The organism is Microbulbifer magnicolonia, from assembly GCF_035117725.1.
GTDB lineage: Bacteria > Pseudomonadota > Gammaproteobacteria > Pseudomonadales > Cellvibrionaceae > Microbulbifer > Microbulbifer magnicolonia.
Genome location: NZ_JAYEFD010000003.1, coordinates 1 through 115,343, shown reverse-complemented (window position 1 = coordinate 115,343; position 115,343 = coordinate 1). Strand labels below are relative to the sequence as shown.

The 115,343-nt window shown below is 62.6% G+C and carries 99 protein-coding genes and 1 tRNA gene (1 of these 100 running past the window's edge); 59 read left to right on the top strand and 41 right to left on the bottom strand.

Annotated features, from left to right (window positions below; genetic code table 11):
• A protein-coding gene (locus RRF64_RS15385; RefSeq protein WP_323846801.1) for an MBL fold metallo-hydrolase crosses the window boundary here: on the top strand, window positions 1-428 show its 3' portion. Its footprint begins 343 nt before the window's first position; only the last 428 of its 771 coding nucleotides appear in the window; its start codon lies off the left edge, out of view; it ends in the stop codon at window positions 426-428.
• A 378-nt stretch (window positions 429-806) separates the two neighbouring features.
• Window positions 807-1,631 carry a sulfite exporter TauE/SafE family protein gene (locus RRF64_RS15380; RefSeq protein ID WP_323846800.1) on the top strand — a complete coding sequence of 275 codons (825 nt, stop codon included), beginning with the start codon at window positions 807-809 and terminating at the stop codon, window positions 1,629-1,631.
• Window positions 1,632-1,883: 252 nt separating this feature from the next.
• Here RRF64_RS15380 and RRF64_RS15375 read toward each other — a convergent pair whose 3' ends face one another.
• Window positions 1,884-3,668 (bottom strand): peptide MFS transporter, encoded by a 1,785-nt coding sequence (locus RRF64_RS15375; protein ID WP_323846799.1) that lies wholly within the window; start codon window positions 3,666-3,668, stop codon window positions 1,884-1,886.
• A gap of 265 nt (window positions 3,669-3,933) precedes the next feature.
• Here RRF64_RS15375 and RRF64_RS15370 point away from each other — a divergent pair, with 265 nt between their 5' ends.
• Window positions 3,934-5,160 carry a tetratricopeptide repeat protein gene (locus RRF64_RS15370; protein WP_323846798.1) on the top strand — a complete coding sequence of 409 codons (1,227 nt, stop codon included), beginning with the start codon at window positions 3,934-3,936 and terminating at the stop codon, window positions 5,158-5,160.
• Between the two features lie 113 nt (window positions 5,161-5,273).
• Here the strand turns inward: RRF64_RS15370 and RRF64_RS15365 are convergent, their stop codons facing one another.
• A complete protein-coding gene (locus tag RRF64_RS15365; RefSeq protein WP_323846797.1) occupies window positions 5,274-7,973 on the bottom strand; it encodes a TonB-dependent receptor plug domain-containing protein in 2,700 nt (899 codons plus the stop codon).
• Between the two features lie 408 nt (window positions 7,974-8,381).
• Window positions 8,382-8,966, bottom strand: a complete 585-nt coding sequence (locus RRF64_RS15360) for a MarC family protein (protein WP_323846796.1) — start codon at window positions 8,964-8,966, stop codon at window positions 8,382-8,384.
• Window positions 8,967-9,154: 188 nt separating this feature from the next.
• Between RRF64_RS15360 and RRF64_RS15355 the strand changes: the two genes are divergently transcribed.
• From RRF64_RS15355 to RRF64_RS15345, 3 genes are all read left to right on the top strand, one after another.
• Window positions 9,155-10,129 carry a class I SAM-dependent methyltransferase gene (locus tag RRF64_RS15355; protein ID WP_323846795.1) on the top strand — a complete coding sequence of 325 codons (975 nt, stop codon included), beginning with the start codon at window positions 9,155-9,157 and terminating at the stop codon, window positions 10,127-10,129.
• A 128-nt stretch (window positions 10,130-10,257) separates the two neighbouring features.
• On the top strand, window positions 10,258-10,554 hold the full coding sequence (locus RRF64_RS15350) for a hypothetical protein (protein WP_323846794.1): 297 nt from the start codon (window positions 10,258-10,260) through the stop codon (window positions 10,552-10,554).
• A 287-nt stretch (window positions 10,555-10,841) separates the two neighbouring features.
• Window positions 10,842-12,494 carry a tetratricopeptide repeat-containing sulfotransferase family protein gene (locus tag RRF64_RS15345; RefSeq protein WP_323846793.1) on the top strand — a complete coding sequence of 551 codons (1,653 nt, stop codon included), beginning with the start codon at window positions 10,842-10,844 and terminating at the stop codon, window positions 12,492-12,494.
• 86 nt (window positions 12,495-12,580) lie between these two features.
• Here RRF64_RS15345 and RRF64_RS15340 read toward each other — a convergent pair whose 3' ends face one another.
• The 5 genes from RRF64_RS15340 to RRF64_RS15320 all read right to left on the bottom strand — a co-directional run bounded on the left by RRF64_RS15340 (window position 12,581) and on the right by RRF64_RS15320 (window position 24,200).
• A complete protein-coding gene (locus RRF64_RS15340; RefSeq protein WP_323846792.1) occupies window positions 12,581-15,553 on the bottom strand; it encodes a TonB-dependent receptor domain-containing protein in 2,973 nt (990 codons plus the stop codon).
• Between the two features lie 260 nt (window positions 15,554-15,813).
• A complete protein-coding gene (locus tag RRF64_RS15335; protein WP_323846791.1) occupies window positions 15,814-18,510 on the bottom strand; it encodes a TonB-dependent receptor plug domain-containing protein in 2,697 nt (898 codons plus the stop codon).
• A gap of 664 nt (window positions 18,511-19,174) precedes the next feature.
• A complete protein-coding gene (locus RRF64_RS15330) occupies window positions 19,175-22,030 on the bottom strand; it encodes a TonB-dependent receptor (protein ID WP_323846790.1) in 2,856 nt (951 codons plus the stop codon).
• Window positions 22,031-22,209: 179 nt separating this feature from the next.
• Window positions 22,210-23,274, bottom strand: a complete 1,065-nt coding sequence (locus RRF64_RS15325; protein ID WP_323846789.1) for a FecR family protein — start codon at window positions 23,272-23,274, stop codon at window positions 22,210-22,212.
• A gap of 395 nt (window positions 23,275-23,669) precedes the next feature.
• Window positions 23,670-24,200 carry an RNA polymerase sigma factor gene (locus tag RRF64_RS15320; protein ID WP_323846788.1) on the bottom strand — a complete coding sequence of 177 codons (531 nt, stop codon included), beginning with the start codon at window positions 24,198-24,200 and terminating at the stop codon, window positions 23,670-23,672.
• 327 nt (window positions 24,201-24,527) lie between these two features.
• Between RRF64_RS15320 and dnaX the strand changes: the two genes are divergently transcribed.
• The 10 genes from dnaX to RRF64_RS15270 all read left to right on the top strand — a co-directional run bounded on the left by dnaX (window position 24,528) and on the right by RRF64_RS15270 (window position 33,931).
• Window positions 24,528-26,501, top strand: a complete 1,974-nt coding sequence (gene dnaX / locus RRF64_RS15315) for a DNA polymerase III subunit gamma/tau (protein ID WP_323846787.1) — start codon at window positions 24,528-24,530, stop codon at window positions 26,499-26,501.
• Between the two features lie 98 nt (window positions 26,502-26,599).
• Window positions 26,600-26,944: a YbaB/EbfC family nucleoid-associated protein gene (locus RRF64_RS15310; RefSeq protein WP_323846786.1), complete on the top strand. Its 345-nt coding sequence runs from the start codon at window positions 26,600-26,602 to the stop codon at window positions 26,942-26,944.
• A 31-nt stretch (window positions 26,945-26,975) separates the two neighbouring features.
• A complete protein-coding gene (gene recR, locus RRF64_RS15305) occupies window positions 26,976-27,581 on the top strand; it encodes a recombination mediator RecR (protein WP_323846785.1) in 606 nt (201 codons plus the stop codon).
• A gap of 215 nt (window positions 27,582-27,796) precedes the next feature.
• Window positions 27,797-28,927, top strand: coding sequence for a ribonuclease D (rnd, locus tag RRF64_RS15300; RefSeq protein ID WP_323846784.1), 1,131 nt, complete (start codon window positions 27,797-27,799; stop codon window positions 28,925-28,927).
• Between the two features lie 10 nt (window positions 28,928-28,937).
• Window positions 28,938-29,225, top strand: coding sequence for a YcgL domain-containing protein (locus tag RRF64_RS15295; RefSeq protein WP_323846783.1), 288 nt, complete (start codon window positions 28,938-28,940; stop codon window positions 29,223-29,225).
• 11 nt (window positions 29,226-29,236) lie between these two features.
• Window positions 29,237-29,686 (top strand): YcgN family cysteine cluster protein, encoded by a 450-nt coding sequence (locus RRF64_RS15290; protein WP_323846782.1) that lies wholly within the window; start codon window positions 29,237-29,239, stop codon window positions 29,684-29,686.
• Window positions 29,687-29,820: 134 nt separating this feature from the next.
• Window positions 29,821-30,201, top strand: coding sequence for a hypothetical protein (locus tag RRF64_RS15285; RefSeq protein ID WP_323846781.1), 381 nt, complete (start codon window positions 29,821-29,823; stop codon window positions 30,199-30,201).
• A gap of 632 nt (window positions 30,202-30,833) precedes the next feature.
• Complete coding sequence (locus tag RRF64_RS15280) at window positions 30,834-31,514, top strand: YEATS-associated helix-containing protein (protein ID WP_323846780.1); 681 nt, start codon at window positions 30,834-30,836, stop codon at window positions 31,512-31,514.
• Window positions 31,515-31,666: 152 nt separating this feature from the next.
• Entirely contained in the window at window positions 31,667-32,512 is an 846-nt protein-coding gene (locus RRF64_RS15275; protein WP_323846779.1) for an AAA family ATPase, read from the top strand.
• A 237-nt stretch (window positions 32,513-32,749) separates the two neighbouring features.
• Window positions 32,750-33,931: a vWA domain-containing protein gene (locus RRF64_RS15270; RefSeq protein ID WP_323846778.1), complete on the top strand. Its 1,182-nt coding sequence runs from the start codon at window positions 32,750-32,752 to the stop codon at window positions 33,929-33,931.
• A gap of 250 nt (window positions 33,932-34,181) precedes the next feature.
• Here RRF64_RS15270 and RRF64_RS15265 read toward each other — a convergent pair whose 3' ends face one another.
• Window positions 34,182-35,657 (bottom strand): peptide MFS transporter, encoded by a 1,476-nt coding sequence (locus RRF64_RS15265; RefSeq protein ID WP_323846777.1) that lies wholly within the window; start codon window positions 35,655-35,657, stop codon window positions 34,182-34,184.
• A 221-nt stretch (window positions 35,658-35,878) separates the two neighbouring features.
• Between RRF64_RS15265 and hrpA the strand changes: the two genes are divergently transcribed.
• From hrpA to RRF64_RS15230, 7 genes are all read left to right on the top strand, one after another.
• Window positions 35,879-39,847, top strand: coding sequence for an ATP-dependent RNA helicase HrpA (hrpA, locus tag RRF64_RS15260; protein ID WP_323846776.1), 3,969 nt, complete (start codon window positions 35,879-35,881; stop codon window positions 39,845-39,847).
• Between the two features lie 219 nt (window positions 39,848-40,066).
• Entirely contained in the window at window positions 40,067-40,384 is a 318-nt protein-coding gene (locus RRF64_RS15255) for an HvfA family oxazolone/thioamide-modified RiPP metallophore (protein WP_323846775.1), read from the top strand.
• 66 nt (window positions 40,385-40,450) lie between these two features.
• The gene (locus tag RRF64_RS15250; RefSeq protein ID WP_323846774.1) at window positions 40,451-41,323 is read left to right on the top strand and encodes an HvfB family MNIO-type RiPP peptide maturase; all 873 of its coding nucleotides are present in this window, start codon (window positions 40,451-40,453) and stop codon (window positions 41,321-41,323) included.
• A gap of 19 nt (window positions 41,324-41,342) precedes the next feature.
• Entirely contained in the window at window positions 41,343-42,107 is a 765-nt protein-coding gene (locus RRF64_RS15245; RefSeq protein ID WP_323846773.1) for an HvfC family RiPP maturation protein, read from the top strand.
• Between the two features lie 295 nt (window positions 42,108-42,402).
• Complete coding sequence (locus RRF64_RS15240) at window positions 42,403-43,389, top strand: MlaA family lipoprotein (RefSeq protein ID WP_323846772.1); 987 nt, start codon at window positions 42,403-42,405, stop codon at window positions 43,387-43,389.
• Window positions 43,390-43,440: 51 nt separating this feature from the next.
• Window positions 43,441-44,622: a PP2C family protein-serine/threonine phosphatase gene (locus RRF64_RS15235; protein ID WP_323846771.1), complete on the top strand. Its 1,182-nt coding sequence runs from the start codon at window positions 43,441-43,443 to the stop codon at window positions 44,620-44,622.
• A 344-nt stretch (window positions 44,623-44,966) separates the two neighbouring features.
• On the top strand, window positions 44,967-45,485 hold the full coding sequence (locus RRF64_RS15230) for an STAS domain-containing protein (protein WP_323846770.1): 519 nt from the start codon (window positions 44,967-44,969) through the stop codon (window positions 45,483-45,485).
• 222 nt (window positions 45,486-45,707) lie between these two features.
• Here RRF64_RS15230 and RRF64_RS15225 read toward each other — a convergent pair whose 3' ends face one another.
• The 5 genes from RRF64_RS15225 to RRF64_RS15205 all read right to left on the bottom strand — a co-directional run bounded on the left by RRF64_RS15225 (window position 45,708) and on the right by RRF64_RS15205 (window position 50,563).
• Window positions 45,708-46,169 carry a tellurite resistance TerB family protein gene (locus RRF64_RS15225; RefSeq protein WP_323846769.1) on the bottom strand — a complete coding sequence of 154 codons (462 nt, stop codon included), beginning with the start codon at window positions 46,167-46,169 and terminating at the stop codon, window positions 45,708-45,710.
• Window positions 46,150-47,154 (bottom strand): transaldolase, encoded by a 1,005-nt coding sequence (gene tal / locus RRF64_RS15220; protein WP_323846768.1) that lies wholly within the window; start codon window positions 47,152-47,154, stop codon window positions 46,150-46,152. The genes RRF64_RS15225 and tal overlap by 20 nt, the downstream gene beginning before the upstream one ends.
• Window positions 47,155-47,529: 375 nt before the next feature.
• Window positions 47,530-48,507, bottom strand: coding sequence for a tRNA dihydrouridine(20/20a) synthase DusA (dusA, locus tag RRF64_RS15215; RefSeq protein WP_323846767.1), 978 nt, complete (start codon window positions 48,505-48,507; stop codon window positions 47,530-47,532).
• A gap of 171 nt (window positions 48,508-48,678) precedes the next feature.
• Window positions 48,679-49,887 (bottom strand): glycerol-3-phosphate dehydrogenase/oxidase, encoded by a 1,209-nt coding sequence (locus tag RRF64_RS15210; protein WP_323846766.1) that lies wholly within the window; start codon window positions 49,885-49,887, stop codon window positions 48,679-48,681.
• Window positions 49,871-50,563, bottom strand: a complete 693-nt coding sequence (locus tag RRF64_RS15205; protein ID WP_323846765.1) for a glycerophosphodiester phosphodiesterase family protein — start codon at window positions 50,561-50,563, stop codon at window positions 49,871-49,873. The genes RRF64_RS15210 and RRF64_RS15205 overlap by 17 nt, the downstream gene beginning before the upstream one ends.
• 334 nt (window positions 50,564-50,897) lie before the next feature.
• Between RRF64_RS15205 and motA the strand changes: the two genes are divergently transcribed.
• The 13 genes from motA to RRF64_RS15140 all read left to right on the top strand — a co-directional run bounded on the left by motA (window position 50,898) and on the right by RRF64_RS15140 (window position 66,266).
• Window positions 50,898-51,764 (top strand): flagellar motor stator protein MotA, encoded by an 867-nt coding sequence (gene motA / locus RRF64_RS15200; RefSeq protein WP_323846764.1) that lies wholly within the window; start codon window positions 50,898-50,900, stop codon window positions 51,762-51,764.
• Window positions 51,765-51,769: 5 nt separating this feature from the next.
• Complete coding sequence (gene motB / locus RRF64_RS15195) at window positions 51,770-52,630, top strand: flagellar motor protein MotB (RefSeq protein WP_323846763.1); 861 nt, start codon at window positions 51,770-51,772, stop codon at window positions 52,628-52,630.
• Between the two features lie 2 nt (window positions 52,631-52,632).
• Window positions 52,633-54,672: a chemotaxis protein CheA gene (gene cheA, locus RRF64_RS15190; RefSeq protein ID WP_323846762.1), complete on the top strand. Its 2,040-nt coding sequence runs from the start codon at window positions 52,633-52,635 to the stop codon at window positions 54,670-54,672.
• Window positions 54,669-55,163, top strand: coding sequence for a chemotaxis protein CheW (locus tag RRF64_RS15185; RefSeq protein ID WP_323846761.1), 495 nt, complete (start codon window positions 54,669-54,671; stop codon window positions 55,161-55,163). Before cheA ends, RRF64_RS15185 begins: the two co-directional genes overlap by 4 nt.
• A 6-nt stretch (window positions 55,164-55,169) precedes the next feature.
• Entirely contained in the window at window positions 55,170-56,855 is a 1,686-nt protein-coding gene (locus tag RRF64_RS15180) for a methyl-accepting chemotaxis protein (RefSeq protein ID WP_323846760.1), read from the top strand.
• Window positions 56,856-56,860: 5 nt separating this feature from the next.
• Window positions 56,861-57,721: a CheR family methyltransferase gene (locus RRF64_RS15175; RefSeq protein WP_323846759.1), complete on the top strand. Its 861-nt coding sequence runs from the start codon at window positions 56,861-56,863 to the stop codon at window positions 57,719-57,721.
• A 123-nt stretch (window positions 57,722-57,844) separates the two neighbouring features.
• Window positions 57,845-58,903: a protein-glutamate methylesterase/protein-glutamine glutaminase gene (locus RRF64_RS15170; RefSeq protein WP_323846758.1), complete on the top strand. Its 1,059-nt coding sequence runs from the start codon at window positions 57,845-57,847 to the stop codon at window positions 58,901-58,903.
• Window positions 58,904-58,946: 43 nt separating this feature from the next.
• On the top strand, window positions 58,947-60,698 hold the full coding sequence (locus RRF64_RS15165) for a methyl-accepting chemotaxis protein (protein WP_323846757.1): 1,752 nt from the start codon (window positions 58,947-58,949) through the stop codon (window positions 60,696-60,698).
• 26 nt (window positions 60,699-60,724) lie between these two features.
• Complete coding sequence (gene cheY, locus RRF64_RS15160; protein WP_323846756.1) at window positions 60,725-61,111, top strand: chemotaxis response regulator CheY; 387 nt, start codon at window positions 60,725-60,727, stop codon at window positions 61,109-61,111.
• A 25-nt stretch (window positions 61,112-61,136) separates the two neighbouring features.
• On the top strand, window positions 61,137-61,832 hold the full coding sequence (cheZ, locus tag RRF64_RS15155) for a protein phosphatase CheZ (RefSeq protein ID WP_323846755.1): 696 nt from the start codon (window positions 61,137-61,139) through the stop codon (window positions 61,830-61,832).
• A 270-nt stretch (window positions 61,833-62,102) separates the two neighbouring features.
• Window positions 62,103-63,239: a flagellar biosynthesis protein FlhB gene (gene flhB / locus RRF64_RS15150; protein WP_323846754.1), complete on the top strand. Its 1,137-nt coding sequence runs from the start codon at window positions 62,103-62,105 to the stop codon at window positions 63,237-63,239.
• Window positions 63,240-63,244: 5 nt separating this feature from the next.
• Window positions 63,245-65,320 (top strand): flagellar biosynthesis protein FlhA, encoded by a 2,076-nt coding sequence (gene flhA / locus RRF64_RS15145; protein ID WP_323846971.1) that lies wholly within the window; start codon window positions 63,245-63,247, stop codon window positions 65,318-65,320.
• Between the two features lie 244 nt (window positions 65,321-65,564).
• On the top strand, window positions 65,565-66,266 hold the full coding sequence (locus tag RRF64_RS15140) for an RNA polymerase sigma factor FliA (RefSeq protein ID WP_323846753.1): 702 nt from the start codon (window positions 65,565-65,567) through the stop codon (window positions 66,264-66,266).
• Window positions 66,267-66,366: 100 nt separating this feature from the next.
• Here the strand turns inward: RRF64_RS15140 and traF are convergent, their stop codons facing one another.
• The 7 genes from traF to flgA all read right to left on the bottom strand — a co-directional run bounded on the left by traF (window position 66,367) and on the right by flgA (window position 71,376).
• The gene (gene traF, locus RRF64_RS15135; protein ID WP_323846752.1) at window positions 66,367-67,518 is read right to left on the bottom strand and encodes a conjugal transfer protein TraF; all 1,152 of its coding nucleotides are present in this window, start codon (window positions 67,516-67,518) and stop codon (window positions 66,367-66,369) included.
• Between the two features lie 17 nt (window positions 67,519-67,535).
• Window positions 67,536-67,898 carry an energy transducer TonB gene (locus RRF64_RS15130; protein ID WP_323846751.1) on the bottom strand — a complete coding sequence of 121 codons (363 nt, stop codon included), beginning with the start codon at window positions 67,896-67,898 and terminating at the stop codon, window positions 67,536-67,538.
• Between the two features lie 260 nt (window positions 67,899-68,158).
• Complete coding sequence (locus tag RRF64_RS15125; RefSeq protein WP_323846750.1) at window positions 68,159-68,410, bottom strand: hypothetical protein; 252 nt, start codon at window positions 68,408-68,410, stop codon at window positions 68,159-68,161.
• Window positions 68,411-68,562: 152 nt separating this feature from the next.
• The gene (locus RRF64_RS15120) at window positions 68,563-69,816 is read right to left on the bottom strand and encodes an EAL and HDOD domain-containing protein (RefSeq protein WP_323846749.1); all 1,254 of its coding nucleotides are present in this window, start codon (window positions 69,814-69,816) and stop codon (window positions 68,563-68,565) included.
• Between the two features lie 68 nt (window positions 69,817-69,884).
• Window positions 69,885-70,334 (bottom strand): flagella synthesis protein FlgN, encoded by a 450-nt coding sequence (locus tag RRF64_RS15115; protein ID WP_323846748.1) that lies wholly within the window; start codon window positions 70,332-70,334, stop codon window positions 69,885-69,887.
• Between the two features lie 4 nt (window positions 70,335-70,338).
• The gene (flgM, locus tag RRF64_RS15110) at window positions 70,339-70,614 is read right to left on the bottom strand and encodes a flagellar biosynthesis anti-sigma factor FlgM (RefSeq protein WP_323846747.1); all 276 of its coding nucleotides are present in this window, start codon (window positions 70,612-70,614) and stop codon (window positions 70,339-70,341) included.
• An 84-nt stretch (window positions 70,615-70,698) separates the two neighbouring features.
• Window positions 70,699-71,376, bottom strand: a complete 678-nt coding sequence (gene flgA, locus RRF64_RS15105) for a flagellar basal body P-ring formation chaperone FlgA (RefSeq protein ID WP_323846746.1) — start codon at window positions 71,374-71,376, stop codon at window positions 70,699-70,701.
• A 261-nt stretch (window positions 71,377-71,637) separates the two neighbouring features.
• Here flgA and flgB point away from each other — a divergent pair, with 261 nt between their 5' ends.
• From flgB to flgL, 11 genes are all read left to right on the top strand, one after another.
• Window positions 71,638-72,048: a flagellar basal body rod protein FlgB gene (flgB, locus tag RRF64_RS15100; protein ID WP_323846745.1), complete on the top strand. Its 411-nt coding sequence runs from the start codon at window positions 71,638-71,640 to the stop codon at window positions 72,046-72,048.
• 33 nt (window positions 72,049-72,081) lie between these two features.
• The gene (gene flgC, locus RRF64_RS15095) at window positions 72,082-72,477 is read left to right on the top strand and encodes a flagellar basal body rod protein FlgC (RefSeq protein ID WP_479691300.1); all 396 of its coding nucleotides are present in this window, start codon (window positions 72,082-72,084) and stop codon (window positions 72,475-72,477) included.
• Window positions 72,477-73,157 (top strand): flagellar hook assembly protein FlgD, encoded by a 681-nt coding sequence (gene flgD, locus RRF64_RS15090; RefSeq protein ID WP_323846743.1) that lies wholly within the window; start codon window positions 72,477-72,479, stop codon window positions 73,155-73,157. The genes flgC and flgD overlap by 1 nt, the downstream gene beginning before the upstream one ends.
• Before the next feature lie 38 nt (window positions 73,158-73,195).
• Window positions 73,196-74,386 carry a flagellar hook protein FlgE gene (gene flgE, locus RRF64_RS15085; protein WP_323846742.1) on the top strand — a complete coding sequence of 397 codons (1,191 nt, stop codon included), beginning with the start codon at window positions 73,196-73,198 and terminating at the stop codon, window positions 74,384-74,386.
• 150 nt (window positions 74,387-74,536) lie between these two features.
• Window positions 74,537-75,292 (top strand): flagellar basal body rod protein FlgF, encoded by a 756-nt coding sequence (locus RRF64_RS15080; RefSeq protein ID WP_323846741.1) that lies wholly within the window; start codon window positions 74,537-74,539, stop codon window positions 75,290-75,292.
• A gap of 82 nt (window positions 75,293-75,374) precedes the next feature.
• Window positions 75,375-76,157: a flagellar basal-body rod protein FlgG gene (flgG, locus tag RRF64_RS15075; RefSeq protein ID WP_323846740.1), complete on the top strand. Its 783-nt coding sequence runs from the start codon at window positions 75,375-75,377 to the stop codon at window positions 76,155-76,157.
• A 43-nt stretch (window positions 76,158-76,200) separates the two neighbouring features.
• Window positions 76,201-76,842, top strand: a complete 642-nt coding sequence (locus RRF64_RS15070; RefSeq protein WP_323846739.1) for a flagellar basal body L-ring protein FlgH — start codon at window positions 76,201-76,203, stop codon at window positions 76,840-76,842.
• Window positions 76,843-76,866: 24 nt separating this feature from the next.
• Window positions 76,867-77,970: a flagellar basal body P-ring protein FlgI gene (locus RRF64_RS15065; RefSeq protein WP_323846738.1), complete on the top strand. Its 1,104-nt coding sequence runs from the start codon at window positions 76,867-76,869 to the stop codon at window positions 77,968-77,970.
• Window positions 77,970-78,314 carry a rod-binding protein gene (locus tag RRF64_RS15060; RefSeq protein WP_323846970.1) on the top strand — a complete coding sequence of 115 codons (345 nt, stop codon included), beginning with the start codon at window positions 77,970-77,972 and terminating at the stop codon, window positions 78,312-78,314. The genes RRF64_RS15065 and RRF64_RS15060 overlap by 1 nt, the downstream gene beginning before the upstream one ends.
• Before the next feature lie 77 nt (window positions 78,315-78,391).
• Window positions 78,392-80,011: a flagellar hook-associated protein FlgK gene (gene flgK, locus RRF64_RS15055; protein WP_323846737.1), complete on the top strand. Its 1,620-nt coding sequence runs from the start codon at window positions 78,392-78,394 to the stop codon at window positions 80,009-80,011.
• Between the two features lie 13 nt (window positions 80,012-80,024).
• Complete coding sequence (flgL, locus tag RRF64_RS15050) at window positions 80,025-81,221, top strand: flagellar hook-associated protein FlgL (protein WP_323846736.1); 1,197 nt, start codon at window positions 80,025-80,027, stop codon at window positions 81,219-81,221.
• Between the two features lie 265 nt (window positions 81,222-81,486).
• Here flgL and fliR read toward each other — a convergent pair whose 3' ends face one another.
• The 14 genes from fliR to fliF all read right to left on the bottom strand — a co-directional run bounded on the left by fliR (window position 81,487) and on the right by fliF (window position 94,256).
• Window positions 81,487-82,272: a flagellar biosynthetic protein FliR gene (gene fliR, locus RRF64_RS15045; protein WP_323846735.1), complete on the bottom strand. Its 786-nt coding sequence runs from the start codon at window positions 82,270-82,272 to the stop codon at window positions 81,487-81,489.
• Window positions 82,273-82,542, bottom strand: a complete 270-nt coding sequence (fliQ, locus tag RRF64_RS15040; RefSeq protein ID WP_323846734.1) for a flagellar biosynthesis protein FliQ — start codon at window positions 82,540-82,542, stop codon at window positions 82,273-82,275.
• Window positions 82,539-83,297 carry a flagellar type III secretion system pore protein FliP gene (fliP, locus tag RRF64_RS15035; protein WP_422732634.1) on the bottom strand — a complete coding sequence of 253 codons (759 nt, stop codon included), beginning with the start codon at window positions 83,295-83,297 and terminating at the stop codon, window positions 82,539-82,541. The genes fliQ and fliP overlap by 4 nt, the downstream gene beginning before the upstream one ends.
• 5 nt (window positions 83,298-83,302) lie before the next feature.
• Window positions 83,303-83,692 carry a flagellar biosynthetic protein FliO gene (gene fliO, locus RRF64_RS15030; RefSeq protein ID WP_323846733.1) on the bottom strand — a complete coding sequence of 130 codons (390 nt, stop codon included), beginning with the start codon at window positions 83,690-83,692 and terminating at the stop codon, window positions 83,303-83,305.
• Window positions 83,689-84,159 (bottom strand): flagellar motor switch protein FliN, encoded by a 471-nt coding sequence (fliN, locus tag RRF64_RS15025; protein WP_323846732.1) that lies wholly within the window; start codon window positions 84,157-84,159, stop codon window positions 83,689-83,691. Before fliN ends, fliO begins: the two co-directional genes overlap by 4 nt.
• The gene (gene fliM / locus RRF64_RS15020; protein ID WP_323846731.1) at window positions 84,156-85,199 is read right to left on the bottom strand and encodes a flagellar motor switch protein FliM; all 1,044 of its coding nucleotides are present in this window, start codon (window positions 85,197-85,199) and stop codon (window positions 84,156-84,158) included. Before fliM ends, fliN begins: the two co-directional genes overlap by 4 nt.
• A 13-nt stretch (window positions 85,200-85,212) precedes the next feature.
• A complete protein-coding gene (gene fliL, locus RRF64_RS15015) occupies window positions 85,213-85,695 on the bottom strand; it encodes a flagellar basal body-associated protein FliL (protein WP_323846730.1) in 483 nt (160 codons plus the stop codon).
• 282 nt (window positions 85,696-85,977) lie between these two features.
• Window positions 85,978-87,723, bottom strand: coding sequence for a methyl-accepting chemotaxis protein (locus RRF64_RS15010; protein WP_323846729.1), 1,746 nt, complete (start codon window positions 87,721-87,723; stop codon window positions 85,978-85,980).
• 158 nt (window positions 87,724-87,881) lie between these two features.
• Window positions 87,882-88,991: a flagellar hook-length control protein FliK gene (locus RRF64_RS15005; RefSeq protein WP_323846728.1), complete on the bottom strand. Its 1,110-nt coding sequence runs from the start codon at window positions 88,989-88,991 to the stop codon at window positions 87,882-87,884.
• 10 nt (window positions 88,992-89,001) lie between these two features.
• Window positions 89,002-89,466: a flagellar export protein FliJ gene (fliJ, locus tag RRF64_RS15000; protein ID WP_323846727.1), complete on the bottom strand. Its 465-nt coding sequence runs from the start codon at window positions 89,464-89,466 to the stop codon at window positions 89,002-89,004.
• 10 nt (window positions 89,467-89,476) lie between these two features.
• The gene (fliI, locus tag RRF64_RS14995) at window positions 89,477-90,820 is read right to left on the bottom strand and encodes a flagellar protein export ATPase FliI (protein WP_323846968.1); all 1,344 of its coding nucleotides are present in this window, start codon (window positions 90,818-90,820) and stop codon (window positions 89,477-89,479) included.
• 50 nt (window positions 90,821-90,870) lie between these two features.
• On the bottom strand, window positions 90,871-91,575 hold the full coding sequence (locus RRF64_RS14990; protein ID WP_323846726.1) for a flagellar assembly protein FliH: 705 nt from the start codon (window positions 91,573-91,575) through the stop codon (window positions 90,871-90,873).
• Window positions 91,568-92,572, bottom strand: a complete 1,005-nt coding sequence (fliG, locus tag RRF64_RS14985; protein WP_323846725.1) for a flagellar motor switch protein FliG — start codon at window positions 92,570-92,572, stop codon at window positions 91,568-91,570. Before fliG ends, RRF64_RS14990 begins: the two co-directional genes overlap by 8 nt.
• A complete protein-coding gene (fliF, locus tag RRF64_RS14980; RefSeq protein WP_323846724.1) occupies window positions 92,565-94,256 on the bottom strand; it encodes a flagellar basal-body MS-ring/collar protein FliF in 1,692 nt (563 codons plus the stop codon). The genes fliG and fliF overlap by 8 nt, the downstream gene beginning before the upstream one ends.
• A 384-nt stretch (window positions 94,257-94,640) precedes the next feature.
• On the opposite strand from fliF, the gene fliE reads away from it, so the two are divergent.
• Window positions 94,641-94,958, top strand: coding sequence for a flagellar hook-basal body complex protein FliE (gene fliE / locus RRF64_RS14975; protein ID WP_323846723.1), 318 nt, complete (start codon window positions 94,641-94,643; stop codon window positions 94,956-94,958).
• Between the two features lie 192 nt (window positions 94,959-95,150).
• On the opposite strand, the gene RRF64_RS14970 is transcribed toward fliE, so the two are convergent.
• From RRF64_RS14970 to RRF64_RS14960, 3 genes are all read right to left on the bottom strand, one after another.
• The gene (locus tag RRF64_RS14970) at window positions 95,151-95,513 is read right to left on the bottom strand and encodes a flagellar protein FlaG (RefSeq protein WP_323846722.1); all 363 of its coding nucleotides are present in this window, start codon (window positions 95,511-95,513) and stop codon (window positions 95,151-95,153) included.
• Between the two features lie 314 nt (window positions 95,514-95,827).
• Window positions 95,828-99,346, bottom strand: coding sequence for an O-linked N-acetylglucosamine transferase family protein (locus RRF64_RS14965; protein WP_323846721.1), 3,519 nt, complete (start codon window positions 99,344-99,346; stop codon window positions 95,828-95,830).
• Window positions 99,347-99,486: 140 nt separating this feature from the next.
• Window positions 99,487-100,686, bottom strand: coding sequence for a FliC/FljB family flagellin (locus RRF64_RS14960; protein WP_323846720.1), 1,200 nt, complete (start codon window positions 100,684-100,686; stop codon window positions 99,487-99,489).
• Between the two features lie 288 nt (window positions 100,687-100,974).
• On the opposite strand from RRF64_RS14960, the gene fliD reads away from it, so the two are divergent.
• The 8 genes from fliD (at window position 100,975) to RRF64_RS14920 (ending at window position 107,724) form a co-directional block, all read left to right on the top strand.
• Window positions 100,975-102,324 carry a flagellar filament capping protein FliD gene (gene fliD / locus RRF64_RS14955; RefSeq protein WP_323846719.1) on the top strand — a complete coding sequence of 450 codons (1,350 nt, stop codon included), beginning with the start codon at window positions 100,975-100,977 and terminating at the stop codon, window positions 102,322-102,324.
• Window positions 102,325-102,343: 19 nt separating this feature from the next.
• Window positions 102,344-102,766: a flagellar export chaperone FliS gene (gene fliS / locus RRF64_RS14950; protein WP_323846718.1), complete on the top strand. Its 423-nt coding sequence runs from the start codon at window positions 102,344-102,346 to the stop codon at window positions 102,764-102,766.
• Window positions 102,763-103,143, top strand: a complete 381-nt coding sequence (locus RRF64_RS14945) for a flagellar protein FliT (RefSeq protein ID WP_323846717.1) — start codon at window positions 102,763-102,765, stop codon at window positions 103,141-103,143. The genes fliS and RRF64_RS14945 overlap by 4 nt, the downstream gene beginning before the upstream one ends.
• On the top strand, window positions 103,140-104,255 hold the full coding sequence (fliK, locus tag RRF64_RS14940; RefSeq protein ID WP_323846716.1) for a flagellar hook-length control protein FliK: 1,116 nt from the start codon (window positions 103,140-103,142) through the stop codon (window positions 104,253-104,255). The genes RRF64_RS14945 and fliK overlap by 4 nt, the downstream gene beginning before the upstream one ends.
• On the top strand, window positions 104,252-104,545 hold the full coding sequence (locus RRF64_RS14935) for an EscU/YscU/HrcU family type III secretion system export apparatus switch protein (protein ID WP_323846715.1): 294 nt from the start codon (window positions 104,252-104,254) through the stop codon (window positions 104,543-104,545). The genes fliK and RRF64_RS14935 overlap by 4 nt, the downstream gene beginning before the upstream one ends.
• Before the next feature lie 747 nt (window positions 104,546-105,292).
• Window positions 105,293-105,598 carry a flagellar transcriptional regulator FlhD gene (gene flhD, locus RRF64_RS14930; RefSeq protein ID WP_323846714.1) on the top strand — a complete coding sequence of 102 codons (306 nt, stop codon included), beginning with the start codon at window positions 105,293-105,295 and terminating at the stop codon, window positions 105,596-105,598.
• An 11-nt stretch (window positions 105,599-105,609) separates the two neighbouring features.
• Window positions 105,610-106,173, top strand: a complete 564-nt coding sequence (flhC, locus tag RRF64_RS14925) for a flagellar transcriptional regulator FlhC (RefSeq protein WP_323846713.1) — start codon at window positions 105,610-105,612, stop codon at window positions 106,171-106,173.
• 870 nt (window positions 106,174-107,043) lie between these two features.
• Complete coding sequence (locus RRF64_RS14920) at window positions 107,044-107,724, top strand: fimbria/pilus periplasmic chaperone (RefSeq protein ID WP_323846712.1); 681 nt, start codon at window positions 107,044-107,046, stop codon at window positions 107,722-107,724.
• A gap of 41 nt (window positions 107,725-107,765) precedes the next feature.
• Here RRF64_RS14920 and RRF64_RS14915 read toward each other — a convergent pair whose 3' ends face one another.
• Genes RRF64_RS14915 through RRF64_RS14905 form a run of 3 tightly spaced genes read right to left on the bottom strand, consistent with a single transcriptional unit; the run spans window position 107,766 to window position 111,877 of the window.
• A complete protein-coding gene (locus tag RRF64_RS14915) occupies window positions 107,766-108,746 on the bottom strand; it encodes a hypothetical protein (RefSeq protein WP_323846711.1) in 981 nt (326 codons plus the stop codon).
• The gene (locus tag RRF64_RS14910; RefSeq protein ID WP_323846710.1) at window positions 108,743-111,265 is read right to left on the bottom strand and encodes a TcfC E-set like domain-containing protein; all 2,523 of its coding nucleotides are present in this window, start codon (window positions 111,263-111,265) and stop codon (window positions 108,743-108,745) included. The genes RRF64_RS14915 and RRF64_RS14910 overlap by 4 nt, the downstream gene beginning before the upstream one ends.
• Window positions 111,266-111,304: 39 nt before the next feature.
• The gene (locus RRF64_RS14905; protein WP_323846709.1) at window positions 111,305-111,877 is read right to left on the bottom strand and encodes a hypothetical protein; all 573 of its coding nucleotides are present in this window, start codon (window positions 111,875-111,877) and stop codon (window positions 111,305-111,307) included.
• Between the two features lie 316 nt (window positions 111,878-112,193).
• On the opposite strand from RRF64_RS14905, the gene gltX reads away from it, so the two are divergent.
• The 3 genes from gltX to RRF64_RS14890 all read left to right on the top strand — a co-directional run bounded on the left by gltX (window position 112,194) and on the right by RRF64_RS14890 (window position 115,227).
• Window positions 112,194-113,672 carry a glutamate--tRNA ligase gene (gene gltX / locus RRF64_RS14900; protein ID WP_323846708.1) on the top strand — a complete coding sequence of 493 codons (1,479 nt, stop codon included), beginning with the start codon at window positions 112,194-112,196 and terminating at the stop codon, window positions 113,670-113,672.
• A 400-nt stretch (window positions 113,673-114,072) separates the two neighbouring features.
• Entirely contained in the window at window positions 114,073-114,984 is a 912-nt protein-coding gene (galU, locus tag RRF64_RS14895; RefSeq protein WP_323846707.1) for a UTP--glucose-1-phosphate uridylyltransferase GalU, read from the top strand.
• Between the two features lie 167 nt (window positions 114,985-115,151).
• Window positions 115,152-115,227 (top strand) — tRNA-Ala (locus tag RRF64_RS14890).
• The last annotated feature ends 116 nt before the right edge of the window (window positions 115,228-115,343 follow it).

Sequence of the window (115,343 nt, the reverse complement as noted above, 5' to 3'; positions counted from 1 at the left end):
TGGCAGTACCCCACGATGCCCGCGAGGCGGCACAGTTCGTGTTCCGCAGCCGCGGCAGCAGTCTCGGCCTGCTCACCGATCTCGGCACAGTGACGCCCCATGTCGAAGAGCACTTCGGCGACTGCGACGCGCTGGTGCTGGAAGCCAACCACGATCCGCAGATGCTGGCTCAGGGCCCCTATCCGCCGTCGCTGAAGCGGCGCGTCGGCGGCGCATATGGTCACCTGAGCAACCAGCAGGCGGCGGGCTTCCTGCAGCGGGTCGGCTGCGACCAGTTGCAGCACCTGGTGGTGGCGCATATCAGCGAAAAGAACAACAGTATCGAACTGGCCCGCGCGACACTGGCCGACGCCGCCGAGCGGGTCGCCAACTGTATTTTTGCCTGCCAGCAGCAGGGGTTCGACTGGCTGCAGATCGAAAAAGATTGATGGCTGAATGGCACCAACTAAGTGAAGCCTTGAAGGCCGACAGGTGAAGGGCTTCGATCGGCCCTGCTGCCGGTAGTCACCAGGCAAAAAACCTCATCGGTAAATATTTGCCGGATGACCACCGGCAGCAGGGCCTTGCATAACGCAAGCCTGCGGGCTTGGGGATTGATATAAACCTCTCCCGCTAGTGGTTCAAGCGGTAAATTCAGTAACTAAAGCTCACAGCCACAGGCTACGGGGCAAGGCGAAATAGCGCAGGACTAGCAGGGCTAATTCAAGCTTTTTCAACGCCGCACCGGGGCCTGTGGCGAAGAGATCGGTTACTGAATTTACCGCTTGGACCACTTGTCGAAGAGGGGGGGGGCCGGGGAGAGGGTAATGGAAACTCTGCTGATCTACCTGGCGGTGGGCGCCGCCGCCGGCACCATCGCCGGCCTCTTCGGTGTCGGCGGTGGCCTGATCATAGTGCCGGCGCTGGTGCTGGTCTTCACTGCCATGGGCATAGCGCCGCAAATCCTCACCCATATGGCAGTGGCCACTTCCCTGGCGACCATCGTCATCACCTCACTCAGCTCTATCCGCACCCACCATTTAAAGGGCGCGGTGGACTGGTCCATCTTCCTGTCCATGACCCCGGGCATCCTGCTCGGCTCCTGGCTCGGCGGTGTGACCGCCCACTTACTGCCCGGCGCCTGGCTGCAGTTGCTGATCGGTATCTTCGCGCTGTTGATTGCCGCCAAGATGTGGCTCGATGGGTTGCGCCATGCGCAACTGCCCGAAGACGGCAGCAGGCTGCCTGGTGCACCGCTGCTGGCCGGTGCCGGCGGCTTTATCGGCTGGGCGTCGGCGATATTCGGTATTGGCGGCGGTTCCCTGACCGTGCCCTTCCTGTCCCGCTGTCGGGTACAGATGCAGCGCGCCGTCGCCACCTCCGCGGCCTGTGGGCTGCCCATCGCGATCGCGGGGGCCATCAGCTTCGCGGTGCAGGGCTGGCGCGATGAACTGCTGCCGCGCTGGAGCAGCGGTTATATCTACTGGCCGGCCTTTTTCGGCATAGTGGTGGCCAGCACCCCCTTCGCCCGCTTCGGTGCCAACCTGGCCCACAGGCTGTCACCGCAGCTGCTGAAAAACTGCTTCGCCGGTCTGCTGTGCGTGATCGGGCTGCGCTTTATCTGGCTGAATGCGGGATTGCTTCTCGGATAGTGATCCGGACTCGCCCGTGGGAGCCTGCCCTGCAGGGCAGAGTTGCGTGCTGACAAAGCGCAGCTTTGTACGCCACTTTGCGACTCGCCAGGGATGGCGAGGCCGGGGCAGGAGCAAACATACATAGGTTGCGCCATGGATGGCGACCCCAATGCGAATTACCAGCACCAATCGCCTCAGGGCAGGCTCCAACAAAATCAAAAAAAGGCCGCTGTTTCCAGCGGCCTTTTGCGTTTCGGGGCGGATCCGCAATTAGCGGATACCGCACATGCCCTTCTTCAGCAGCGGTGAGATGACGATCATCAGCGCGCCGACGCCAAGGCCCCACCACATCAGATACTCGTAGAGACTGGTGTAGGTGGCCAGGGTGGAGGCCATATCGGTGGCGCCGTCCTGCGGTACCGCCGCCATCTTGCCGATGCGTGTCGCCACCGTCTCGGACAAGGCTGTGGCCAGGAACCAGGTGCCCATGCTCACGCTCACCACCTTGCCGATGGACAGCTTGGTCACCGCGGACAGGCCGACCGGCGACAGGCACAGCTCACCGGTGGTGTGCAGCAGGTAGGCCAGCACCAGCCAGATCATCGCCACCTTGCCGGCTTCGGTCGGGAAGGCCGCGCCGAGAACCAGGGCGCCGAAGCCGAGGCCCGCCTGGATGATGCCGAGGCCGAACTTGACCGGCGTGCTGGGCTCCCAGCCGCGCTTGCCCAGCCATACCCACAGGGCCGCGAACGGAATGGCCAGCAGCATAATGAAGCCGGCGTTCAGAGAGCCAAACATGGAAGCGCGGATCTCGCCGTCGCCGAAGCTGCGATCCAGTACGCGGTCGGCGTACAGAGTCATGGAGCCGGCGGACTGTTCGAACAGCGCCCAGAACACGATGGTGGAGGTGATCAGCACCATTAGCACCACGGTACGGGAGAACTCCTCGCTGTAGTGGCGCGTGAAGCCGTAGCCGATAAAGGCCACCAGGCCCAGCAGCATGCCGCCCAGCCAGACGTCGACATCGGTGAAGGCCCAGACGAGGCCAACGGCCGCAGTCACGGCGGCCATGCCGATGGCGATCATGTCCTTGCCCTTGCTGTCCTGGTGCAGCATGGAGTAGAGGATCAGGCCGACGATGGCGACGATCAGCAGGCTGTTCTGTGCCAGGTGCACGACCGGCTCGCTCTGCACCAGGAACCAGACCAGTGCCAGGGAGGCGATGCCGCCCAGATACACTGCCCACTCCTTGTTGATCGGGCCAACGGCCTTCTCTTTCAGCACTTCCGGGCGGCTCGGCTCGGCCAAGCCGTCGAGGTACTTCTGCCCCCACAGGAAGGTGATCAGGCCGACAACCATGCCGATACCGGCGAGGCCGAAGCCGTAGCCCCAGCCGTAGGTCTCACCCAGCCAGCCGCACAGCAGCGTCGCGATGAAGGAGCCGATATTGATGCCCATATAGAAGATGGTGAATCCGGCATCGCGGCGCGGGTCGTTCTTGCTGTAGAGCTGACCGACGATCGTGGAGATGTTCGGCTTCAGGAAGCCGACGCCCACGGTAATCAGCGCCAGTGCCATAAAGAACACCTTCAGCGCGACCACATCCTGAATTACCACGTCGCTGGCGAGCGTGGTGCCGGCGGCGATCACGGTGCCATCGTTCAGGGTGATGGCCTCAGTGAGCACAGTGCCGGCCGCGTAGGAAATGGCCTGATGGCCCTCCACGGCCATCAGCAGGTGACCCAGACACAGCAGGATACCGCCGAAGAGCACCGCCTTGCGCATACCCAGGTAGCGGTCGGCCAGCAGGCCGCCGATCAGCGGCAGCGCGTAAACCAGGCCCGCATAGGCGCCGAGCACGTCATAGCCGGCGCTGTCGGTAAACAGGTGGTATTTGGTGAGGTAGAGCAGGAGCAGATACTTCATGCCGTAGAAGGAGAAGCGCTCCCAGAGCTCGGTGGCAAAACAGATGTAGAGCCCTTTGGGGTGGCCGAGCAATTCGCCCGAGCCGGCAGTAGTGGCCGTCGTAGTGACGTCCGCGACATTAGAAGACATAGAAGTTCCTCTGTCTGTAATAGTTATTGGGGAACCTCGGTCAGCCGGTGTCTCGAGTGGTGATTTCCAAAGGGTTGGTTAACGCACCCGAGTGGTTTGCAGACTGTTCCCAGAGCTTCCAAATCAAACCCCGGAAGTGTAACAGCTGTGTGTTAGGCAGGCGAATCGTTACAGCTGAAACAGGAAACTTTCCGGCCGGGTATTCACAGGCACCGGATTTGGTGCTAAATGCTATTGGGTGAGCAATTAACAGGGGACTATAACGATGAAAACCCCAATGCTGTTGGCCCTGGTGCTGCTTCTGGCCGCCTGTGCCGGCACCCCGCCGAGCGAAAATGCCGTCATTGACACCAGCGCGGCCCTGAGCGGTGCGGCCATCCTCGGTCAGCCCGTGGATACCGCGAGCCTGCCCGACGAGGACCTGCTGGCGCTGACCCCGGAGATGCGCGCCTACCTGGCGACGGTGGCGCCGGATGCCCGCCCGCAGCAGCGCCTGGCCGCACTGATCCGCGCCTTCGAGCGGCGCGAGTTTCACGTCGAGTACGATGCGGACAGCACCCTGACCGCCACCGAGACCTACCTGCAGGAACGCGGCAACTGCCTGGCCTTTACCCTGATGATGGTCGCCATGGCCCGGCAGCTGGGTGCCGACGCCTACTTCAATCAGGTGGACGTGCCACCGGTGTGGGGGCACGACGAGGCGCAGACCTTCGTCGTCTACCGCCACATCAATATGGTGTCGGAGAGCTCCCGCGGCCGGCGGGTGGTGGATTTCAATCTCGCCGCCTATGACCCGATTTACGACCAGTATAAATTGTCTGATACCGCCGCCTTCGCTCAGTACTACAGCAATCGCGGCATCGAGCTGATGAAGCAGGATCAGCGCGAACAGGCGTTCCTGCATTTGCGCAAGGCGCTGGCGTTACGTCCCGGCGACAGCGACCTCTGGTCCAACCTGGGCGCACTCTACAGCCGCTTCGGCCATCAACATGAAGCGGAACAGAGTTACCGCCAGGCCCTGCAATTAAACGCCGGCAATCTGGTGGCGATCAGCAACCTTGAGCGCCTCTACCGTCAAAGCGGCCGCGACGAACTGGCCGAGCACTACGCGCAAAGGGCGCGCTATCACCGTGAGCGCAACCCCTATTACCTTTTCTATCAGGCGCGCAGTGCCTATGAGCACGGTGAGTATCAACAGGCGAAGAAGCAACTGCGCCGCGCCCTATGGCGCTATGAGGACGACCACCGCTTTCACTTTCTAATGGGACTGACCAACTTCCGACTGGGGGAAGTTGAGGATTCCCGCGAGAGCTTCAGGGCGGCCTTTTCCCTGGCGGAAAATCAGGGCACCAAAAATGCTTATTTGCGTAAGCTGGAATACCTTAAAAGATCGCAGCCGGGTACAAGCCTTGAGGACTCGAATCCGGTTCCGACAATTAACGTTATCAGGCAACAACGGCGTTTTGGACAGTCGGATATGCCTGGTTGGTGATGAACAGGTAGCTTGAATATTTCGTCGCGGGCTCAGGCAGAGTTGCCTGGAGTACATCCATAAAAAAGGGGCGCCGAGGCGCCCCTTCTTATTGCGACTACTGGAGTCGTTACTTAAAACTGGTAGCTGACACCAGCCCAGGCGTAACGGCCCTGGAAGTCGTAAGCGCTGTTCCAGTCGGAACCGGAAGTGGTGGCCGGTTCGCGATCTGTCACGTTGTCGATACCTGCACTCAGACGAGTAGCGTCGTTCACATCCCAGCCCGCCTTCAGGTTCAGGTAGGTGTGAGACGGTACGTCCTGGTAGGGGCTGTGGCCATCGCTCAGGTGCTGGACGTCGGCGCCCAGATCCCAGCCGTTGCCGTACCAGGTGGCGCTCGCCAGACCGCGCCACTTCACGTAGGCGGTGTCGGTAGTGCCGATGTAGTCCAGCTGATCAGTGGTCTGACCAGTCTGGGAGTTGAACTCCTCATACTCGAGCAGGCGGGTCGCCTGAGCGCGCAGGGCCAGCTGGCCGGCGTCGTAGTGGAAGTTCTGAACCACGTCGATATCCACACCCTTGGTGGTGATTCTGCCGATGTTCATCAGCGCACCTTCCAGGGCGATGATCTGGCCAGCGCCGTTGTTGTTGCGCACTACGCGCTCACAGGCAGAGGCGATACCGGCGCGGTAGCAGTCATCCAGGATGCGCTGCAGGTCCGGGGACTGGATCGCGTCTTCCACTTCGATATCGAAGTAGTCGAGGGTGATGGACAGATCTTCGGCGAAGGACGGAGTCCAGACTACGCCGGCAGTGAAGGTCTTGGCTTCTTCCGGCTGCAGATCCGGGTTGCCGCCGATGTTGGTCGGAACCTGGTTGCCGGACTGCACGATGGCCGCCTGACAGTTGGAGCCAACGCCATCCTTGTTGGTTGTGCCGTTGTCACACGGGTCGATCAGGTACTCGTAGCTCTGCGCGGAACCGCTGAACAGCTCGTAGATGCCCGGCGCGCGGAACGCGGTGGACACGCTGGTGCGGAAACGCAGGTCTTCGGTCGGTGCATACACCAGGCCGATCTTACCGGTGCTCTGGCCACCGAAGGTGTCGAAGTCGGAATAGCGAACCGCAAAGTCGGCGGACAGTTCTTCCGCGTACTTGGCACCGGCCAGGATCGGCAGATTGAACTCCGCAAACACTTCGGTTACGGAGTATTCACCGGCAGTGGCATCTTGCTGGTTACCGAAGGTGTCGCCGCTCTGGGTTTCCGGGCTCGGGTTGAACTCACCGGACTCCTCGCGGTACTCAACGCCGGTAGCAAAGCCGAGGGCGCCGCCCTGGAACTGGATGGCTTCGATGTCGCCAGTCAGGCTGGCGCCGAGGTTAACCAGTTCGTACTCGTTGTTCTCTTTGTCGTCGTAGCGGATGTAATCGATCACGTCCGCGCCGATGCCGCCGAGGAACTGCGGGTTGGCGATCGGTGAAGTACCGTTCAGAACTTCAGTCAGCCTGGCCTTGTTGTAGGAGTTGCTGGTGCTGTTCTCGCCTTCGTTCTTGCCGTAGCTCAGGAAAGTATCCCAGCCCCAGCCATTGGCCAGGTCGCCGCGCAGACCGGTAACGAGACGGTAAGTGTCGGTGGTCTGCTCGTAGTCGCGGGTGCCGCCGTCAACCGGGCGCAGGCGCACGTCAAACGCGCCGCTGTCCCAGCTGGTGCCGTGGGAGGCAGCCGGCATTTTCGGCTCCAGACCTTCCGGGCTGCCCTGGGCTACCCAAGCCGCGTGTGCAGCCTGGTATGCAGCCAGGTCGATCTGATAGGCATCTTCCGCTGCCTGCCAGGCTTCCTGCAGCTGCGCCTGAACTTCTGCGGACATGTGAGCCGGGGTCAGCGCCAGGCCATTGCCCGCGTACATCGGCTGAGCGGCCAGCTGCTGATTGGTGGTCTTGGTGGTGAAGCTCGCTTCGCCGTACAGCTCTACCGCGTCGGTGATGGAGTAGGTGCCGTTCAGGGTAGCGGCGGTACGCTCCATCGCGCCGGACAGCCACATGTACTGGCCGATATCGTGCGGCGTGTAGCCGGATGTCAGGGTTTCACCGTCATCGCCAACAGTAAAGCTGCCGTAATCGGTAAAGATGTTGCCGTTCGGGGACATGGAGCTGGTCAGCCCCGCCCACTCGCGGTCTTTGTAAGTGATTTCGTCGCGCTGCGCGTGGCTGATGTTGCCGATAAAGCTGCCGCGCTCGCCTTCGCCGCCGAAGGTAATAGAGAAGTCACCGTTCTCGCCGCCGCCATCTTCAGTGGAGCCGGCACGGGCGCTTACGCGCACGCCTTCAACGGATTTCTTCATAACGACGTTGATAACACCGGCAACGGCGTCGGAGCCGTATACCGCGGAAGCGCCGTCGGTCAGTACTTCGATACGGTCGATCATATCAACCGGGATATTGTTCATATCCACCGCGGAGCTGACGCCGGAGCTGGAGGATACAAAACGACGTCCGTTAACCAGTACCAGGGTACGCGCGGAACCCAGGTTGCGCAGGTCGACGAAAGCCAGGCCTTGGCCACCGTTGTTGTCGTTGGCATTGATGCCGTTGGTGCCCATGGACGGCAGCTGGGTCAGCAGCTCGTCGATGGTGCCAACACCGGAGCGCTGAATCGCTTCGGAGTCAACGATGGTAATAGGGCCAGTGGTAGACAGAGGGTCGCGGGCAATACGCGAACCGGTAACAACTACTTCTTCAACTTCTGGTCCTGGCACTGCGTTCTGAGCGAAAACGCCGGTGCTGGCGATGGTGCCCAGAGCTGCGATAGCAACGCTCAATTTGGTCTTGATCATAATGCATCCTTTTATGTACTTAGGGTACTTATAATGCGTTTATTCGCTTGTAGCATTTAATGCGCGAGCTGACTTTAATGCATTGAATATCATTATGGAACTATCGTGACATTAGGAAGTCACTTTGCTTTTTATTAAATTGTTTATATTTTGAGCTTTACGCTTTATTTGTGAGCGCGGTGGAATATATGTATCCGCCTGAATGGCCCATTAAAGTGATATTTTTATTGTCAATTTAATGGTTGGGGGAAATATGTATTAAATGTAAAGATTCCTGTCCCGCTCTCGATGTGGTTAAAAAATCGCCAGTTCGGCGGTATTGGAATATCGAGAGGGAAAACGAATTGGATGTGGTTAAAAATCAGGCAGCTCCCCTCGAGTCAGGGGAGCACTGAATGTGGCGGATAATTAGGCCAAACTCTGCTTTACGCCGTCCAGGAACAGCTGCACGGACAGCATTACCAGCACCATGCCCATCAGGCGCTCGACAGCAATCAGACCCCGGTTGCCAAGCAGCCGTGCCAGTGGCGCCGAAGCCAGCAGAATCACAGAAGATACGGCCCAGGCGCCAAGCAGCGCCAAAGTCCAATCCAACAACTGCTCGCCTTCACTGTTGGTCATCAACATCAGGATTGCCATGGTCGAAGGACCGGCAACTAGTGGAACCGCCAGTGGCACGAAGAAAGGTTCTCCCTCCAGGCGCTCGCCCATGATCCCGCCCTCGGTGGGGAACACCATGCGCAATGAGATTAAAAACAGAATGATTGCGCCGGCAATACGGATCGCCTCTTGTGAAAGACCCAGCCATGCCAGCACGTATCGCCCGCCATAGAGGAATACCAGCAGTACGATGAGTGCGAAGATCAGTTCGCGCATGATGACGAAGAGTTGCCTGCGCTGGGGCACATTTTTCAGGGCGGCCAGGAAAACCGGGATATTGCCCAGGGGGTCCATGACAAAGAGCAAGGTCAGAAAAGCTGTCAGTGTGTCCATCTGCTGTCCATGATGACGTGAATCTTGGTGCTGAGTGGTTGCGCAATTAGCGTGAATGTTCAGATTTTAGCCATATGCCGGCCCCATGGATCTCTGTTGGAGTTCACGGTCGTCAGAAGTGGGCGCGAATGTACCCAATTTGACCGCACTTGGCACAATAATCACATATTTATCTTTATAATCCGGTGATGGATAAGATACGGAACCCCAATGCCGGAGCGTATTCAGACTGGTGTGCTTACTGGGAAGGCGCTAAAGCCGGCGACGCCTCTAATTCTGGCGGAACAGATCATCCCGCAGTGTGCGCATTCTGGCGCAACTATTTTGAGTCAGTCACTTCGAGGGGTTCATATCCGGAGATTATTGATGTTGCGAGTGGCAGCGGAGCAGTGCTCAGTATGGCCGCCGATATAGTGCCAGCACAAAATGCAAGTCTGGCGTGTATCGATATTTCCAGTGCGGCCGTACACAGTGTGATGGAGCGATTACCGCAAGTGCAAGGTATCGTCGCTGATGCGGCGGCCCTGCCGCTGACTGAGAATTGCATCGATATTGCTGTCAGCCAGTTCGGTATCGAGTACGCAGGAATCGAAGCGATTGCCGGGCTTCTCCACGCGATCAAGCCTGGAGGCGAAATTGCACTGCTGATTCACCATAAGTCCGGCGCAATCTATCGGGAATGTGCCGATAACCATGCCGCACTTCGCGAAGTACAAGCGATTGGATTCGTCGACAGCGCTATAGAGATGTTTGATAAAGCCTTCGCAGTATTGGCAGGTGGGGCCAGGACTGAATATGAGCAGGCCTCCCAGAAGCTGATTCCAGGGTTTCGTGCGATAGAGAAAGTCATGCAGCGCTATGGCAAACGGGTGGCTGGCGATACGGTCCGCAGGCTCTGCCTGGATGTGGATCATATCCATGCGCACCTGCACAGATACCAGAAAGAAGAAGTTCTTGGCTGGCTGCAAAGAACCGCTGTTGAGCTGGAAAGTTACGCCGGCAGAATGATGTCGATGTGCGAGGCTGCAATTGATAAAAGTGATCTTCGACGTCTTGTCGACCACATCAAAAACCGTGGTTTTTCAGTAGATGTAGCCGAGCCGCTTGAAGCAGAGAATCTGCAGTTGCCGCTCGCCTGGTCGCTTGTCGCGTCAAATTCGTAAAATAGCTTCGCGTGGACTGGAATGGTGCTGATTTACTGGTGGTCGCCGGATTTGCGGCGAGGTAATATGTTTCACGATTTTGATAAGCGAAAACTGATTAGTTCGTTACATGAAATAAGGAGGACGATATGAAAATGAAACTGTTGGTGATGGCGCTGTGTTTCGGTGTCCTGGCAGGTTGTGCATCGAATGCGAGTGAGGAGCAGCCGGTCTCCGCTGCAGCACATAAATCTGGGGCCACATCTGAGACTTCTAAAAGTCTGGCGGCTGATAAGGAGGAAGAAAAAATCTGTAAAGTTCGCCCGATTACTGGGTCTCGCTTTAAGCAGAAGACCTGCATGACAGCCAAAGAGTGGGAGAATATGGCCTACGAAACTAAAAAGATGCTTGAAGAAGATACGCGCAGTAAGCCATCAAATTATTGATTGATAAGTTCTCAGTAGGAAGCGGTATTGCCGGTCTCATTGATTGGGAGCTCAAAGCCGCTTCTGCTTTATCGCAAGACTCTAATTTTAATTAGATGAGTGGCCGCTTTGGACGCAGTGATTGACTAGATGCTGTCACTTGTTGCCTTGCATCGGATCACTTTTTTATAGTCAAAAGTTCTTAATTAAATTCGTTGCATGACGCTGTATTATGAGCGTCCAACATTGTTATCGAAGTTCCTTTAACGCCGGGCTGGAAAGTTTCGGCACTTCTACCGCCAATATCTATGAGATTCTCTCCTGAATTCCTGAATCGCCTACGTGAGGCGCGGACGCTGGTCGCGCAGAATCGTTTTTCCGAAGCAGAAGTGCTTTATCAGGAACTGCTATCAACCGGAGAGGGGCGGGAGGGCCTGCTGCGGGAGTTGTTTCAGCTTTATATGCAATTAAAGAGACCGGCGGACGCGATCGCCTGTCTGGAGAGACTTGCCCAGGTCGTTCCTGCGAAGCCTGAATATTGGCTGCATATGGCGGAGTTGGCGCAATCAGTCGGAAATTTTGCCAAGGCGATCAGCGCATACCGGGCGTTTCTACGGAAGGTTCCGGATCGGCCAAATATCATTTTTAATTTTGCCCATTTACTGAAACGTGCCGGCTTTCCTGAGGAGGCGCTGGAACGGTACCGCGCAGCCTTGCAGAAGAATATTTCCGTCCAGGAAGAAGTTTACACGAATATCGGTGTTATCTACTCCGAGTTGCGTCGTGAAAGAGAAGCCAGGCAGTCCTTTGAAAAGGCGCTCGAGCTAAACGAGAAGTATATACCGGCCATAATTAATCTTGCAGGATTACTGGAAGAATCGGGTGATAGAAGTTCTGCGTCCGATTATTACCGGAGGGCGCTGGCTCTGGACGATAGTTGCTACCTGGCACTCTGTCGTCTGGCGCATTTGCGGAGGGCGCAAAGCGAGGATGATCCGCTTATCGAGCAGATCTCTTCGCTGGTCGCTAGGAAGGACCTCTCGACGGCTGATCTCGAGGAGCTGAACTTCGCGCTTGGCAAACTCCTGGATGACTGTGGAAACTATGACAGAGCGTTTTCAAGTTACGAGGTCGCGAATAAGCTGGGTGCACTTCGTTTTGCTCCCTATGATCGCGCACGCCACACAAAGTCTATTGACGATCTTATCCAGTTTTTTTCACGGGATTGGTTTGCAATTAAGCACAGTGCGCTCACCGAAGCTCCGGTATTTATATGCGGAATGTTTCGCTCCGGATCGACTCTGGTGGAGCAAATTCTGAGCGGCCATTCGGGAATAACCGCCGGTGGCGAGCTAGAATTCTTCCCGCAGCTCATCCGCGATCTTCACAAGAGGTATCCGCATGTACTGGCAGAAAGGCAGATACAGTATTTTGAGCAGATCGGAGGAGAGTATCTCAATTTCCTAGAGAAAAGATTTCCATCCGGGATGCTGGTTACGGACAAGCGGCCGGACAATTTTTTGCATGTTGGCCTGATCAAGAGTGTATTGCCAAAAGCCAGGTTTATCTGGACCAGACGGGGCCTGTTGGATAACTGCTTGTCGGTTTACTTTCAACAGCTAGGGGGCGAAATGAACTATTCGGTCGACCTCGACAGCATCGGCCATTACTACACGCAACAAGTACGTCTGATGCGGCACTGGAAGTCTCTATTTCCCGATAGTGTCTTCGAATTCAGCTATGAGCAGCTGGTGGCGAATTCTGAGGTGGAGGTTCGACGCTTGCTCGAATTCCTTGAATTGCCGTGGGAGGCGGCCTGCCTTGATTTCAGCTCGCGCGTGAACTACGTCAAAACCGCGAGCATATGGCAGGTGCGTGAGTCGATCCATCAAAAATCGGCGGCAAGACACAAGTGCTACGAGCCTTACCTAAAGGTTCTGGAAAAATATCTGTCTGATTAATTCCGGCTCGACAAAAAATCAAATATAAAAAAGGCGCGGTGGTTTCCCACCGCGCCTTTTTCGTAAGGCTTGCTAACTCCGGAGAATTAGAAGTTTACAGAAGCACCCAGGAAGGCGTAGCGACCCAGAGCGTCGTAGATGCCCGGGAAGGTGTTGCCGTTACCGTAGATACCAGCGCCAGCGTCAGCTGTCAGCGGCGGCTCTTCGTCGAAGACGTTGGTGATACCGCTGCGGATGGTAACGCTGTCGGTAGCAGCCCAGGCTGCAGACAGGTCGAAGTAGTTGACAGCATCGAAGTCCGCGCCGTTGGCACCCAGGTCGGTTACATCACCGATGTGGCGCCAGCCGCCGGTTACGTCAACGTTCCACGGAGTAACCCAGGTAGCGCGAACAGTGCTCACGAACTCCGGAGTCGGAGTGCCGCAGGAGCCATTCCAGTTACCTACGCAGTCCTCAACCGGCTGACCAACGAATTCCTGCTGATCCCACTTGGTGAGATAAGTAGCAATCCAGTTCATGTCGATGGAACCGTAAGCGCCCACGTCGAAGCCGTAATTGGCGTTGATGTCGACACCTTCGGTTTCGAAGAAACCGATGTTCACGTCGGTAGCGGTGATGCCGTTTTGGCCAACCCACAGGTTGCCGTTGGTGCCACGGGTGATGGCATCACAGAACAGCGCGTCGCCAGTTTCCGCACACTTGCGCAGGATGGTCTCCGGCTGGATACCGGCGATGGCTTCGGTTACTTCGATATTGAAGTAGTCCAGGCTGACGGTCAGGCCTTCAACAAAGGACGGAGAGTAGACAAAACCGAAAGAAACGGTCTCGGACTCTTCCGGAGCCAGTTCCGGGTTACCGCCACCAACATAGTTGTACTGACCGGCCGGGGAATCGAATTCACCGCCGTAAGTGGCAGAAGTGGTACCGGTGTTGGCACACTGGGCTTCAGTGTAGTCCGGACCAATAACCTTGCCGTCATCGTCGGTGCGGGAGCCGCAGGGATCGTAGGTCATGTCGAACAGGCCGATAGACTGAGCACGGTACAGCTCACGGATGTTCGCGTGACGCACGGCGGACTGGAAGCTGGCGCGCACTTTCAGGTCAGCCATCGGCTGCCAGTCGGCTGCCACCTTGTAGGTGTCGGTCTGCACGTCAGTGGAGTAGTCGGAGTAGCGGTAAGCCATTTCCAGGCCCAGGTACTCCATGCCCGGCTTGCCACTTACCAGCGGCAGGCTCATTTCGCCGAACACTTCCTTGACGCTCAGGGAGCCGTCAACACCCAGAGTCGGGCCGCCCTGACCGGCGCCTTCGCCGTTCTGGAAGCCGGAGTCCGGAGAGTAGTTCAGAGACTCGCGACGGCTTTCCATACCCATTACAACGGCTACGCCGCTGTCGGCAGACGGCATCTTCACGCCGTAGTCAGTCAGGTCACCGGTCACGTAAGCGGAGATGATTTCCTGATCGGTAGTACCGCGGGCGAACAGCGGCAGAACCAGATAGTCGATCGCTTCCTGAGTTACGCCGCCTTCCTGGAAGATGTTCCAGGGCACACAGTTCGGATCGGTACCGTCCAGTACAGACTGACACACCGGGTTGCCGTCTGCGTCGGCGCGAACGTCCAGAGCGTTTTTGATGCGGCTCACGGACATGTCGTTCAGGTAAGTCTGCTCCAGGCTGACTTCGGAGTACTGACCGTAAACGTCGTAGTTCCAGTTGTCGTTGATTTCGCCGCGTACGCCGAATACGCCACGGAAAGTGGTGTGGCGCATGTCGTCCTGACGCGGACCGCCTTCAACGTTGCGGCGGCCGATGTAGAGGGCGCCCGGGTTGGTGGTCACTTCGCCGGTTTCCGGATCGGTGTTGACAACGGTCAGGTCGCTGACAAATTGGTCTTTGCCCAGGCCGTAAACGCCACAGATGGCTTCGTACTGGTCATCAGACAGGAACGGGTTGCCACAATACAGGTCGTCGGTTACGAAGAAAGCGCCGGAAGGGGCGATCTGCGCAACGGTGCGGTCGTCCGCGTACATTACCTGGGTGTAAGCTTCGGCGTGTTCGTTGATCTCGTAGTGACCGAAGGCACCCATGGTCCAGCGCTCGTCCGGACGCTGGAAGTAGTTCAGCGGGCCGTAGTTATACGGAGTGGTGTAAGGGGTGAAACCGTCGCCTGCAACGCTGTAGTCGAAACCTTTGGTGGTGTCACCTTTGTTCAGGCCGAAGTCGGTGAAGCGACCCCAGGGCACAGTAGAAGAACCACCGCAACCGAAGCTATCGGGGCTGCCAGACAGGGCGCAGCCGCTGTAGTCACGGTCGGCCTGCAGAACCGGATCGATCTTGCGGTAGTTGGCATAAGCGGTAACGTTGCCGCGACCGTTGTCCAGGTTGGCACCCATGATCAGGGAGAAGTCGTTGGTCTCCCCGTCAGTCACGCTGCCGTCGGCGACGTCGAAGCCGCGGGAGGTTACCAGGTCCTGGATTTTACTGTTGTCGTTGTTGTGCTGGTAGACGCTGGTCTGGGTCTCGAAACGAACACCCTCGAAGTCGTCCATCATGATGAAGTTCACAACACCGGCAATGGCGTCGGAACCGTAGGTGGCGGAAGAGCCACCGGTCAGTACTTCAACGCGCTCAACCAGAGCACCCGGGATCTGGTTCAGGTCAGCGCCGGAACCGCCAGCCTGCGGGGAGCCGGCCGGCATACGGCGACCGTCGATCAGCACCAGGGTACGCTGGGAGCCGAGGCCGCGCAGGGACACAGTAGCGGTACCAGTGGAGCCGTTGGCCTGGCCAGCGGTCTGGGTAGCAGCTACCTGCGGCAGGTCGTTGATCAGGTCTTCAACACGTACAACACCGGTAGCTTTGAAATCGTCAGCGCTTACGGAGGTTACCGGGCTGACGCTTACGTCGTTAGCGCGTTGGATACGCGAACCGGTAACTACAACCTCTTCCACCATTTCCGCGTCTTGCTGAGCGAAGGCGGGCATGGCCGGAACCATAATCGCAGCTGCGGTCAGGCCCAGAGCGCCCTTAACAGCTACAGACAGGAGGTTCTTTTTCATTGTAAATCCTCTCTTGATCGTTGGATTTATAGTCATTTGCCTAAATTGGCGATTGTTGGAAGCAGCTACCCCCAAGTGGCCACTTCCTTCCCAACACAGTTAAAGACGACCGGGCGCAGAGGTCCCTCAATAAAATCGCAACTTTTTTTCCATTACTTCGTAATGTCAGGTCAGGGAGGTTGGGGCGGGCAAAAAATGATCAAGAATGGTGGCGAGATAAGTGGAGCCCCGCCCGGGATGGGCGGGGCTCGAGGGGGGGGTCAGAACTTGAAGGTCACTCTGCCGTAGTAGAAGCGTCCGACGGTGTCGTAGCTCAGCGGCAGCGTGTTCATGTCATCGTAGTTGGTGACATAGGGCGGCTGCTGGTTCCACAGATTGCGGATGCCTCCGGACAGGGTGATGTCCTCCCAGCGGAAGTAGCGGAAGTTGAAGTCCATATACCAGGTATTGTCCACGTGGGTGGCCAGGTCGGTATCGCGGGGATCGATATCGTCGACATCACCCTCCATCCGCACGACCACGGTCGATGCCCAGCAGTCGTACTCGTAGTCAAAGCTGGCGTAGATCTTCCATTCCGGAAAGGCGGCGATGCGCGTGGTCACCGGGTCCACACCGAATTTGCCGGCCAGGTCGACGGTCGGTTCAAATTCGCTGGCCTGGTATTTCCACTCGTCCAGCCAGGTGGCGCTGCCGCTGAAGGTGAATACGCCTGGGCCCAGGTCCATCGTGTAGTCCGCACCCAGGTCCACACCCGAAGTTTCGAAGGTGGAAATGTTCTGGGCGTTCAGCAGCTGGCCGGCGATGGTGCCGTCTTGGGCGCGCCGGGTGGGAGCGGTGGGCAGCGGCGGCACACCGACAGCCGCTCCGCCGGTGATCAGGTCGCACGATGGCGAGCTGAAGTTCGGGCTGGTGTAGCAGTTGCTGACGATGGTATTGGTATTGAAGGTGCCTATGGCATCGTCAATCGTGATATCGAAGTAATCCAGCGTGAAGCTCAGGTCTTCGACGAAAGTCGGCGTCCAGACGATGCCGACTGTCCAGTTCTCGGACTCCTCCGCCTTCAGGTCTTCGTTGCCGCCGAACAGGCCGGTGGCCTGGGAGCTTCCTAGCTCAAAATCCGGCGGCAGGCCGTCGGCAGCGCAGTTCGCCCGCAAGTTAGCGTCGGTGCTGCCACCCCAGTTGACGCAGGGGTCGGTATAGGTCTCTGCGGACTGGGTGGGCGGCAGGAACAGGTCGTCGAGACCGGGCGCGCGGAAGCCCTCCCCCCATGTGCCGCGCAAGCGTAGCTGTTCGAACGGCGCCCAATCGATGACGACGGCGAAGGTGGTGTCGTCGCCGATAGTGTCGTAGTCGGAATAGCGGAAGGAGGCCTCCACGGCCAGCAGGTCTGCCCAGTCGCAGCCTTCCATAATTGGCAGGCGGACCTCGCCGTATACCTCGTCCACGTCATAGCCGCCGCCCCAGTCCACGCCGCTGACGAAGTAAATAAGCCCAAGGCCCGCTGCGCCGTCGACGGTGGTTTCGGTGCGCTCCCTGCGGCGCTCGTAGCCGGCGGCCCATGCGAAGGGCTCACTGGTGTTGGGCATGGAGAAGCCGCCGAAATCACCGGCAATGTTGGCTTGCAGGCTGTTCAGTGTGGCCTTCTCGACCGGGGAGTTGACCACTAGCGCGTAGTCCTGCAGTGGATCGGTAAAGGTGCCGGAAACAAAGGGGTTCCATGCAGTCACACCGGCGGCGTCCACGGCTGCCGCGCATTCCGGGTCGGCGGCGCAGGCAGCCGGGTCGAGCAGGGTGGTGAAACGGTCCGGATTGGCGCGGCCGCGGTCGATCTGCGAATCCACCCAGCGGGAGTAGTTGTAGGAAATATCCCAGGTCCACTCGTTGCAGAATTCGCCGTCGATGCCGACTACTCCACGCCACATGTTCAGATCCTGATTGAACGAGCGGCCGCCTGTCTCGGCCAGGCGCCGCGCGATAATCGCGTCTTCACCGGTGGGGTTGCCGGGGTTGGTTGCAGGCGCGGTCGGCAGAAAGAAGGTGCCTTCTGCGGCCAGCAGCTGGTCGGACTGGCGGTTGGCATACAGGATTTCACCGAAGGTGCCGAAGGTAGTGAAGTCTTTCCAGTCCCAGAGTTCCTGCTCGCCGTAGCCGTAGAAGGTGACGACTTCCTGCGGCGTGATGAGGTAACTGACTTCCGCAAAGTTGAATCCGTCACGGGCCGGATCAAAGACGCGTACCTCTCCGGTGTTGGGATCGACGATCAGGCCATCGTCCGAGCTGGGGATAAAAAACCGGGCCGGCGTAGTTGTACCGCTACCGCCACAGAGCACCTGGTCGCCCGACTCAAACAGGGGACAGTCGGAAAACTTGCGGTCGCCCTGGAAGATATCGTGGCGGCGGGTGTACTGGACGTTCATCATCACATGCCCCTCGTCCGAGGTGGCGCCGAACGTCCAGGCTGCCAGGTATTCCTGGCCATCGTTTTCCTGCGAGGTGCCCGCGTCGAAATTGATCTCGGCGCCTTCGAAGTTCTTCTTGGTGATGATGTTGATTACACCCGCAATCGCGTCGGAGCCATAAATGGTGGAGGCACCATCGCGGAGGATTTCCACGCGCTCGATCGCGGTAGTGGGAATGGTGTTCAAATCCACCACGCCGGTGGAAGGGCCAGAGGAGCTAAGACGGCGTCCGTTCAGAAGAACCAGGGTACGTGAAGAGCCGAGACCGCGCAGAGACACGGTGGCGAGACCGGGGTTGCCGTTGTTCACCGACGAACCCAGCTGACCACCGGTCATGGACGGCACTTCCTGCAGGAAATCTTCCAGCGTGGTCTGGCCGGATGCTTCCAGTGCGGCGGCGTCAAATACACTGATCGGAGTTGCGCTGGTGGCGTCGGTCGCGCGCTGGATACGCGTACCAGTGACGACTACTTCCTCCACTTCCTGAGCAAAGGACAAAGTGGCAAAGCTTGTGGATACGGCCGTGGCTGCGATTGCGCCCTTAATTGCCCGGGATAGACGGGATCTGTCCATGGTATACCTCTCCTGATACCGATTCAAAACGCCGAATGCGGCTGCGCCCTCCCTGACAACTGCAAACTACTATCAACAGAGGCTTGCTAAAACACTAGAACATTTTTTCACCAGTCAACGGATTCGGCGAATATTTGGGCGTCTATTGGTACGTTCGTGCGGTTCGGTTTGTTCGACTAATTACGACAGACAATTGAATGCACCGCCAGAAATGGGGGAGGTTTGAAGAGAGCTGATTTATTTGAGTGGCGGGAAAAGTTGGAAAGGGATCCGAAATTTTTCCGCCGGGGCGAGAGGAGTGGCACTGAATTAAGGGCGCAGTAGCTTCCAACTCCATACAGGATCCTGTGCCGCGAGAGCCTGCCCTGCAGGGCCAAAACGTGCGCCTACAAAGCACCGCTTTGTGCGCGGTTTGGCGACCCGCCAAGGATGGCGGGGCCGGGGCCAGATCGAACGCGATAGTGTCGCGCCATGGATGGTAAGCGCAGTGTTCATTGCCGGCGACATTCGCCAGCAGAGCCTGCCCCGGCCTTGATCCGGGGGCTGGCTCCCACAAGAAGGGGGCGCCCTGAATCAGGCGCCATTCGGTCTAGAGATTGTATGCCAGGGTGGTGTACCAGTAGCGGCCGCTCAGATCGTAAGTGCGGCCGTCGAAATTGTCATTAAAGGCGGTGGCGGCAAACGGCGGCTCGCGATCGAGCAGGTTGTCTATGCCCACCGCAATTCGCAGTCCCAGGGGCAGCGCATAGGCGAGCTGTAAATCGTGGCTCGACCAGCTGCGGATTGCGCGCGTCACGCGCGTTTCATTGAGCGTAAAGGATTCCTCCAGCTCGCTCACATAGTGAATGGTGTAGCCGCCTTCCCAGCGTCCCTTGTGCCAGTAGACACCGGTATTGGCTTTCCAGTGCGGCAGTGAGCCGGCGCCGCCACTGGCGGCGTCGACAAATGTGCCGGCCAGGTCTTCAACGAGAGATCCCGGTGCGGCCTGGTTCAGGTATTGCTGCATGTGGCTGGAGTTGAGCGACCAGCGCAGTTGGCCGATTTCCTCGGAGTTGTGCTCGTAGCGCAGTGCCAGATCGAAACCGCGCACTTCGCGCGCGCCGATATTGAGCCGGGTCGCCGATATTTTTGTGATGTCGCCGCTCTCGTCGCGCAATACGCGGTCGGTAAACAGGCCGCTGTAAGCGTTCTTGTCGATCAGGTATTGCGGGCTGGAGTCGATGACGTCGTTCTGGCGGATGTTGAACAGGTCCAGCGTCGCACTGAATCCCTTCAGTGCCCGCGGCGTCCACACCAGGCCCAGTGAGCGGTTGTCGGAGGTTTCGGGCTGCAGGTTCGGGTTGCCGCCGAATTCTGTCAGGTACTGGATGCGCGCACCGTCGGCCTGGCCGCGGCAGCCGGGCAGGGTGTCGGCATCGCTGCCGGTGCAGGGGTCGAACAGGTACTCCTGGCTCTGGTAGCCGGTCTGGTTCATGTCGATCAGAGTCGGCGCTTTGAACCCCGTCGCATAACTGGCGCGCACCATCAGGGCGGCAGACGGGCGCCAGCGAAGGGCCAGTTTGGGATTGGCGGTGCTGCCGAAATCACTGTATCCGGAATAGCGCAGGGCGCCGTCGAGCCATAAAGTTTCCGCTGCCAGCGGCACGGAGATTTCCGCGAATGCCTCGCCGATCACGCGCTCGCCTGCGGCGGAGCCGGAGGCGTGTCCGCCGACGAAAGACAGACCGCGGGCGTCATTGGAGTGAAAGTCGATGGCCTCCCGGCGGAATTCGGCTCCCACCGCCGCAAGTATTTCACCGGCGCCGTTGCTTCCCAGATCGCCGTTGGCGACATAGGTCAGGGAGGTCATACGCGTGGCACCGTCCACTACGCTTTTGCCGCGGATGTAGGCCAGTTGCGCGGCATCGATACTGCCGCTGGGGCCCAGCAGGTTTGTCGCTACACAGCCACTCTGCAGATTGCACGCATCCGGGCCTTTCAGTCCCAGCGCGAGGGCGTGGGGGTCGATCAGGTTGTCCAGGCTTTCGGAGGCGCGGGTATAGTGCAGGGCCGTGGTCAGCTCCCACTGCCAGCTGTCCCGCATGCCCTTCAGTCCGGTGTTGAGGCGCCAAGTTTCGGTACGGTTCTTCTGGATGCGCGGGCCGAGTTCCAGGATTCGCTTGCGCACATCGACGATGTTCTGGCCGAAGGGGTTGTAGATATTATCGGCCGCAATCGTCAGGTCGCCATTGTCGAAGCGGGTGAATACCGGAGTCGGTGCCAGGGAGGCTTCGGCCGACGTGCGAATGGCCATGGCCTCCACGAACAGCAGCGTGTTCTCGCCCAGGTCCAGGTTGCCTTCCAGGTAGGCAGAATGTCTTTGTGACGGCACTACTGCGGAAGTGAATTCCCTGTAGTCGTAGCGGTCTTCCAGGGTCCACTCCCGGTAACCGCCGCTGTCCGAGTTCGTGAGTATCTGGTTCCCGTCGAGCGAAATAAATCCCGACGGTGACGCCGCGGAACGCTGGTCGGTGCCGCCGCGGGCCCGGTTGTCGGCGGATGCGGACAGGTCGCGGTCGCGGCTCATCAGGGCGCCCTGGCTGTAGTGCGCCAGGCTCAGCATCAGGTGGCCGCGCTCGCCGTTCCTGCCCCAGGTAATATGGTGAGACTCGGTTTGCTGATCGCCCTGTTGCGCCTGGCCGTAGTAGCTGTTTACGGACAGACCCTCGAAGTCGCGGCGCAGGATGATGTTCACCACACCGGCAATCGCATCCGAACCGTACACGGCGGAGGCGCCGTCCTTGAGGATCTCGATACGATCCACGGCAGAGAGTGGAATGCTATTCAGGTCGGCGGCCTCGCCGCCGAAGCCGTTACTGACAATGCGGCGACCGTTGATCAACACCAGGGTATTGCTGGCGGGCAGGCCGCGCAGTGTCACCGTGGCGGTGCCGTCGCCGCCATTGCTGACGGAGGTGCTGGTCGAGTTGCCGGAAACCGCAGGCAGGAACTTCAGCAGCTCGGCAATGGTCTGGGCGCCGGTAATCTCCAGTTCGGGCTGGGCCAGGACGTCGATGGGGGCATAGCTGTCCAGCTGCAGATGGCGCAGGTGGCTGCCTGTCAGGCTGCGTCCGGTAACCGTAATTTCCTCGGTGTGGGCGGGCAGCGCCCCGGTGTCTTCCTCCGCCTCGACTTCGCGGGTCAGCACCGCCACCGCGCCGGGCCCAACCCGCTCATAGGTAAATGGCGAGTCCTGCAGCAGTTGTTGCAGCGCGGGCTCGAACTCGCCGCTATCGGTGCTGAGGGTCTGTTCGGGCAGGGTATAGTTGGCGGCGGACGAGGCCTGCACCAGCACCGAGATCTTGCACTGGCGGCCCAGGGCGATCAGGGCGCGGGAGAGGTTGCCCGCCGGCAGGCGCACGCCGGATTCCGGGCAGGCGGAGAGGGCCCCCTCGGAGAGAAGCATCAGGGATGCCAGCGACAGTGTGGCCCAGTGCCGTGAAATCAAAGAATTGCCCGTTTCGCCACGCCCTAACGCCGCGCTGCGTAGGGCTTTTGCTCTTGTTGTTTTGAATCTGTTTGTAATGGTGCGGGCGGGGGGTACAGAGGCTGTACAATAAACGATCGCCCAGGCGGGTTTATAACTTAGTTGCGCCTGGGAGACAAGAGAGTCAGGTTAGGGTCGCTGTGATCCTGCTGCAGGTTCAGCGCAGTCGCTATGGCCTTGAGTGTATTGTCCGGATCGGACAGCTCGAAGGTGCCGGACAACAGCTGGTCGCGCACGCTGGGATCTGCCGCAGCCGGAACCTTCAGGTAGCGGTTCAGCTCCTCCAGGGCTTCTGCGAGGGGGGTCTGTTCGAATACCAGTACGCCGCGCGTCCAGTCCAGCGCTTCATCGGCGCTAGTGCGGCTGACTTCGCTGAGACCGCCGCTGGAAACGCTGACTTTCTGGTTTTTGACCAGTTTGATGGACTCCGGCTGCAGGCCGGGCGCACTCTCTGATTCACTAACCGCGACGACGCCGCCGGTCACGGATACGCGGGTGCTCTCCGGGTTGCGCTCGACATTGAATTCGGTTCCCAGCACGCGGATGTTCGCCTTGCCCGCTGCGACGGTAAACGGGCGGGCCGTCTGGCGTGCAACATCGAAATAGGCTTCACCGCGCAATAACTGCGTGCGGCGCTCTTCGCGGCTAAAAGCCACGCGGAGTTCGGAGTTGGTATTGAGTTGCACCTGGGAGCCGTCCGCCAGAGTCACTGTGCGGGTTTCGCCGACCTGGGTAATAAAGGTCTGCTCGCGAAATTCGCGGCCGCTGAGCCATTGGTTGCCGACCCACAGGGTCACTACCAGGCAGGCAGCAGCCAGGCCGCCGCCCATCAGCCACTGGGCAAAGTTCCAGCCACCGGCAACCGCGGCGCTATCGGTCGAAGCCCGGATGTCGCGCTGGGAAAGGGGAGTGCTGGAATTCGCCGACGGGCGGCTTTCGGGAAACAGCTCATCGATCGGCATATGGGCAAGCGCGCCCAGGTCGCCCCACAGCTCCGTCATTGCATCGAAAGCGCGGCGATTCCCCGCGGATTCGGCCAGCCAGGCGGCGAACTCGCGGCGGTCGGTCGCGCCGACAGAATCTGAGCGCAGACGCGCTATCCAGGCGCAGGCCTGGTCCAGCTTATCTTCGTTTGGTACTTCTTGTGCGCCCGCTGTATTCACCGCTCTTTACCTTGCTCAATCCCTATATTTCTACGGGTCAGAATGTTCCGTATTCCGCCCTTTTTCGGTGCATTCTAATAAATCGGCCAGTTTGGCGCGATTTTTTTCGTGCGCCCCATATTCGGCGCAATAACATCTGCTTGCGCCGCAATATCTTAGCGAATTATTTTCTCTGTGATCCGGTTTTTGTGTTCGAATGACCGGGCTCTGAGATAAGACGACCGACCGGATATCTCCCTCAACTAAATCTGTGAATAGATCGGTACTGACGTGCACAAAGCCTGTGCGCTCCCCCGCAATTCTGCAAATCATTTGCGACAGGAGGGATGAAAAGCGCGCTCAGAGAGTCGGGACTATTCGGACTGGTTGGATATTTCTACTGCCGCTCAGTTCCCCTACTGAGGGTTCAGGTCTACCCGCCGGCGGCACACCTTGAGGGCCTGCAGTATGTATTTTTCCACGCTGCTGACCGAGGTGTTCATTTCCTGGGCGATTTCGCTGTAGGAGAGGCCGCGGGTCCGGTGCAGCAGGAAGGCCTGGCGACATTTGATCGGCAGGCTGTCCATGGCCTCGTAGATGGATTGCAATTGCTGGCGGGCCGCCAGAACCCGCTCGGGGGACTGGTGATCGGCGTGCTCGTCGCCCAGGGCCTCGCCTTCGGCCGGCATCTGCTGGCTGATGTACTCCATATGCAGCTTGCCGCGGCGCAGCTGGTCTACGGCCAGGTTGTTGGCGATCTGGTAGAGGTAGGCGCGCGGGTTATCCAGCTCTTTCTCGTCGCTGAGCTTCTGCAGGCGAAGGTAGGCGTGCTGGGCGATGTCTTCGGCGTCGTCGGTGCTTTTGACAATGCGTGCCACAAAGCGCACCAATGCCTGGCCGTGTTCGGCAAACAGCTTTTCCAGAAGCGTTTTCCGAGCTTTATTCATTACTTAGAGGTTTCCCCGTACTGCACCCGCTGTGGTTATAGGTGTGGAACCTCCGAACAAGTCCTCGTGATGCCTCTGTAAGCCTCGCAGATACAGGCTTAAGGCCGCGCAGAGACATTACCAGGACTGGTTCGGAGGTTCCTAATTGCGAGCTGGCGCACAGTTATATCACAGGCTTCCGCTCGCCGACGAGCGGCTTCCACACATCTCGCGGCGGGAGAAGGGGATGCGCTATGCCTGGCCGCCTATACCGTTATAATGGCCCCCGCGCCAGTGGCGCCTGGATTTAAAGACACAGTAATGGCGCCGGCAGGCGCTGGAGAGCGGATGAGCTATCAAGTACTGGCGCGCAAGTGGCGGCCGCGGTTGTTTCGGGAGATGGTGGGGCAGGAGCATGTGCTCCAGGCGCTGATCAACGCCCTGGATAACGGCCGTTTGCATCACGCCTACCTGTTTGCCGGTACCCGCGGCGTGGGCAAGACCACCATCGCGCGTATCCTCGCCAAATGCCTGAACTGCGAGAGCGGCGTCAGTTCCGAGCCCTGTGGCCAGTGTGCCGCCTGCTGCGAGATCGCCGAGGGGCGTTTCGTCGACCTGATCGAGGTGGACGCGGCCTCGCGCACCAAGGTCGAGGATACCCGCGAGCTGCTGGAAAACGTCCAGTATGCGCCGACAAGGGGGCGCTACAAGGTGTACCTGATCGACGAGGTGCACATGCTCTCCAACAGCTCCTTCAACGCGCTGTTGAAGACCCTGGAAGAGCCGCCGCCGCACGTCAAATTCCTGCTGGCCACTACCGATCCGCAGAAACTGCCGGTGACCGTGCTATCCCGCTGCCTGCAGTTCAATCTGAAGAACATGACCCCGGAGCGCGTGGTAGAACACCTGCGCTTCGTGCTGGAGCAGGAAATGGTGCCCTTCGAGACGGGCGCCCTGTGGCACCTCGGGCGCGCCGCCGACGGCAGCATGCGCGACGCCATGAGCCTGACAGATCAGGCCATCGCCTTCGGCGGCGGCAAGATCAGCGAGGCCGAAGTGCGCGCCATGCTCGGCAGCATCGATGCCGGCCTGGTGTGGAAACTGCTGCAGGCGCTGGCGGAGGAGAGCGCTGCCTCGCTGTTCGCCGCCGTCGAGGAGCTGGCGCAGCAGGCGCCGGACTACAGCGCGGCCCTGGCCGAGCTGGCCAACAACCTGCACCGCATCGCCGTGGCCCAGGTACTGCCGCAGTCGGTGGACAACGCCCTCGGCGACGGCGAGCGCCTGCGCGAGCACGCCGCGCGCATCGCGCCGGAAAACGTACAACTCTATTACCAGATGGCACTGCTCGCGCGCCGCGACCTGCCCCTGGCGCCGGACCCGCGCAGCGGCTTCGAAATGGCGCTGCTGCGCATGCTGGCCTTCCGCCCCCAGGGCGTGGCCGAAATCCCGCGCGCCAGTCTGCCGCAAGACAATGCCGCCGAGCCGCCACCGACAGTGCAGCAACCGGCTGTCCAGCAGCCGGCGGTGCAGCCCGAAAGCGCAGCGCTGGAGGTGGCTGCGGAAAAAAAGCGCCTGGCGGATGTGACGCCGGCTGAGGTCGGCGCTCCTGCTGTTGATGACACTCCGCCCTGGGAGCCCCCGCGAGCGGCAGTGACACCGGCGCCCGAGCCGGTCGCACCACATGTCGTTGACGAGCCGCCCGCAGCGGTAGAACCGCCGCAGCAGCAGCCGGTTCCCGAAATGGCCGTGGAAGCGGCTCAGCCGGCTCCCCAATCCCCGCAGCCAGTGGCAGACCAGCGCGCGACGCTGCGGGAACAGCTGCGCCAGCAGGTGGCACAGGTAGAGTCTGCGCCCCTTCCGCCGCAGGAAGCCCGGCCAAAGCCGCAACAGCCAGTCGCCGAAAAACCTGCGAGTGCACGTCTCGACGCCCTCACACCGGGCAGCTGGCCGGCACTCTATGGCCAGCTGGGCGTCAGCGGCATACTGCACTCCATCGCCTTTCACCTGGAACTGGTGGTGCGGCAGGACAATATACTGTCCTTTACCCTGGATGAGTCCTACAGCAGCCTGTACGACGAGGTGCACCAGCGCCGCCTGGCGGATCTGCTGAGTGACTTTTTCCAGCAGCCGGTCACCGTGTATATCCAGGTCGGGCAGGTGCGCGGCACGACGCCGGCACGCCTGGCCGCCGCCACGCGCGAGGCGCGCCTGGCTGCCGCGCGGGATGCCCTGTCGGCGGATCCACTGGTGCACGAGTTGCAGCAGGAGCTGGGCGCAGAGCTGCTGCCCGACTCGGTGGAGTCCCTGGCGGAGGCCGATTAGTTATCTATGTGGGAGCCTGCCCTGCAGGCGATTGCGCCGCGGCGAAGATCGCCAGCAGGGCAGGCTCCCACAGGCAGAGAATGAGCGAGGATAGAGCGATGAAAGGTTTGGGCGATCTGATGCAGCAGGCCCAGAAGATGCAGGCCGAGATGCAGGAAAAAATGCAGAAGATGCAGCAGGAATTGAACGAGCTGCGCGTCTGCGGTGAGGCCGGTGCCGGCATGGTCAAGGTCACCATGAACGGCCGCCACGACGTGATTTCGGTGGAAATCGATCCGGAGCTACTCAGCGAAGACAAGGAAATGCTGGAAGACCTGCTGGCCGCAGCGGTGAACGACGCGGTGCGCCGTGCCGAGGAAAAGGCGCAGGAGCTGCAAAAGCAGCAGATGGGCAACCTCGCCTCCGGCATCAACCTGCCGGAAGGTTTCAAATTTCCCTTCTAAGGCGCATTTCGGCAAATAGTTTCTGACATTTATGTTTAGTCCCCTTATTGAAGACCTGATACGCGCGCTGCGCTGCCTGCCCGGTGTCGGCCCCAAGTCGGCACAGCGCATGGCCATGTACCTGCTGGAAAAGGACCGCGATGCCGCTGGCCTGCTGGCGCGAACGCTGGAGCAGGCGGTGGAGAAGGTCGGCCGCTGCGGCCAGTGCCGCACCCTGACCGAGCAGGAAATCTGCGCGCTGTGTAACAACAGCCGGCGCGATCATAAATCCCTGTGCGTGGTGGAGACGCCGGCCGATGTACTGGCGATCGAGCAGGCGGGTAATTACCACGGTCGCTACTTCGTTCTGCACGGGCACCTGTCGCCGATCGACGGTGTGGGTCCGGCAAACCTGGGGATCGATCTGCTGGAACGGCGCCTCGCCAGTGAGGCGCTGGAAGAGCTGATTATCGCCACCAATCCCACCGTCGAGGGGGAGGCCACCGCGCAGTTTATCGCCGAGCGCGCCAGGGTCCGCGGTGTTGCCGTCAGCCGGATTGCCCACGGCGTGCCCATCGGCGGCGAGCTGGAATATATCGACGGCGGTACCCTGGCCCATGCGTTCAACAGCCGCACCGCCTTTTTTCCGGGCGGTTGAGCTTGTTATAAACCCGGCAATTAAATATTGCCGGGTTTATCGCGGCACAGGGATGTGCCGCCGCCAGCCACAGGCTGGCGCGAGCCCTTGAAATACAAGCAAATCCACGCATTTGCGCGGGGCGGCCATCCGCCAGTATTTCAAGGGCGACAAACAAATAATTCAGGAGAATTATTTGTTTGCCGGGTAAATAATTCAAAGGGCTGAGGGCTCTGATGTTAAAAGTAGATACCACGCCCATCTGGATTGACAGCAGCGAGCGGCTGGCGGAACTCTGTGCGCGCTGGCGCCAGCAGAGTGCGGTGGCACTGGACACCGAGTTCATGCGCAGCCGCACCTTCTACCCCCAGCCGGCACTGGTGCAGGTCGGGGATGGCGAGCGCTGTTACCTGATTGACAACCTGGCGATCGAAGATCTGCAGCCGCTGCGGGACCTGCTGCTGGACCCGCGCGTGACCAAGATCATGCACAGCTGCAGCGAGGATCTGGAGACGCTGGAGCGGCTGCTGGGAGCAATTCCCGAGCCGATTTTCGATACCCAGATAGCCGCCGCCCTGACCGGCATGGGCGCGGGCCTCGGCTACGCCGCCACGGTCAAGGAATTGCTCAATATCGAGTTGCCCAAGAGCGAAACCCGCTCCGACTGGCTGCAGCGCCCGCTCAGCGATGCGCAGAAAAACTATGCCGCGCTGGATGTCGCCTGGCTGCCGCTGCTTTACGGCGTGCTGGTGAAGCGTCTGCGCGAGCGCGGGCGCCTGGAATGGCTGCGGGAAGACTGCGATGCGCTCGTATCTGCCGCGCGAAGCCCGCAGCCGCCGGAACTCTATTACCAGAAGGTCAAGGGCGCCTGGCGTCTGCGCGGCCAGCAGCTGGCAGCGCTGCAGGACCTGTGTGCCTGGCGCGAGCGGGAGGCGCGAGTGCGGGATGTGCCGCGCAACCACCTGCTGAAAGAAAATGTCTGCATGAACCTGGCCCAGCAGTTGCCGCGGCACCTGGCCACATTGGCCCAGCCGGGGCTGGAGGGGCGCGCGCTGCGCGAGCACGGCGATAGCCTGCTGCAGATCATCGCCGGCGCGGCCGAGCGTCAGGACACACCGCCGCGACTGCCGCAGCCGCTCAACCGCCGCGAGGGCGAATGGCTCAAGCTGTTGCGCCAGGAAATCAACGCGATCGCGGAGGTCGAGGATCTGCCCGCGGAAATACTGGTGCGCAAAAAAGAACTGGAGACACTGGTGCAGTCGCCCCAGCCCGAGTTGCAGGGGCGCCTGAAGGGCTGGCGTGCGGAAGTGATTGGCAAGCCGCTGCTCAAGGCACTGCACGAGCTGCGCGAAGAAGAAACCAGATAGAGGTAACAACGTGAAAGTCCTGTGCGATATCTACCGCAGTCCGCGCAAAGAAGAGATGTACCTCTATGTCGACAAGCGCGATGGCACTTCGAAGGTGCCGGAAAACCTGCTGCAACTGTTCGGCAAACCGCAGCACGTCACCACAATGCTGGTGACGCCGGAGAAAAAACTTGCCCGCGCCGATGCGAACAAGGTCCTGAATGAAATCTGTGAGTGCGGTTATTATCTGCAGATGCCGCCGCTGGCCGATTCCGAGATGAATGCCATCGCGGCGCAGAACAGCAAGCTGCAGCGTTGAGCCGAAACACTATGGCCGAGCAGCCTTTCTGGCAGTGCAAGACCCTCGCGCAGATGAGCGAGGCCGAGTGGGAGTCGCTCTGTGATGGTTGCGGCCGCTGCTGCCTGCACCGCCTGGAAGACGAGGACAGCGGCGAGATCTACACCACCAATGTGGCCTGTCGGCTGCTGGATACCCACTCCTGCCAGTGCGGCGACTATGCGCGGCGCAAACAGCAGGTGCCGGATTGTATCCAGCTGCGCGCTCAGGACGTAATCGGATTCAGCTGGCTGCCGGCCACCTGCGCCTACCGCACCCTGGCGGAGGGGCGGCCTTTGGCGGACTGGCACCCGCTGGTGTCCGGCCGTGCCGAGTCGGTTCACGAAGCGGGCATCTCGGTGCGCGGCTGCGTGATCAGCGAAGAGTTGGTACATCCGGACGATTTCGAGGAGCATATCGTCCAGTGGGTGGGCGATAGCTGATCGAGAACCGATCTGCAAAAACTCTGGCTCGTCATACCGGCGTGAGCTTCGCTGCTCTAACGAGTCGCCGGAATGACGATAGACAGGGGCGGACCTTGTGTTCGCCCAACGTTAAAACAAAGAACGAAAAAACTATGGCCGAAGACTTTCGAATAGCCTGGATGATTTACGCCGGCGGCGTCCTGGTACTGTTGCTGGCGGGCTGGTGGTTTATGCGCAACTGGACCTGGAGCTGGCTGCGCCGAACGCTGTTGATTACCTTCGCGGCAGCATTGCTGATTCCGGCGCGGAGTTCGCTGGAAAACGCCGTGGCGGTACCACTCTTGCCGCTGTTTGTGTACCAGATACTGTTCGAAGAGGAGGGGGCTACCCCGGAAGTAACGGCCAATCTGGTCTTTGCCAGCGGCGGGGCACTGGCCCTGATGGCGATCCTGGGCCTGATCACCCTGTACCTGGGGTACCGCCGCGAGAAGCGCCGCCGTACCGACCAGGATCCCTACTTTGACGAGCGTTGAGACCGCTCACTTTGCGTTCGGTGGCCGCGCTCTAACCTGATCTCGGCGCAGTCAGCGCAACTTTGCGCTTGAAGCGGCTCCGGGATTCGCCGCCGCAGTTCACAGGACGGCGCGAGCCCTTGATATACCAGTAACTTCGCGCAGTTGCGCCGGTAATTCGAGGGCGACAATCAAGACGATCAAATGGGTGAGGGATCACCGATTTGAATGCCGAGTTGAAGTGCAGTAAGCGCGCACTCACGTCAAAAAATAGACTGGGTTCACAGATTCAGGCGCGACCATTGCGCCCTGTGGGGCGATATCCGGGCTGGTGGTCACGAGTGACCGGACTCCGTGTCCCATTACCTGATCAAAGGCGCCGCATCCCCTCTCCGCCGCCACTGTCCACCGTGACAGCTGCTATATCTATAGGGCTGGCTCCGCCATTGGCGCGGAGTCGATCCAATTAGAAAAATGCCAGTATCGTTCTGGTGATCTGAGTTGGACGTTCGTTCAAGACTTGGCGAATGGATTTTGTTGTCTGGCTAGGCGTGGCGAGGAGTCGCAACGCAGCTTGGCGGCAAAAGGCGCCGCCCAAATTGAACGGTAACGGCTGACTCAGCACACAAGCTGTGCATGGCAGAGGAACACGGATGCTCGACCATCTGCTTATTTTGACCGCGGTAATGCTGGTTTCGGGTATTCTCGGTGGCCTGGTGAACTACTACCAGATGCTGTTTACCGAGGAAGACCCCGCCGGCCTGGCGCGCTGCCTGATTATGGGGTTGTGTGGCGCGCTGATGGTGCCGATTTTCCTGAAATTCACCCAAAGCGACCTGCTGATTGAAATCCAGGGCGACCCCTCGCGCCTGCTGATTTTCACCGGTTACTGCCTGCTCGCGGCTATCGCCTCGCGCATGTTCGTATTCAATGCCGCCCGGCGCCAGCTGCGCGACGCCAGTATCGCCCGGGCACGGGTCGAGAATCTGGAGCAGGAATTGCGCGCCATGCAGCTGGAAATCATGCCGCTGCTGGAGCACGAGATCGAGGGTGATCCGGAGCAGGGCCCGGCACTGGATTTCAACCAGATCCGCAAACTGGATGAAAATGCCCTGCACGTGCTCAACCTGCTGAACGGTGGTGACTGTGTGTTCCGCTCCCTGTCGGGCATGGTGCAGGAGGGCGGTATGGAGACCAATTCCGCTGCCCGCGCCCTCAACAGCCTGCTGGTGCTGGAGATGGTGGGCAAGATCCACAGTCATCTGGGGATCCGCTGGTATATCACCGACAAAGGCCGCCAGGTGGTCCATCGCCGCAGCACCCAGATGGCCTGATCTCCCTGTAGACCCGAGTGGCGGGCCGCTGGCGCGCCCAATTCCTCGCCGCCGGTCATTCAATTTGATCGTTCCCGCCTTTCGCCGCTCCCGCCTGATCAATTAATATTCGCCATCTCGAATCAAGATTTGTGAACCGGATTGGAGTGACGATGAAATTTACCGGCACCGACAGCTATGTCGCCACCGAAGACCTGCAAATGGCGGTGAACGCGGCGGTCACCCTGCAGCGGCCGCTGCTGATCAAGGGCGAGCCGGGCACCGGCAAGACGCTGCTGGCCGAGGAGGTGGCGCGGAGCCTGGGGCTGAAGCTGATCCAGTGGCATATCAAATCGACCACCAAGGCACAGCAGGGCCTGTACGAATACGATGCGGTATCGCGTCTGCGCGACTCGCAGCTGGGGGTGGACAAGGTCCACGATATCCGCAACTACATCAAGCGCGGCAAGCTGTGGGAGGCCTTTGCGGCCGAGGAGCGCGTGGTGCTGTTGATCGATGAGATCGACAAGGCGGATATCGAGTTCCCCAACGACATGCTGGTGGAACTGGATCGCATGGAGTTCTTCGTCTATGAAACCGGCGAGACGGTAAAGGCCAAACACCGCCCGGTCGTGATCATCACTTCCAACAACGAGAAGGAACTGCCGGACGCTTTCCTGCGCCGCTGTTTCTTCCACTACATCAGCTTTCCCGACCGCGACACCATGCACAGAATTGTCGATGTGCACTATCCGGGCATCAAGGGCCAGCTGGTGGCAGAGGCGATGGATATCTTTTTCCAGCTGCGCGAGGTGCCGGGGCTGAAGAAAAAGCCCTCCACTTCCGAGCTGATCGACTGGCTTAAACTGCTGCTGGCCGACGATATTCCCGAGGAGGTGCTGAAAAACCGCGACAACAGCAGCGCGATCCCACCGCTCTACGGCGCACTGCTGAAGAATGAGCAGGACGTGCATATGCTCGAGCGCCTGGCCTTTATGGCGCGCCGGGAAAACCGCTAGCTGGCTTGGGTGGCGGTGCCGCTGCCGGGTGGCCTTTTGCGGGACACGGGCTAGGCGCCCCCCCTAAACCCATCCATGGGGGCTTGTCTGCGAGGTCCCTCTCGCCGACAAAACGGCAGGACTGCCGTTTTGGACGCCGGAGGCGCCCGAAGGGTGAGGGCCATGGATGGCCCGAATCACAGTCCCGCAAAAGGCCACCCGGCATCGACACCTTCGCCCCGACTGCAATGGCTTAATATGCTTATCGGTTTCTTTCTCAATTTACGCCGCTACAAACTGCCGGTCTCCATCACCGAACTGCTGGCCCTGCTCGAGGCCTTGCAGCAGCGCCTGGTGTTCGCGAACCTGGAGGAATTCTATTTCCTCTCCCGCACCTGCCTGGTCAAGGACGAGAAGCACTTCGACAAGTTCGACCGCGCCTTCGATGCCTACTTCAAGGACCTGGAAACCCTCGACGATATCCTCGAGCAGATGATCCCCGAGGACTGGCTGCGCGCGGAGTTTCTCAAGCAGTTGAGCGATGAGGAAAAGGCCAGGATCGAGAGTCTCGGCGGCCTGGAAAAACTGCTGGAGGAATTCCAGAAACGCCTCGAGGAGCAGAAGAAACGCCACAGCGGCGGCAACCGCTGGATCGGCACCGGCGGCACCAGCCCGTTCGGCAACAGCGGTTACCATCCGGAGGGCATTCGCGTCGGCGCCAGCAGTCGCAACCGCTCGGCGGTCAAGGTGTGGCAGAAGCGCCAGTTCAAGAACCTGGACGACAGCATTACCCTGGGGACGCGCAATATCCAGGTGGCGCTGCGCAAGCTGCGCAAGTTCGCCCGCACCGGTGCCGCGGAAGAACTGGACCTGGACGACACCATTTCCTCCACGGCGCGCAACGCCGGGTTGCTGGATATCAAGATGGTGCCCGAGCGGCACAACGCGGTAAAAGTACTGATTTTCTTCGATGTCGGCGGTTCCATGGATCCCTACGTGCGCGTGTGTGAGGAGCTCTTTTCCGCGTGTCGTTCCGAGTTCAAGCACCTGGAATATTTCTATTTCCACAACTTTATCTACGAGCACGTGTGGAAGGACAACCAGCGTCGCTATTCAGAATCGACACCGTTGCGGGAAGTACTGCGCACCTACGGCAAGGATTACAGGGTCGTTTTTGTCGGCGATGCCTCCATGGCACCCTACGAGATCACCAGCCGCTACGGCAGCGTCGAGCATATGAACGAGGAGCCGGGATCGGCCTGGATGGAGCGGGTCTCCGACACCTACGGCAAGTTGATCTGGCTCAATCCCGTCGGCGAGGAATACTGGCGCTACACGCCCAGCATCGGTCTGACCCAGCGCCTCGTCGGAGGGCATATGTACCCGATGACACTGGAGGGGCTGGACAGGGCCATCGCCTATCTGGTGAAAGGACGGTGAGGTTAATGCGGAATGCGGAATGATGAATGCGGAATACGCGATTCGACTTCGTGTTTGCGGGTGGGCATTCGGTCGGCGCCTGAGCTTTTCTGGTAGGCGGTTTTGCGGTTAAGCGCAGGTCGCGCATCCTGTTCCGCATTCCGCATTCCGCATTCCGCATTCCGCATTCCGCATTCCGCATTCCGCATTCCGCATTCCGCATTCCGCATTCCGCATTCCGCATTCCGCATTCCGCATTCCGCATTCTGTGTCAGCCGCCAAAGTGCTTCGGCGGCGCGCCCTCGTGATCCGCGGTAATGCTGATCTCTTCCTTGGTAGTGTCCTTCACCTTCACGTGTACCTCTTCCACGCCGTGCATCCAGTCCACCAGCTTGTTGCGCAGGAAGAACAGGATTATGCCGGCCAGGATTGCGGCGATGGCGACACCGCCGAAGGTGGCCAGGGGGCCGGTTTCGCCCACGAGCTTACCGATTTCCGCCGCGCCCTTGTTGGCGATGCCGATAAACGCAAACCACAGGCCCATCATCAGCGAAACGTAGCGCAGCGGCGACAGCTTGGTCACCATCGAGAGGCCGATCGGCGACAGGCACAGCTCGCCGATGGTGTGGAAAATATAGGCGAAGACCAGCCACCAGGGGCTGGCCAGGGTGGTCTCCGAGTCGCCGATCTGCAGTGCGGCACCGACCATGGAGATGAAGCCCAGGCCGAGGAAGACCAACCCCATACTGAATTTCGCCGGCGAGTTCGGTTCGCGGTCGCCGAGGCCGACCCAGATGCTGGCGATGATCGGCGCGAGAATGATGATAAACAGCGGGTTGACCATCTGCAGCCAGCTCGCCGGAATTTCCCAGCCGAACATATGCAGATCGGTATTGTATTTGGCAAACAGGTTCATGGAGCCGGCGGCCTGCTCGAAGCCCGCCCAGAAAATCACGGTGAACACGCCGAGGATCAGGATCACCTTGATGCGGTCGCGCTCTTCCTGGGTGAGCGGTTTGTGCTCTTCCACGGTTTCCTGTTTAAGCCCCAGTTTCGCCGACGGCTGCACGCCTATGTCGCCCAGGTAGCGCCGCGCCTGGGTCAGCTGCAGTATCAGGCCCAGCAGCATGCCGAGGCCGGCGACGAAGAAGGCCAGCTGGTAATTCACCTTCTCGCCGATCCAGCCGATCACCAGGTAGCCGAGGATAGAGCCCAGGTTGATACCCATGTAGAAAATCGTAAAGGCGGTGTCGCGGCGCTTATCGCCCTCATCGTAGAGGTCGCCGACCATGGTGGAGATATTGGGTTTGAAAAATCCGTTGCCGATGATCATCAGCGCCAGACCCAGCCACAGCATATAGATCTCGCTGCCGTCCGGCAGCCAGGCGTGGGGGAAGCCCAGTGCGAACTGGCCGAACATCATCAGTATGCCGCCGAAGATGATGCAGCGGCGCTGCCCCCAGATGTTGTCGGCCATCCAGCCGCCGATAATCGGCGTCAGGTACACCAGCATCGCGTACCAGCCCAGGTAGCTCAGCGCCTTGGATTGCAGCTCGGTCTCGGACAACTGTTCCCAGCCGAACACCGCCGCCGCGGCGGCGGAGGTGAGGTAGAAGACGAAGATACCCCGCATGCCGTAGTAGCTGAGGCGCTCCCACATTTCGGTACCGAAAAGCAGAAACAGGCCCTTGGGATGGCCGAGCATGTCGCCGGCGCCGGCCGGCGGTCTGGGTTTAAGATCTTGCATAGATACAGCTCGCAAGTTGTGCCGGGAGCGCCGAGCTGTCTCGGGGCGCTGAAGGCTCCTGCTCGGCATGCGGGCCCTGGGCCCGCCCAGATGAGCCCGTTTACCGGGAATGGTCACGCGTCTGCCCAAGTATAGATCAGCGCCACAAGCGGCAAGCCGCGGGCCGTGAAGGCGGCGGCTGCGGCGGGTATAATCGCCCGTTTGCGATTAGCTCCTGAATCATGAGTCACCCCGAAAACGTCCGCTCCCTCAGCGCCCTCGAAAGCCAGATCGCCCAGTGTATGGGGCGGGATCGCGATCGCCTGCGCAAAACGCTCGACAGCGCGCGCCGGCGGCTGAAGGAGGGCAAGCCGGCGGACCGCATGCTGGCGCAGCTGGGTGAGCAGCTGGAGGCCTCAAGGGCGCTGGTGGAAGCGCGCCGGCAGAAGCTGCCGGCAGTGACCTGGCCGGAGGGGCTGCCGGTGGTGGCGCGGCGCGCGGAGATCGCCGCGCTGATCGATCGGCACCAGGTGGTCGTGGTCGCCGGCGAGACGGGTTCCGGCAAGACGACCCAGCTGCCCAAGATCTGCCTGGAGCTCGGCCGCGGCATCGCCGGTCAGGTGGGACACACCCAGCCGCGGCGCATCGCCGCGCGCACCGTGGCCAACCGCATCGCCGAGGAACTGCAGCAGCCGCTGGGAGAGAGTGTCGGCTACCAGGTGCGCTTTACCGACCACAGCACCGAGCATACCCATATCAAGCTGATGACCGACGGCATACTGCTGGCGGAAATCCAGCGCGACCCGCTGCTGCACAAATACGACACGCTGATCATCGACGAGGCCCACGAGCGCAGCCTCAACATCGACTTCCTGCTCGGCTACCTCAAGACCATTCTGCCGCAGCGCCCGGACCTGAAGCTGATCATCACCTCCGCCACCATCGACCTGGAAAAGTTCTCGCGGCACTTCGACGATGCGCCGATTATCGAGGTCTCCGGGCGCACCTACCCGGTGGATATCCACTACCGGCCGCCGGCCGACAGCGACGCGGACCTGAACCAGCAGGTAGTCGCCGCGGTGGAGGAGCTGCTGCACGAGGAAAAGGCCGGCGGCCGGAGCGGTGGCCGGCATCCCGGTGGCGATATCCTGGTATTCATGAGCGGCGAGCGCGAGATCCGCGAGTGCGCCAAGGCTTTGAGGGACGCGCAGATCCCACAGCTGGAAATACTGCCGCTCTACGCGCGCCTGAGCCTGGCGGAGCAGGCCAGGGTATTTCACGGCCACCGGGGCCGCCGAATCGTGCTGGCCACCAACGTCGCCGAGACCTCGATCACCGTGCCCGGTATCCGCTATGTCATAGACCCGGGTACGGCGCGTATCAGCCGCTACAGCTACCGCAGCAAGATTCAAAGGTTGCCGGTGGAGGCGATTTCCCAGGCCAGCGCCAACCAGCGCGCCGGCCGCTGTGGCCGCGTCAGTGCCGGCGTCTGCGTGCGCCTGTACGAGGAGCGCGATTTCGAGCAGCGGCCGGAATTCACCGATGCGGAGATACTGCGCACAAACCTGGCCGCGGTCATCCTGCAGATGCTGCAATTGCGGATCGGCGATATCCGCGATTTTCCCTTCGTCGATCCGCCGGACCAGCGCCTGATCAACGACGGCTACAAGCTGCTGCAGGAACTGCAGGCGGTGGACGGCAAGGGCAGGGTGACGCCGCTCGGCCGCGCCCTGTCGCGGCTGCCGCTGGATCCGCGCCTCGGCCGCATGCTGATGGCGGCCGCCCCCGGAGCAGCGGGTAGAGGGAACGACTGTCTGCGCGAAGTGCTGATCATCGTCAGCGCGCTGGCGGTACAGGATCCGCGCGAGCGCCCGGCGGAGAAGCGCCAGGCCGCCGACGAGAAGCACCGCCAGTGGCAGCACGAACAGTCCGATTTTCTCTCCTACGTACAGCTGTGGGATGCCTTCGAGGCGCAGCGCCAGGAACTCAGCCAGAACCAGCTGCGCAAGTGGTGCCAGAAAAATTTCCTGTCCTGGCAGCGCATGCGCGAGTGGCGGGACATACACCACCAGTTGCGCCTGGCCTGCCGGGAAATGCAGCTGAAGGAGAACCGCGAGGCGGCCGACGAATCCACCAGCTACGACGCCGTGCACCGGGCCATAGTGTCTGGACTGCTGGGCAATATCGGCGTGCGCGACGAGAACAAGGAGTTTCTCGGCTGCCGCAACCGCCGCTTCCACATCTTTCCCGGTTCCGGCCAGTTCAAGAAACCGCCGCGCTGGGTGGTGGCAGCGCAGCTGCTGGAAACCAGCCGCCTGTTCGCGCACACGGTGGCGAAGATAGAGCCGGAGTGGGTACTGGCGGCCGCCGAGCACCTGGTCAAGCGCAATTATTTCGAGCCGCACTACGATGCCCGCGCCGGGCAGGTGATGGCGTTCGAGAAAATATCCCTCTACGGCCTGGTGCTGGTGGAGAAGCGCCGCATCCATTACGGCAAGCTGGATCCGCACACCGCACGCGAAGTGTTCATTCGCCAGGCGCTGGTGGAACAGCGCTACCGCGGTAAGGGCAGGTTCTTCAAACACTACACGGATCTGCTGCGCGAACTCGAAGACCTGGAGGCCAAGTCGCGCCGCCGCGATATCGTCGTCGACGACGAGGTGGTTTTCCAGTTTTTCGACGAGCGCTTGCCGGCGGACATCGTCAACCTGGCCGGTTTCGAGCACTGGCGCAAGCAGGCGGAGAGCAGCGATCCGCAGCTGCTGTTTATTCCGCGCGATCTGCTGATGCAGCAGGGTGCCGAACATGTCGGCGAGGCGCAGTTTCCGGACGAATTGCCGGCGGGCGGGATAGTCTTTCCGCTCAGCTATCACTTCGAGCCCGGCAGTGTCGATGACGGTGTGAGCATTCGAGTGCCGGTCGGCGCCCTGCACCAGGTGCCGGCGGCGCGGCTGTCGTGGCTGGTACCGGGTGTTCTGCGCGACAAGTGTATTGCGCTGATCAAGGCGCTGCCGAAACAGTGGCGCAAAGTGTTCGTCCCGGTGCCGGCGGCGGTGGACAGGGCGCTGCCGAAACTGATCGCGGACAATACGCCGCTGTGGCAGTCGCTGGCGCGGGAGCTCAAGCGGCAGACCGCCCAGGAGCTGCCGGACGCAGCCTGGGAATCCGCGGAGGCATCGCTGGAGGACTTCTACCGCTTCAACATCCAGGTACTGGACGAAGAGGGGCAGCTGCTCGACCAGGGCCGCGATCTGGCGCTGCTGCAGGGGCGCTATCGCGACCGGGTACAGCGGCAGCTGGCCAGCGCCGGCGACGGCTTCGAGCGCGCCGACATCACCAGCTGGGATTTCGGCGAACTGCCCGAGACACACACACTGCAGCAGGGCGCGATCAAGGTGCGGGCCTACCCGGCACTGGTCGAGGGCAAAGACAGCGTATCGCTGAAACTCCTCGACAATCCCGCCGAGGCGCGGCGGCTGTCCCGCGCCGGCATCTGCCGTCTGGCGCTGCTGCACCTGCCCGAACCGGTGAAATATCTGCGCAAGGAACTGCTGCGCGGCAAGGAGCTGGGTCTTTCCGCCGCGGATCTCGGCCGGCGCGAGGAGGTGGCCGATGACATACTGCTCGCCGCCGCGCGGGAAGTTTTCTGGCCCGACGAGCGGTGGCCGCGCAGCGAAGCCCAGTTCCTTGCAGCCCTCGCCGAGAGGAGTGGCGAGCTGGTCGGTGTCGCGCAGGAGATAGCGGAACTGCTGGTCAAGGCGCTGGCGCAGCTGGTACCGCTGCGCAAGCAGATCAAACAGCAGAAAAACCTGGCGGTCGCCATGGCAGTGGGGGATATACAGCAGCAGCTCGGCGGACTCTTCTATCGCGGCTTCCTGTTCGATACGCCGCTGGAGTGGCTGCGGCAGTATGGCCGCTACCTGAAGGGCATAGCGCTGCGGCTGGAAAAGGCGGCGCTGGACCCGAACCGGGACCGCAAGCTGCAAGTGGAGTTCCACCGGGCGGCCGAGCCGTACCAGGCGCTGGCGGAGCGCTACGCTGCGAGAGCGCTGGCCGCCGAGCCGCAACTCTGCCAGTACCGCTGGATGCTGGAGGAGCTGCGCGTATCCCTGTTCGCCCAGACCCTGAAAACCCTGATGCCGGTGTCCGGCAAACGCCTGCACAAGCTCTGGACCGAAATAGAGCAATCCGCCATGACCATCTCGTCGTAAACATTGTGGAGCAGCGGCAGTTACGGCGCCCGGGAAATTTTTCCGCCGGCGCTGTAATAATTCCGCGCCTGCGGCGACGAAGTGGGTAGAGAAGGGCGCGTACGGGCACCCTGTCTCAACGCGTGACTGGTTTTTCCGCCGACGCACTATACTCGCCGGAGGACCAGCACGCCTAACGTGCGTCGTTTATTACTAAGGATATTGATCAGGAGAGCTTTTATGAACAAGAAACATCTTTCCCCGGTAGCGGCGGCCGTCGGCGCGGCTTTTCTGGCTTCCGCTGCGATGACTGCTTCCGCGGCTGTCGGCAGTGCCGGCAACGCGGCCAACCCCTTCGCGGCAGAGGAGCTGTCCTCCGGATACAACCTCGCCATGCAGGAAGAAGAGGGCAAGAAGGAAGAGGGCAAGAAAAAAGAGGGCAAGTGCGGCGAAGGTAAGTGCGGCGAAGGCAAGAAAAAGGAAGGCAAGTGCGGCGAAGGTAAGTGCGGCGAAGGCAAGAAAGAAGGCAAGAAGAAAGAAGGTAAATGCGGCGCTTAATCAAGCACTAGCGGAGGGGCGGCACTGGTAAGTGCCGCACCTTCGATACTTAGGCAAAAATAATTTATGAAAGAAGCAGCCACCCGAGCGCTCCCGGTTGCCGGTGCCGGTCTCGGCCTGCGCCGTTCGATGATCGGGGAGCAGCTGCCGCCCGAGGCCGTGGACTTTCTCGAAGTGGCACCGGAGAACTGGATCGGTGTCGGCGGGCGCTTCGGGCGCTGGTTCCGCAGCTATACCGAGCGTTTTCCGTTCGTCATTCACGGCCTGTCGCTGTCCATCGGTGCGCCGGCGCCGCTGGATCTGGATCTGGTCAGGTCCATCAAGGCATTTATGCGCGAGCACGATATCCGCTGCTACAGCGAGCACCTGAGTTACTGCTCCGACCACGGCCACCTGTACGACCTGCTTCCGATTCCCTTCACCGCCGAAGCGGTGCACTACGTGGCCGAGCGCATTCGCGTGGTGCAGGAACTGCTGGAGCAGCGCATCGCGATGGAAAATGTCTCCTACTATGCCGCGCCCGTCGTTGACGGCGAAGCGGCAATGAGCGAGCTCGAATTCCTCAATGCGGTCCTGCAGGAGGCGGATTGCGACCTGCTGCTGGACGTCAACAATATCTATGTGAATTCCATCAACCACCGCTACGATCCGCTCGAGTTCCTGCGCGGTCTGCCCGGCGAACGCATTCGCTATGCCCATGTGGCGGGTCACTACGACGAGGCGGATGACCTGAAGGTGGATACCCACGGTGCGCCGGTGATCGACCCGGTGTGGCAACTGCTCCAGCGGGCCTATGAAATCCACGGCCCGCTGCCGACGCTGCTGGAGCGCGACTTCAACATACCGCCGCTGCCGGAGCTGCTGATGGAGGTGGAGCGGATCAGGGCCGTGCAGGCCAGCCGCTCGGCGGAGGCGAACTATGCCCACGGCTGTCGATAGACCGCGGAAGTTTCAGCTTTTGCAGCGGGCTTTTGCCGCCCATCTGCGCGCGCCGGACCGCTGCGCGCCGCCGCCGTCCATCGAGGACCGGCGCATGGGGATCTACCGCGACCTGATCTACAACAATATCGAATCGTTCATTGCCGGCGGGTTTCCGGTGCTGCGCAGCCTCTTTAGCGATAGCGACGGGGCCGGTGGCGACGAGCGCTGGCATGAGATGGTGCGCGACTTCGTCTATCGACACGCGTCCCGAAGCCCCTACTTCCTGCAGATCAGCGAAGAGTTTCTGCACTATCTGCAGCACGAGCGCGGCCCGCGGGCCGGTGATCCGCCCTTCCTGCTGGAACTCGCGCACTACGAGTGGGTCGAACTGGCGCTGGATGTCAGCGAGGCGGAGATGCCGTCGGGGCTGCTGCAGGACGGCGACGTGCTCGAGCGCGTGCCCGTAGTATCGCCGCTGGTGTGGAGCCTCAGCTACGCCTTTCCGGTGCACCGAATCGGCCCGGCTTACCAGCCCCAGGAGCCGCCGCCGACCCCGACGTTCCTGCTGGTCTACCGCGACCGCGACGACGAGGTGGGCTTTATGGAGATCAACGCGGTCACGGCCCGCCTGCTGCAGCTCGCCGAGGGTGGGGAGTCCAGCGGGCGCCGGCTGCTGGAGAAGCTGGCGCAGGAAATGCCACAGGGTATGCAACAGTCCAGCGGCGATGAACTTGTCGAGTTTGGCCGGCAGTTGCTGGAAAAACTGCTGCGGTTGGGGGTTATCGCCGGCCTCAGGCACTAAAAGGCTATTGAAAAAGGCCTTCCATGGCCTTTTTCAAGCCGGGTTTGCGGCGCATGTCCGTAAACCCTCCACGACAAATCAAGCACTTACGTGCTCGATTTTCGGCCCGAACCTCCGTGTTCGGGTTAGCGGGCAGGCTGTTGAAAATGAGTGTTTCAACAGCCTGCCCGCTAACCCTTGCCGAAAACTCGCACATTCTTGGCCTATACCAGCTGCTATGCTGGCGAGGGTGGTTTACGCGATGTGGGGGCGTTAGAATCCGTGCACTTTGAAGCTAGGTAGAGAGGAGAGGGTTTTGCTGGGACGCACAGTTATCTCGCTCTGGTTGATTACGGCGACACTGGCCGGCATGCCGGCGCTGTCGTTAGCGGCACAGGATCCATTCGCGGAGTCGGAACAGGAAGTTGCGGCGCCACAAGAGCCGGCCGGAAACAGTGAGACCACCGACAGCGAAGCGGCGCAGCCGCAAGAAGGCGGCGATCCATTTGCCGAATCCGCCGGTGATACCCGTGAGACCTCGACGCTCGAGGAGGAATACGGCTTCGATCCGGCGGAGGAATTTGCCAGCGACGAAGAGCCGGCCGTGCGCGATCCCTGGGAGGGGGTCAATCGCGCGATCTTCCGTTTCAACGACAGCGCCGACCGCTGGGTATTGAAACCCATTGCGACCAGTTACCGGCAGGTTACCCCGATCTTCTTGCAGCACGGGATCACCAATTTTTTCGGCAACCTGCGCGAAGTCACCAATACCTTCAACAGCACGCTGCAGGGCAAGTGGGGGCAGGCCGGTAACGACGCGGGCCGTTTCGTCGTCAACACCACCGTTGGCGTGGTGGGTCTGTTCGACGTGGCCCAGCATATGGGCCTGGATCCCAGTGACGGCGAGGACTTCGGCCAGACTCTGGCGGTCTGGGGCGTGCCCTCCGGCCCCTACCTGGTGTTGCCGTTTATGGGGCCCTCGACAGTGCGCGATGTGCCCGGCCAGGTAGTGGACTGGTATACCAATCCGCTCACATACATAGAGCACGATCAAACGCGTTACGCATTCAAGTTTACCGATCTGGTACAAACCCGCGCCAGCCTGCTGAAGGCCGAGTCACTGCTGCAGGGCGATCGCTACGTCCTGCTGCGGGATGCCTACCTGCAGCGGCGCGAATACCTGATCAAGGATGGCGAGCTGGATGACGATTTCGGTGGCGAAGAGGATGATTTCGGCGCCGATCAGGAAGAAGATGCCGAAGAGGATGCCGGTGGCGATCAGGAAGATGAATTCGGCTTCTGATTCACCGGCACACCAGCAACCTATCAAAAGAGCCACTACCAGAGCCACTGCATGGCCGGCCGCAGAAGCCTGTTACTGATTGAAGAGGAACCGCGCGCCCGCGACTTTGTCCGCGGAGCACTGTCGCGCCTCGGATTCCAGGTGGTGGTGGCGCAGAACGGCGTGGAGGGCATCGGCCAGTTTGCCCCGAGTCTGTTCCAATTGGTGATCACCGACCTGCACCTGCCGGATATGGGTGGCCTGGAAGTGCTGCGCAAGATCAAGCAGATGTCACCGGATACGCCGGTGGTCGTGCTCGCATCCGACAGCGAGGTCAGCGATGTGGTGCAGGCGCTGCGCCTCGGCGCCAGCGACTATCTGCTGAAGCCGATTGAGAGTGTCGAGGTCATTGACCACGCGGTCTGCCGCATCACCAACGCGGAAACCCTGGCACAGCAGAACCGCGAGTACCGCGAGACGCTGGAGCGGCGCAACCGCGAGCTGCGCGACCATGTCGAGGTGCTGCAGCGGGACCAGCAGGCGGGGCGGCTGCTGCAGCAGCACCTGCTGCCCCGCACTCCCTACCGTTACCCCGGCGGCATCGAGGCCGCCTACCGGCTGATCCCGTCCCTGTATCTCAGCGGCGACTTTATCGACTACGGCCTCTTCGGCGAGCGCTTCGTCGCCTTTTACCTGGTGGATGTCTCCGGCCACGGGGTTTCCTCGGCGCTGGTCACCGCGCTGATCAAGCACAGCATCATGCACCTGCTGCGCGAGCGGCCGCTGTTTGCGCAGCTCGACTCCCTCGACAGCGACCTGCTCGATATCCTCAGCCTGATCAACCGGGAGCTGCTGTCCACCCGCCTCGGCAAGCACGCCAGCATGTTCGTCGGTGTGATCGACGGCCCCGCGCGGCAACTGCATTACGCCGTCGCGGGCCAGATACCCATGCCGGCCCTGGTGACGGCCAACGGCGCCGAGTGGCTGCCGGGCAAAGGGCGCCCGCTGGGGCTGTTCGAGCAGGGCGACTGGCAGGTCATTTGCACCAAGCTCCCCGCCAGCTGGCGGCTGGTCACCTGTTCGGACGGCGTGCTGGAGCTGCTCGAGGGCGATCTGCTGCAGAAAGAGGCCCAGCTGCTACAGGCCATCGACAAGAGCCGCGGCGACCTGGAAAGCCTCTGCACCGCGCTGCATGTGGACACTTCGGAGGCACTGCCGGACGACGTCACGATACTCACCCTGAGACAGGGCTGAGTCGCGCGTTTACGGCGCACTGCGCCGTGCGCGACTCAGCGGCCCGCCAGGGATGGCGGGGCCGGGGCCGGATCGAAAGCACGGCGTTGCGCCAGGGATGGCGGGCATACGCTTTCCGACGGCTCCCTGCAGCGGGGAGGTAATATTGTGACTATTCGGTCCCCCCATTGCCGACTTTGGCACCCTTGCCAGCCCTGGCGGGCAGGAGTAAGCTCCGCCCACTTTACGCACAAACCTGGACGACGGCATTACCCGGCCGCCGGCGGTTGTGTTCTCCACAAGTGAACTTTCGCCATCTGCTTGCGTGCAGTACTTGCCGCAGTGCGGATGTGCCAGAGGTTTTTATGCAGTCCGGGCAGATTATGGTTGGGGCCCACCAGGGCATCTACGTCATCAAGCTGGTTGGTGATGTGCGGCTCAACCTGTGCACCTCCTTCGATAACTTTATCGACAACATGTTTGCGCACGACGACTTCACCGATGTGGTGTTCGACCTGCACAGCGCCGAGGGTGTCGACAGCACCACGCTGGGACTGATGGCGAAGATCGCCATTCGTGCGCTGGAGCGCGGCTGCCAGAAACCCCTGGCGCTCTCTGCCGACGACGGTATGCGCCACCTGCTGGATGCGATGGGCTTCGACGCGCTGATTGAAGTCAGCGATGAGGAGCGCGATTACGGTGCCGAGACCAAACCGCTGCAGTGCAAGACACCGGATGAATATTCGGCGCGGGAAAAAGTGCTGGAAGCCCACCGCGTGCTGATGAGCATGAACGAACAGAATGCGGAAACCTTCCGCGATCTCGTCCACACCCTGGAACTCGAGTGCGAGCCGATGCTGAAGCCCTCGGCGCGGATGCACTGACTTTTTTAATGCGGAATGGTGAATGCGGAATACGCGTTCCGGCGCCGCGCATATCTGCTGAAATCGTGGGCGCGCCTAATCAGTAAGGTGCGCCGCGCGCACCACTTGAACTAAGTTCTGCGCAGGCACCGCCTGTTCCGCATTCATGAAGTGCGTCCCTGCACTTCACCCGCTTCGCGGGCAGCCTTCGGCTGTGCAAATCTGCTCCCGGCAGATTTGTCATCATTCCGCATTCCGCATTTCCCTCGCCTCGGCCCGCGCCCGCGTAAAGAGCCCGTGGGGCAGGTAGATCAGTTCCGCCACCCGGCGGATCAGGTGCTCTTCGAACGCCTCGATCACATCGTCCGAAAACGCCACCTGCCACATCTGGCGCACCAGTAAATACTTGTCTTTCTCGTCGAACTGTTCGTTCACCGTTTGCGTGAATTCATACAGCGACGTGGCCCGTTCGCGGTGGGCGAGCGCCTCCGTCACCAGCTCCCGGGCGGTTTCGGCATCCAGCCGGTAGTGCTGTTGCAGCAATCGGGTGAGGGTTTCCTGTTCGCGGGGGTCCAGCGCGTGGTCCACCGTGGCGACCTCGGCCATCAGCCCGGCGCTGATCATGCGCACGTCTTTCTCGTCGCGCACCTCGAGATCGGCGCCGCTGGCGATCTGCTCGAACAGCTTACGGATTTGTCGCAGCATCGGTTTCCCTGTGCCCCATCAACTGGCCCTGGAGCAGCAGCTCCAGGCGCTCCTGATCCTGTACGAAATTGCGGATACCCTCGGCCAGTTTTTCCGTGGCCATGGCGTCGCTGTTCAGCTGGTAGCGGAACTCCGCCTCGCCCTGGGTGCGCGCCGCGCGCGGCTGGGTGTCTACGCCGGTCGGCAGCCCACGCGCGAGAGACCCCGTGTCCTCTTCCAGTTCCTGCAGCAGCTGCGGACTGATGGTCAGGCGGTCGCAGCCGGCCAGGGCTTCGATCTCGCCGGTATTGCGGAAGCTGGCGCCCATGACGATGGTGTCGTAGCCGCGGGACTTGTAGTAATGGTAGATGTTGCGCACCGACAGCACGCCCGGGTCCTCCTCCGCGCCGAAGTCGTCGCGGCCGCTGTTGGCCTTGTGCCAGTCGAGAATGCGACCGACAAAGGGCGAGATCAGCGTGACGCCCGCCTCGGCGCAGGCGACCGCCTGGCAGAAACTGAACAGCAGGGTCAGGTTGCAGTGAATGCCCTCGCGCTCCAGTACCGCGGCCGCGGCGATGCCCTCCCAGGTGGAGGCGACCTTGATCAGCACCCGCTCCCGCGGCACGCCCGCCTGGTCGTAGAGCGCGATCAGGCGGCGCGCGTAGTCGATGGTGGCGCGGGTATCGAATGACAGGCGCGCGTCCACTTCGGTGGAGACCACCCCCGGCACCAGCTGCAGAATTTCCGCACCGATGGCCACCGCCAGTTTCATGGCCGCCAGTTGCGCAATTGCCGCATGGTTGTGAGGGTCGCGATGGCCGTGATGGCGCTCGGCCCAGGCCAGTGACTCCGCGATCAGCTCGCGGTACTGCGGCAGCTGCGCCGCCTTGAACAGCAGCGATGGGTTGGTGGTGGCGTCCTGCGGTCGGTAGCGGCGAATGGCCTCGATATCGCCGGTGTCCGCCACCACCTGACTGCGCTGCCTGAGTTGTTCCAGCTTGTTCATTCCATTCCCTCGATTTATAGACGTTCCAATAATCTCGTACCCGCCCCCTGTAGGAGCGGCCCATGGCCGCGACCGATCCACCAGCCCTGCACAGCCGCGCCTTCGTCGCAGATCCGCCTCACTCTCCGGTGCGCACGGCGCACCCTACGAATCTACACGCCGCCCCCGTAGGAGCGGCCGTTGGCCGCGATCGATCCACCAGTTCTGCACAGCCCTTCGTAGCAGATCGACCTCACTCTCCGGTGCGCACGGCGCGCCCTACGAATCTGCACACCGCCCCTGTAGGAGCGGCACTTGGCCGCGATCGATCCAATTCAATACCCACCGATGGCGGGGTTATGCCCCGCAAGCCGAGCTGGGGCTCGGCGCTCCCGGCTACGCCGCCTGGGTCACCAGCGCCAGCGCCTGTTCGACAACTTCCGGCCCCGCTCCTTTCCTGTGCGCATTCTCACTCAGGTGGCGGCGGAAGCGGCGTGCGCCCGGCAACCCCTGAAACAGCCCGAGCATGTGCCGGGTGATATGGTTCAGGCGCTGGCCGCGGCCCAGCTCCCGCTCGATATAGGGCAGCATCTGCTCGGCCACCCGGATCGCGTCCGGGCCGGGTTCACCGTCGAACAGCTCACTGTCCACCCGCGCCAGCAGCGCCGGGGTCTGGTAGGCCGCTCTTCCCAGCATAACGCCATCGACGTGACGCAAGTGTTGCCGGCACTCCTCCAGGGTGTTGATGCCGCCGTTGAGCACGACTTGCAGCTGCGGGTAGTCCCGCTTCAGCTGGAACACCATATCGTAGTTGAGCGGCGGAATTTCCCGATTCTCCTTCGGACTGAGGCCATTCAGCCACGCCTTGCGCGCGTGCACGATAAAGGTGGTAACACCGACGGCGGCCTGGGCCTCGACAAAGCGGGTCAGGCCGGCGTAGTCCTCCATATCGTCGATGCCGATGCGGTGCTTCACCGTGACCGGAATCGCGACTGCCGCGCGCATGGCCGCCAGCCCCTCGGCCACCACCTCCGGCTCCGCCATCAGGCAGGCGCCGAAGCGACCGGACTGCACCCGGTCGCTGGGGCAGCCGCAGTTCAGGTTGATCTCATCGTATCCCCACTGCTCAGCGATGCGCGCACACTCGGCCAGCTCGCGCGGATCGCTGCCGCCCAGCTGCAGGGCCAGGGGATGTTCCGCGGCGTCGAACTGCAGGTGCCGCTCGCGGTCGCCGTGCAGTATCGCGCCGGTGGTTACCATCTCCGTGTACAGGCGCGCGTTTTTACTAAACAGCCGCCACATGGTGCGGCAGTGCCTGTCGCTCCAGTCGAGCAGAGGGGCGGTGCAGAAGCGGTGGGACAGGGGATCGGACATAGAACAGCGGCCGGGGCGAACACCGAAATCAAAAGACCCGCGCATTATAGGGGATGTGCCGGAGATACCCTAAGGTTGGCCATGGTTGTGGTTTGATGTGGGAGCCCGCCATGCGGGCGATTCTCTCAAAACGCGGAAGGTGATCGCCAGCATGGCTGGCTCCCACGCAGGTTAAAGATTCCGCTCCTTCTCCGACAGGCTGCTTTTGGCACTGCGCGCAATCAGCTCGCCGTCGGGCGACTCGGCCGCCTCCAGCGTCGGCCGCAATTTCTTCACTATTCTGTGTGCGGTGACCCGATAGCTGGTGAGCTTGCCGCCGGCCACCGCCAGTATGCGGGGAGCCTTGTCATTGTCGCAGCAGAGCAGCGTCTCCCGCGGCCGCGCAAACGGGCTCTGCTCCATCTTCGGCAGGACCCGCAGGCCGGCAAAGCTGTCGAGGATATCCTGGTCCTGCAGCGAGCGGGTCTGGGGGAAATAGCGCTGCAGGGTGCGCAGCAGGTAGCCTTCCTCGTCGATGGTCGGCACCACATCGCGGGGATCGCCGCAATAGCTGCGCTCGGTGGTGCCGACCAGGGTCTTGCCCCGCCAGGGCATCACGAACACGGCGCGGCCGTCCTCGGCCTCCACATAGAAAATCTTCTCGCCCAGTGACAGCGGCAACAGGATATGGGTGCCGGCCACCAGGTCGATCGGCGGCAGCGGCAGGGCGGGCGTACAGCGGGCGTTGGTGCTCTCCACCCAGGGGCCGCTGCAGTTGACCAGCGCGCGGGTGCGCAGGGTATTCAGCTGGCCGTCGGCCACATAGTCCACCCGCACGCCGTGCGCCGTCAGCTCGGCGCCCACTAAACTGCCGGGGCAGATCAGCTGGGCGCCCTGGGTAATCGCGGACTCGATGACATTGCGGGTCAGCGCGGCGTCGTCGGTCTGGGCATCGTAGTAGCGATACACCGCCACCAGGTCGTCGGTACTGAGGCCGGAGAGATGGTCCCATTCGGATTTGCGCAGCGCGCGGAAACGCGAATAACCGCTGGTCACCCCGGACAGCAGGGCGTAGAGGGTGAGCCCCAGGCGCACCAGCCAGGCCGGCCGCTTGCTGTAGCGGTAGACGGGGATATAGAAGGGCACCATACGCACCAGCTGGGGCTTGTTCTCCAGCAGCCAGCGCCGCTCGCGCAGGCACTCGTAGACCAGCTGGAACTGGCCGCTCTCCAGGTAGCGCAGACCGCCGTGGATCAGCTTGGAAGAGCGCGACGATGTGGCGGCGGCGATGCCCAGCTGCTCGAGGATGACCACCCGATAGCCGGCCTTTGCCAGCGCCTCGGCGGCCCCGGCGCCCTGGATACCCGCACCGACGACCAGGACATCAAAATCCGTAGACATCGCTGGCTTCCCGGGAGCGCATCAGCAGCGGCAGATTACCGGTCAGGATGTGGTGGGCACCGCGCGCGCGCCAGCGCACCGCCTCCTCGGCGGAATTGATCTCGTACACCACCCACTGCCAGGGCCCCGGCGGCAACTCATCGCGCTCGACATGGCTGTCGCAGATCAGCAGATAGTCCGGCGCCAGGGTGATGGCATCCGCCGACAGGCACCGGGCGACGCTGTCCATCTTCAGCCCCACCCGGTGGCAACCGAGATTGCGCGCCATCCGCAGGCTGCGGTTGTCCCTGGTCAGCAGCGCGAAGGAGTCGCACTCCCTGCGCATCAGATCCACTACGGTTTCCACCACCAGCGCTGCGCCCATCTTGGCGAGGCTCACTTCTGACAATTCGATAAACCAGTCCAGATGACGGTGGCAGCTGGCCCAGTCGACCAGCTGGATAAAAGTGTTGATGGACAGCTGGCGCAGTTCGCGGTCCCGCATCTCGTGAAACGGGCGCTCCGCCCCGGCCCTGGGCGACCAGATGGTGTCGCTGTGAAAGCACCAGGGCGTGCCGTCTGCGCTGAACCGGACCTCCGCCAGGATCGCACAGGCCCCCAGACTGTGGGCGGCCTCGAAGGCGGCGATCGTGTTTTCCGGTTGGCGAATCTTGTCGCCGCGGTGCGCAATCAGCATGAGAGTCGGGTCCGGATAGTTGGCGTTATTGTCATCTTGACGCGAGTGATAGGAAGCTCGCAGATCCTCTGAATCCAGCGCCGGCGCGAGAGGCCGGTCCTACTGGAAAAATAGCCTGTGGCGGTGATGTTGCAAGGCGGAGTGGCGATGTTGTAAGCCGGAAATAAACCCGTGAACTTCTTAGTCGCGGGCTCCCGCGATAGCGAGGGAAGCCCGCTCCCTCGGCGCATCGAATTAACGTCCCACTTTTTCTTTCTGGCGCACCCTCAAGCCTGCTGCCGGCCCGCCGATAGACACGCTAGAAGCAGCGTATGCAATTAGCGGAGGGACACCGGTGGTGTTGATATTTCTCGGGTTCATTATTGTCACCCTCTCGGTGTTCGGCGGCTTTTCACTGTCCGGCGGGCACTTGGGGCCGCTATATCAGCCTATGGAAATATTAATCATTGTGGGGGCGGCACTGGGGTCTTTTATCGCCGGTAACAATGGCAAGGCGATCAAGGCCACCCTGCGCACCCTGTCCAGGCTCAGGCGTACCGCGAAATACGATAAAGACACCTACATGGACCTGATGGCGCTGCAGTACAAACTGCTCAGCAAGATGCGCCGCGAGGGTGCCATAGGAATCGAGAAAGATATCGAAAGCCCGGAAGAGAGCACCCTTTTTTCCGAACATCCGCGCATCCTCCGCGACCCATTGATTATGGGGTTCGTCACCGATTACCTGCGCCTGATGGTGAGCGGCAGCATGGACCCGCTGGAGCTGGACGAGCTGATGACCCACGAGATAGAGGTTTTCGAGCACGAGGCCCGCATTCCCGTCGACGCCCTTCTCAAGGTGGGAGATGGCCTGCCCGCCTTCGGCATTGTCGCCGCAGTGCTGGGAGTGATGAAGGCACTGGCCTCGGCGGAATCCGGTGTCGCTGAAATCGGGGCGATGGTCGCCCATGCACTGGTGGGCACCTTTCTGGGCATTCTCCTCGCCTACGGCTTCGTCAATCCCATGGCCAGCCGTATCGAGCGGCAGGTGCGGGAGGCGGTGAAGATATTGCAGTGCATTCGCGTCACCCTGCTGGCCAGCCTCAACGGCTACGCACCGCAGCTGGCGGTGGAGTTCGGCCGCAAGACTCTGGATACCGCCGAGAGGCCCACTTTCGGCGAGCTCGAGGGCCATGTGCGCTCTGGCGTGTCCCGCGCGTGATGCCGGTGAGCAAGGTCGAACGCCGAATTGTCATTCGGCGTCCGCGCAGTAGGCAGAAGGGCCACCACGGCGGGGGCTGGAAGATAGCACTGGCGGACCTGATGACGGCACTGATGGCGCTGTTTCTGGTGCTGTGGATGATCTCCACCGCCTCGCCGCAGGAATTGCAGGGACTGGCGGAGTACTTCCGCACCCCGTTGGCGGTGGCCCTCAGCAACGGCGACCGGGACAGCGCCAGCATCAGCGTCATTCCCGGCGGTGGCCCGGATCCGGCCCACGCCGACGGTGAGCGGGCCCGGGTGGATCTACGCACTCAGCGGCTCCCCGACGAAGTGCGCCGCAGCCTGCTCGAATTGCGCCACCGTATAGAGACGGTGATAAAGGCGGACCCGGAGCTGCGCGATCTGCACGAGCAGATGCGGTTCGAAATGACACCCGAGGGCATGCGCATCCAGCTGCTGGATACCGAGAGCCGGCCCATGTTCCGACTGGGCAGTGACCAGGTTGCGCCCTATATGCGCGACCTGCTGCGCACGCTGGCGCCGCTGCTCAACGAGCTGCCCAACCGGGTGACTATCAGCGGCCACACCGACAGCCTGAACTACGCTGCCGGCGACGCCGGTTATAGCAACTGGGAACTGTCCGCCGACAGGGCCAACGCCTCGCGTCGGGAGTTGACAGTCGGCGGCCTGGACAGCGCCAAGTTAATGCGCGTGATCGGCATGGGCGATCGCGTACCGGTGCCGGGCAGCGCTCCCGGCGACCCGGTCAACCGGCGAATCACCTTAACGGTGCTCAGTGAGCAGGCGGTGGCTCGGATTCTGGATTCCGGCCGCCCGCGGGTACTCCAGGCAGTGCGTGAGTGAAGATGGATATTACGGAATTCTACGACACCTTTTTTGAGGAGGCGGCCGAGCTGCTGGCGGAGATGGAATCACACCTCCTGGAGCTGGACGTGGACACCCCGGACGCGGAGCAGCTGAACGCCATCTTCCGCGCGGCCCACTCAATCAAGGGGGGGGCCGGCACCTTCGGTTTCGAGGCACTGCAGCGCACCACCCACCTGCTGGAGAACCTGCTGGATTACACCCGCCGCGGCGAACTGGCCCTGCGCCGCGACATAGTGGACATCTTTCTGGAGGCCAAAGACATGCTAAACGACCAACTGGATGCCTATCGCCGGGGTGCCGAGCCGGATCCCGAAGCGCTGGAGCGGATCTGCCAGACGCTGCGGTTGCTTGCCCTGGAGGAAATCGGCGAGGAAGCCGATGTGGGCGGCGGAGAACCGAAATCCATCCCCGCCGCTGTGGCGCAGTCGGCAGCCGAGCCAGAGAGTGTAACCACCGCCGGCCGCCGCTACCTGGTGGCCTTGCTCGGGGTGGCGGAAAAGGACCGCGAGCTGCTGATCGAGGAACTCGGCCAGCTTGGCGAGATAGAGCGGCAGTCCGTCAACGGCGACCGCTATGAGGTGACCCTGTCCACTTCGCTGGGCGGCGACGATATCGAGGCGGTGATGTGCTTTATCGCCGAGCCGGAACAGCTGGAGATCCGCCCGCTGGCCCGGGCTGAACCCGCCGCGGAGGAAAGCACCGCTGAGAAAAATGATCCACAACCGCAAGCCGGACAGGCACCGCAACAGAGCCGGGCTGTGGTGCCGGCAAAGGCCGCTGCCGTAGGCGGTAACGAGTCCACCTCTATTCGCGTTCCGGTGACCAAGGTGGATCAGATCATCAATCTGGTGGGCGAGCTGATCATTACCCAGTCGATGCTCAACCAGGTGGCGACGGAGTCCGGCGACCTCAAGGACGGCAAGCTTTTCAACGGCCTCAACCTGCTCACCCGCACCGCCCGCGACTTGCAGGAGGCGGTGATGTCAGTACGCATGGTGCCCATGGATTATGTGTTCAGCCGCTTCCCGCGCCTGGTGCGCGACCTGGCCAGTAAGCTGGGTAAGGAGGTGGAGCTGTTTACCGAGGGCAAGGCCACCGAACTGGACAAGGGCCTCACCGAGCGCATCATCGACCCGCTCACCCATTTGGTACGTAACAGCCTGGACCACGGCATAGAGACGCCGGAGCGCCGCGAGGCCGCCGGCAAGCCGCGCGGCGGCCGCCTGACCCTGTCCGCCCGCCACCAGGGCGGCAACATCCTGATCGAGGTGAGCGATGACGGCGGTGGCCTGAACCGCGACAAAATCCTCTCCAAGGCGCGCGGCAACGGTCTAGCGGTATCCGACAGCATGGCAGACGACGAGGTCTGGCAGCTGATCTTCGCCCCCGGTTTCTCCACCGCCGAGGAGGTCAGCGACGTGTCCGGCCGCGGAGTGGGCATGGATGTGGTCAAGCGCAATATCCAGGCCATGGGTGGCCATGTCGAGATCCTCTCCCAGCCGGGGCAGGGCACCACCACCCGTATTGTGCTGCCGCTAACTCTGGCCATTCTCGACGGCATGTCGATCCGCGTCGGCGGCGAGACCTTCATCCTGCCGGTGAGCGGGGTAATCGAATCCCTGCAGCCGCGCGCGGATGACCTCTATTCCATGGCTGGCGGCGACCTGTTGCTCAAAGTGCGCGAGGACTACCTGCCTCTGGTGGCCGTGCACCGCGCCATGGATGTACGCGACGCCAGCGAAGACCCGACCAGTGCCATTGCCGTGATAGTACAGGGCGAGGGGCGCCGCTACGCCCTGCAGGTAGACGAGCTGATCGGCCAGCAGCAGGTGGTGGTCAAGAATCTGGAAACCAATTACCGCAAGGTGCCCGGGGTGTCCGCCGCCACCATCCTCGGCGACGGCAGCGTGGCGCTGATTCTGGATATTGCCGACCTGCACCGCCTCAGCAAGAAAGAAAACCCCATATTCGGGTCGCGCGAGCAGGCCCGACCCCAAAAGGAGGTAGAACCGTCATGAGCAACGCCAGCGCAATGGATAACACCGCCGTCGACGGCGGTAACCGGGAATTCCTGGTTTTCTCCCTGGGGGAGGAGGAATACGCCATCGATATCCTCAAGGTGCAGGAAATCCGCGGCTACGACAATGTTACCCGCATCGCCAACGCCCCGGACTTCATCAAGGGCGTGGCCAATCTGCGCGGCGTGATAGTGCCGATCGTGGACCTGCGTATCAAATTCCGCCTCTCCAGGGCCGAGTACGACGAGCAGACGGTTGTGATAGTGGTCAATATTGCCGGGCGCGTTGTTGGCATAGTCGTCGACCGCGTCTCCGATGTGATGACCCTCGGCGGTGAGCAGATAAAACCGGCACCGGAGTTCGGCGTCGGCCTGCCGCTGGACTACATCGACGGCCTCGGCAACCTGGAGGAGCGCATGCTGGTGCTGGTGAATATCGAAAAGCTGCTTACCAGCGAGGAGATGGCGCTGGTAGAAGAGGCCGGGGAGTAGCTGCTCATGTGCAACAATCAGCCGGTCAGCGACCGGGAATACACCCTGCGCGACGATCACTTCCTGATCTCGCGCACCGACCTGCGCGGGAATATCACCTACGCCAACCCCGCCTTCGTGGAAGTCAGCGGCTACAGCCGCGACGAACTGATCGGCGCGCCCCACAACCTGGTGCGTCACCCGGACATGCCGCGGGAGGCCTTTGTCAATCTCTGGGACACCCTGAAGAATGGGGAGACATGGATAGGCCTGGTCAAGAACCGGCGCAAGAATGGCGACTTCTACTGGGTCAATGCCCACGTCACCCCTGTGGTCGAGGAAGGCCGCGCGGTGGGCTATGTGTCGGTGCGCCTCAAGGCCGACCGCGATGCCGTGGCCCGGGCGGCCGAAGATTACCGCGCGTTGCGCGAGAGCCGCGGCGGCCACCTGGCCCTCCACCGGGGACGAGTGCTGCGGCGCGGCCTGCGCGGCAGACTGCGCCGCCTCAGTGTCGCCTCCTTCAGGGCGCGCCTGGGGTTGCTGGCGGGCGCCGCAGTTCTGCTTCTGGCCGGCAGCAGTGCCCTTAGCTGGCGTGTCCTGGACGCGGCCGCGGCGGGGGAAGTCGCAACGGTTCTGCTCGGCGAGCAGCTGGTGCTGCTCGCCCTGGGTGCACCATTGCTCGCCCTGCTGGCATTTGCCGCCGGACGCGCGGTGCTGCTGCCGCTGCGCGACGCCGAGACCTTCACCATCCAGATAGCCGCCGGTAACCTGGGCGCACGGCCGCCGCAGTCGGCTCGCAGCGAGGCGGGCCGCCTGGCACATGCGCTGGACATCATGCGCCGGAGCCTCGCCAGTATCGTCGGCGAGGTCAACGGCAGTGTCGCCGTGGTCACCCCGGCGGCGCGCGAGATAGCCGCGGGCAACGAGGATCTGTCGTCCCGCTCCGAACAGCAGGCCGCCTCATTGCAACAGACCGCCTCCAGTATGGAGGAGATGACCGCTACGGTCGGGCAAAACGCGGATAACGCACGCCAGGCCAGTGGTCTGGCCGCAGACGCCTCCCGCGCGGTGCGGGAAAGTGGTGACGCCATTGGCCAGGTGGTGCAAACCATGGGCCGCATCACCGCCAGTTCGGAAAGGATGGCGGCGATCATCGAAACCATCGATGGCATCGCCTTCCAGACCAATATCCTCGCTCTCAACGCCTCGGTGGAGGCGGCCCGCGCCGGTGAGCACGGCCGCGGTTTCGCGGTGGTGGCCCAAGAGGTGCGCAACCTGGCCGGCCGATCCGCCGATGCTGCACGGGAGATACGCGGCTTGATTGACGGCTCTGCACGGGAGATCGACAGCGGCGCCGGTCTGGTGCGTCGCGCAGAGGGATCCATTGCCTCGGTGGTCGATGCCGTCGCCCGGGTCAGCGACATCATGGCGGAGATTTCCGCGGCCTCCGCCGAGCAGAGCGCCGGCATCACCCAGATCAACCAGGCGGTGGCGCAAATGGATGAAGTGACCCGGCAGAACGCCGAACGCGTCCAGTCCTCGGCCCGCGCCTCCGCGTCCCTGCAGGCGCGTGTCGAGCAACTCGCCCAGGCCGTCGCCGTATTCCGCTTGCAGGGCGCCGGTCGCGAGGAACTGCGCGCTGGCGAGACAGAGCGCGCGCGGCGCCTTTCATCTCCCGGAGCCGGTGCGCCGGCCAGGCTGACAGCGGAGTGACCGTCTTGACTTCGACTGTTTCCGTCCCCCTCCGCGCGCCCCGCAAGGGCGTCCCGCTGCAGCGGGATCTGGAGCTCACCGACGGCGATTTCGCCCGCATCCGCGACCTGATCGGCCAGTGTGCCGGCATAGTGCTTGCCGATCACAAACGCGACATGGTGTACAGCCGCATCGGTCGGCGTGTACGCCAGCGGGGATTGACCCGCTTTGGCGACTACCTGCTGGAACTGGAAAGCCGCATCGGCGGCCCCGAGTGGGAGGCCTTTACCAACGCGCTTACCACCAATCTCACGTCCTTTTTCCGTGAGGCGCACCACTTCCCTCTGCTCGTCGAACACTTTCGCGGGCGCGGCGGACCGGCGCGCGTGTGGAGCGCCGGCGCCTCCACCGGGGAAGAGCCCTATTCCATCGCCATGGCCCTGGTGGAGTCCATGGGCGAGGGGGCCGATATCCAGGTGCTGGCAACGGATATAGACACAGAGGCCCTGCAGCGTGCGCGCCGGGGCATCTACTCGCTGGAGCAGGTGCGCCGTCAGCTGGACGAGCAGCGCATCCGGCGCTTTTTCCTCAAGGGCAGTGGCAGACGCGCCGGCTTCGTACGCGTGCGCCCAGAACTGGCCGCGCGGGTGCGCTTCGAGCCGCTCAACCTGGTTCGAGGCGACTGGTCGACAGCTCAGTACTTCGACGCCATCTTTTGTCGCAACGTGATGATTTATTTCGACAAGGCAACCCAGGCGCGCATCCTGGAGCGTTTCGCGCCCCTGCTGAAACACGACGGCCTGTTGTTCGTCGGCCATTCTGAGAGCTTTTCCCATATCAGCGATCGCTTCCGCCTGCGCGGCCAGACGGTTTACATCAAGGCGTGAGAAAAGGACATCCGTCAGACCGTTGCAAAATCGTCTGCAAACGCCGGCTAAAGCGGCGCGCCCTGCTGCCGATGAATAGAAAGAGACGCGTCGCCAATGAGCGATGAGAAGGGAGAGCCGATCTTGCCAAAGGAAAAAATCAAGGTCCTGTGCGTGGACGACTCTGCGCTGATCCGAGGCCTGATGAGCGAAATCATCAACAGCCAGCCGGATATGGAAGTGGTGGCCGTGGCACCGGACCCGCTGGTTGCACGTGACCTGATCAAACGCCACAACCCGGATGTGTTGACCCTGGATGTGGAAATGCCGCGCATGGATGGCCTGGATTTCCTCGAGCGCTTGATGCGCCTGAGACCCATGCCGGTGGTGATGGTGTCCTCCATGACCCGCTCCGGCTCTGAGATCACCCTGCGGGCGCTGGAGCTGGGCGCAGTGGATTTTGTCCAGAAACCGGAGATGGGTCTCCGGAGCGGCATGCTCGAATACGGCGCCGTGATCTCCGACAAGCTGCGCGCCGCAGCCCGCGCCCGGCCGCGGCGCGCAGAGCGGCAGCGAGCCGTGGCGATGGCACTCAAACCGGTGATGGTGTCCAGCGAGAAGTTGGTGATTCTGGGCGCATCAACGGGAGGGCCTGAGGCGATCCGCCGGGTGCTGGAGCCGCTGCCGGCAAACAGCCCGGCGATACTGATCGCCCAGCATATGCCTGCGGGCTTCACCCGGTCCTTCGCCGAGAGACTCGACAGGCTCTGCAGTATCGGCGTCAAGGAGGCGGAGGACGGCGAGCGGATACTGCCTGGGCATGCCTACATTGCTCCCGGCGACCGCCACATGAAACTGGACCGCAGCGGCGCCAATTACCTGGTGAGGCTGGACGCGGGGCCGGCGGTCAACCGCCACCGGCCATCGGTGGACGTGCTCTTCCATTCAGCGGCGCAACAAGCGGGTCGCAACGCCATAGGCGTGTTGCTCACCGGCATGGGCAGGGATGGCGCGACCGGGCTACTGGCGATGCGCGAGGCCGGAGCGCCGACCTTGGCCCAAGACGAGGAGACGTCCCTGGTTTATGGCATGCCTCGCGAGGCCGCCGCCCTGGGGGCGGCCGAAGAAATCGTGGCGCTGGAGGACGTGGCCCCGCGCATGCTGGCGCTGGCCGCGGCCTCCGGGCGCGCGCAACGGTTATAGAAACAAGAATTGCTGCAGGACGGACGAGGAGGAAACGCCCCCCATGACAAAGCTGATCCGGAATCTCAATATCAACACCATAGTGGCGGGAGTGCTGGTGTGCTGCACCCTGCTGATGGGGGTCCTGGCGGCCCTGCGTATAACCACCAGCCAGATCGGGGAGGAGTCCATCCGCACCCTGCACCGGATCAACGTGCAGGAACTCCACGATATCTTCCGCGCCATCACCCTGCTCAACCAGGGGCGCATCGAGATGGACCTGGCTGCCGAGGAGCTGGGCGCCGGGCGCAAGCTGAGCGCGGGCAGCTACCTGGATAAGGCCGGCCCGCTGCTGGCGCGCGCCGGCGAAAAGTTCGCGGCCCTGGAGAAAGCCGGGGCCGCCGGGGCGGCGGAGGGCGAGTGGCAGGCATTCGACAAACTGGCCGCTGCCTTTCCTGAACTGCTGGGCGAGGTGCAGTCCCAGTACCAGATGCTGAAGCAGGACAAACCGGACCTGCAGGGCTATCGCGGGGTACAGGAGGACGTTGGCTTCCTCAACGACGATCTCAACTCAGCCCTGCTCGATTACCTGGACCGGGCGCGCGAAGACAGCGCCGCCATCATGGCCGACTTCCGCGATAGAAACGACGACTACGGCAGGATCAGCATCGCGGTACTGGCGGTCATAGTCCTGATTCTGACGCTCATCTATCTGCTGTTGCGCAATGCGGTGGTCAGGCCCCTCGGCGAGGCGGTGGAAAACCTGCAGCGCATAGCGCAGGCGGACCTGTCCCATCCGATCAGTGACCACGGGCGCAACGAAATCGGCAAGCTGTTCAATGGCATGCGCGAGGTACAGGACAGCCTCAGCGGCATCGTCATCCAGGTGCGCGCAGGCAGCAATTCCATTTTCACCGGTTCCTCGGAAATCGCCCGCGGCAACACCGACCTGTCTGCGCGCACCGAGCAGCAGGCAGCCTCCCTGGAGGAGACCGCCACCAGCATGGAAGAGCTCACTGCCACGGTGAAGCAAAACGCGGACAACGCGCGCCAGGCCAGCGGCCTCGCCAATGACGCCTCCGGTACAGCGACCCGCGGCGGCGAGGTGATGCAGCAGGTCTCCGCGAAGATGCAGGGCATTACCGAGAGCTCGCGCAAGGTGGCGGAGATCACTGGCATGATCGACTCCATCGCCTTCCAGACCAATATCCTCGCCCTCAACGCCTCGGTGGAAGCGGCCCGTGCCGGCGAGCAGGGCCGTGGTTTCGCCGTTGTGGCCGGAGAAGTGCGCAACCTGGCCGGCAACAGTGCCGACGCCGCGCGCCAGATAAAGGCGCTGATCGAAAGTTCCGTCAACGAAGTGGGGGAGGGCGCTGACCTGGTGGCCCAGGCCGGCGAGACCATGAAGGAGGTCGTGGTCGCGGTGAAGCGGGTCACCGACATCATGGACGAGATTTCCGCCGCCTCCCAGGAGCAGAGCAGCGGCATCGAGCAGGTCAGCCGTGCGGTCAGCCAAATGGACGAAACCACCCAGCAGAACGCGGCCCTCGTGGAAGAGGCCACCGCGGCGGCGGCGTCTCTGGAGGAGCAGGCCAGGCGCCTGGAGGAAGCGGTTGCGGTGTTCCGTCTCTCCGTAGAAGCGGGGTCCGGGGTGGCCACCCAGCAGCGCGACGAGGTGCAGTGCCCTGCGGCCAACGACACCGCAGAGTCCCGGGAAAATAGTGCCGCAGAGCGCGAGGCCGAGTCCGCCGCACCGGCAGAGGAGTTGCGCCGCGCGCCGGTGGCCGCCGGCGAAGACGAGTGGGAAGAATTTTAATCGACGACCTAGTGGGAAGTATAAAAATGGACAAGGGTATGAAAATTCTGGTGGTGGACGATTTCCCCACCATGCGCCGCATCGTTCGCAGCCTGTTGAAGGAGTTGGGCTTCACTAACGTGGAGGAGGCGGAGGACGGCCAGGAGGGGCTGTCCAAGCTCGCCGGCGGGGGCTTCGGGTTCGTGGTGTCGGACTGGAACATGCCCAACCTGAATGGCCTCGACATGCTCAAGCAGATTCGCGCCGATGAGTCCACCAAGGCCCTGCCGGTACTGATGGTCACTGCGGAGGCGAAGAAGGACAACATTGTGGCGGCCGCCCAGGCCGGTGCCAACGGCTATATTGTCAAGCCATTCACCGCCGCGACACTGGAAGAAAAACTTAACAAGATTTTCGAGAAGCTGGGAAAGTAGCCGCTCGGCATGAGGAGAAGTGACTATGAGTGGTGAGGCACGGCAACCGGCTGTCCCGGAAGGCGCTCACAACGACGACCTGATACAGCGCATCGGACAACTCACCCGCACGCTGCGCGAGAGTATGCGCGAATTGGGGTTGGACAAAGAAGTGGAGAAGGCCGCCAAGGCCATCCCCGACGCCCGCGCCCGGCTCAACTATGTGGCCTCGATGACCGAGCAGGCGGCGGAGCGGGCGCTCAATGCGGTGGACAGGGCCCAGCCGCTGCAGGGCGAGTTAGAGTCGCGCGCCGAGGCCCTCGACAAACAGTGGCAGGCCTGGTTCGAGAAGCCGATGGAGCTGGACGAGGCCCGCGAGCTGGTCAGGGACACCCGCAATTACCTGGAGTCGGTGCCGGCCATGGCCCGTGAGACCAGCAAGGAACTGCTGGAGATCATGATGGCCCAGGACTTCCAGGACCTGACCGGTCAGGTGATCAAGAAGATGATGGAGGTGATCCAGGATGTGGAGCATCAGCTGCTGCAGGTGCTGCTGGACAGCGTGCCCGAGGGCGAGGAGCGCGAGGCCCTCAAGCGGCGCCTGGAGGACGGCAGCGCCGCCGACAGCCGCAAGCGCGAGGAGGCATCCCTGATCAACGGACCACAGATCGACAGCGCGGGCGACGATGTCGTCAGCAGCCAGGACCAGGTGGATGATTTGCTCGATGAGCTTGGGTTCTAGGCGAGCGACTGGCGTGGACAGCAGGCAATGTGCAAGGCGCCGATGCCGGTGGCCATCGGGCAGATAGTTACCGGTCAGTTTTTTTCCGGATGGCCGCGGATAGCGGGGCCGCTCGAAGCCCCTGAACTGTCGGCACCCTGTTAAGACCCACCGAACCTCCGGGGGGCTTTTCCCGAAAAAGCCCCCGCAATCCCCTCTTAATTCTTCCTTTGGCCTCGACGGTCTTCGTTGACAATGGCCGGCACCCGAGCAACCGCCCCCGAGTGCGCCATGGCTGACGAGACCGAAGACCAGGAAAAGACAGAATCGGCCACGCCCAGGCGCGTGCAGAAAGCCCGCGAGGAGGGCCAGGTGGCCCGCTCCCGCGAGCTGGCCACGGTCATGCTGCTGGCCGGCGGTGTCGGCGGGCTCTGGGCGCTGGGGCCGACACTGTTCGGCCAGGTGGGCCTGGTCATGGAGCAGTCCCTCCTGTTCGAGCGCCGGCAGGCGTTCGATAGCATCGCAATGCTCGCGAGCGCCGCAGACTTGGGGGCGCGCACCCTCTTAGCGCTTGTGCCCCTGTTCCTGTTGCTGGCGGCGATCGCTCTGGTGGCCCCTAATCTGCTCGGCGGCTTCCTAATTTCCGCCAAGTCTATGAAGCCCCAGTTCTCGAAGCTCAATCCGATCAAGGGCCTCAAGCGGCAGTTCTCCTCCCAGGCGCTGGCGGAGCTGGCCAAGGCAATCGCCAAGTCGCTGTTGGTGGGGGGTGTGGTAGCCGCCTTCCTGATGGCCAGGCGCGGCGAGTTCATGGCGCTGCTGGACATGCCCCGGGAGCAGGCCCTGGTCGGCGCGCTGCAGCTGGCCGCCCAGGCCTGCGCGCTGATGGTGCTGTCCCTGGTGCTGGTGATACTGATCGACGTGCCATACCAGCTGTGGAGCCACGCCAAAAAACTGCGCATGAGCAAGGAAGAGATCCGGCGCGAGCACAAGGAGACCGAGGGCGACCCTCAACTCAAGGGCCGCATCCGCCAACAGCAGCAGGCTATGGCCCGCGGCCGCATGATGAGCAAGGTGCCCGAGGCGGATGTGATAGTCACCAACCCCACCCACTACGCCGTTGCCCTGCGCTACGACGAGTACAGCATGGCGGCGCCGCGGGTGGTGGCCAAGGGCGTCGATGCCGTGGCTGCGCGAATCCGCGAGCTGGGGGCGGAGAGTGGAGTGCCGCTGCTGGAGGCGCCGCCGCTGGCGCGTGCCCTCTACCGCCACGTGGATCTGGATCGGGAGATTCCCGGCCAGCTGTACACCGCCGTGGCCGAGGTGCTGGTGTGGGCCATGCACTTGCGCCGCGCCCGCAGCGGCGGCGGTGAGTTCCCCGAGACGCCGGCCGAGCTGCCGGTCCCTGAAGATTTGGAGGTAACCCCGTGAATCCGATGAGCCGGTACCTGGGCAAGGGTGGCCTCGGCAACACCGACAGCAAGTTGCTGGCGGGGCCGGTGCTGATACTGCTGATCATGGCGATGCTAATTCTGCCGCTGCCACCCTTCGCCCTCGACATGTTCTTCACTTTCAACATCGCCCTGTCGCTGATGGTACTGCTGGTCAGCATGTTCAGCCTGACTGCACTGGACTTCGCCGCCTTCCCCGCGGTGTTGTTGTTCACCACCCTGTTGCGCCTGGCCCTGAACGTGGCCTCCACGCGGGTGGTGCTGATGGAGGGCCACCAGGGCGGCGCCGCCGCCGGCAAGGTGATCGAGGCTTTCGGGCAGTTCCTGGTGGGGGGCAACTTCGCCGTGGGCCTGGTGGTCTTCCTGATCCTGGTGGTGATCAACTTCATGGTGATCACCAAGGGCGCCGGGCGCATCGCCGAGGTCGGTGCGCGCTTTATGCTCGACGCCATGCCCGGCAAGCAGATGGCCATTGACGCCGATCTCAACGCCGGCCTGATCGGCGAAGAGGCGGCGCGGGAGCGCCGCGCCGAGGTGGCCCGGGAGGCGGATTTCTATGGTTCCATGGACGGCGCCAGCAAGTTCGTGCGCGGCGACGCCGTAGCCGGCCTGGTGATCATGGCGGTGAATATCATCGGCGGCCTGCTGATCGGCACCATGCAGCATGACATGTCCTTCGCCGACGCGGCGCGCACCTATACCCTGCTGACCATCGGCGACGGTCTGGTGGCACAGATACCGGCGCTGGTGATCTCCACCGCCGCCGGCGTCACCGTATCCCGGGTCAACACCGACCAGGACGTTGGCCAGCAGATGATTGATCAGCTGCTCACCAATCCCAAGGTGCTCTACCTCGCCGCCGGCGTCATGGGCCTGCTGGGGCTGGTGCCGGGCATGCCCAATTTCATCTTCCTGCTGTTCACCGCCGCCCTGGGCGGCCTGGCCTGGCTGATCGGGCGGCGCAAGGACGACCGCCTGGCGGAGGAGCAGATGCAGGCGGAGGTGCCGACACAGCAGGAGGCCCCGGAGGCCACCTGGGATGACGTGGAGCTGATCGACACCCTCGGGCTGGAAGTGGGCCATCGCCTGATTCCTTTGGTGGATCAGCGCCAGCAGGGGGAACTGCTGGGACGCGTCAAGAGCGTGCGCAGGAAATTCGCCCGCGAGGTGGGCTTCCTGCCACCGGTGGTGCATATCCGCGACAACCTGGAGCTGGGTCCCAACAGCTATGTGGTGACCCTGAAGGGCGCCGAGGTGGGCCGCGGCGAGGCATTCCCGGGCAAGTGGCTGGCAATCAATCCCGGCCAGGTGACAGGGGAGCTGGCCGGTACTGCGACCGAGGACCCGGCTTTTGGCCTGCCGGCAGTGTGGATCGATGCGGAGCAGCGCGAACAGGCGCAGGTATACGGCTACACGGTGGTGGATGCCGGAACGGTGGTGGCCACTCATTTCAACCACCTGCTGCACCGCCACGCCGCCGAAATGCTCGGCCGCCAGGAGGTGCAGCAGCTGCTCGACAAGCTGGGCGGAGACAACAACAAGAGTCTGGTGGAGGAGGTAGTGCCGAAGGTGGTGTCGCTCACCGTGCTGCAGCGAATATTGCAGAACCTACTCGGCGAGGAAGTGCCCATCCGCGACATGCGCAGCATTCTCGACACGCTGGCCGACTGCGAGGGCCAGCAACAGGACGCCCACGAGCTTACCGCCCGGGTGCGCATCGCCCTGGGCCGCGCCATCACACATCAATGGTTCCCGGGTCGGGACGAGCTGCGGGTGATAGGACTGGACAGCCGGCTGGAGCAGGTTCTGGCCCAGGCCCTGGACGGCGGTGGCGCCCTGGAGCCGGGGCTGGCGGACACCCTGATGGCCCAGGCCGCGGCGGCCCTCGAACGCCAGGAGACCGCCGGCGAGCCGCCGGTACTGGTGGTGCCGCACGGCCTGCGCCCACTACTGGCGCACTTCCTGCGCCGGCGCCTGCGCCAGCTGGCGGTGGTTTCCCAGGCGGAGATTCCCGACGACCGCCACCTGCGCGTCACCAACTTGATTGGCGGTGCAGCCTGAGGTCCTGTCTTGGAGTCATCCAAGGTTCGGCCTCAGTTCCGCACGCTACTCAGCCCTAGGAGTACCGCGCAGATTCCAAACGGGCTCTAACGGCAAAAAAGCCGTCAACAAGGCCTTCTTTTCCCCGCTTACAAATTTCCCTCACCGCAAATAATGGATTGCGCCCGGTATCTGTTCTCACCGGGACCCGAGACACAAAAGGTGACAGCTCCAATGCGGGAGCAGGTAATGCCCGGGGAATCGAATGTATACCGCACAGGGAAAAATCAATCGGGATGCGTTGCTGGAGCAGCACCTGCCCGCGGTCCGGCGCCAGGCGCTGGTCCTGCAGGTGAAGCTGCCCTCCGGCGTAGACCTGGACGACCTGATCCAGGCCGGCACTCTGGGATTGCTGGACGCGTTGCAGCGCTTTGATCCCAATGCCGGCGCCAGTTTTTCCACTTTTGCCAGCCAGCGCATCCGTGGCGCCATGATCGACGAGTTGCGCACCCGCGACTGGCTGCCGCGTAGCGTGCGCCGAAGCGCGCGCGCGGTGGAGCAGCAGCTGTACAGGCTGGAACAGCGCTTAGGGCGCCCCGCCGGCGAGCGCGAAATCGCCGCCGAAATGGGCATGGAGCTGGAGGAGTACCGCCAGCTGCTCAACGACACCAACAATGGCCACCTGCTGCCCTATGAAGAGCTGGTGGCAGAGAGCGGCGAACCGGAGGCCGGCGCCGACGGCCCATTGTCGCCCTTCGCAGCCCTGCTGGACAGGGAGCAGCGCGAGCGGCTGGTGGAGGCGATCGAGGCCCTGCCCGAGCGGGAGAAACTGTTGATGGCGCTCTACTACCAGGAAGAGCTGAACCTGAAGGAAATTGGCGCAGTGCTCGGTGTCACCGAATCCCGTGTCTGTCAGTTGCACAGCCAGGCGGTCAAGCGGCTGCGGGCGAAGCTGGCGGCAGACTAGATACCCGGAACACGAGATTCCCCTGTAGGAGCCTGCTTGCAAGGGAAGGGGACGTTGCTCCGATCCATTCGTCTGCAAGCAGTCTCACATCAGGCTCTGATTACAGATCCAGACCGAACTCCACCGCGGCGCCAAGGGTATCGTTGGAAGATTTGATTGCCGCGAGATGCAGGTGCAGCACGTCGAAGGGCGAGAAACCGAGTCCGGCGCTCGCGGTGGCGTCGACCGTACCTTCCAGGTCGTGGCGGTAGCCCAGGCGCAGCTGCACCCAGTCCGCGACATCCAACTCAATACCCGCGCGCGCGAAGCGTGTCTCACCGCCACCGGGGAGTTCGCTGGCGGTGAGATCCAGGTCGACCAGGGCGGTCAGGGTCTCGCCGTTGTAGCCGGCACCTGCGCTCACCAGTGTGTCGGCGGAGACAAAGTTGCCGCCCACGGTTTCGTAGTCCCGCTCCACCAGGTTGCGCGCTGAGAGGCCGAAGCGGGCGTTGCGCCAGGCCAGTGCGACACCCAGGTCCAGGTTGTAGCCGCTGTCCTCGGTCGTGTAGGTGTCTGCATCGAAGTCGTCGACATCGTAGTCGCTCGCGGTGGCAGTGTACTCGATGGTCTCGACTTGCAGGTGCCTGGGCGTGGCGCCCAGGGACAGTTGCCATTCCGGATTTCCGGTGGGAATGGTACGCGCCAGGGCCAGGCCCACTTCGCGGACCGCATAGCCGCGGGCGGTGGCGGTGGAGGTCAGCCGGTTTTCCAGGAAAGGCTCCAGCTGCAGGTTGTCCAGGTACTCGCGGTCCTCGTCGCTGTAGTCGAAAGTGGCGGAAACCAGCACATTCTGCCGCGAATAGAGCACCGCGCTGGCAAGCTCATTCGGTATCGCTATGCTGAACTGTGCGCCGAACTCACCGCCGAGACTTCCTTCGGACAGCTCGGTGAGCAGGGTGGAGATTTCCCGTACGTCATCTGCAGTGACCAGGGCGCCGTCGAGTTGGTTGAGGCGCTCCTGCAACTCGTCGCCGACGTCGAGGAAGTCTTCGCGCTCGTCGGCGATGGCGCCGATGTTCAGGAAACTGCCGAAGTCGTCGCCGTCGCGAAAATGGGTGGCATTGGCGGGGTTGAGGATGGCGCCGATGGTGTAGTCACCGCCGGCGATGCCGGCGCCACCCATGGCGCTGGCGCGGCCGCTGAACACCTCGGCAGCGGCAGTGCCCGACGCGAAAACCAGCGCCGAAGAAAGTGTGGCCAGTCGTTTTTTCATGGTTTCCTCACAGCGGATCAGCCGGACAGGCTGAAGTTGATGGGCATGATGAACTCGTAGGTCTGCAGGCCCAGCTCCGCAGGAATTGCGGGATAGGGATTGGCGCGTTCGATACTGCGCAGGGCTTCCCGGTTGAGGCTGGAATAGCGGGATTCCTCCAGCACCTGGATATCCTGCACCTGGCCTTTGGCATCGATAGTGACGCGCAGCTGCACCACCCCCTCCCATTTGCGCTCCTGTGCGCGCCTTGGGTAGTCGATGTACTTCGCGGTGTGGCGCTTCAAATCGGACATGTAGCGATCGAGGGAGTCGCTGGCAGCGCCGGCGTTCAGCGCTGCGGTGGACAGCGCCAGGGCGAGAAGGAAATTGAAGAGTTTCATGGTTTGGTTCCCCGGTGAATGTTTTTCCGGACGACAGATTTCCGGAGGTTTGAAGTTCTTGCATCCCTGCTGCGGCGCGCCGGCTGGTTGAACCAACCTGCCAATTTTTACTATCGGCGGAATTTAAACGGGCTTTAGCGGGCAATCTTTTATGGTTGGGTTGCAGGGTGCCGATCGGGGCCCTTTGGAGGGGGCGGAGTTCTCGCCGCCGCGAGCCGGACCCGCAAGTGGGCTCCAGCTTGTGATGGAGCGGCAAATACTCAGAAAGCGTATCTTGCGGAAAACTGCAGGCGCCGGAGCTCGCCTTCGTCGTCCGCAAGGGAAAGCTGCACATTCTCCAGATCTTTACTGGCGAGAATATATTCGCCGCCCAGAGTCATTCCGGCAGCTGGCGATTGGCGCTCGAAGATGGTGCCCGCCGGGCCGATAGAATCCACGCTCTGCGGCAGTGCACCCACATTGAAGAAAGTGGGCCAGGTCTGTCCCGCCAGATGCGCGACCTGCGCCTGCAACTCCTCAATACGCAGTTATAGTTCCCCCGTTATCGGCCTGGGCCGCGGCGAATTGGGGAGCCAGGTTCGCCATCGGAGCGGCCAAAAGGCATGCGGGAAGGCGCACCGGGCCGCTTTTATTCCCACTGAACATTATTAGATCTTTTAGTAGCTTAGCGGGCTTCGTTCCCGGAATTCATGGCCTGTTGCACCTGCCGGGCCCAGGCGGTGGCGTGGCGGTAGGCCGCCTCGTAATAGCGGGTGTCCTGCAGTATTTCCAGCTCGTCAAAGCGGCCCTGCTCATAGCGCTCCACTTCGCCGAGGATTTCACCCAGGCTGCCGCTGCGCTCGAGCAGGGCACTCTTGACCTCTTTGTTGAGGGGTACCTGCTTCATCAGCTCCGGCATGGCGATGTCCATCAGGGCATCCAGCTGTGATAGCAGGCCGACGATAAAGTGGTTGATGGTGTTGTCGCGCCCGGCGATTTCCGCCAGCACCTCGCACATGCGCCCGCGCACCAGCATGCTGCGGGTCAGGGCCTCCGGTTTGTCGCTCTCGCCCGCCACCAGGAAGAGGTTCGCCCAGCGCTTGATTTCCTCCAGGCCCATCAATCCTATGGCGTGGGACAGGGAGTTCACTTCCCGGCGCAGGCCCACGGCGGCGGAATTCACCACCTTCAGTATCCGGTAGGTGAGATTGGCATCCTTGAGGGCGATGGCCTCCAGGCGCAGCGGGGAGGCCTCCGGGCTGTGCAGTTCCGACAGGAGCTGCAGCAGTAGTATCTTGTTGCCGGTGATTTTCTTGCCCTTGACGGGTGACGGGGCACTGAGAAAGTCACCCTGGTAGTAGTCGAAACCCAGCTCCACGCAGCGCAGGAAACGCTCCCTGCTGTCGAGGTTGTCTGCGAGCATCTCCACGCCGTAGTCGCGCGACTTGTCCGCCGCACGGCGCAGCACCCCGTCGTCCTGGAGGCGGGTGTCCACCTTGACGATGTGCACCACGTCCAGCAGTACATCCAGTTCGGCGTCGTCCGGGTCGTAGTCGGCCAGGGCCAGGCGGTAGCCGCGCTGGGCGAGGTGACTCAGGCGCTCCACCCGGTCGGAGGTGAGCAGCATCCCCTCCGGTATTTCCAGGATGTAGTGATCCTTGGGGAGGTCCGGGAGCTCGGGCGCCATGATCACCTCGTCGGTTACCTTGAGGAAGCTGGGGACCCTCCGTACCCGCCCGGCCTGGAAAAGCTGGGTATAGGTGCCGAGGATGACCTGGCTGCTGGCTTCTATATCCGACAGGGTTGCCCTCTGGGACGGCTCCTCGCCCTGCAGGAGCAGCTCAAAGGCGGCCACCTCCTGGCCGCGGGAGTACACCGGCCGGCAGGCCAGGATCACGTCGAGCAGGTCGTCCTCGATGGCGTCTGGTATTCGTGTCACGCTTGTCGACTCTCCAATTGAGCAGAAGTAAAGAATAAATGGGGACGGACGCGGGGCGGGAGCCGGCGTTATGCTCGTGAGCTGAGGCGTCCGGCGCGGCCATGGGCGCGACCGTCGGGGCCGTAGAGGTCTCTGCCCGCCGCGTCCTGCAGGAAGTCCAGCAGGCGCCGGTTGTGTTCCACACGGATGTCGATCAGGGCGCCGTTGCCGCGATTGAGTTCCGCCGTCGCGCCGGCGCACTCGCGGAGGTCGCGCCACAGGGGCAGGCAGCCGGCATCAGCCGCGGCGCGCTCGTCGCCCGCGCGATTGTCGCTGTAACCCAGGCGACGCAACGCCTGGCGGCGCTGCTGTTCGAACTCTTCCAGTTCCGCCAACTGCTGGCGCTTTTGCTCGGCCAGCTGCGACAGTTGGGTGCCGTCCACCCTGCCTTTCAGCAGTAAATAGCGCTCTTCCAGCAGTAGTTCCCGCAACTGCTGCAGTCGCGCCATCTGTTTTTTCAGGGGGCCTGCCAGTGCCATTGGATTACGGTTCCAGCCGTTCGCGCAGGCTGTCTATCAGCCCATCAGCGATCTTGTCGACGCGTATTTCCAGGCGACCCTCGGCAATCGCCCGGCGCAGTTCCTCCACCCGGACGGAGTCGATGTCCTGGCTGGTGTCGGTGCCCGATTGACGCAGCCGGCTGACGTTGGCGGAGGTATCGGCGGCCCCGCCCTTGGTCGCGGCGGTCGCTTCGTCGCCGCGCTTGCCTTCGGGCAGCGCCTTCGCCGGCGCCAGCTGGGTAATGTTGTCGATCTTCAAAGGGAGTTCTCCGTCATTCTTCAGTGGCTATATCGGCGCACTTAAACGCTTCTTTAATTGCCACCCGTGAATCGGGTCACAAATTCAGAAGTGGACCTGCGCCCGCCCTGTGCCGCTCACCACTGCCGATACCAAACTCCTGTCCGGCAGCCGCACCCGCACACGTTCGCCCAGGGCCCCGTTCTCCAGGGCCACGCCCTCCCTGGCAATGCGAAAGCCACGGCCGCGGGCCTCCAGGGTCACCGCTTGGCGCAATCGCACCAGGGGGAGCGGCCGCAGCAGGTGTTCCTGCAGCACCGTGCCGGCGCCCAGGGGACGGATGGTCACCTGGCCGAGTATCTGTTCGCGCTCCAGCACCGCGCCCCGGGGCAGGGCGCCCAGGTCGCCACGGGCCCGGCGCAGCATGTTTTCATCTACCGGGGTACCGGCCGCTATGGGGCGGGCGCTCACCCAGTAGTTGCCGATCATCGACACCCGCGCCTGCAGGTAGCGTACCCGGTCCTCTTTGCCGCAACGCACGCCCACGGTGAGCCGCCCGCGGAGTTTCTGCCCGCTGCCGGGAAGGAAAGGTCTCGGCTGTTCGCATCGCGGCATTTGTGCGGCAGTCGGGTGCACTTCAATCTGTACTTCGCCGCCCAGGCCCAGGCTGCGCTGGTGGAGAAATTTGCGCACGGCCTCGGCCGCCGGGTCTGCTGCCGCGATGGCAGAGAGGGCGGGTGCGGCCAGCAGCAGGGCCACCAGTGGCTTGCGGAGTGTCTTCATCGATACGGTCGCCGTTTGCCGGAAATCCAGCTAGGGACGGTTCACGCTACATTCGATGGCTCCGTCCCCTCGGGTTGAGTCCCAAAACGCGGCTGTCGAATCTAGTGTGAACGGGCCCTGCCCTTTGCTGGGGATTCTAAGTGGCGTGCCGAGGGGCGAAGAGCGGAATTAGGGCCAAAACCTGGACCTGTTTGTCCCTTTGGCGTCGCGCCGACCGCTGTAGCCTCCATCCTGACCAAGTAGGACTACGGGAATTCCGGCATGATCGACCGACTCGCCGCCACCCTGAACTTCGATCGGGAGGCGCTCAACCTGCGCCACGAACGCCAAGAAGTGCTGGCCGGCAATATCGCCAACGCGGACACGCCCAATTACAAGGCCCGCGACTTCGACTTTTCCCGCGAGCTGGCCCGCGCCGTTAAAAAAGGCGGTGCGGAGGGCGGGCTGGCGCTAAGCACCACCTCGTCGCGGCATTTGGCCGCCGGCGGCTCAGGGGCAGGTTCATTGGACCTGCTCTACCGGGTGCCCGACCAGCCGAGCCTGGACGGCAACACCGTGAACATGGACGTGGAGCGCAGTCGCTTTGCGGACAATACGGTGCGCTACCAAGCGGCGCTGACCATTCTCAACGGCCGCATCCAGGGTCTCAAGTCGGCGATGCAGCCGGAGTAAGCGGAATAAAAAGAACAGGAGAGTCCCGTGTCCATGTTTTCGATTTTTGAGATCTCAGGCTCGGCCATGACCGCCCAGGCCCAGCGCATGAACGTGACCGCCAGCAACCTGGCCAACGCTGACAGCGTGGCGGGCCCCGACGGCCAGGCCTATCGGGCCAAACAGCTGGTATTCGAAGCCCTCGGGCGCGACGGTATCGGCGGCGTGGCGGTGAGCCGGGTGGTGGAGGATCCGTCGCCGCTGCGCCGCGAGTACCGACCGGAACACCCGCTGGCGGATGCCGAGGGCTACGTGCAGATGCCCAATGTGGAGCCGGTCGACGAGATGGTCAACATGATCTCCGCGTCCCGTTCCTACCAGGCCAATGTGGAGGTTATGAACACCGGCAAGCAGCTGATGATAAAGACGCTGACCCTGGGAGAACGCTGATGGCTGCTGCCAACGTGATCGACAGCGGGGTGCGCGACGCCGTGAATGCCACCGCCGGCGCTTCGGGCCGCAGCGGCGCCCTCGACCTGCAGGACAGTTTTATGACCCTGCTGGTGGCCCAGCTCAGAAATCAGGATCCGATGAATCCGATGGAGAACGCGGAGATGACCTCCCAGCTGGCGCAGATCAACACCGTCAGCGGTATCCAGAGCCTGAACGACACTCTGGAGGGCATCACCGGCCAGCTGGACGCCAGCCAGCTACTGCAGGCCACGGGCCTGATCGGCAAGGGGGTTCTGGTGCCCGGCGATAGGATCCTGGTGGGGGAGGAGGGGGTCACAACCCCCTTCGGTATAGAACTGCAGGAGGCGGCCGACGAGGTGCGCATCACCATCCGCGACGGCAGCGGCGAAGTGGTGCGCAGCTTTGAACCTTTCGCGCTGGACGCCGGCGTTGAGCCCTTCACCTGGGACGGCACCATGGATGACGGCACAACCGCGCCGGAGGGCGCCTACACGGTTTCCGTGGAGGCGCTCGCAAACGGCGAGCCGCAGGACAGCGTCCTGCTCAATTATGCCTTGGTCAAGGGCGTCAGCCTGAACGAGCAGGGCGCGCCGCTGCTGGACCTGGGCGGTGTTTCCGAACCTGTCGACCTGAGCGACATACGCCAGATTCTCTGACAAGCATTTTCTCTGAAAAGCATTTAAAGGAGTGAGCAATGGGATTTTCACAGGCACTCAGCGGCCTCAAAGCCGCCGCGATTAACCTGGATGTGGTAGGCAACAATATCGCCAACTCACAGACCGTCGGCTTCAAGGGTTCCGATGTGCAGTTCGCCGACGTCTACACCGGCGCCCTGGCCGGCCAGGGCACCCGGGTGGCGGGGGTACTGCAGGACTTCTCCAACGGCACCCTGGAGTCCACCGGCCGCAGCCGGGACCTGGGTATCAACGGTAGCGGTTTCTTCCGCTTCAGCCAGGGCGGCGAGGTGATGTATTCCCGCAACGGCCAGCTGACCCTGACCAAGGAGGGTTTTCTGCAGAATGCCCAGGGCGCGCGCCTGACCGGCTTCCCTGCCGGCGTCGGCACCGGAGGCCAGCCTGAGGTGCTGCAGGTGCCCGCCGGCGCCATGGGTGCCAACGCCACCACTGCCGTCGAGGCTACCTTCAATCTGGACGCGACTGTCGGCGCCATTGACCGCGCGGTGACCCCCTTTGACCCTGCCGACGCCGACAGCTACTCCTACGCCAACACAGGTACCGCCTACGATTCCCTGGGCGTGCAGCACACCATGACCACCTACTTTACCAAGACCGCCGACAACACCTGGGAGGTGCGTGTGGCCGTCGATGGGGTTGAGGACGCCGTCAACGTGGGCCAGCTGGTCTTCGATACCAACGGCAACCTGGACGGGGCGGCCAGCACCTTCCCCACCTACAGCTTCGTACCGGGCGGCGGCGCCGCCCCGATGAACTTCACCGTCGACTTCGATGACAGCACCCAGCGCGGTAACGACTTCGCGCTGGATTCCCTGAATCAGGACGGCTACGCCGCCGGTGCCCTGGTGGGCATCAGCTTCGATGAGCAAGGCAACATTATCGGCAACTACGCCAACGAGCAGAGCCAGGTGCTGGGCACGGTGGCCCTGGCCAACTTCCGCAATCCGGAGGGCCTGATTCCGGCGGGCGACAACGTCTGGGTGGAATCCGGCCGCTCCGGCCAGCCGCTGCTGGGCCTGGCGGGCACCGGCCAGTTCGGTTCCCTGGTGTCGGGTGCAGTGGAGGTGTCCAACGTGGACCTGACCCGGGAACTGGTGGACCTGATCGTGGCCCAGCGCAACTACCAGGCCAACACCCAGACCATCAAAGTGCAGGACGAGGTGCTGCAGAGTGCCGTGAACCTGCGCTAAGGACTGGGGGTGAAGGGCTCGTCGTGCGGGAGCTTTGAATGGGTCACCGGCGATGGGGCCTCGCAATGTGGATGCCCGCAGGTCCGCGTCCCCGACCTGCCGCTGGAACTGAAGATTTGAATAGGCATTGAAAGGAAAGGGAGCTGAACTTTGGATCGCATTCTCTACACCGCCATGAGCGGCGCCCGGCAGAGCATGGAGCAGCAGGCGGTGGTCAGTAACAATCTGGCCAATGCTTCTACCGCCGGCTTCCGTGCCCAGCTGCAGGCGCTGCGCGCGGTGCCGGTGCGGGGCGACGGCCTGCTGCCCACGCGCACCTCGGTGATGGCTTCGACGCCGGGGGCGGATTTCAGCGTCGGGCCAATGAACGCCACCGGGCGCGACCTGGACGTGGCCCTGCAGGGCGATGCCTGGCTGGCAGTGCAGGCGGCCGACGGCAGCGAAGCCTACACCCGTCGCGGCGACCTGCAGGTGGACGCCAATGGCATGCTCACAAGCGCCGGCCGCCCGGTGATTGGCGAGGGCGGACCCATTGTGGTGCCCCTGGGCGCGTCCCTGTCCATGGGCGCCGACGGGACCCTCGGCGCCATAGGCGCGGGCGAGGACCCGGAGGCATTGGTGCAGGTGGGCCGCCTGAAACTGGTGGATCCGGGCGAGATCCGACTGCAGCGCGGCGAGGACGGCCTCTTCCGCGCGCCGCTGGACGTCGAGGGCAATATCAACCCGCTGCCCCGGGCCGAAAACGCACGCCTGATCAGTGGCGCCCTGGAGGGCAGCAACGTCAACACCGTGGAATCCATGGTGGCGATGATTGACAACGCGCGGCGCTACGAGATGCAGATCAAGGTGATCGAGAGCGCCGACGAAAACGCCCGCAGGGCGGACAATCTTTTGTCGACAGATTAGGGCTTCCATCGGTCTCGCAGCGCGGCAGCTGCAAAACTGTGTCCGCACAACTCAGGGCCGATTGGCCCCAAGGGGAAAAACAATGATCAAATCACTGTGGACGGCCAAGACGGGCCTCGAGTCACAGCAGGTGAAGATGGACGTGATCGCCAACAACCTGGCCAACGTCAGCACCAACGGCTTCAAGAAATCCCGCGCCGTGTTCGAGGATTTGCTGTACCAGAACTTGCGCCAGCCGGGCGCGCAGAACGATATGCAGAATACCCTGCCCTCGGGCATGCAGGTGGGCAGTGGCGTGCGCCCGGTGGCCACCGAGCGGCTGCACACCAACGGCGGCCTGGAGAAAACCGGCAACTCCCGCGATCTGGCCATCAACGGCAAGGGCTTCTTCCAGGTGCGCCTGCCGGACGGCAGTGCTGCCTACACCCGCGACGGCAGCTTCCAACCGGATCAGAACGGCCAGATGGTGACCTCCAGCGGCTACCCCCTGGAGCCGGCGGTGATCATTCCGGAAAATGCCCTGTCGGTGACCATCGGCAAGGACGGCCTGGTGTCGGTCACCGAGCCCGGCTCCAGCCAGAGCGTGGAGGTGGGCCAGATCACCCTGTCCACCTTCGTCAACCCGGCGGGCCTGCAGAGCATCGGCGAGAACCTCTACCTGGAGACCGCCGCGTCCGGCATGCGCATCGAGAGCATGCCGGGTATGAACGGCGCCGGTAGCCTCTATCAGTCTTATGTGGAGACCTCCAACGTCAACGTGGTGGAGGAGATGGTCAGCATGATCCAGACCCAGCGTGCCTACGAGATCAACAGCAAGGCGGTGCAGGCATCTGACGAGATGCTTTCGCGCCTGGCACAGCTGTAATCGGGCCGGGGTCATGTTTTTCGCATTGGGAAAACCCCTGGCAGTGGCCCTGCTCCTGCTGGTGGCCGGCTGTGCACAGTTGCCGCGCTCCTCGGTGGTGAGTCAGGAGGAATGGGTATCCATACCCCTGCCGCCACCGGCGCGGGCCGACGGCGCCATCTACCAGCCAGAACGCGGCTACCGGCCGCTGTTCGAGGACCGCCGCCCGCGCATGGCCGGCGATCTGCTGACGATTGTGTTCAACGAGCAGGTAAGCGCTTCCAAGCGTTCGGACAGCAATGCCAACCGCAGCGGCGCTGCCTCCCTGACCGCCACCGTGGTGCCGGACGGTCTCGAGAGCCTGATGGACTACGGCTTTGACATAGAGGGCAGCAATGACTTTGAGGGGGGTGGCGGCGCCAGCGCGAGGAACACCTTTACCGGCACCATGACAGTGACGGTGTTGGAGGTGCTGCCCAACAGCAATCTGAGGGTGCGCGGCGAGAAGCAGATACTGATCAATCAGGGGACAGAGTACATCCGCTTCTCCGGCATCATCGATCCGCGCGAGATCTCCGGCGCCAACACGGTGCGCTCCACCCAGGTGGCCGAGGCGCGGATCGAGTACGTCGGCGACGGCTATATCGATGAGGCCCAGCATATGGGCTGGCTGCAGCGCCTGTTCCTGAACCTTTCCCCTTTCTGAGCCCCCTTCCGACGGTCATCGAAGATGAGAATTCCTATTCCCTACTGGACACTGTTGCTGCTGGCTCTGCTCGGCGCCACTGCGCGCGCCGAGCCGCTGCGCGAGTTGGCGGACTTCGCCGGCGTGCGCGACAACCTGCTGGTGGGCTACGGACTGGTCGTGGGCCTGGACGGCAGCGGCGACCAGACGATGCAGACCCCATTCACCACGCAGAGTCTCACGAACATGTTCTCGCAACTGGGGATCACCATTCCCCAGGGCACCAACATGCAGCTGCGCAATGTCGCCGGGGTGATGGTAACCGCCGAGCTGCCGCCCTTCGCGCGGCCAGGCCAGCGTATCGACGTGGTGGTGTCCTCCATCGGCAACGCCCGCAGCCTGCGCGGCGGCACCCTGCTGATGACGCCGTTGAAGGGCATGGACGGCCTCACTTACGCCGTCGGCCAAGGTAACCTGCTGGTGGGCGGCGCCGGCGCCGAGGCCGGCGGCTCCAGTGTGCAGATCAACCAGCAGGCCGGCGGCCGCATCCCCGGCGGCGCCCTGGTGGAGCGGCAGGTTCCCCTGGAGTTGGGCGCCGGCGGTGGGTCGCTGGAACTGCATCTGCGCGAGGCGGACTTTGGCACCGCGCGGCGCGTGGTGCTCGCCATCAACGCTGAGTTCGGCCTCCCGGTGGCCGAGGCCCTGGACGCCGGTGTCATTCGCCTGCACGGCCCCGCGGGTCACAACGATCGAGTCGACTTTATGGCCCGGGTGGAGAGCGTCCGGGTGACCCCGGTGGAGCCCCCGGCGCGGGTGGTGCTCAACGCCCGCAGCGGTTCGGTGGTGTTGAACGGCCGCGTCACCCTCGGCCCCGCTGCCGTGGCGCATGGCAACCTGTCAGTGGTGATAGACACCCAATTCGGCGTCAGCCAGCCGGCGCCCTTCGGCGACGGGCGGACGGTGGTGGTGCCGGACAGCGATATTACCGTGCGCCAGCAGATGGGCGCGCTGCAATTCGTAGAGGGGGCCGATCTGATGGAAGTGGTGGACGCCCTCAACGCCCTCGGCGCCACGCCCCAGGACCTGATGTCCATCCTCGAGGCTCTCAAGGCGGCTGGCTCACTGCGTGCGGAACTGGAGATACTGTGATGGACAGGACGACCATGAGCGGAAATTTCGCCCTGGATATGCAGGGCCTGGAGCGGCTCAAGAATGGGGCCGCCGCGGACCCGCAGAAAAACCTGCGCGCCGCCGCAGAGCAGTTCGAGGCGCTGTTCCTGCAACAGCTGATGAAGAGCATGCGCGAGGCCACGCCCCGCGCCGGTCTCCTCGACAATTCCGATATACGCTTTTACGAATCCCTGCACGACCAGCAGCTGTCCCAGCACATGTCCGGGCGGGGGCTGGGCCTGGCGGAGCAGCTGGTCAGCCAGCTATCGGCGGCGGGACCTGCCCGAGCGCCACGCGCTGCAGGTCACGACACGGGTGACTGATTAAAAAGTCCGGCCGGGGCTCAAGTAAGGCTCTCTCCCGGCCGATAGTACGGGCATTGGCTTACGGAAAGGCAAGCATGAGTATTTTTTCGATCGGCCTCAGCGGCCTCAATGCCGCGCAGAACGCGCTCAACACGACCAGCAACAACATCAGCAACGTCTATACCCCGGGGTACAACCGGGAACTCGTGCTGCTCGGCGAGCGCAACGCCGGCCGGGGCGTACAGGTGAACGATATACAGCGCCAGTTTGACCACTTCGTGGCCGACCAGCTCAATGCCGCCAACAGCAAGACCAGCGCCCTCGCCAGCTACCAGGTGCGGGTCTCGCAGATCGATAACCTGCTCGCCGACCGCGAGGCGGGACTGGCGCCGCTGATGCAGGGTTTCTTCTCCGCCATCGGGGACTTGGTGGACGCCCCCTCCGACCCGGCTGCGCGCCAGGGGGTGATTGGCGCGGCGGATACACTGAGTGCCCAGATCCGTTCCTTCAACGACTATCTGCAGGACATGCGGAAGGGAGTCGACGGCCAGATCACCGGCGAGATCACCCAGATCAACAACACCGCCGAGCAGATTGCGCGCCTCAATCGCGAGATTGCGCTGGCCAAGGCCAAGCACGGCGAGGCGCCGAACAGTCTGCTGAATCAGCGCGACCAGATGGTGGCGGATCTCAGCGAGCGCATCGACGTGCAACTGACAGTGCAGGAGAGCGGCACCTACAACCTGTCGATCGGCAACGGCCAGCCGATCGTTGCCGGCTCCCGCAGCTTCGGTCTGGAGGCGATGGATTCCTCCGCAGATCCGAGCCGCACCCTGGTGGGCTACCGGGATTCCGCCGGCAACCTGGTGGAGCTGGACGAAGACACCATTTCTGGCGGCGCCCTGGGCGGCCTGCTCAGTTTCCGCCGCGAAACCCTGGACAAGACGCAGAACGAGCTCGGCCAGCTGGCCGTGTCGCTGGTCATGGGCATGAATCAGCAGCACCGCGCCGGCGTGGACCTGAACGGCAACCCGGGCGGCGACCTCTTCGCCATGGGCCAGCCGCGCGCCTTCAGCAACGCCGGCAACGCCGGTAATGCCACCATCAGTGCGGCCTTCGACGATATTGACCAGCTTACCGCCAGCGACTTCGAGCTGAAGGTAACCGACGCCGCGACCGGTGAATTCGAGATCACCCGCCTGGACAGCGGCGAGACCTTTACCGTTACCTTGGACGGCAACGACCAGCTGAGCTTCGGCGGCGTGCTGGTCACCATCGGCGGCGCTGCCGGCCTGGTGGACGGCGATCGCTTCCAACTGCAGCCCACCCGCGACGTCGCTGGCGGCGTGGAAAACCTGATTCGCGACGGTGCGGAAATCGCCGCCGGTGCCGGTGGTGGCAGCGGTGACAACGAGAATGCCCTGGCACTACAGAAGCTGCAGGACGCCAAGCTGGTTGGCGGCAGCGCCACCCTCGCCGGCGCCTACGCGTCCATCGTCAGTGACGTGGGCAGCCGCACGAATATTGTCCAGGTGAACCTGGATGCCCAGCAGGGGCTCAGCGAACAGCTGCGCGCGCTGCAACAGTCGGAGTCCGGCGTCAACCTGGACGAGGAGGCCGGTAACCTGATCCGCTTCCAACAGTACTACCAGGCAAACGCCAAAGTGATCCAGACGGCTTCGACCGTGATGGACGCGATACTGGGTCTGCGTTGAGGAGAAAATTGCAATGCGTATCAGCACGGTCAGCATCTACGAACAGAGCATGGGCTCCATGAACCGCCAGGAGCGGGACTTCCTCAAGGTGGGCCAGCAGATCGCCTCCGGCCGCCGGGTGGTCAATCCCTCCGACGACCCCCAGGCCGCGTCCCGGGCGGTGCAGGTGTCCCAGGCACTGGCGGTTATCGGGCAGTATGCCGACGCCCGCGTCGGCGGCCGCAACGCCTTGTCCCAGGAAGAGAGCATACTCAATGGCGTGAGCGACGCCATTGCCAGCGCCAAGACCCTGATGGTCCAGGCCGCCAGCGATACCCTGAGCGATGCCGACCGCACCTCTTTAGCCAGCGAACTGCGCGGCATCTACGAGACGGTCATAGGCCAGGCCAACGCCACCGACGGCAACGGCAGCTACCTGTTCGGCGGTTACCGGGATGGCAGCGAACCCTTCGTGCGCGCCGCCGATGGCAGCGTCAGTTATGTCGGCGACAACAACAGCCGTGCAGTGCGCATCGACGCCTCCCGCCTGATGCCGGTGGCGGACAACGGCATCGCGGTGTTCCAGAGCGTAACCGCCGGCGCCGGCTATGTCGCCGAGGCGGATGCCGCCAATGGCGGCAGCGTCACCTTCAAGGGGCCGCAGGTGGTGGACGAGAGCGACCCCGGTTACGGCGGCGCCTTCGGAATCACCTTCTCGGTAGCTGGCGGCGTCGCCACCTATTCCGTCAACGGCGGCCCGGCGCAGCCCTACGAAGAGGGCCGGGCGATCCACTTCGGCGGCCTGTCCCTGACGCTGGAGGGCAGCCCCGCCGACGGCGACCGCATTGCCATGGACAGGGCACAGAATATGAACACCGACCTGTTCAGGACTTTCGAGAAGGCCCTGGCGGTACTGGAGCAGCCCGCCGGCACCGACACCGAGAAGGCCGCGCGCAAAAATACGCTGAGCACCGCCATGCGCGAGTTCGACAACAGCCTCGACAATGTGTTGACCACCCGCGCCTCCGTCGGGGCGCGACTGAACGAGCTGGACGTGGTGGACTCGGTGGCCGGCAACCAGACGCTCAACTACAAGCAGACGCTGTCGGACCTGGTGGACCTGGATTATGTGGAGGCCATCGCCGAGTACAGCCTGCGGCAGGTGGGCCTTAAGGCGGCGCAGAAGGCCTTTGTCGATATCAAAGGCATGACCCTGTTCGACCGCCTCTGACCCATTCGCTGCACAACCTCACCTGCGGAGTGCCAGTAAGTACTCTGATTCGAAAGTACTCTGATTCGAATCGGGCACTTAACGACTCGTCATACCGGCGCAGGCCGGTATCCAGTCCAGTAGCTCTTGGATCAGGGGTGCTCCTGCACCCCGCCTTCCGGGCCAAGCGCTTTGCGCGTGCTGGCTTCGGCTTCCCTTCCTTCGCTGTCCGGCTTGCGCCGGAATGACGAAAGAGAGGAGCCTGCGATATTCCCCATCACCTCAATTACAGCGGTGCCAGCGCCTCCACCAGCTGCTGCAGGAATAGCAGACCGCTGCCGAACAGCTGTTGCAGGAAACGGCCGAGGTCGGTCATCAGCACTGTCAGCAGAAACAGCCCCAGGGTCAGGGAGGTGGGAAAACCCACCGAGAAGACGGTCAGCTGCGGCGCCGAGCGGTTGAGGATACCCAGCGACAGGTTGACGATCAGCAGCGCCGCCACCACCGGCAGGGCCAGCAGCAGGCCGGCAGCGAAAATGGTACCGCCGTAGCGCACCAGCAGCTCCAGGCCGGCGGGATTGAGGCCGGAGTAGCCGATGGGCAGGGTGCGGAAGCTGGCGGCCAGGGTGTCGATGACGATCAGGTGGCCGTTCACCGCCAGGAACATCATCAGGGTGATCATATTGAATATGCGCGACAGCACCACCGTGTTGGCGCCGTCCGGGCTCACGAAGGTGGCGAAGGCCAGGCCCATTTGCAGACCGATATATTCCCCCGCCGCCTGTACCGCGCTGACCATCAACCGCAGCGCCAGGCCCATGGCCGTGCCTATCAGGGTCTGCTCCACGATGATGCCGAGCCCCGCCCAGGACCACACCGGTGCCTGTGGCAGCGGCGGCAGGCCCGGCGCCACCGCGACGCTGAGCAGCGCCGCCAGCCCTATCTTGACCCGCGCTGGCACCGCGGAGTGACCGAGCAGCGGCGCTGCCAAAAAAAAGGCCGAGAGGCGCATAAAGGGCCATAGGAACGCCAGCAGCCAGGCGTGCAGCTGGGCGTAGCTGACTTCGACCATTCAGGAGACCAGGAAGGGGATGTTCAGGAACAGGGCGCGGGTATAGTCGGTGATCAGCGCCAGCAGCCAGGGGCCGGCGATCACCAGTACCGCGAACACTGCCAATATCTTGGGGATAAACGACAGGGTCATCTCGTTGATCTGGGTGGCCGCTTGGAAGAGGCTCACCAGCAGGCCCACCAGCAGGGCGGTGACCAGCATGGGCGCGCCCATGAAGAGAGCCACCATCATAGCCCTGTAGGCGATGTTCATCACGGTTTCCGGACTCATGTGAAAAAGCTCTGCGCCAGTGACCCGACGATCAGCTGCCAGCCGTCCACCAGCACGAACAACATCAGCTTGAAGGGCAGTGAGATGGTGGCCGGCGGCACCATCATCATGCCCAGCGCCATCAGCACACTGGCCACCACCAGGTCGATGATCAGAAAGGGAATGAATATCGTGAAGCCGATCTGGAAGGCGGTCTTCAGCTCGCTGGTGACGAAGGCCGGCAGCAGCACCCGCAGGGGCGTATCCTCCGGGCCTTGCATCGGACCCACCCCCGCCAGGCGCGCGAACAGGGCTATGTCCGGCTCGCGGGTCTGTGCCAGCATGAACTGCCGCAGCGGCTGGCTGCCGCGCTCCAGCGCCTGTTCGAAGCTGATCTCCGCCGCCGCCAGCGGCTGCCAGGCGCCCTCATAGATTTCCTCCAGCACCGGCGACATCACAAAGAAGGTCAAAAACAGGGTCAGGCCCAGCAGCACCTGGTTGGGTGGCGTGGCCTGGGTGCCCATGGCGGTGCGCAGCAGGCTCAGCACGATGATGATGCGGGTGAAGCAGGTCATCATGAGCAGCACCGCCGGAATAAAGGCCAGGCTGGTGAGCAGCAGTAACGTCTGCAGCTTGATGGACCACTGCTGGCCGCCGTCCGCGGTGGGCTGGCTGACAATGCCGGGCAGGCCCGTCTGGGCCCAGGCGCCGTCGGCGAGCAGAAGGCCCACTGTGGTCAGAGCAAATAGCGCCGCCGGGCGAGATAGTTTCAGCAACGGCTTCAAAGACTGTCCCCCCGGCCGCTGAGGTTCTGCCCCAGGGCGCGGGCGAAACGGCCGGCGAAGCTGTCCTCGCCGTTTTCCGCGGTTGTCCCTGCGGAGGCCGGTGGCGCCGGCAGCAGGTGCAGCTTGCTGACCCTGCCGCCGCCGACACCGAGCAGCAGCCAGGTACCTTCGATTTCCAACACCACCACCCGCTCCCGCGGGCCCACGGCGCGACTGGCGATCACCTTCAGGACGGGGCTGGCGGCGCCCTGGCCGGGACCCAGGCGCCTGAGCAGCCAGCCACACAGCAGAATCAGCCCCACCAGCGCCATCAGCACCAGGGCCGTCTTGCCCAGCATGGCCATGCCCGGAAGGGCCTCTGTGGCGTTGGCGCCCGTCGGGTTCATCGGTTGAGCTTCTGCACGCGTTCCTGGGGAGTGACGATCTCGGTAATGCGGATACCGTATTTGTCGTCCACCACTACCACTTCGCCCTGGGCGATCAGGTAGCCGTTAATCAGTATGTCCATCGGCTCGCCGGCCAGGCCGTCCAGCTCGATCACCGAGCCCTGGGCCAGCTCCAGCAGCTGCTTGATGGTGATGCGCGTGCGCCCCAGCTCCACGCTGAGTTTTACCGGTATGTCCATCACCATTTCCAAGTCGCGGGCGGCGGCGTTGCTGCCGCCCTGTTCCAGCGGCTTGAAGACCTGCTCGCCGGCGCTGCGGGCGCCCGCGTTGGCGGTCTCCGCACCTTGGGCGGACTCCTGCTCCGCCAGGGCCTCTGCCCAGGGGTCGGCGTCGCTCAGCTGTTCGGCCATGGCCGCCGCCCAGCTTTCGCCATCGTTGTTCTCTTCGGTATTTTCGGCGTCGCTCACTGCTCGCTCTCCTCACTCTTGGGCATTGCCCCCTCGATAAAATTGCCTGCGCCGAGCACCGTGCGCCCGCTGCTGCGCTCTATCATCCTAGACACGCGCAGGGCGCGCTGGCCGTTGCGGCTGCCGAACTCGCATTCCAGCACTGGCACGCCGTCCACCCGCGCGGTGACCGTGCCGGGCAGGTCCAGAGGCAGGACGTCGCCGCGTTTTAAGTCCATCACCGCGCCGATGCGACTTGGCAGGCTGGCGAACTCTGCCACCAGCTCCACCTCGGACTGGCGAATCTCGCCGGCCATGCGCCGGTTCCAGGTGTTGTCGCCGGCGTTGCGGCCGTCCGCCACCGGGTTGGTGAGCAGGTCGCGCAGCGGCTCAATCATCGAGTAGGGCATGCAGATCTGGAAGTGATCAGACAGGTTGCCCACTTCCAGGTAGAAGGTGGTGTTGACGATGATCTCGTTGGGCGAATTGGTGATATTGGCGAAGCGCGCCTGCAGCTCGGAGCGCAGGTAGCTGATGTCCAGCTTGTACACCGACTGCCAGGAGTCCTGGTAGGCGCTAATGGCCAGGCGCAATATGCGCTGGATGACCCGCTGCTCGGTATTGGTGAACTCGCGTCCCTCCGAGCGGGTAACAAAACGTCCGTCGCCGCCGAACAGGCTGTCCACCACCATGAACACCACGCTCGGCGGGAACACCATAAGGCCGGTGCCGCGCAGGGGCCTCATGGAGATCAGGTTCAGGTTGGTGGGTACCGGCAGGTTGCGGGCGAAATCCTTGAAACTCTGGTAGCGCACCGACTCCACAGTGATATCGGCGCTGCGGCGGATCAGGTTGAACAGGCTGACGCGAAAATGCCGCGCGAACCGTTCGTTGATGATGTCCATGCTGTGCAGCCGCTCGCGGATCACCCGCTGTTGGGTGGCGGGGTTGTAGAGCCGCAACTGCGGAGGCGAATTGGCGGCGCCGGTGTCGGCGCCGTCGCCGGGACCGTGCAGCAAGGCGTCGATTTCTTCCTGGGAGAGCTGGTCGTCCTGGGCCATGGTTCGCCTTCCTTTATTGCACGATGAACTCGGTAAAGAGAACGTCGTCTATCCGCAGCTCTGGCTGCGGTTTGGCCATGGGTTCCGCCAGCGCGGCGAGAATGCCGGAGGCCAGCTCGCGCTTGCCCTCGGAGGTGGTCAGTTTTTCGGGGCTCTGGGCCGAGTGCAGTATCAGCAGACGGCTGCGCACCTGGGGCATGTGTTTGAGGAGAAATTCCTGGGTTTCCTCATCGCCCACTTGCAGCGACAGGCCCACGTACAACAGGCGGCCGTAGAGGTCGCCCTGCAGGTTGACGGTGAAAGGATCTATCTTGACGAAGATAGGGTTGGCGGGCCGCTCTGGCTCCCGCAGCTGCGCTTCGGCCGCGGTGTCGCGCCGGCCGTCGATTCCCCTGAGCAGCAGATACATATTCATCGCCACCAGGGCGGCGATCAGGGCGACCGCCACTGCCGCCAGCCACACCAGGCTGCGCGGTTTGCTAGATGTCTCTGCCATTCACTTGCGCCTTTTACCGGAATTTCATTAATGGATGGCGAGGGAGTATGCCGGCGGTGCCGGCGGGGGAATTCGAAGAAAAGGGCGCCGTATTGGGCTTATCTCGGCGTTTAGGTGTCGGGTGCTTCGGAGACGGTGTCGGCGGGCAGGACCTCGCATCGCGGCAGCCCCTGCCCCAAAAACCGTTTGCGGCAAACGGTTTTAAAAGACCCTAAAGCCAATGCGAAGTCCCTGCTACCTGGCCAGTTACTGCCTTAAAAAACGCAGGGCAGGGTCGAGATCTTAAAAAGCCGCCCACTCCTGCACTTCTACTTCGCGGACTTTTGCCGGTGCGGGTGATGCGGACTGCTTGCTGTTGCTGTGCGTTTCCAGCTGGGTGACATTTTTCTCCACCTCCTCGTCGTCGCCGAGGATAAACGAGCTGACCAGCTGTTTGAGTCTGTCCGCGTGGACGCGCATCTGGCCGGCGGCGGTGGAGGTCTGCTGTACCATGGTGGCGTTTTGCTGGGTAACGGAGTCCAGCTCGGTTACGGCGGTATTGATCTGGCCTATGCCGCCGCTCTGTTCCCGGGCACCGCTGCTGATTTCCTCGATGACGTCGGCAACCCGGGTGACGCTGGTGACTATCTCCTGCATGGTGCTGCCCGCCTGGCGCACCATCTCGCTGCCCTGCTGGGTGTGTTTTACCGAGGTGTCAATCAACTTGCGGATATCGCGGGCAGCGTCCGCGGAGCGGCTCGCAAGGGTGCGGACCTCCTGGGCCACCACCGCAAAGCCGCGGCCGTGATCACCGGCGCGAGCGGCCTCCACCGAGGCGTTGAGGGCCAGTATATTGGTCTGGAAGGCGATGCCGTCGATAAGGCCGATGATCTCGCCGATCTTGCCCGACGAACTGCTGATGTCCGCCATGGTGCGTTCCACCTGGCTCATGGCCTGCTCGCCGCTGCGGGCCACGCTGGCGGTGTTGCCGGCGAGTTCGGTGGCCTGCTGGGCCGCATCACTGGTGTTGTTGACGGTGGCAGTGATCTCCTCCATCGAGGCGGAGGTCTCCTGCAGGCTGGCGGCGGCCTGCTCGGTGCGGGTGGCCAGCTCCTCGCTGCCCCGGGCTATATTGCTGGCGGCCATATGCACCGAGCGGGTGCTGGCGCGGACCTGTCGCATGGTTTCCTGCATGCGCGTGACAAAGGCGTTGAATTGGGTGGCCAGTTCGCCCACTTCATCGCCGCTCACTATTTCCAGGCGGCGGGTGAGGTCGCCCTCGCCCTTGGCGATATCCTCCATGGCGCGGGCGGTATCGCGGATGGGGCGCACAGTGCGGCGCACCAGCCACACAGCGATGCAGGCCACTAGTGCGAAGCTGAGGGTGCCGGTGGCCACGGCGGCGATGATCGCATCGCGCAGGTCGCGTTGCGCCGTTTCCTCGACGGCCGTCATCGCATTGTTGATTGCGGTCATATAGACGCCGGCGCCGACGGCCCAGCGCCACTCCGGGATGGCGGCGACAAAGGAGTATTTCTGCTCGACTTCACCGGTGTTCAGGTTACTCCAGCGGTACTGGAACTGGCCGCCGCCCCGCTGGGCCACCTTGACGACTTCCCTGATCACGTGGACGCCGTCGGCGCTCTGCAAATCGCTGGCGTCCTCGCCCTCCGAGGCGGGGTTGTTCGGTGTGACCACGCCTATATGGTCGAAGTCGTAAACGAAGATGTAGTTGTCGCCCTCGAAGCGCATGGCGCGCAGCATCTCCTGCGCCCGCCGCTGGGCTTCCCCCGCGCTGAGCTTCTTTTTGGCGATCATGTCGTTGATGGCCGTGGCCGCGGCGGTAATCAGGTTCTCGAGGCCTTTTAACCTGTTTTCGATCAGCAGCTGGCGCTGTGCGTCCAGGGACTGCTGCATTTCCTGGGTGCGCGTCACGGCGGTCAGGGTTGTCAGGGTCGCGGTGACAAGAAACAGCGGGACCAGGGCCAGCAGTAGCACCTTGGTTTGCAGATGAAATTTGAAGCGTTTGATAGCGTTTTTCGGGGTCATTTGCTGGTGCCTTCTAATCAGCTGAAAATGGCCGTTGCCGGCTCCAGCTGTTATCGGCACCCGGCGGAACGCCTTTACCCCGGGCGGCGGAAAATACCGCACAGCAAGAAAGTGTTCGGTTGTCCGGGCGGCGGCGCCGCCCGCAGTCAGGCCGGTGCCTAAGCGTATAGATCCACGCCGCCAATACGATCCGCGGAAGCTGCGGTCATCCGGGCGGTGGTGGCTGTGTCCGGCGCCGACTCGCCGTCGGCAGGCGGGTTGCCGCCGGCGAAGTCCCGGGCAGTCGGCGCCCGCTGCTGCTGCTGTTGATCACCCACTGTGGCCTCGCCCAGGGCAATGCCCTGCTGGGCCAGGGCGTCGCGCAGCTGGGGTATGGCCTGTTCCACGGCGCCGCGCACCGCTGCCTGGGTGGAGAAGAACTGCGCTCGCGCCCCCTGGTCGTCCACCGTCAGGCTCACTGACAGCGGGCCCAGCTCGCGGGGGTTCAGCTGCAGCTCCACATGATCGTCGCCGCGCTGTGCCAGCCCTACCAGCTGCTGACCCAGTTCCAGCCCCCAGGGCTGGCTGGCCAGCGGAGCTTGCAGGCTCGGGGATACCGCAGGCGCCGGGGGCGCAGCGGGGCTGGGCAGGGAGCCCGGGGTTGAAACAGGCGCGGCCGCCGTCGCGGACGCCGTACCTGGCGATGCAGCCTCCGCCGCTGGGCTGACCGGAACAGCGGCACCTTCGGTGCGGGCCAGCTCCGGCAGCAGGTTTTCGGCGCCGGACGAGGAGGTGACAGGGATTGCTGCCTGGGCTGCGGCCGCGCCGGCCTGCGCCGTTGGGATCCGGGGAGCCGCAGCCTCCGCTGGGTCCCGCTGCAGGCTGAGTTCGGGCTCGCTGCGCGCCACAGGCACTGCCGCGGGCAGAGGTACCCGCGATGAGGCAGCGTCTGCGCCCTCGCCGGGCACCGGCGCGAACGAATTCTGCGGGGAGGGCGCGGCGGAGAGAGAGAGCGCAAAGGCAATATTCACTTCCGCGGCCCCGCCCTCGCTTGCGCCGTCTTCAGAGGCGATTTCGTCGGGGGCACTATCCGGCGCTGCAGACTTTTCGCCTGTCGTGGCTGGAAGGATTTCGGCGAGCAGATCTGTAGTCGCCGCCTTGCTCTTGCCATCGGCGGCCTGTAGCGCCAGGGCAAAGGACTTGCCCTCGGCGGCCGAGGCGGCCCCTATGCCACGAGCTCCATTGCCGGTCCCGGGCGGCAGCCCGGCGAGCAGAGCGGTGATATCCATCATCTTTCTCCTATACGAGGTTGGGGCCTTCCGCGCGCGGGCGCCGCGCGAGGATATTCTGGGTCATTTCGTCGGCCTGCACGCGCTCGCGCTTCTGCTCCCGGTCGCGTTCGCGCTCGGCACGACGTGCGGCCAGGGTGTTGTAGGACGACAGCTGGCGCTGCCGCTGTTGCCACTGATCGCGACTGGCAGCGAGCCTCTCCTGCTGCTGCGCCAGGGCTTCGCGGGCGCGGGCAATGGCACCGTCCAGGGAGCGAATAAAGCGGTTGTAGTCATCCATGGCGGCGGCGCTGATGCCGCGGCCCATGGCATCCTGCAGCCGCTGGCAGTATTCCCGTCGGTAGCGCTGCAGCGTCTCCAGTTGGGCGGCGGACGTTTCGCTGCCTCGCTGATCCTCGGCGAGCAGGCGCCCGGCGCTGTCGCGGGCCCTGCGACTCTGGTCGATCAGTATGTCCAGCGGACCGGATGTACTCACGGCTCAACTCCTATTCCAGCTTTTCTTGGTGACTGGCGAGCAGGTCCGCCATGGCCCGCTGCGAGTCCTCGATGCCGGCGCGCTCGCCGATGCCCTGCTGCAGGAAGGTCTCCATCCGCGGGTAGAGGTGCACTGCCTGGTCCAGCTGCGGGTCCTGGCCGGGACTGTAGGCACCGACGCTGATCAGATCGCGGTTGCGCTGGTAGCGGGAAAAAAAATGTTTGAAGCGCTGTGCGCTGCGCTGCTGCCCGCCGTCGGTAATTGCGGTCATGGCGCGGCTGATGGAAGCCTCGATGTCGATCGCCGGGTAGTGACCGGCCTCGGCCAGGGCCCGCGACAGTACGATGTGACCGTCGAGGATGGCGCGGGCGGAATCGGCGATGGGATCCTGCTGGTCATCGCCCTCGGTGAGGACGGTGTAAAAGGCGGTGATGGAACCGCCGTTGTCGCCGTTGCCGGCCCGCTCGACGAGGCCCGGCAGCCTGGCGAATACCGATGGCGGATAGCCTTTGGTGGCCGGCGGCTCGCCGATGGCCAGGGCGATCTCCCGCTGGGCCATCGCGTAGCGGGTCAGCGAGTCCATGATCAGCAGCACACTCTTGCCCCGGTCGCGGAAGTGCTCCGCCACCCGGGTGGCGTATGCGGCGCCCTGCAGCCGCTGCAGCGGCGAGGTGTCCGCCGGCGCGGCTACAACCACTGAGCGGCGCAGCCCCGCCTCGCCGAGGATATTGTCGATAAAGTCCTTTACTTCGCGGCCCCGCTCGCCGATCAGGCCCACCACTATGACGTCGGCGCTGGTGTAGCGGGCCATCATGCCCAGCAGCACCGATTTGCCCACACCCGAACCGGCGAAGAGTCCCAGGCGCTGGCCGCGGCCGACGCTGAGCAGGCTGTTGATGGCGCGTATGCCCACGTCTATCTGGGCGCGGATGGGGGGGCGCGCGAGGGGGTTCAGCGGCGCTGCGGCGAGGGTGCCGCAGTCGCTCTCCGGGAGCGGGGCGCCGCCGTCCAGGGGGCGGCCGCTGCCGTCCACCACACGGCCGAGCAGGGCCTCTCCCAGGGGGAAGCGGCGCGCGCCGGCGCCGCCCAGGGGGAAGACCCGGGCGCCGGGCGCCAGGCCGACTAATGCTTCCAGGGGCATCAGGTACAGCCGGTCGCCGGAAAAGCCCACCACTTCCGCCTCGGCGAAGGCGGGTTTATCGCCGCCGCCCTGGGGGTAGAGCTCTATGCAGCAGCCGCTGCCAAGGGGTACCTGCAGTCCCACTGCCTCCAACACCAGTCCTGTGGCGCGCACCACCCGGCCGCTGGCGCGGTAAGCGGAAAGCGATTCCACCTGGGTGGCAGTGTTGCGCAGGGCGCGGCGCCAATGTTCACGATGGGGATTGGCGGCGGCTTCGGTCACAGTCACGGTTGATCCTCCCCGCCGCCGGTCGCGCCGCGGACCTGGCGGCGCACCCGCTCTTGCAACTGCTGCCAGCGGGTCTCCAGGCTGGCGTCCAGCTCCCCGGAGGGGCCTGTGACCCGGCAGCCGCCGCGGATGAGGCGCGGGTCGGGTCTGACCTGCCAGCCGCTGGCGGTGAGTTCGCGCTCCAGTTCCGTCTCCACCAGGGGCAGGTCATCCGGATGCAGCCACAGGCGAGAGCCGCCGTTGAACATCGGCTCCTCGCCCAGCAGGGTGCGCACCAGTTCCGCCACCTGTTGCGGGCGCGCCTCCAGGGCGTCACTGGCCAGCTGGCGGCCTACGGCCAGGGCGAGTTCCGCAATGTCTGTGACCATCTCTTCGTCGAGGCGGGCCAGGGCATCGCTGAATTCCTGCGCCAGCCCCCCCAGGGGCTGCAGTAGTTCCCGGCGCAGGCGGTCGGTCTCTTCCGCGCCGGCGCGGCGGCCTTCCTCCAGGCCCTGGGCCAGTCCCTCTTCGCGGCCGGCCTCGAAGCCGCTTTGCCAGCCTTCGCGGCGGGCCTGTTTGTGGGCCTCTTCCAGCTGTGCGCGCAATTCCGCCTGGCGCTCGGCGGCCCGGCGCCGGTCGCCATTTCCGCCCAGTTCGCGCAGTTCGCCCAGTTCGCCCAGTTCGCCCATGCGCCAGGTGCGCCAGGGAAAGGCTTCAGACATAGACCTCGTCCCCGCCGCTCAGCACTATCTCGCCGCTGTCCGCAAGGCGGCGCACCACTTGCAGAATCGCCTTCTGCTCGCGCTCCACCTGGGATTTGCGCATGGGGCCGCTTGCCTCTATGTCTTCGCGCAGCAGGGTGCCGGCGCGGCTGGACATATTGCGCAGGAAATATTCCACCAGCTTTTCGTCGCTGCCCTTGAGGGCCACCACCAGGGACTTGGTGTTGATCTCTCTCAACAGCAGCTGTATCGCGCGGTCGTCCAGGTCGAGCAGGTTCTCGAACAGGAACATCTCGTCGATGATTTTCTGCGCCAGGTCCTCGCTGTGGGCGCGCACCCGCTCGATGACGGTCTCCTCGGCGCCGGAGTTCATCAGGTTGAGTATCTCGGCGGCGGTGCGCGCGCCGCCCATCTTGGCGCGCTTCAGATTCTGGCCGTCGAGCATGCTGCTCAGCACCTCGGTGAGTTCCTGCAGGGCCGCAGGCTGAACGCCGCTGAAGGTGGCAATGCGCAGCACCACGTCTTCGCGCAGCTTGTCCTCGAAGTATTCGAGCACGGCGGCGGCCTGGCGGCGCTCCAGGTGCACCAGGATGGTGGCGATGATCTGCGGGTGTTCGTCGCGGATCATCTCGGCTACGGTGTTGGCGTCCATCAGGTTGAGGGCGTCTATGCCGGAATCGGCGCTGCTCAGATCCAGGATATCCTCCAGCAGGCTGGAGGCGCGTTCGTTGCCCAGGGCCTTGGTGAGCACGGCGCGGATGCGGTCGCTGGAGTAGAGGTTGAGGGCGGTGAATTCCTCCGACTCGTCGTAGAAATCCTGCAGCACCAGGCGCATCTCCTCGTGAGAAACGCTGCTCATAGAGGCCATTTCCTGGCCGAGCTCCTGTACCTCGCGGGAGGACAGGTGCTTGAATACTTCGGCGGCGCTGTCCTCTTCCAGGGCCAGCAGCAGTATGGCGCTGCGACGCAGGCTACTCAGTGGGCTTTGATCAGTCATTCCGATTCATCCAGCTGCGCACGATCACGGCCACCATGGCGGGGTCCTCTTTGGCCATCTCCTGCAGGTCTTTCAGGTTCTGCTCGTAGACCGAAGCACGGCGCCGGCGGCGCGGCGGCGGGTCTTCCTTCTCTTCGGCTTCTGCGGGCTCGCTGCTTTCCGCGGCGGCGCTCTGGGGCAGAGCCACCGGGGATGGCGGGGTGGCGGCGGGCTCCGTTTTCAGTCGGGCGTACCTGTCGACCAGAGGGCGCAGCACCCAGCGGAACAGCATCAGCGCCGCCAGGCCTGCCAGCAGGTAGCGGGCCAGGCTGAGCAGCAACCGTTGCCAGAAGGGATCCTTGTGCCAGGGGATTTCCGCTACGGCGGTCGCCTCGCTGAAAGTGAAGGGGCTGTTGACCAATTCCAGGCCGTCGCCGCGGCCTTCAGAGTAGCCCATGGCCTGGCGCACCAGTTGCTCGATGCGCAGTAGTTCCTCATCGGAAAGAGGCGCCCGCTCCATGTGGCCGCCCTCGACGGGAGCCTCGCGGTAGTTGACCACCACCGCCGCGGACAACCGCAGTATCTGACCGCGCTGGCGCTGGATATGGGTGATGTTGCGGTCCACCTCGTAGTTGACCAGTTGCTCGCTGCGCAGGCGGCCCTTGTCCCCGTCGCTGTCGGTTTGATCCCCCTCTGCGGTGTCGCCCGCCCCCTGGATCGGCGAGGCGGCGGCACCGGGCGGCGTGTTGGTGAGGGCGCCGGGAATTCCGCCGATGGCAGCGGGGTCGCCGTCGAAGTCGGTGTTGTGCCGGGCGCTGCGCACCGCTGCCGGCTGGCCGTCCTGGTTTGGGGCGTAGCGCTCGCTGGTTTCCTCGCGGCGGTCGAAGTCGATTTCTGCGACCACTTGGGCGCGCACATTGCCGCTGCCGAGTATGGGCTCGAGGATGTTTTCGATGCGCTGACGGTAGTGGCGTTCCACTTCGCGTACATAGTCGAGGCGGGTGCCGTCCAGGCCTTCGCCGTCGGCGGGGCGGGACAGCAGGCGGCCGGCCTGGTCCACCACGGTGACATTCTCCATCGCCAGGTCCGGCACGCTGCTGGAGACAAGGTGTACTATGGCGTTGACCTGGCCCTCACCGAGAGCGCGGCCCGGCGCCAGGGTCAGCACCACCGAGGCCTTGGCCGGTTCGCGGTCGCGGATAAATACGGAGGGTTTGGCCATGGACAGGTGCACCCGGGCGCGGGATACCGGGCCCAGGGATTCGATGGAGCTGGCCAGCTCTCCCTGCAGGCCGCGCTGGAAATTCACCTGTTCGGTGAACTGGCTGACGCCGAAGGCCTGCTTGTCCATGATCTCGAAGCCGGGGTTGGCGCCCTCTGGCAGGCCCTGCTCGGCGAGCTGCAAGCGCAGCTTGTACACCTGGTCGCCGGGTACCAGCAAGGTGCGGCCGCCCTGGCTGAACTCGTAGGGAATGGCGCGGTTTTCCAGCTCACTGATGATGCGACCACCGTCAGCCTCATTGAGGTTGCTGTAGAGCACCCGGTATTCCGGCGCTCCGGCCCACATCCACAGCGCCGCTACCAGGGCGATGGCGGCGGCGCCGGCCACCAGCAGCGGTATCAGCGGATTGGCGAGCAGCCGCGCCGGCAACTGGCTCTGCGCCGGTGCCGAGACGCCCTGCGTCGACTGGGTGCCGCTGCTCATGCCGCGGCCTCACTGTGACAGGCCAGGTAGAGGTTGCGGCGTATTGGTCGTTTAACCCTGGAAACCACAGTTGAGCGCGCCCGAGTGCGCGCCCGGGAGGCTGGCTGGCAGGGCGCGACGACGCTGCAGGTTGTACGCCTGCCGGGAGCAACAGCGCAGCCAGGCGGCCTCCGTGAATGCGATAAACGGTCAACTGCGGTTTCTAGGTTGAATAAAGGCATTGCAGCTTCGGTCGGTCCTGGCGGCTGATAACACTGCGCTGATTATGGCGACGCGGAATTTGGGCAAAGGGAAGAAAAGCCCGTTTTTTTGCCGTTATTTGCCGGCTTGGATCCAGGCGGGGCACTGGTACCTTTGGGCCGGAATCCAATTGAGGCACCGATCATGACCAGTCCCGGAATCGACAGCGTATTGGCGCAGATGCACAGCCTGGCCGGCGAAGCCGCCGGCGGTGATAAGCGCGTGGACCTCGCGGTGGGCGGCGGCTTTGCCGATGCCCTGCGCGACAGCCTGGAGAGGATCAGCCAGCTGCAAAACCTGAGCGGCGATATGAGCCGCGCCTTCCAGTCCGGCGAGCCGGGCGTGGCGCTGCACGATGTAATGATCGCGGGGCAGAAGGCGAGTATCGCTTTTGAAATGGGCGTGCAGGTGCGCAACCGGCTGGTGACTGCCTATAAGGACATCATGAATATGCAGGTCTGATTGGGTTGGCACCAAGTTCAGCCATTTGCTCTTACAGGATGGGCAAAGGAGCGAAGCGACGTGTCCATCAAGCGGCGTTGGCTGATGGGCACGCTTCGTTTTGCCCATCCTGCGAACTTCTTACCGCAGGAGCGGCCGGGGTAGCCCGATAGTCCGATCGCGGCCACCGGCCGCTCCTACAGCGCACTCCGCTCAGGCCTCGAGGCTCAGCAGTCTTCCCCTGACCTCCTCCAGGCGCTGGGCCGCGTTTAAGGCCTCCTCCGGCGGTATCTGCCGGATCAGCTCGCCGCTCTCCCGGTCCACCAGGCGGATGATAACGCGCCCCGAATCCTCGCTGGTTTCGAACTGCACCCCGTAGTTGCGCAGCGCTTCGTTCACCTGCTGCACTGCTTTCACCAGTTCCTCCCCCGATGCAGCGCGGGTTTCGGAGGGGGTCGCTTCTCCCATCGATCCGGTCGACAGTTGAGCCAGTACCATTTCCACCCGCTGGCGGGCGGCCAAGTAGGAAAATTGGGAGGGCAGGGGGCTGGCGTTGCTATCCACTGGAGTGGTCATAGTCAAGATCCTTCGTGTCCGCGCTGGCTAAATCTTTGGAAAAGATATCGACCGGCGGCGAAAAACTTTATAGGGGCCGCCTTGTGAAGGATAAAAAAAGGCCCCCGCAGGGGGGGCAAAGGATGGTCCCAATCAAGGGAGGGGAGAGTGGGGAAGGGCAAGTTCCCCCTGGAGTAGCTGGATTGTCCGGGCCATGCTTTTAATCGTGAGCTCCCTTTCGATTCCTTAATGCGCGGACGCTGGAAAATGTCGCCGTTATGGAGTCTATCGGCAGTAGACGGTGTAACTTGAGACTTTTTGCTTCGCTTTGCGACTTATGCTGGCTGATGGGAATACGTGTTCCACATGCTTTTCAGTTTCTGCATGTCGATATCCGGTTTTATGCGAAATACGCCGGCGCTTTCGATGCTTTCCTCTGCATGCAGGAACTCGAGTACGGAATGGTACTGAGGGCGGTTCCAGAAATCGTGGATAAAAATTCTGGCCATCTCGCTGTCCCGGTTTCTGGTGAGGATGTGCTCAATGGCCGACAGCGTGCAGGCGACACGAAAACGACCATCCACGAGGATCAGATCAAACCCCGTATCGTGCTCGTGGATAGCGCGGCTATAGGCCGAAAACTTGTGCTGGCTCGCCAGTGACAGTGGATACCCCCATTCGCCAATAGGGCCGATATCGACCGCTTTCACCTGGCAAGTGTCACCAAGCCTGCGCTGCAAGGCGTTGACCCATTCCTTATCACTTTCCACGCCATATACCGTCAGGCCTTGTTCCACTGCCCATACGGTGGAGCCTCCGGAACCGAACTCGAAATAGCGTCGGGCACCCTGAAGTGACTTCCTGAATAGCTCGCGCTCCGGCTGCGACATGAATGGGGCATCGGGAACATCGATGCCACCTTCATTTCCAGGTGACCCACTGTGAACTTTTCTATTGTCAGGCTTCGCGTCTGCTGAATCGGTATTGACGGCCACCAGGCCTTCAGCTTGCAAATAGCGTTCTGCCTTTTCGGGGTTCACACTCGATATCAGCGAATAGGAAAAATCCTTTACGCCAAATACCGTATGCAGCAGGAACGCCAGCTTCAGCTTCTGATTTTCATCCATACTGGCCATGCGATCACAGTCGGGCAGGAACAGCGCATCGGCACTTTCAAGCTCGGTCGCCTGGTACTGTTGCAAGTCATCGCGAGCCGGCAAATGACTTCGATGCGCCAAGTCATTCAGGCGATAGAAGCGGAAACCATGCCCGGACATCCAATGGCAGATTTCGGTGAGGCTGGGCTGTCGTTCGTGCGTTGGCTGGAAGGAGATGCGCACCTGAATCAGCAGGGTCTCCAGCAGTGCCTGTCCGCCGTGTTCCAGAATGGCCATGGCGTCACTCTGGTCGTCCAGAATCAGCCAGTCCAGGGTTTGCAGGCCTTCGATGCTGTCGAGCGCAATGGAAGTGATCGGCAATGTAGTCAGTACCCGAGCTCCCTGACGCTTCAATTCCGGCAGTTGTCCTGATGGCAATGGCTTCAGCGTGCCGCTCATTTCCGGTGCCAGGCAGGCATACAGGGTGGCGGGCTGGCCATTGCCAAGCACGGCGTGCGGCAAGAGCTGTACGTCTTCACAGCCGTCGAAGCGCTCCGGGTTTTCTACGCGGCTGCCGGGGTCGAAGGCAACGACGCCGAAAGCGTTGAGATCCAGCAGCGTCCTGAAGCCGCTTTCGCGCACCAGCCTGGCAGTGTTGTCGATGGCAATGATTTTTCCCGGGAGCTGCCAATTGAATTCGACGGAGGCCCTGAAACTGGCGCTGTATGTCTGCGAGCCGGCAGTCACGATCCGGGGTGTCTTGACGCTGACCGGATCTTCTTCTCCATCGAACCAGGCTTGCCCGTCTTTATTGAAAGTGAGTGCCGCCGGGGCCTTGTCGTCGCAATAACGCTGCCAGATGGCACGCAGGGCTATTCCCAGGTGTCGGGCAAAGCGCTTGTAATCGCAGACTGGCGATCGCTTGAGCTGCTGACGCAGGCCGCGGCGAATCCTGCTTAGGCTGGCGAGATCGGAAGCCAATTCAATCGCCAGGGACTCATAGCGCTCCCAGCTGTCCACGACCAACTCGGGCAGGCCGGCATTGGTCAGGTGGGTGGCGGAGTGGCGCCCGGCAAAGCTGGGGCCGGGCAGTGTGATGACTGGCACGCCCATCAACAGCGCTTCGCAAGTCGTCAGGCCGCCGGAATAGGGCCAGGGATCCAGCGCGATATCCACCCGGTTATAGGCTTCCAGCAGTTGATAGTGCTGCGAGTGACCCTCAAGAATGAGGCGGTGGCGCTCGACGCCCAAACGCTCCAGTGTCGAGCGTGTTCGCTCGACGAACTCCTCACTGTCGAATTGCATTCCCTTGAGGAACAGGCGGCTATCGGCTACCCGGTGCATGATCGATGCCCACTTGCCGAGCACGACATCATTCAGCTTGGAGGGATTATTGAAACAGCCAAAGGTGACATAGCCGTTGTCCAATGCGGGGAGCCGCGACAATTCCGGCGCATTGCCGCGCGGCATGTAGCAGATGTAATCGTCCGGCAGGCGGATCAGCTTCTCAATATACTGGTCATCCACGCCGGGCGGCGTTTCTACCGCGTCGGAGAGCAGGTAGTCCATGGCCTGCAGGCCCGTGGTGTTGATCAGGCCCCCGACCCATTTGACATGCAGCGGGGCGGGTTCATGAGCGATCGTCAGCAGTCGGCTTCCCTCCGTATGCCCACAGAGATCCAGCAGTATATCGATGCGGTCTTCCCGCAGCTGTTTGGCCAGCCGTTTCTCGTCGAGGTGGGTCACCGACATCCACCGGTCCGCCCGCTGTTGCATGCGCCTGGTCAGGGCATCGACGGTATCGTCCACGGTATAGGCGAAAATCTCGAAGTCTTCCCGCGGCAGCGCCTCGATCGCCGAGGTGATCATCTGCCCCACCGGATGTATGCGGAAACCCGCCGAAATCATGCCGATGCGCAGGCGACGATCGTGAGACAGGTCCGCGGGGCGGGGGCGCGGCTTGCGCTCCACTGGCCGAAAGCGGACATCCCATTCGCGGTGTGCCTTGAAGAGATCCTCGGCCGTGTATGCGGGGTTGTAATGCATCGCCATCAGGTAGTTGGAGTAGGTCTTTTCCTGGTGGGGTGCCAGCTCCAGTGCCTTTAGATAGTAGTTTTCCGCATCTTTGAAGCGCCCCACGTTACGGTAGGCACTGGCCAAATTGGACAGGTGTATCGGGTCATTGGGGAACTTGGCGACAATGGATTCATGCGTGCGGATGCCCTCGCCGAATTGGGTCAGCTTGATCAGTGCATGCGCCTTGCGGGAAAGCAAGGTGCCATCGTCGGGGAAATTACGCTCGGCAACTGCGACATGTTCCAGTGCCTGCTGGAATCCACCGGCGTCGTTGTAAAGCTTGATCAGCATCAACCTGGCTTGCTTGAAACCGGGCTTGAGTTCCAGCGCCTTCTCGAGATACTCCACCGCATCACCAGCCCGCCCCAGGCGATACAGAGCCTGCGCCATCGCATTGTGAGTTTCAGGGTCATTGGGATCCAGCGTCAGCGCCCTGTCCAGTATCCCGAGCGAGGGGTGCCATTGCCCCGACTCCAGCAGCACCGAGCCCAGGGATTTCCAGGCGAAGGGGTCCTTCGGGTGCTTTTGAGCCAACTCCCGTGCCATTGCTTCGGCCTGGCTCCACTGTCGCGCCCGGTAAAGCGCGATCAATCTGTCCTGCTGCTTTGGCGCAACGGCATTTGTATTGCGGCGCGTGGATGCCGGTTGGCTAGTACGCGGCTGCTGGTGCGGCTTGCTCATGGGCGGATGATCCAGTGCTAGAAACCAGGAAGGAGTAGTGGAGAGGATGCCTCAGGCAACAGTGGCGGTAACAAAAGAAAAGGGGGCTTTAAAGCCCCCTTTTCTTCGGACCGGAGAGTTCCCGGTCGCTTTGCTGGCGATTAGCCCAGCAGGGAAAGCACGTTCTGCGGTACCTGGTTGGCCTGGGCCAGGACGGAAGTGCCGGCCTGCTGCAGGATCTGCGCGCGGGTCATGTTGGAGACTTCGACAGCGTAGTCGGCGTCTTCAATGCGCGAGCGGGCCGCAGAGAGGTTGGTCTGGTTGGTCTGCAGGTTGGTGATTGCCGACTCGAAGCGGTTCTGGATGGCACCCAGGTCCGAGCGCAGCTCGTCGACGCTTTCCAGGGCGCTGTCCAGAGCCGCCAGCCCGTTGGAGGTGCGGCCGGCGCTCAGGTCGGACAGGCTGATATTGGCGGTGTCGATAGTGAATGCAGCGGTGGTATTGCCGGCGGCAGTGGTGGCATCGCTCGGCTCCAGTGCGATGTAGAAAGTGCCGCTGGCACCGTTGTCCAGGTCGAAGCCCAGTGCCTTCAGGGAGTTGGACTCGGCGGTGGAGTTGGCGGTAATAGTGACTTGGGCGTACCAGTTGCCGGACTGGTCCGTCTGCGCGGTGCCGGTGAAGGCAACGCTACCGGCGGCGACGCCGAGGCGGGACGCCAGGTCGCCGCCAGTGCTTTCGGCGACGGTGGAGTCGACGATGCCGCTGGTGGTGCCGAAAGCGTCCTGTATCTCGGTGGAGGTACCGCCGGTCTGGGCGGTCAGGGTGCCCTGGGGACCGTTGACGTTGAAGCTGTCGAGGTTCAGCGTGCTGGAGGTGACTTCCTGCAGGCTGATGTTGATGCTCTCGCCGTCGTTGGCACCCACCTGGATGGAGAGGGTCTGGTCCTCGGAAAGGACCTTGACGCCGTTGAAGTCGGTCTGCTCGGAGATGCGGTCGATCTCGGTCAGGCGCTGGTCGATTTCGGCCTGGATGGACTTCAGGTCGTCGGGGGAGTTGGTGCCGTTCTGGGATTGAACGGTCAGCTCGCGGATGCGCTGCAGGTTGTCGTTGACCTGATTCAGGGCGCCCTCGGCGGTCTGGGCGACGGAGATGCCGTCGTTGGCGTTGCGCTGTGCCTGGGCGAGGCCGGTGATCTGGCTGCTCATGCGGTTGGCGATAGCCTGGCCGGCGGCGTCGTCCTTGGCGCTGTTGATGCGCAGGCCGGAGGACAGGCGCTCCATGGATGTCTGCAGAGCGCTTTGGGATTTGCCCAGGTTCTGCTGGCCGATCATGGCCGTGATATTGGTGTTGATTACTGACATATCGATGTCCCTAGTTTTTTCACCGTTTGGCGTTGGGTTTCTAGAACAACGGCGCTGGCCGTTACCCAGTCTTTCGGCGAATTTGCGCTTCGCTTTAGGGGCGCAGTGAAAAACTTTTTCCGCCGGCGCGGGGGGCAGGCGGGTGAAGGCCCGCGCTAAAGTCCCACCCCGCCGGGCCGATAGGCAGAAAAAGCGGAGGTTGTTGGGCTTAATCGGCGGCTTCCTTTGTTTTCGACGAGCCACAATGGGCGAGTGCGCTCATTGCGTATCTCTATTCAAGGAAAACACATGGCCAGTATTTCATCCCTTGGTATCGGATCCGGTCTGGATTTGAATAGCCTCCTGGACCAACTGGAGTCCGCGGAGCGACAACAGCTGACCCCAATCGTGCAGCAGCAGAAGAGCTACCTGGCAAAGATCTCCGCTTTCGGCAGGCTGGAAAATGCCCTGGCCAGTTTTCAGGAAGCGGCGGCCAAGCTCGCGGATGCGGAGAGTTTCCAGGCGGTGAAAGCCGATATCAGCGGTGAGTCGCTCGCGGTATCCGCCGACGAGCAGGCCGTGGTGGGAAGCTACGACATCGAGGTGACGCAGATGGCCCGCCGCTACAGCATTGCCTCCGCGGGCCTGGCGGACAAAACCGAGCTGCTCGGGGCCGGCAGTATCGACTTTACGCTGGGCAACGGCGAAAGCTTCAGTGTGTCAATGGACACAAAAGACAGTTCACTGGAGGGAATTCGCGATGCGATCAATGGCGCCGATGCCGGCGTCACTGCTTCGATCGTCAACGACGGCAGCGGCCAGCCCTATCGCCTGGTGCTGTCCTCAAGCGACACCGGCACTGAGGCGGCCATCACCGCGGTGAATTTCACGGGCCTGGGCGGGCAGCTGAGCCTGGATGCGGCCACCGAAGTGCAGGCGCGCAACGCCGAGCTGACCGTCAATGGAATCGCCATCGAAAGCCGGGGCAACCGGGTCGAGGGAGCCATCCAGGGAGTTGTGCTCAATATCGACGACACGGGCAGTGCGACCCTGGATATCAGCCGCGACAGCGAAGCCGTACAGAAGAATGTCGAGACCTTTGTCTCCGCTTACAACGCCCTGCAGAAGACCCTGTCCGAATTGACCGGCTACAACGCCGAAGCCGGCAGTGCGGGCATGCTGTTGGGCAATGCCACGGTGCGCGGCGTGGAGACCCAGCTGCGCAACCTGATGGGAGAGGCCGTGGACGGTGCCGGTTTCAGCACCCTGAGTGACCTGGGCATCAGTCTGCAGCCGGACGGCACGCTGGAGGTGGACGAAGAGGCCCTGGACGACGCGCTTGCGAACAGGCTCGGGGACCTGGCCGGGTTTTTCGCCGGCGCGGTCGATGACTCCGAGGGCTTTGCAAGCCGCGTCGACGCAGCCCTTACCAGCCTGCTGGGGGAGGGAGGCGCGCTGGAAAATGCCACCGGCGGACTAGAGAGCAGTGTTGATGGGCTCGAAGAGCGTTATGAGCGCACCGAGGCCCGGATCGAAGAGACCATCGCCCGCTACCGCTCCCAATTTACCCAGCTCGACAGCCTGATCGCGCAGATGAATTCCACCAGTAGCTACCTGACCCAGCAATTCGAGGCGCTCAGCGTGCAGCTGGATCAATAACGCAGGGAGTAAGTCATTGATGAACATTAACCGAAGCGCGGGCCGCACCCGCGGCGCCGCCGCCTACGCCCGGGTCGGGGTGGAGAGCGACGTGATGTCCGCCAGTCCGCACCATCTGATCACCCTGTTGTTCGACGGCGCCGACACTGCCATCCGCACCGCAGCTGTGCACCTCCGCGATGGCAGCAGGGCGGAAAAGGGCAAGGCCATTTCCAGGGCACTGGACATCGTCAACAAAGGCCTGCTGGCCGCCCTGGACTTTGAACACGGCGGCGATCTGGCCGGGCGCATGGCGTCCCTTTACGACTACATAGCCCGCCTTCTGCTCAGGGCCAACCTGCGCGACGACGCTGCGGCGCTGGAGGAGGCCCGCCGCCTGCTCGGCGAACTAGGGTCCGCCTGGCGGGAAATAAATCCGAAACGGGAGCGGGAGGGGCAATGAAGAGACCCAATGACCAGACGAGGCTGAACTCACCGGAATGGCTCCTGGCCGCCTATGCCAAGCTATTGCAACGCACTTCACGCATGCTGGCCTGTGTGGACGAGAAGGACTGGTTTACCCTCGTTGAGGAGCAGTCCTGCTACGTCATCGAAGTGGAATTCCTTTCCCGGGCCGAAGCCAATCTCGCGCTTAGCGGTGCGCAAAAGGAGCGCAAAGCGGCGCTGCTGGAGCAGATTATCGAGCAGGTCATGGAGATCCGCAGCAGCCTGCTGGCACGCCGGGAGGAGCTTCGGCGTCAGATAGACGTGTCGCAGCGCAAGCGCGACCTTGTCCGCTCCTACGGTGTGCCGCCACTGCTTGACAATAAGAGCCCGTGAGCGGAATTACATCAATCCTCGACACGCTCCTGCACCAGGTATTGGGCAAGAGAGTGGATGTGCCACTGCCACGCGATCTGCCCGAACCGGTACGCGCGATGGCATCGGGTGAGGCGATCCAGCCCGTGCGTAGCGATTCCCGCCTGGACCCGCGAGGGCCTCTGCCGGAGAAGCCTGTTACCGAGGCGAGGTCCAATCCCCGTGGCGCGCCAGCGGCTGTCGCCGCGGGCGCGCTGGAGCGAGGCTCAACACAGACACATTTCAGCGCCGCGGCCCGCACCATCGCCGATCTCCTGGTGCATTATCCGGCGCCGCCACCGGCGATCCGCTCGGCAGCGGCGCTGCTACCGGCCGCCGACGGCGGCAACGCCCCCCGACTGGCGCAATCCCTCCAGGCCAGCGTCAACCGCAGCGGACTCTTCTACGAATCCCACCTGGCCAATTGGTTTCGCGGCGAGTCCGACAACACGCGCTTGGCGCTTGAGCCCCAGATGCGACTGACCCGGGCACTACCCGCGCCAATCGCAGCGGAACTGCGGCGCGCACCAGTGGCTAAACCCCCTGCAAGCCAGGGACTTCCGACGCCCGGGAATCCCCATTCGGAAGCGATGACGAAACAAGTGATCGCAAGCGGCGCCGCCGTCGGCACTGCTGCAAAGGGCCCGGACGCGGGTGGAGGGGCGGAACTGGCATTGCGAATGCCGATCGACCAGGCCGCCAGAGACACACTGCATGGCCTCTTGCGCCATCAACTGGAATTGCTTGTGACGCCGGTGTTGCGCTGGGAAGGCGATATCTGGCCGGGAATCTTCGCGTCCCTGGTTGTGCAGCCGCCGCTGCAAGACGCTCAGCGGGAGTCCCCAGAACGGGAGGCGGCAGATGACGAGGAACAGGGAGAGGAGAGTTGGGAAACCCGTCTCACTATCCGGCTGGGTGGACTCGGGCAAATTGGCGCACGGCTAGATCTGCGAGGAGACCGCCTGGCTATGACCCTGAGCGCCGCCTCGACAGGTGTTGCCGAGTGTATGGCATCCGCAAAAGATGAACTGCGTGACCGGTTGCACGCCCTCGGCGTCGGCGAATGTTCTCTGACAGTGGAGAAAATCGAATGACGGAAGGCAAGCCGCCGCAGAAGCGTCGCCGCGCCGTAGCCCTCGCGTACCGCGACGGGGAGTCAGCGCCGCGGGTCGTGGCGCGCGGTTACGGAGAAATGGCCGATCGCATTGTCGCCGAAGCCCGCCGACAGGGCGTTTTCGTCCACGATGCACCTGAACTGGTGGCAATGCTGATGCAGCTGGATCTGGATGCGCAGATTCCGCCGCGCCTGTACCAGGTGATCGCGGAACTGCTGGTTTGGATGCGGGAATTGGATGCTCAGTTTCCGCCGAGCGGCGCGCAATAGGGGGCTGGTTGGCGACTCTTGTGGAGCGCCTGCGGCGGCGCGGAAACATATAGCTGAAGCACCGCAGTTGTGACAGGAAGTGCCTGGCTGGCTCAGCTGCCACTTATTTGGCGCACTTGTGTCAACAAGAAACTGTGTGACATGAGTCACAAAAGTGATGAATGAATGGTGCCGAATGACAAAAAAGTCGGTTAAGTTCTGAGTGGTATGGTAGTTTACGTGACAAATGAGCGAGGTATCACGATTGGAGTGTGATTTCTGTCACGCTGTTTGCGGCCCGGGCAAGATAAGGCGCGTTCCGGTTGTCAGCCGCGCGAAAGATCTAACCTAAGCAAGCGCGCATCAAAGTCATTTTTTTGCCCGGGAGCCGTGCGAACAGTTCACTTCGAACTGAACGAGGCTCTCACGATTTAAAGAGTCTGTTCTTTCCGTCACTTTGTGGTACTGGCAAGAACGGGGGGATGTTTCCTTTGGGGGGAGACATAGCATTAAGAAAACGTCACGGAATCTTGCCACAGCGGGATTTCGTGCCGACGCAAAATCGACCACAGATGGATAGGTGGAGGTGCAGTAAGCACAGGAGTGGATATCTGCTTCGGCAGTCCTTTTTGTCTGTCGCTGGCGCCGGTGTTTTCGTGCGGTCTCTTGGGGATATTCTGCCCGGCGGTGCTCCGGTTAGCGGATTGCGAACAGGCAGGGGGGCGGGAGTTTACTCTCGTGAATGTGACCGCAGGAGTAATAGCAATAATGAAAACGGAATCTATCATCGACGAAATCCAGGATATCAATCTCACCTATCTGTTGTTGGCCCAACGCCTCCTCAAGGAGGATCACACGACCGCCATGTTCCGTCTGAAAATAGACCAGCCCATGGCTAAAGTCCTCGCATCGTTGACGGCAAAGCAGCTGACCAAACTGGCGCGTACGAATCAATTCCTGTTCCGGTTGCATCTGGACGATGCGGACCAGCTTTGCAAGTTGACTGGAAACACCCGCGTGGGAGGCCTGGGGCAGATCCATACCGCGCTGCTGATGTCCTCGCGAACGGCTTGAGGGGCGCACTCATGTCGGGGAAAAGCCTGGTTGGCGAAATGCAACAGGTGCAGCTCGCCATTGAACTGATCGAACTTAACGCGCGGCTGCAGGTGCTGGAATCCGAGACCGACCTGAGCAGGGCGCGGTTGATCCGGCTGTACAAGGAAGTGCGCGGCATGTCGCCGCCCAAAGGCATGCTGCCGTTCTCTACGGACTGGTTTATCACCTGGTTGCCGAATATTCACTCCTCGCTGTTTTACGGTATCTACAAACGGCTTACCGTGGAGCAGGGCTGTGAACGCATGGAGGGGTTCGTCAAGGCCTACCGGCTGTATCTGGAGCAGGTGGATCTGGACGGCGCGGAACCGGTGCTCGGGCTTACCCGGGCCTGGACGCTGGTGCGCTTTTTCGAAAGCGGTATGTTCGAGTTGTCCGACTGTACCAGTTGCAGCGGTCGCTTCGTCAATCACGCGCATACGCCCAGCCACGACTTCGTCTGTGGTATCTGCCAGCCCCCGTCCCGGGCGGGTAAAACACAGAAGCGCCGGGAGGCAGCGCAAGACGGCGTGGAGCTGCTCGCAGCCGACGGCTGAGCTTCTAATTCTATTGGTGCCTCCGCCCAGCCGACGCTCAGTCGGCGGGGAGGCACCGTCCTCGTGACGGCTTCCGCGCCATTCATCTGCGTACATCTCCTCTCCGTGCGTCAGTCACGACCTGCGCCTTTCCCCATCTGTCACTGCCGACCCTGTGATCTCCTCAATATTGTGCGCTTCTTGCCGATAATTAATTCAGCGGCGACCGATCAGTGGCCGTTGCCGCCAAATACCGCGGCTGGCGTGTCCGACGACTCGCGGATTCTGCCGGCCACTTAAACTGAAAAAGTCGGGCCCGGCACCGGGAAAGCTGCCAAAAGGCACCTTGCCCAGCCGACCCCTCGTTGCCGGACCGGCGACAAGCTGTTGAGTCGATTGTGCGGGCGGCCGGCGGCCGGTTATTTCCGGCATCCGGCGCGAAGGCTATCACACGAGGGCTCGGCACCCGGATCTGTCAATTGTTAGGGAATTCGCTATGAGGTATGGGAGGTACGCAGGCGCCGCACTGTTGTACGTAATCATCGTCCTGCCAGTGCCCACTGGCGGCGCCGCCGACGGCATTTCCGCATCTTCTTCCGCGCGCATTACACTGCGCCTTCCCCCGCGTGCGGTACTGTCCTCCACCGGTGACCCGGGCACCGGCCAGCTGTGCCTCGATCGTATCCCAGCCAATAGCTATTACGTTTCTGTCCGCAACGTGGGCGAGCTAATGCCGAACGAACAGCGCCTGGTCGGTCAGGCGGGTCGCTACTGTATACCGATTGACATGCTCCAAGAGGGCACAATGGTCCTTATAGCGGCAGAGTAACGGTTTCTTGCTGTTCCCGGCGCGGTTAAAATACCGCTTTTCACCATGCCGTCCGAAACGCTATGAAAAGACTTGCCGCCGTTCTGCTGCTATTGCTGGCCCAGCCGGCACTGGCCGCCATGTCCCTCGATAAGATCATTGTGTACCTGGATGACTCCCCCAACGCGCGGGGCGACATTGTCGTCACCAACCCGGACGAGGAAACACTATACCTGCAGACGGAGATCTACCGCGTCGACAATCCAGGGCTGCCCGATGAGAAGCGCCAGCGAGTGGTGGATCCAAAGGAGTTTAAGTTACTGATAAGTCCGTCCAAGGCGGTGCTGAGCAGCGGCGAGCAGAAGCGTTTCCGACTGATGTCGCTGGAACGGGAGCTGGAGAAAGAGAAAGTCTACCGGGTGACCTTCAAACCGGTGGTGGGCGATATCAAGAGCGACCGCACCGCGCTGAAAATTCTTGTGGCCTATCAGGCGCTGATCTTCGTGCAGCCGAAGGATGGCAGTTACAAGCTGGAGACTGAAAAGCAGGATGGCGAGTGGGTGCTGAAAAACAGCGGCAATATCAATGTGGAGGTGGCTGAGGTACAGCACTGCCAGAGCGGGGCGGACTGCCGTCCGCTGGCGCTCAAGGGGCGGCTCTACGCCGGGGCAGCTCTGCCGATCGAAGAGAAGATAGCCGGCGGGCATCTGGAGCTGCTGGCTCGGGGACGGGAGACGCAGAAATTAAGTCTTCCTCTCCGATAACCTTTTGGGGGGTGGCATCTTTACGAAGACGCTGAAACCGGTTACTCCAGTTCCACGGTTAGCGTCAGTGTGTCCGTGTAGGTCGACTCCTCGGCGTTGTCCAGCGCACCGGTCGGGAGGCTGATGACGATGCGCATATTGGAGCCGTTATTGCAGTCCTGTTGGATGTGGCCGCTCCAGATGGCCGGGGTCGGGACGCCTTCGTTGAGTGTTACCGGAGCGCTGGGGGGATGCGTGTCGGCCTCGGCATTGTAGGTGATCCTGTCTCCGGTGTTTTGACCTTGAAACTGAAAGCTGCCGTTGCCGGCCGCACTGTCTGCCTTGATACCGAAGGCCGCGCCTCCCTGGGTAAACACGCAGAAATCCTCACTTTTAGTCATTTCGGCGGGGGCGTTGATCGTCATGTCGTTCAGGCCGCTGATGCGGATATTCGCCGGAACATTCAATTGAATGGCGAACGTAACCGAATCGACCTGGCAGCCATTACTACCGCAATTGCTCTGTTGTTGCAGAGTAAGGTCGAAGGTGCCGGTATAGGTGCCCGCGAGCAGTGGTGCTCCCGCGTTAGGCCCCGTAAGCCAGACGGTAATGTAGGCATTTTCGTGACCAGTTGTTCCCTGAACGGGGCTGGTTGGTGCTCCGGGCAGTAGAGGCAAGTCTGAAGCGGTGGTGCTCGAGTAAGTCAAGTTGATGGGCACCGAACCGTTAATGCCATCGAGCCGGAAAGCGCTTCCAGTGGAAACCGGGCCAGTGACCCCTAGCGTGTAGGAGACGCCTTGCCAGCGGGTGCAAAAAATCCAGATCCATCTGGTGCATTGCCGGCTAACCACTCTGAAGGAAATATTTCCCTGCTCGACATTTCTCCAGTCGAGATCTATTTGTTGGGGTTGGTCGGACAATTCACAGATTTCGGCTGATCCCCAGATGGTGTCGCAAGCTTGCTGGGCTGATGCCGATCCTGAAGCCCCCAAGAGGAGGCCGACCAGAATTAGCGGCGCCAGCAGGCTTCTACCGAAACTCATAGCTCCCTCCGCGCCGCATAATGGCTTCGATTGTCTTCGCACTCCGCATTCGACAAGTCGATATCCCCCAAATTTACCCAGTGCTCCCCGGCACTCTGCTCCGGCAGGGGAACCCGGCAGTCGCCCCAAACCACAGGCGGTACCTGCAGCTTGCGCGGATTGCCGTACATTTCCAGCTGGAAGACGCCGAACTCGTCGGTGACGGCGCTGTGCTCGCCGATGGAGATTTTTCTGTGGGCCACCGGCTCGCCGCCCTGCTTGATTCGCCCCAATACCAATATCAGCTGCTTGATCTGATAGCTGGCGCTGGCGACATTGCCGGGGTAAAGGGTGACCCTGTCCTGCAGCTCCCGGTAGTCGTAGAAGCCGTCCGCCATCGGACGCAGGGTGATGTCGTAGCTTTGGAAAGCAGGGAGGCTGATCGCCGAGCGATCACCGCCTTTTGCATAGCCACGCCGTGCGCCGTCCACCAGGATTTCGAAATTCTGGTCCGGGCTGCCTTCAATATCTACCAACAGGGCGCTGCTCGCGCTCTTTTCCCCGCCCCAGGCGAAGCGGCTGCCGTCGGTCATCAGGGTGGTGTTGAAGTTGCCGAGATAGTTGAAGGAGCGCTGTCCGCTGGCATTCTCCGCGCGGTAGTCCAGTGTGGAGCTGATGGCGCCACGCCGCCCGGCCACGCGGGTGCCGCTGCCCAGATAGTAGCGGTTCTCTGATATCTCCCCCGAGAACTGCTGCGACAGGTCCAGGGGCAGGCGGTTGCCGCCCTGCCAGCTCGAGTTGAACCCCAGGCGCGCGCCGCCGTACTCCACCGGGTTGGTGTCGCCGCGCAAGGTGGCGCTTTGGTTCCAGCTGTCGCCGCGGAAATGGAAGCGGATGCTGGCCGCAGTGAGCTGTTCGCCGTCGGCGTCACTGTGGGATAAAGTCAGTTCCCCCAGCCAGTGGCTATTTCGAAATATATCGCGGCGGTACTCCAGCGTGCTCAGGCGATTGGCGGCGGACACTTCTGGTGCGGCGGGTAAGTCCACTGTGGAGATGTAGACGCCGCGATCCTGTTCCGAGTAGCGCAGCGAAACCTGGCCGCCCAGCAGGCGGCCGTTCAGGCTGACGTTGCGGCTCGAGTAGCCTGTTCCGAGCAGTGAATAACGGCTGTAGTCCGTTGTAGTAGGATCACTTTCCGGGCTCAGGCGGGTGTCGGATGCGCTGAGAGTGAAGTAGGGAGTTTTCAGCAGTGCGTGTATACGATGCCCGCTGCTCCCGTCACGTGCCTGCAGCAGAGAAGGGGACAGCTCCAGGTATTCGCTGATCCAGCGCGCGCCCAGCTCCAGTAGCTGTTCATCCTCTGTGGCTGCGGCGGTAGCGAAGAGGCCGGTGTCATTGAAGAGCCGGCGCGCTATGCCCATTTGCCCGAAATAGTCGTCCCCACGTTCGGGCAGAAAGTTATTTGGCACCAGTTGCGCCGGCTGGCCCGCCTGCAGTGTCCAGCGCCACTCTCCCGGGGCCGGCAACAGCGAATCCTTTGCAAAGAGCCGGCGCTGTTGGCCAAGTGCTCGGCCGCTCTCGTCGAAGGTGAGGATCTCTAGTTCGTAGGCGCCGCCGGGCAGGCTGGAAGAGTCCAGTAGTTGGTTGCCGGCTTCAAGAATCTGGCTGAATACGAGGCGTCCATCCTTGTGAATCTCCACCCGGCCGCGAACCGGCATATTGATCTCCAGTGGCGTGCCCTGCTGGTAGCGGTTGTCGATGCGGCTATTGTTGGAGCTGCGGTATTCCAGTCCGTAGAGATAGGGTGCGGCCAGGAAACTGCTGAAACCGCCCTGGGGCTGTATCAGCCCCAGGGACCAGGCGTGGCCGCGAAAGTCGCGCGCCCAGTTGAGCTGATATGCCTGTCCGTTGCCCTCATCCGTAGCTGACCAGTGGCTGTGCAGGCCGCTCTCACCGAAACTCAGGATTGACTGGCCGAACAGCGAGGCGCTGCGGCCGTCCAAACCGTGGTTCGATTCCACACCGGACCAGCTTCCGTTGAAGCTCTGCATAAACGAAAGGCCGGTGCTGGATTCGGGAAGATACGGGTCGTCGATCGCCGCCTGTTGCGATAACAGATGTGCGGCAAAAAAAAGATCGATGCGGAAGCGACTGTCGTCGTATATCAGCGCAAAGTCTTCCGGCGTGAGATAGCCGCAGTCCCGTTGCCGTATGCTGCGGCAAACTTTATGAGAGTTGCGGGGCTGGGGTTCGCTCAGGAGTGCAAGTACTGCGTCCGCATCTACCGCGGGCGGCAGCAGCTTGAGCACGGCCTCGGGATCTTCGAAGCGAACTGTGGTCGGATCGACCTTTACCAGCGCGGCACCGAGAGAGCGGCTGCCGTAGTAAAGGTCCGCGACCAATTGCTGAGGCTCGGTGAAATCGGCAAAGCCTTCCGGCGCTGCGGTATCCAGCGTAAAGGCCGCGCTGGCGGCGAGCCCGGTGGTACTTCGGGCGCACAGCGCCAGCGCGAGTATGGCTCCCGCTACTATGCGATTCATGGAGGGAAGGGCCGGGCCTGAGGTCCGGCCACAGGGCTATCAGATGGCTTCCACCATCACGGTGAGGGTGTCGGTAAAGCTTTTACCCTGCACATCCTGCCAATCAGAGGCACTGACGCCTACGAACAGGGTGGCGTTCTCAGTGCCGCCCAGGCAACTGGCGGCGGTGGCAGCGCGCGCGAAGTTGGAGCTCAAAGAGCCGTCGGAGCTGGTTTCGTTCGCGGCGCTCGCCGAGGCACTGTTGGCGAAGCCGACGGAGTAGGGGATGGTTTCGGAAGTCGAAGAGTCCAACAACAGGAAGGGATCTGTACCATTGGGCGTATTCACATCCGCGTTGCCGTTCAGGCTGCCGAAAGACACATTGAAATTGGTAAAACCGAAGCCGCCAATACAGATATTGTCCGTTTCGGTGGCATTGGTGTTGGCGGCGTTGATGGTCATATCCTCAAAGCCGGTCACGATGATGTGTGGTTCGAGTATCAGATTGATATCGAAGCTTCCCGTTGACGAGCCGGCGCTGGCTGCGGTGGGATTAACCGGAGTGGCTGTCGTGCTCAAAGATGCGGCGACCAGAGTAGCGCCCAGCAGCGAGCGAAGTACATTTTTTTTCATGGCAAATCTTCCTGGGACCATAGAATCTTTTTTGGTTGTAAGAGACGAACTTGCAGGCAAAAACCTTACAGCGACTAACGACATTGGTATGGTCAAGGCCTTCCATGCATTTGGCGACGATATTACTTTTTTCGTGACGGAAGTCACGCTTTGTGCGGAAAATATTTTGTCACATGCTGTCACTTGTGCTTAAAAGGCATGTTGCGCCAAATAGTCAGGTTCCAGGCTGTCTCTGTGCCCGGAGCCCCGCCGGCGCTATAATCTCGCGCCTCCGCACTAGCTAACTTGACCCAAATCAACCCCAGCCAGGTTTGCCATGACCACCGTAAGAACCCGAATCGCACCTTCCCCCACCGGCGACCCCCATGTGGGCACCGCCTATATCGCCCTGTTCAACCAGTGTTTCGCCCGCGCCCAGGGCGGCCAGTTTATTCTGCGGATCGAGGATACCGACCAGCAGCGCAGCACGCCGGAGTCGGAGCAGGCCATCCTCGACAGCCTGCGCTGGCTGGGGCTGGACTGGGCGGAGGGGCCGGACGTGGGCGGCCCGCACGGGCCCTACCGCCAGAGCGAGCGCGGCCACATCTATAAGCAGTACTGCGACGAACTGGTGGAGAAGGGCCACGCCTTCCACTGCTACCGCACCGCCGAAGAGCTGGAGGAACTGCGCGAACAGCTGCGCGAGGCCGGCCGCACCGCGCTGAAGCCGAGCGACCTGGCCCTGCCGCAGGCCGAATTCGAGCAGCGCCGCGCCGCCGGCGAGCCCTATGTAGTGCGCATGAATGTGCCGGAGAGCGGCACCTGTGTGGTGGACGACCTGCTGCGCGGCCCGATCGAGATCGACTGGGGTCAGGTCGACGCGCAGATCCTGCTCAAGTCCGACGGCATGCCCACCTACCACCTGGCCAACGTGGTGGACGATCACCTGATGGAGATCACCCATGTACTGCGCGGCGAGGAGTGGATCAACTCCGCGCCCAAGCACAAGCTGCTGTACGAGTACTTCGGCTGGCAGATGCCGGTGCTCTGCCACCTGCCGCTGCTGCGCAACCCGGACAAGACCAAGCTGTCGAAGCGCAAGAACCCCACGTCCATCCTCTATTACCAGCGCGCCGGCTTTATGCCCGAGGCGCTGCTGAACTACCTGGGGCGCATGGGCTGGTCCATGCCGGACGAGCGCGAGAAGTTCTCCCTGGACGAGATGCTCGAGCACTTCGACATCCACCGCGTGTCCCTCGGCGGCCCGGTGTTCGACGTGGAGAAACTGTCCTGGCTGAACGGCCTGTGGATCCGCGAGCTGGAAAACGAGCAGCTGGCGGACCGCCTCACGGGCTGGCTGCTCAACCGCGACAACCTGCTCAAGGTGCTGCCCCATGCCCGCGAGCGCATGGAGACCTTCGGCGACTTCGCGCCGCTGGTCAGCTTCCTCGCCGCCGGCAGCCTGGCGCTGACCGAGGCCAGCTTCGCCGACAACAAGCTGGAGCTGGAAGAGCAGAAAAAGCTGCTGCAGTTCACCCTCTGGCGCCTGGAGGCCCTGCGCAGCTGGGACCGCGACAGCATCTTCCAAACGGTCAAGGCCCTGGCGACGGCGATGGATATCAAGCTCAAGGACTTCAACGCCCCGCTGTTCGTCGCCATCAGCGGCACCACGGCGTCCTTCTCGGTAATGGACGCGATGGTACTGCTCGGCCCGGACCTCAGCCGCGCGCGCCTGCGCCAGGCGGTGGAGGTGCTGGGCGGCGCCGGCAAGAAGGTGCTGAAGCGCTGGGAGAAGGAATACGCCGAGCTCGGCTAATCGGCGATCGGCGTTGCTCTTCACAGTTCGGGCGGCCATCTGGCCGCCCGAATGCGTTATGGGCCAGCTAGCTGCCAACAGGCCCCAAATGCGCCACATATCCGCCAAAAATGCGCGCAGACACCAAATGCCAAAGCCCTTCGGCCGCGAGGTGGATAAGTGCGCATAAAATCTCGCGCTACCAAACTCCTCTGCTAGATTGAGATTCGCATCGCAATTCTTGTGTCGATGAATTTGAATACCAATAAGGCGGAGCGACGAAGCAAAAAATGCGTGCCGATCGACACCTGCCAGTCCCATTTCTGTCCAACTTCGTCCGTGCTGACAGCACATCCTCATCGACCCGGCGGCAAGTGAGCCGGGCCGGAATAAATCCATCCAGTTTTGTGGGAACAGAAGAATGTCTATTGTGAAAAAAGCGGTAATCCCCGTCGCCGGCCTGGGCACCCGCATGCTGCCCGCCACCAAGGCCATCCCCAAGGAAATGCTGCCCGTCGTGGACAAGCCGCTGATCCAGTATGTGGTCAGTGAGGCGGTTGCCGCCGGCATCAAAGAGATAGTGCTGGTCACCCACGCCAGCAAGAATGCCATCGAAAACCACTTCGACACCTCCTTCGAGCTGGAGGCCCAGCTGGAGAAGCGCCTCAAGCGCCAGCTGCTCGATGAGGTCCGCTCGATAGTCCCGCAGGACGTCACGGTCATTTCCGTGCGCCAGGCCGAGGCCCGCGGGCTGGGGCACGCCATCTCCTGTGCCCGCCCGGTAGTGGGCGACAATCCCTTTGCGGTGCTGCTGCCGGATGTGCTGATCGACCAGTACGCCGCAAACCTGAGTGCGGCCAACCTCGCCGCGATGGTACAGAACTTCCGGCGCGCCCAGCGCGGCCAGATCATGGTGGAGCCGGTGGCCTGGGAGGATGTGCACAAGTACGGCGTGGTGGATTGTCTGGGTGTCGACCTGCAGAGCGGCGGCGCCGCCAGAATCGACAGCATGGTGGAAAAGCCCAGCGTCGATGCCGCCCCCTCCAATATGGCGGTGGTGGGCCGCTATGTATTGCCGGCGGAGATCTGGAGCCTGCTCGAAATGACCCAACCCGGCGCCGGCGGCGAGATCCAGCTCACGGATGCCATCGACGAGCTGCTGCAGATGCAGACTGTCGAGGCCTACCGCATCGTCGGCCACAGCCACGACTGCGGCAGCAAGTTTGGCTATATGAAGGCACAACTGGAATACGGCCTTCACCACCCCGAAGTGGGCAGCCGCCTGCGGGAGTACCTGGGCGCACTGGAGCAGCGGGCCGCCGCCGTCGCCTAAGTCGAGGAAAAACGTGACTGAAGCAGGGTTCCGGGACGGTTTTAGCTGACCCGGCAGGGCTGTGACCTGGCAGCCTAACTTATTGATTAAAAAGTTGTTTCTTCTGGTTGACAGCCCGGCGAGTACTGTTAAAATGCGCCCCGCTTTCGACGGAAAGCAAACAATTTGGGGCTATAGCTCAGCTGGGAGAGCGCAACACTGGCAGTGTTGAGGTCAGCGGTTCGATCCCGCTTAGCTCCACCAAATACTAAAAAGGCCGCACCCGCAAGGGGGCGGCCTTTTTAGTATTTGGTGGAGCGAATTGGAAGCGAGGCCAAGCCCCGGTTCCAAGGCACCGCAAAGCGGTGCCGCAGAGCGCC

Excerpts from the sequence above, each read along its gene's own strand:
- RRF64_RS15380 (WP_323846800.1), top strand. The coding sequence starts at position 807 with ATGGAAACTCTGCTGATCTACCTGGCGGTGGGCGCCGCCGCCGGCACC.
- RRF64_RS15375 (WP_323846799.1), bottom strand. The coding sequence starts at position 3,668 with ATGTCTTCTAATGTCGCGGACGTCACTACGACGGCCACTACTGCCGGC.
- RRF64_RS15370 (WP_323846798.1), top strand. The coding sequence starts at position 3,934 with ATGAAAACCCCAATGCTGTTGGCCCTGGTGCTGCTTCTGGCCGCCTGT.
- RRF64_RS15365 (WP_323846797.1), bottom strand. The coding sequence starts at position 7,973 with ATGATCAAGACCAAATTGAGCGTTGCTATCGCAGCTCTGGGCACCATC.
- RRF64_RS15360 (WP_323846796.1), bottom strand. The coding sequence starts at position 8,966 with ATGGACACACTGACAGCTTTTCTGACCTTGCTCTTTGTCATGGACCCC.
- RRF64_RS15355 (WP_323846795.1), top strand. The coding sequence starts at position 9,155 with ATGGATAAGATACGGAACCCCAATGCCGGAGCGTATTCAGACTGGTGT.
- RRF64_RS15350 (WP_323846794.1), top strand. The coding sequence starts at position 10,258 with ATGAAAATGAAACTGTTGGTGATGGCGCTGTGTTTCGGTGTCCTGGCA.
- RRF64_RS15345 (WP_323846793.1), top strand. The coding sequence starts at position 10,842 with ATGAGATTCTCTCCTGAATTCCTGAATCGCCTACGTGAGGCGCGGACG.
- RRF64_RS15340 (WP_323846792.1), bottom strand. The coding sequence starts at position 15,553 with ATGAAAAAGAACCTCCTGTCTGTAGCTGTTAAGGGCGCTCTGGGCCTG.
- RRF64_RS15330 (WP_323846790.1), bottom strand. The coding sequence starts at position 22,030 with ATGCTTCTCTCCGAGGGGGCCCTCTCCGCCTGCCCGGAATCCGGCGTG.
- RRF64_RS15320 (WP_323846788.1), bottom strand. The coding sequence starts at position 24,200 with ATGAATAAAGCTCGGAAAACGCTTCTGGAAAAGCTGTTTGCCGAACAC.
- dnaX (WP_323846787.1), top strand. The coding sequence starts at position 24,528 with ATGAGCTATCAAGTACTGGCGCGCAAGTGGCGGCCGCGGTTGTTTCGG.
- RRF64_RS15310 (WP_323846786.1), top strand. The coding sequence starts at position 26,600 with ATGAAAGGTTTGGGCGATCTGATGCAGCAGGCCCAGAAGATGCAGGCC.
- recR (WP_323846785.1), top strand. The coding sequence starts at position 26,976 with ATGTTTAGTCCCCTTATTGAAGACCTGATACGCGCGCTGCGCTGCCTG.
- rnd (WP_323846784.1), top strand. The coding sequence starts at position 27,797 with ATGTTAAAAGTAGATACCACGCCCATCTGGATTGACAGCAGCGAGCGG.
- RRF64_RS15290 (WP_323846782.1), top strand. The coding sequence starts at position 29,237 with ATGGCCGAGCAGCCTTTCTGGCAGTGCAAGACCCTCGCGCAGATGAGC.
- RRF64_RS15285 (WP_323846781.1), top strand. The coding sequence starts at position 29,821 with ATGGCCGAAGACTTTCGAATAGCCTGGATGATTTACGCCGGCGGCGTC.
- RRF64_RS15280 (WP_323846780.1), top strand. The coding sequence starts at position 30,834 with ATGCTCGACCATCTGCTTATTTTGACCGCGGTAATGCTGGTTTCGGGT.
- RRF64_RS15275 (WP_323846779.1), top strand. The coding sequence starts at position 31,667 with ATGAAATTTACCGGCACCGACAGCTATGTCGCCACCGAAGACCTGCAA.
- RRF64_RS15270 (WP_323846778.1), top strand. The coding sequence starts at position 32,750 with ATGCTTATCGGTTTCTTTCTCAATTTACGCCGCTACAAACTGCCGGTC.
- RRF64_RS15265 (WP_323846777.1), bottom strand. The coding sequence starts at position 35,657 with ATGCAAGATCTTAAACCCAGACCGCCGGCCGGCGCCGGCGACATGCTC.
- hrpA (WP_323846776.1), top strand. The coding sequence starts at position 35,879 with ATGAGTCACCCCGAAAACGTCCGCTCCCTCAGCGCCCTCGAAAGCCAG.
- RRF64_RS15255 (WP_323846775.1), top strand. The coding sequence starts at position 40,067 with ATGAACAAGAAACATCTTTCCCCGGTAGCGGCGGCCGTCGGCGCGGCT.
- RRF64_RS15250 (WP_323846774.1), top strand. The coding sequence starts at position 40,451 with ATGAAAGAAGCAGCCACCCGAGCGCTCCCGGTTGCCGGTGCCGGTCTC.
- RRF64_RS15235 (WP_323846771.1), top strand. The coding sequence starts at position 43,441 with ATGGCCGGCCGCAGAAGCCTGTTACTGATTGAAGAGGAACCGCGCGCC.
- RRF64_RS15230 (WP_323846770.1), top strand. The coding sequence starts at position 44,967 with ATGCAGTCCGGGCAGATTATGGTTGGGGCCCACCAGGGCATCTACGTC.
- RRF64_RS15225 (WP_323846769.1), bottom strand. The coding sequence starts at position 46,169 with ATGCTGCGACAAATCCGTAAGCTGTTCGAGCAGATCGCCAGCGGCGCC.
- tal (WP_323846768.1), bottom strand. The coding sequence starts at position 47,154 with ATGAACAAGCTGGAACAACTCAGGCAGCGCAGTCAGGTGGTGGCGGAC.
- dusA (WP_323846767.1), bottom strand. The coding sequence starts at position 48,507 with ATGTCCGATCCCCTGTCCCACCGCTTCTGCACCGCCCCTCTGCTCGAC.
- RRF64_RS15210 (WP_323846766.1), bottom strand. The coding sequence starts at position 49,887 with ATGTCTACGGATTTTGATGTCCTGGTCGTCGGTGCGGGTATCCAGGGC.
- RRF64_RS15205 (WP_323846765.1), bottom strand. The coding sequence starts at position 50,563 with ATGCTGATTGCGCACCGCGGCGACAAGATTCGCCAACCGGAAAACACG.
- cheA (WP_323846762.1), top strand. The coding sequence starts at position 52,633 with ATGGATATTACGGAATTCTACGACACCTTTTTTGAGGAGGCGGCCGAG.
- RRF64_RS15185 (WP_323846761.1), top strand. The coding sequence starts at position 54,669 with ATGAGCAACGCCAGCGCAATGGATAACACCGCCGTCGACGGCGGTAAC.
- RRF64_RS15180 (WP_323846760.1), top strand. The coding sequence starts at position 55,170 with ATGTGCAACAATCAGCCGGTCAGCGACCGGGAATACACCCTGCGCGAC.
- RRF64_RS15165 (WP_323846757.1), top strand. The coding sequence starts at position 58,947 with ATGACAAAGCTGATCCGGAATCTCAATATCAACACCATAGTGGCGGGA.
- cheY (WP_323846756.1), top strand. The coding sequence starts at position 60,725 with ATGGACAAGGGTATGAAAATTCTGGTGGTGGACGATTTCCCCACCATG.
- cheZ (WP_323846755.1), top strand. The coding sequence starts at position 61,137 with ATGAGTGGTGAGGCACGGCAACCGGCTGTCCCGGAAGGCGCTCACAAC.
- flhB (WP_323846754.1), top strand. The coding sequence starts at position 62,103 with ATGGCTGACGAGACCGAAGACCAGGAAAAGACAGAATCGGCCACGCCC.
- flhA (WP_323846971.1), top strand. The coding sequence starts at position 63,245 with ATGAGCCGGTACCTGGGCAAGGGTGGCCTCGGCAACACCGACAGCAAG.
- RRF64_RS15140 (WP_323846753.1), top strand. The coding sequence starts at position 65,565 with ATGTATACCGCACAGGGAAAAATCAATCGGGATGCGTTGCTGGAGCAG.
- traF (WP_323846752.1), bottom strand. The coding sequence starts at position 67,518 with ATGAAAAAACGACTGGCCACACTTTCTTCGGCGCTGGTTTTCGCGTCG.
- RRF64_RS15130 (WP_323846751.1), bottom strand. The coding sequence starts at position 67,898 with ATGAAACTCTTCAATTTCCTTCTCGCCCTGGCGCTGTCCACCGCAGCG.
- RRF64_RS15115 (WP_323846748.1), bottom strand. The coding sequence starts at position 70,334 with ATGGCACTGGCAGGCCCCCTGAAAAAACAGATGGCGCGACTGCAGCAG.
- flgA (WP_323846746.1), bottom strand. The coding sequence starts at position 71,376 with ATGAAGACACTCCGCAAGCCACTGGTGGCCCTGCTGCTGGCCGCACCC.
- flgB (WP_323846745.1), top strand. The coding sequence starts at position 71,638 with ATGATCGACCGACTCGCCGCCACCCTGAACTTCGATCGGGAGGCGCTC.
- flgC (WP_479691300.1), top strand. The coding sequence starts at position 72,082 with ATGTTTTCGATTTTTGAGATCTCAGGCTCGGCCATGACCGCCCAGGCC.
- flgD (WP_323846743.1), top strand. The coding sequence starts at position 72,477 with ATGGCTGCTGCCAACGTGATCGACAGCGGGGTGCGCGACGCCGTGAAT.
- flgE (WP_323846742.1), top strand. The coding sequence starts at position 73,196 with ATGGGATTTTCACAGGCACTCAGCGGCCTCAAAGCCGCCGCGATTAAC.
- flgG (WP_323846740.1), top strand. The coding sequence starts at position 75,375 with ATGATCAAATCACTGTGGACGGCCAAGACGGGCCTCGAGTCACAGCAG.
- RRF64_RS15065 (WP_323846738.1), top strand. The coding sequence starts at position 76,867 with ATGAGAATTCCTATTCCCTACTGGACACTGTTGCTGCTGGCTCTGCTC.
- RRF64_RS15060 (WP_323846970.1), top strand. The coding sequence starts at position 77,970 with ATGGACAGGACGACCATGAGCGGAAATTTCGCCCTGGATATGCAGGGC.
- flgK (WP_323846737.1), top strand. The coding sequence starts at position 78,392 with ATGAGTATTTTTTCGATCGGCCTCAGCGGCCTCAATGCCGCGCAGAAC.
- flgL (WP_323846736.1), top strand. The coding sequence starts at position 80,025 with ATGCGTATCAGCACGGTCAGCATCTACGAACAGAGCATGGGCTCCATG.
- fliR (WP_323846735.1), bottom strand. The coding sequence starts at position 82,272 with ATGGTCGAAGTCAGCTACGCCCAGCTGCACGCCTGGCTGCTGGCGTTC.
- fliQ (WP_323846734.1), bottom strand. The coding sequence starts at position 82,542 with ATGAGTCCGGAAACCGTGATGAACATCGCCTACAGGGCTATGATGGTG.
- fliO (WP_323846733.1), bottom strand. The coding sequence starts at position 83,692 with ATGAACCCGACGGGCGCCAACGCCACAGAGGCCCTTCCGGGCATGGCC.
- fliM (WP_323846731.1), bottom strand. The coding sequence starts at position 85,199 with ATGGCCCAGGACGACCAGCTCTCCCAGGAAGAAATCGACGCCTTGCTG.
- fliL (WP_323846730.1), bottom strand. The coding sequence starts at position 85,695 with ATGGCAGAGACATCTAGCAAACCGCGCAGCCTGGTGTGGCTGGCGGCA.
- RRF64_RS15010 (WP_323846729.1), bottom strand. The coding sequence starts at position 87,723 with ATGACCCCGAAAAACGCTATCAAACGCTTCAAATTTCATCTGCAAACC.
- RRF64_RS15005 (WP_323846728.1), bottom strand. The coding sequence starts at position 88,991 with ATGGATATCACCGCTCTGCTCGCCGGGCTGCCGCCCGGGACCGGCAAT.
- RRF64_RS14990 (WP_323846726.1), bottom strand. The coding sequence starts at position 91,575 with ATGTCTGAAGCCTTTCCCTGGCGCACCTGGCGCATGGGCGAACTGGGC.
- fliG (WP_323846725.1), bottom strand. The coding sequence starts at position 92,572 with ATGACTGATCAAAGCCCACTGAGTAGCCTGCGTCGCAGCGCCATACTG.
- fliF (WP_323846724.1), bottom strand. The coding sequence starts at position 94,256 with ATGAGCAGCGGCACCCAGTCGACGCAGGGCGTCTCGGCACCGGCGCAG.
- fliE (WP_323846723.1), top strand. The coding sequence starts at position 94,641 with ATGACCAGTCCCGGAATCGACAGCGTATTGGCGCAGATGCACAGCCTG.
- RRF64_RS14970 (WP_323846722.1), bottom strand. The coding sequence starts at position 95,513 with ATGACCACTCCAGTGGATAGCAACGCCAGCCCCCTGCCCTCCCAATTT.
- RRF64_RS14965 (WP_323846721.1), bottom strand. The coding sequence starts at position 99,346 with ATGAGCAAGCCGCACCAGCAGCCGCGTACTAGCCAACCGGCATCCACG.
- RRF64_RS14960 (WP_323846720.1), bottom strand. The coding sequence starts at position 100,686 with ATGTCAGTAATCAACACCAATATCACGGCCATGATCGGCCAGCAGAAC.
- fliD (WP_323846719.1), top strand. The coding sequence starts at position 100,975 with ATGGCCAGTATTTCATCCCTTGGTATCGGATCCGGTCTGGATTTGAAT.
- fliS (WP_323846718.1), top strand. The coding sequence starts at position 102,344 with ATGAACATTAACCGAAGCGCGGGCCGCACCCGCGGCGCCGCCGCCTAC.
- RRF64_RS14945 (WP_323846717.1), top strand. The coding sequence starts at position 102,763 with ATGAAGAGACCCAATGACCAGACGAGGCTGAACTCACCGGAATGGCTC.
- RRF64_RS14935 (WP_323846715.1), top strand. The coding sequence starts at position 104,252 with ATGACGGAAGGCAAGCCGCCGCAGAAGCGTCGCCGCGCCGTAGCCCTC.
- flhD (WP_323846714.1), top strand. The coding sequence starts at position 105,293 with ATGAAAACGGAATCTATCATCGACGAAATCCAGGATATCAATCTCACC.
- flhC (WP_323846713.1), top strand. The coding sequence starts at position 105,610 with ATGTCGGGGAAAAGCCTGGTTGGCGAAATGCAACAGGTGCAGCTCGCC.
- RRF64_RS14920 (WP_323846712.1), top strand. The coding sequence starts at position 107,044 with ATGAAAAGACTTGCCGCCGTTCTGCTGCTATTGCTGGCCCAGCCGGCA.
- RRF64_RS14915 (WP_323846711.1), bottom strand. The coding sequence starts at position 108,746 with ATGAGTTTCGGTAGAAGCCTGCTGGCGCCGCTAATTCTGGTCGGCCTC.
- RRF64_RS14910 (WP_323846710.1), bottom strand. The coding sequence starts at position 111,265 with ATGAATCGCATAGTAGCGGGAGCCATACTCGCGCTGGCGCTGTGCGCC.
- RRF64_RS14905 (WP_323846709.1), bottom strand. The coding sequence starts at position 111,877 with ATGAAAAAAAATGTACTTCGCTCGCTGCTGGGCGCTACTCTGGTCGCC.
- gltX (WP_323846708.1), top strand. The coding sequence starts at position 112,194 with ATGACCACCGTAAGAACCCGAATCGCACCTTCCCCCACCGGCGACCCC.
- galU (WP_323846707.1), top strand. The coding sequence starts at position 114,073 with ATGTCTATTGTGAAAAAAGCGGTAATCCCCGTCGCCGGCCTGGGCACC.